This window comes from Mesorhizobium sp. ISC15 (assembly GCF_037162615.1).
Classification (GTDB): domain Bacteria; phylum Pseudomonadota; class Alphaproteobacteria; order Rhizobiales; family Rhizobiaceae; genus Mesorhizobium; species Mesorhizobium mediterraneum.
The window spans coordinates 57,672-172,726 of sequence record NZ_JAVSPX010000002.1 but is presented as its reverse complement, the minus strand read 5'-3'; the positions used below and the strand labels follow the sequence as shown (position 1 = coordinate 172,726).

The 115,055-nt window shown below is 60.7% G+C and carries 99 protein-coding genes, 17 pseudogenes and 2 riboswitches (2 of these 118 cut by a window edge); of the genes and pseudogenes, 64 read left to right on the top strand and 52 right to left on the bottom strand.

Annotated features, from left to right (window positions below; genetic code table 11):
• From RPG13_RS33715 to RPG13_RS33700, 4 genes and pseudogenes are all read right to left on the bottom strand, one after another.
• Positions 1 to 433 carry the 5' portion of a helix-turn-helix domain-containing protein gene (locus RPG13_RS33715; RefSeq protein ID WP_245330060.1) on the bottom strand. It extends 368 nt beyond the left edge of the window, so the window shows 433 of its 801 coding nt (coding positions 1–433); it begins with the start codon at positions 431 to 433; the stop codon falls past the left edge of the window.
• A 195-nt stretch (positions 434 to 628) separates the two neighbouring features.
• Positions 629 to 1,027: pseudogene (locus RPG13_RS33710) on the bottom strand (ATP-binding protein); the annotation flags it as partial.
• A 128-nt stretch (positions 1,028 to 1,155) separates the two neighbouring features.
• Complete coding sequence (gene istB, locus RPG13_RS33705; RefSeq protein ID WP_128178331.1) at positions 1,156 to 1,893, bottom strand: IS21-like element helper ATPase IstB; 738 nt, start codon at positions 1,891 to 1,893, stop codon at positions 1,156 to 1,158.
• 11 nt (positions 1,894 to 1,904) lie between these two features.
• Positions 1,905 to 2,684, bottom strand: a pseudogene (locus tag RPG13_RS33700) (Mu transposase domain-containing protein); the annotation flags it as partial.
• A 95-nt stretch (positions 2,685 to 2,779) separates the two neighbouring features.
• On the opposite strand from RPG13_RS33700, the gene RPG13_RS33695 reads away from it, so the two are divergent.
• From RPG13_RS33695 to RPG13_RS33670, 6 genes and pseudogenes are all read left to right on the top strand, one after another.
• On the top strand, positions 2,780 to 2,992 hold the full coding sequence (locus tag RPG13_RS33695) for a DUF5372 family protein (protein ID WP_337127110.1): 213 nt from the start codon (positions 2,780 to 2,782) through the stop codon (positions 2,990 to 2,992).
• Between the two features lie 190 nt (positions 2,993 to 3,182).
• Positions 3,183 to 3,923 (top strand): helix-turn-helix domain-containing protein, encoded by a 741-nt coding sequence (locus RPG13_RS33690; protein WP_337127109.1) that lies wholly within the window; start codon positions 3,183 to 3,185, stop codon positions 3,921 to 3,923.
• Positions 3,913 to 5,997: a recombinase family protein gene (locus RPG13_RS33685; RefSeq protein WP_337127108.1), complete on the top strand. Its 2,085-nt coding sequence runs from the start codon at positions 3,913 to 3,915 to the stop codon at positions 5,995 to 5,997. Before RPG13_RS33690 ends, RPG13_RS33685 begins: the two co-directional genes overlap by 11 nt.
• 107 nt (positions 5,998 to 6,104) lie before the next feature.
• The gene (locus tag RPG13_RS33680) at positions 6,105 to 6,317 is read left to right on the top strand and encodes a DUF5372 family protein (protein ID WP_245486889.1); all 213 of its coding nucleotides are present in this window, start codon (positions 6,105 to 6,107) and stop codon (positions 6,315 to 6,317) included.
• A 190-nt stretch (positions 6,318 to 6,507) separates the two neighbouring features.
• Positions 6,508 to 7,248, top strand: coding sequence for a helix-turn-helix domain-containing protein (locus RPG13_RS33675; RefSeq protein WP_287261689.1), 741 nt, complete (start codon positions 6,508 to 6,510; stop codon positions 7,246 to 7,248).
• A pseudogene (locus RPG13_RS33670) lies at positions 7,238 to 7,624 on the top strand (recombinase family protein); the annotation flags it as partial. The gene RPG13_RS33675 and the pseudogene RPG13_RS33670, both read left to right, overlap by 11 nt.
• A 17-nt stretch (positions 7,625 to 7,641) precedes the next feature.
• On the opposite strand, the gene RPG13_RS33665 reads toward RPG13_RS33670, so the two are convergent.
• From RPG13_RS33665 to RPG13_RS35075, 5 genes and pseudogenes are all read right to left on the bottom strand, one after another.
• The gene (locus tag RPG13_RS33665) at positions 7,642 to 9,705 is read right to left on the bottom strand and encodes a recombinase family protein (RefSeq protein WP_095488790.1); all 2,064 of its coding nucleotides are present in this window, start codon (positions 9,703 to 9,705) and stop codon (positions 7,642 to 7,644) included.
• Positions 9,702 to 9,992, bottom strand: coding sequence for a hypothetical protein (locus tag RPG13_RS33660; RefSeq protein WP_128178335.1), 291 nt, complete (start codon positions 9,990 to 9,992; stop codon positions 9,702 to 9,704). Before RPG13_RS33660 ends, RPG13_RS33665 begins: the two co-directional genes overlap by 4 nt.
• An 82-nt stretch (positions 9,993 to 10,074) precedes the next feature.
• A pseudogene (locus tag RPG13_RS33655) lies at positions 10,075 to 10,464 on the bottom strand (recombinase family protein); the annotation flags it as partial.
• A gap of 295 nt (positions 10,465 to 10,759) precedes the next feature.
• Entirely contained in the window at positions 10,760 to 11,221 is a 462-nt protein-coding gene (locus RPG13_RS33650; RefSeq protein ID WP_095488792.1) for a helix-turn-helix domain-containing protein, read from the bottom strand.
• Between the two features lie 177 nt (positions 11,222 to 11,398).
• Positions 11,399 to 11,674 carry a DUF5372 family protein gene (locus RPG13_RS35075; protein WP_158302690.1) on the bottom strand — a complete coding sequence of 92 codons (276 nt, stop codon included), beginning with the start codon at positions 11,672 to 11,674 and terminating at the stop codon, positions 11,399 to 11,401.
• A 47-nt stretch (positions 11,675 to 11,721) separates the two neighbouring features.
• Here RPG13_RS35075 and tnpB point away from each other — a divergent pair.
• A pseudogene (tnpB, locus tag RPG13_RS33645) lies at positions 11,722 to 11,865 on the top strand (IS66 family insertion sequence element accessory protein TnpB); the annotation flags it as partial.
• Positions 11,866 to 11,909: 44 nt separating this feature from the next.
• Positions 11,910 to 13,544 (top strand): IS66 family transposase, encoded by a 1,635-nt coding sequence (gene tnpC / locus RPG13_RS33640; RefSeq protein WP_095488794.1) that lies wholly within the window; start codon positions 11,910 to 11,912, stop codon positions 13,542 to 13,544.
• Here tnpC and RPG13_RS33635 read toward each other — a convergent pair.
• Complete coding sequence (locus RPG13_RS33635; RefSeq protein WP_095488795.1) at positions 13,525 to 13,758, bottom strand: DUF6429 family protein; 234 nt, start codon at positions 13,756 to 13,758, stop codon at positions 13,525 to 13,527. The genes tnpC and RPG13_RS33635 overlap by 20 nt on opposite strands.
• 51 nt (positions 13,759 to 13,809) lie before the next feature.
• Here RPG13_RS33635 and RPG13_RS33630 point away from each other — a divergent pair.
• A pseudogene (locus tag RPG13_RS33630) lies at positions 13,810 to 14,019 on the top strand (DDE-type integrase/transposase/recombinase); the annotation flags it as partial.
• Positions 14,020 to 14,804: 785 nt separating this feature from the next.
• On the opposite strand, the gene RPG13_RS33625 reads toward RPG13_RS33630, so the two are convergent.
• A complete protein-coding gene (locus RPG13_RS33625; RefSeq protein ID WP_095488796.1) occupies positions 14,805 to 15,479 on the bottom strand; it encodes a RolB family protein in 675 nt (224 codons plus the stop codon).
• Between the two features lie 761 nt (positions 15,480 to 16,240).
• Between RPG13_RS33625 and RPG13_RS33620 the strand changes: the two are divergent.
• Positions 16,241 to 16,776 (top strand): annotated as a pseudogene (locus RPG13_RS33620) (helix-turn-helix domain-containing protein); the annotation flags it as partial.
• Between the two features lie 75 nt (positions 16,777 to 16,851).
• Positions 16,852 to 17,562: a plasmid pRiA4b ORF-3 family protein gene (locus RPG13_RS33615; protein ID WP_245330065.1), complete on the top strand. Its 711-nt coding sequence runs from the start codon at positions 16,852 to 16,854 to the stop codon at positions 17,560 to 17,562.
• Positions 17,563 to 17,617: 55 nt separating this feature from the next.
• On the opposite strand, the gene RPG13_RS33610 is transcribed toward RPG13_RS33615, so the two are convergent.
• Entirely contained in the window at positions 17,618 to 17,908 is a 291-nt protein-coding gene (locus RPG13_RS33610; RefSeq protein WP_095488797.1) for a tyrosine-type recombinase/integrase, read from the bottom strand.
• Positions 17,909 to 18,336: 428 nt separating this feature from the next.
• Here RPG13_RS33610 and RPG13_RS33605 point away from each other — a divergent pair.
• The 3 genes and pseudogenes from RPG13_RS33605 (at position 18,337) to RPG13_RS33595 (ending at position 20,813) form a co-directional block, all read left to right on the top strand.
• Positions 18,337 to 19,736: pseudogene (locus RPG13_RS33605) on the top strand (ISKra4 family transposase).
• Between the two features lie 40 nt (positions 19,737 to 19,776).
• Complete coding sequence (locus tag RPG13_RS33600; RefSeq protein WP_128177647.1) at positions 19,777 to 20,109, top strand: hypothetical protein; 333 nt, start codon at positions 19,777 to 19,779, stop codon at positions 20,107 to 20,109.
• Positions 20,106 to 20,813, top strand: coding sequence for an IS6 family transposase (locus tag RPG13_RS33595; RefSeq protein ID WP_095488810.1), 708 nt, complete (start codon positions 20,106 to 20,108; stop codon positions 20,811 to 20,813). Before RPG13_RS33600 ends, RPG13_RS33595 begins: the two co-directional genes overlap by 4 nt.
• On the opposite strand, the gene RPG13_RS33590 is transcribed toward RPG13_RS33595, so the two are convergent.
• The 4 genes from RPG13_RS33590 to RPG13_RS33575 form a co-directional block, all read right to left on the bottom strand.
• Positions 20,810 to 22,570: an ATP-binding protein gene (locus tag RPG13_RS33590; protein ID WP_095488811.1), complete on the bottom strand. Its 1,761-nt coding sequence runs from the start codon at positions 22,568 to 22,570 to the stop codon at positions 20,810 to 20,812. The two genes, RPG13_RS33595 and RPG13_RS33590, sit on opposite strands and share 4 nt — an antisense overlap.
• A gap of 719 nt (positions 22,571 to 23,289) precedes the next feature.
• The gene (locus RPG13_RS33585) at positions 23,290 to 23,640 is read right to left on the bottom strand and encodes an integrase domain-containing protein (protein ID WP_245470435.1); all 351 of its coding nucleotides are present in this window, start codon (positions 23,638 to 23,640) and stop codon (positions 23,290 to 23,292) included.
• A 648-nt stretch (positions 23,641 to 24,288) separates the two neighbouring features.
• A complete protein-coding gene (locus RPG13_RS33580; RefSeq protein ID WP_206073020.1) occupies positions 24,289 to 25,212 on the bottom strand; it encodes an HNH endonuclease in 924 nt (307 codons plus the stop codon).
• Between the two features lie 867 nt (positions 25,213 to 26,079).
• Positions 26,080 to 26,448, bottom strand: coding sequence for a hypothetical protein (locus RPG13_RS33575; RefSeq protein ID WP_128177649.1), 369 nt, complete (start codon positions 26,446 to 26,448; stop codon positions 26,080 to 26,082).
• A 477-nt stretch (positions 26,449 to 26,925) separates the two neighbouring features.
• Between RPG13_RS33575 and RPG13_RS33570 the strand changes: the two genes are divergently transcribed.
• From RPG13_RS33570 to RPG13_RS33555, 4 genes are all read left to right on the top strand, one after another.
• Complete coding sequence (locus RPG13_RS33570; protein WP_095488814.1) at positions 26,926 to 28,245, top strand: ParB/RepB/Spo0J family partition protein; 1,320 nt, start codon at positions 26,926 to 26,928, stop codon at positions 28,243 to 28,245.
• The gene (locus RPG13_RS33565) at positions 28,242 to 30,134 is read left to right on the top strand and encodes a DEAD/DEAH box helicase (RefSeq protein WP_095488815.1); all 1,893 of its coding nucleotides are present in this window, start codon (positions 28,242 to 28,244) and stop codon (positions 30,132 to 30,134) included. The genes RPG13_RS33570 and RPG13_RS33565 overlap by 4 nt, the downstream gene beginning before the upstream one ends.
• Positions 30,127 to 31,035, top strand: coding sequence for a protein NO VEIN domain-containing protein (locus RPG13_RS33560; protein WP_128177656.1), 909 nt, complete (start codon positions 30,127 to 30,129; stop codon positions 31,033 to 31,035). The genes RPG13_RS33565 and RPG13_RS33560 overlap by 8 nt, the downstream gene beginning before the upstream one ends.
• Positions 31,036 to 31,151: 116 nt before the next feature.
• Positions 31,152 to 31,406: a helix-turn-helix domain-containing protein gene (locus tag RPG13_RS33555; RefSeq protein WP_095482968.1), complete on the top strand. Its 255-nt coding sequence runs from the start codon at positions 31,152 to 31,154 to the stop codon at positions 31,404 to 31,406.
• 397 nt (positions 31,407 to 31,803) lie between these two features.
• Here RPG13_RS33555 and RPG13_RS33550 read toward each other — a convergent pair whose 3' ends face one another.
• Positions 31,804 to 32,220 carry a very short patch repair endonuclease gene (locus tag RPG13_RS33550; RefSeq protein ID WP_095482963.1) on the bottom strand — a complete coding sequence of 139 codons (417 nt, stop codon included), beginning with the start codon at positions 32,218 to 32,220 and terminating at the stop codon, positions 31,804 to 31,806.
• A gap of 96 nt (positions 32,221 to 32,316) precedes the next feature.
• Here RPG13_RS33550 and RPG13_RS33545 point away from each other — a divergent pair, with 96 nt between their 5' ends.
• Together RPG13_RS33545 and RPG13_RS33540 are read left to right on the top strand one after the other, a co-directional pair.
• Positions 32,317 to 33,519: a DNA cytosine methyltransferase gene (locus RPG13_RS33545; RefSeq protein WP_095482967.1), complete on the top strand. Its 1,203-nt coding sequence runs from the start codon at positions 32,317 to 32,319 to the stop codon at positions 33,517 to 33,519.
• The gene (locus RPG13_RS33540) at positions 33,449 to 34,228 is read left to right on the top strand and encodes a GIY-YIG nuclease family protein (RefSeq protein ID WP_095482962.1); all 780 of its coding nucleotides are present in this window, start codon (positions 33,449 to 33,451) and stop codon (positions 34,226 to 34,228) included. The genes RPG13_RS33545 and RPG13_RS33540 overlap by 71 nt, the downstream gene beginning before the upstream one ends.
• 650 nt (positions 34,229 to 34,878) lie before the next feature.
• Here RPG13_RS33540 and RPG13_RS33535 read toward each other — a convergent pair.
• The 3 genes from RPG13_RS33535 to RPG13_RS33525 are packed head-to-tail and all read right to left on the bottom strand — an operon-like array spanning position 34,879 to position 38,251.
• Positions 34,879 to 36,747, bottom strand: coding sequence for a hypothetical protein (locus tag RPG13_RS33535; protein ID WP_095482961.1), 1,869 nt, complete (start codon positions 36,745 to 36,747; stop codon positions 34,879 to 34,881).
• Positions 36,747 to 37,262, bottom strand: coding sequence for an ABC-three component system middle component 2 (locus RPG13_RS33530; RefSeq protein ID WP_245329742.1), 516 nt, complete (start codon positions 37,260 to 37,262; stop codon positions 36,747 to 36,749). The genes RPG13_RS33535 and RPG13_RS33530 overlap by 1 nt, the downstream gene beginning before the upstream one ends.
• The gene (locus RPG13_RS33525; protein ID WP_095482959.1) at positions 37,253 to 38,251 is read right to left on the bottom strand and encodes an ABC-three component system protein; all 999 of its coding nucleotides are present in this window, start codon (positions 38,249 to 38,251) and stop codon (positions 37,253 to 37,255) included. Before RPG13_RS33525 ends, RPG13_RS33530 begins: the two co-directional genes overlap by 10 nt.
• A gap of 75 nt (positions 38,252 to 38,326) precedes the next feature.
• On the opposite strand from RPG13_RS33525, the gene RPG13_RS33520 reads away from it, so the two are divergent.
• The gene (locus RPG13_RS33520) at positions 38,327 to 38,539 is read left to right on the top strand and encodes a hypothetical protein (RefSeq protein WP_128177658.1); all 213 of its coding nucleotides are present in this window, start codon (positions 38,327 to 38,329) and stop codon (positions 38,537 to 38,539) included.
• Positions 38,540 to 38,880: 341 nt separating this feature from the next.
• On the opposite strand, the gene RPG13_RS33515 is transcribed toward RPG13_RS33520, so the two are convergent.
• From RPG13_RS33515 to RPG13_RS33500, 4 genes are read right to left on the bottom strand one after another with little or no spacing between them, the layout of a single operon-like run.
• Positions 38,881 to 40,269 carry an LLM class flavin-dependent oxidoreductase gene (locus RPG13_RS33515; RefSeq protein ID WP_095482957.1) on the bottom strand — a complete coding sequence of 463 codons (1,389 nt, stop codon included), beginning with the start codon at positions 40,267 to 40,269 and terminating at the stop codon, positions 38,881 to 38,883.
• Positions 40,270 to 40,319: 50 nt separating this feature from the next.
• Complete coding sequence (locus tag RPG13_RS33510; RefSeq protein WP_128178343.1) at positions 40,320 to 41,066, bottom strand: ABC transporter ATP-binding protein; 747 nt, start codon at positions 41,064 to 41,066, stop codon at positions 40,320 to 40,322.
• Entirely contained in the window at positions 41,042 to 41,920 is an 879-nt protein-coding gene (locus RPG13_RS33505; RefSeq protein WP_095482955.1) for an ABC transporter permease, read from the bottom strand. Before RPG13_RS33505 ends, RPG13_RS33510 begins: the two co-directional genes overlap by 25 nt.
• Before the next feature lie 31 nt (positions 41,921 to 41,951).
• The gene (locus RPG13_RS33500) at positions 41,952 to 43,007 is read right to left on the bottom strand and encodes an ABC transporter substrate-binding protein (RefSeq protein WP_095482954.1); all 1,056 of its coding nucleotides are present in this window, start codon (positions 43,005 to 43,007) and stop codon (positions 41,952 to 41,954) included.
• Between the two features lie 834 nt (positions 43,008 to 43,841).
• Here RPG13_RS33500 and RPG13_RS33495 point away from each other — a divergent pair.
• A pseudogene (locus RPG13_RS33495) lies at positions 43,842 to 43,949 on the top strand (ABC transporter ATP-binding protein); the annotation flags it as partial.
• Between the two features lie 158 nt (positions 43,950 to 44,107).
• A complete protein-coding gene (pmtA, locus tag RPG13_RS33490; RefSeq protein WP_095482953.1) occupies positions 44,108 to 44,701 on the top strand; it encodes a phospholipid N-methyltransferase PmtA in 594 nt (197 codons plus the stop codon).
• Positions 44,702 to 44,825: 124 nt separating this feature from the next.
• Here the strand turns inward: pmtA and RPG13_RS33485 are convergent, their stop codons facing one another.
• Positions 44,826 to 45,191: a hypothetical protein gene (locus tag RPG13_RS33485; RefSeq protein ID WP_245329741.1), complete on the bottom strand. Its 366-nt coding sequence runs from the start codon at positions 45,189 to 45,191 to the stop codon at positions 44,826 to 44,828.
• A gap of 129 nt (positions 45,192 to 45,320) precedes the next feature.
• Between RPG13_RS33485 and RPG13_RS33480 the strand changes: the two genes are divergently transcribed.
• A complete protein-coding gene (locus RPG13_RS33480) occupies positions 45,321 to 45,986 on the top strand; it encodes a methyltransferase family protein (protein WP_337127107.1) in 666 nt (221 codons plus the stop codon).
• Positions 45,987 to 46,117: 131 nt separating this feature from the next.
• Here the strand turns inward: RPG13_RS33480 and RPG13_RS33475 are convergent, their stop codons facing one another.
• The 3 genes and pseudogenes from RPG13_RS33475 to groEL form a co-directional block, all read right to left on the bottom strand.
• Positions 46,118 to 46,639: a hypothetical protein gene (locus tag RPG13_RS33475; RefSeq protein ID WP_287181479.1), complete on the bottom strand. Its 522-nt coding sequence runs from the start codon at positions 46,637 to 46,639 to the stop codon at positions 46,118 to 46,120.
• 554 nt (positions 46,640 to 47,193) lie between these two features.
• On the bottom strand, positions 47,194 to 47,544 hold the full coding sequence (locus RPG13_RS33470; protein ID WP_095482951.1) for a hypothetical protein: 351 nt from the start codon (positions 47,542 to 47,544) through the stop codon (positions 47,194 to 47,196).
• 119 nt (positions 47,545 to 47,663) lie between these two features.
• A pseudogene (groEL, locus tag RPG13_RS33465) lies at positions 47,664 to 48,536 on the bottom strand (chaperonin GroEL); the annotation flags it as partial.
• 241 nt (positions 48,537 to 48,777) lie between these two features.
• Between groEL and RPG13_RS33460 the strand changes: the two are divergent.
• Positions 48,778 to 49,863 (top strand): HPP family protein, encoded by a 1,086-nt coding sequence (locus RPG13_RS33460; RefSeq protein ID WP_095482622.1) that lies wholly within the window; start codon positions 48,778 to 48,780, stop codon positions 49,861 to 49,863.
• A gap of 723 nt (positions 49,864 to 50,586) precedes the next feature.
• Here RPG13_RS33460 and RPG13_RS33450 read toward each other — a convergent pair.
• From RPG13_RS33450 to RPG13_RS33415, 8 genes and pseudogenes are all read right to left on the bottom strand, one after another.
• Positions 50,587 to 50,808: a hypothetical protein gene (locus RPG13_RS33450; RefSeq protein ID WP_245329712.1), complete on the bottom strand. Its 222-nt coding sequence runs from the start codon at positions 50,806 to 50,808 to the stop codon at positions 50,587 to 50,589.
• Between the two features lie 107 nt (positions 50,809 to 50,915).
• Positions 50,916 to 51,722, bottom strand: a pseudogene (locus RPG13_RS33445) (ABC transporter transmembrane domain-containing protein); the annotation flags it as partial.
• On the bottom strand, positions 51,722 to 53,575 hold the full coding sequence (locus RPG13_RS33440; protein WP_245329716.1) for an ABC transporter ATP-binding protein: 1,854 nt from the start codon (positions 53,573 to 53,575) through the stop codon (positions 51,722 to 51,724). The pseudogene RPG13_RS33445 and the gene RPG13_RS33440, both read right to left, overlap by 1 nt.
• Positions 53,576 to 53,697: 122 nt before the next feature.
• Positions 53,698 to 53,859, bottom strand: a complete 162-nt coding sequence (locus RPG13_RS33435; protein ID WP_158302490.1) for a hypothetical protein — start codon at positions 53,857 to 53,859, stop codon at positions 53,698 to 53,700.
• Positions 53,860 to 54,138: 279 nt separating this feature from the next.
• A complete protein-coding gene (locus tag RPG13_RS33430) occupies positions 54,139 to 54,291 on the bottom strand; it encodes a hypothetical protein (RefSeq protein WP_158302489.1) in 153 nt (50 codons plus the stop codon).
• A gap of 690 nt (positions 54,292 to 54,981) precedes the next feature.
• Complete coding sequence (locus RPG13_RS33425) at positions 54,982 to 55,446, bottom strand: MucR family transcriptional regulator (protein ID WP_095482620.1); 465 nt, start codon at positions 55,444 to 55,446, stop codon at positions 54,982 to 54,984.
• Between the two features lie 269 nt (positions 55,447 to 55,715).
• On the bottom strand, positions 55,716 to 56,255 hold the full coding sequence (locus tag RPG13_RS33420; protein ID WP_245329711.1) for a DUF309 domain-containing protein: 540 nt from the start codon (positions 56,253 to 56,255) through the stop codon (positions 55,716 to 55,718).
• Positions 56,248 to 56,478 (bottom strand): hypothetical protein, encoded by a 231-nt coding sequence (locus RPG13_RS33415; protein WP_164895832.1) that lies wholly within the window; start codon positions 56,476 to 56,478, stop codon positions 56,248 to 56,250. The genes RPG13_RS33420 and RPG13_RS33415 overlap by 8 nt, the downstream gene beginning before the upstream one ends.
• 330 nt (positions 56,479 to 56,808) lie before the next feature.
• Here RPG13_RS33415 and RPG13_RS33410 point away from each other — a divergent pair, with 330 nt between their 5' ends.
• The 6 genes and pseudogenes from RPG13_RS33410 (at position 56,809) to RPG13_RS33385 (ending at position 62,511) form a co-directional block, all read left to right on the top strand.
• A complete protein-coding gene (locus RPG13_RS33410) occupies positions 56,809 to 57,111 on the top strand; it encodes a DUF982 domain-containing protein (protein ID WP_095482618.1) in 303 nt (100 codons plus the stop codon).
• 207 nt (positions 57,112 to 57,318) lie between these two features.
• On the top strand, positions 57,319 to 57,567 hold the full coding sequence (locus RPG13_RS33405) for a DUF982 domain-containing protein (RefSeq protein WP_095482605.1): 249 nt from the start codon (positions 57,319 to 57,321) through the stop codon (positions 57,565 to 57,567).
• 276 nt (positions 57,568 to 57,843) lie between these two features.
• Positions 57,844 to 58,107 (top strand): DNA -binding domain-containing protein, encoded by a 264-nt coding sequence (locus RPG13_RS33400; protein ID WP_164895833.1) that lies wholly within the window; start codon positions 57,844 to 57,846, stop codon positions 58,105 to 58,107.
• Between the two features lie 344 nt (positions 58,108 to 58,451).
• Positions 58,452 to 59,381: a TauD/TfdA dioxygenase family protein gene (locus RPG13_RS33395; RefSeq protein WP_095482616.1), complete on the top strand. Its 930-nt coding sequence runs from the start codon at positions 58,452 to 58,454 to the stop codon at positions 59,379 to 59,381.
• A gap of 732 nt (positions 59,382 to 60,113) precedes the next feature.
• Positions 60,114 to 60,797: a hypothetical protein gene (locus RPG13_RS33390; RefSeq protein ID WP_095482604.1), complete on the top strand. Its 684-nt coding sequence runs from the start codon at positions 60,114 to 60,116 to the stop codon at positions 60,795 to 60,797.
• 394 nt (positions 60,798 to 61,191) lie between these two features.
• Positions 61,192 to 61,308, top strand: a riboswitch (TPP riboswitch).
• Positions 61,309 to 61,338: 30 nt separating this feature from the next.
• Positions 61,339 to 62,511: pseudogene (locus RPG13_RS33385) on the top strand (MFS transporter).
• A 198-nt stretch (positions 62,512 to 62,709) separates the two neighbouring features.
• On the opposite strand, the gene RPG13_RS33380 reads toward RPG13_RS33385, so the two are convergent.
• Positions 62,710 to 63,591, bottom strand: coding sequence for a LysR substrate-binding domain-containing protein (locus RPG13_RS33380; RefSeq protein ID WP_095482603.1), 882 nt, complete (start codon positions 63,589 to 63,591; stop codon positions 62,710 to 62,712).
• 102 nt (positions 63,592 to 63,693) lie between these two features.
• On the opposite strand from RPG13_RS33380, the gene RPG13_RS33375 reads away from it, so the two are divergent.
• The 9 genes and pseudogenes from RPG13_RS33375 to RPG13_RS33340 all read left to right on the top strand — a co-directional run bounded on the left by RPG13_RS33375 (position 63,694) and on the right by RPG13_RS33340 (position 76,403).
• Positions 63,694 to 64,872: an MFS transporter gene (locus tag RPG13_RS33375; protein WP_158302488.1), complete on the top strand. Its 1,179-nt coding sequence runs from the start codon at positions 63,694 to 63,696 to the stop codon at positions 64,870 to 64,872.
• Positions 64,873 to 65,064: 192 nt separating this feature from the next.
• Positions 65,065 to 65,256, top strand: a complete 192-nt coding sequence (locus RPG13_RS35070) for a hypothetical protein (RefSeq protein WP_432758351.1) — start codon at positions 65,065 to 65,067, stop codon at positions 65,254 to 65,256.
• 460 nt (positions 65,257 to 65,716) lie between these two features.
• Positions 65,717 to 65,866, top strand: a complete 150-nt coding sequence (locus RPG13_RS33370; RefSeq protein WP_158302487.1) for a hypothetical protein — start codon at positions 65,717 to 65,719, stop codon at positions 65,864 to 65,866.
• A gap of 162 nt (positions 65,867 to 66,028) precedes the next feature.
• Entirely contained in the window at positions 66,029 to 67,966 is a 1,938-nt protein-coding gene (locus RPG13_RS33365) for an adenylate/guanylate cyclase domain-containing protein (protein WP_245486866.1), read from the top strand.
• Between the two features lie 671 nt (positions 67,967 to 68,637).
• Positions 68,638 to 68,820 carry a hypothetical protein gene (locus RPG13_RS33360; protein WP_095482601.1) on the top strand — a complete coding sequence of 61 codons (183 nt, stop codon included), beginning with the start codon at positions 68,638 to 68,640 and terminating at the stop codon, positions 68,818 to 68,820.
• A gap of 219 nt (positions 68,821 to 69,039) precedes the next feature.
• The gene (locus tag RPG13_RS33355; protein ID WP_167391018.1) at positions 69,040 to 69,963 is read left to right on the top strand and encodes a DUF3991 and toprim domain-containing protein; all 924 of its coding nucleotides are present in this window, start codon (positions 69,040 to 69,042) and stop codon (positions 69,961 to 69,963) included.
• A gap of 182 nt (positions 69,964 to 70,145) precedes the next feature.
• A complete protein-coding gene (locus RPG13_RS33350) occupies positions 70,146 to 70,748 on the top strand; it encodes a DUF1419 domain-containing protein (protein ID WP_095482600.1) in 603 nt (200 codons plus the stop codon).
• Between the two features lie 15 nt (positions 70,749 to 70,763).
• A complete protein-coding gene (locus tag RPG13_RS33345) occupies positions 70,764 to 71,165 on the top strand; it encodes a DUF3085 domain-containing protein (protein ID WP_095482614.1) in 402 nt (133 codons plus the stop codon).
• A 125-nt stretch (positions 71,166 to 71,290) separates the two neighbouring features.
• A pseudogene (locus RPG13_RS33340) lies at positions 71,291 to 76,403 on the top strand (helicase-related protein).
• A 764-nt stretch (positions 76,404 to 77,167) separates the two neighbouring features.
• A riboswitch (SAM-I-IV-variant riboswitch) is annotated at positions 77,168 to 77,274 on the bottom strand.
• A 281-nt stretch (positions 77,275 to 77,555) separates the two neighbouring features.
• Here the strand turns inward: RPG13_RS33340 and RPG13_RS33335 are convergent.
• The gene (locus RPG13_RS33335; RefSeq protein WP_095482598.1) at positions 77,556 to 77,789 is read right to left on the bottom strand and encodes a hypothetical protein; all 234 of its coding nucleotides are present in this window, start codon (positions 77,787 to 77,789) and stop codon (positions 77,556 to 77,558) included.
• Between the two features lie 2 nt (positions 77,790 to 77,791).
• On the opposite strand from RPG13_RS33335, the gene RPG13_RS33330 reads away from it, so the two are divergent.
• The 5 genes from RPG13_RS33330 (at position 77,792) to RPG13_RS33310 (ending at position 81,899) form a co-directional block, all read left to right on the top strand.
• A complete protein-coding gene (locus RPG13_RS33330) occupies positions 77,792 to 78,130 on the top strand; it encodes a hypothetical protein (RefSeq protein WP_095482597.1) in 339 nt (112 codons plus the stop codon).
• Positions 78,131 to 78,412: 282 nt separating this feature from the next.
• Positions 78,413 to 80,125 (top strand): ParB N-terminal domain-containing protein, encoded by a 1,713-nt coding sequence (locus RPG13_RS33325; RefSeq protein ID WP_095482596.1) that lies wholly within the window; start codon positions 78,413 to 78,415, stop codon positions 80,123 to 80,125.
• 93 nt (positions 80,126 to 80,218) lie between these two features.
• A complete protein-coding gene (locus RPG13_RS33320; RefSeq protein WP_095482595.1) occupies positions 80,219 to 80,695 on the top strand; it encodes a hypothetical protein in 477 nt (158 codons plus the stop codon).
• A complete protein-coding gene (locus RPG13_RS33315; RefSeq protein WP_128177885.1) occupies positions 80,692 to 81,576 on the top strand; it encodes a DUF7007 domain-containing protein in 885 nt (294 codons plus the stop codon). The genes RPG13_RS33320 and RPG13_RS33315 overlap by 4 nt, the downstream gene beginning before the upstream one ends.
• On the top strand, positions 81,576 to 81,899 hold the full coding sequence (locus tag RPG13_RS33310; protein WP_095482593.1) for a hypothetical protein: 324 nt from the start codon (positions 81,576 to 81,578) through the stop codon (positions 81,897 to 81,899). Before RPG13_RS33315 ends, RPG13_RS33310 begins: the two co-directional genes overlap by 1 nt.
• A 13-nt stretch (positions 81,900 to 81,912) precedes the next feature.
• Here the strand turns inward: RPG13_RS33310 and RPG13_RS33305 are convergent.
• Positions 81,913 to 82,212: pseudogene (locus tag RPG13_RS33305) on the bottom strand (PhnA domain-containing protein).
• A gap of 500 nt (positions 82,213 to 82,712) precedes the next feature.
• Between RPG13_RS33305 and RPG13_RS33300 the strand changes: the two are divergent.
• The gene (locus RPG13_RS33300) at positions 82,713 to 83,300 is read left to right on the top strand and encodes a hypothetical protein (protein WP_095482591.1); all 588 of its coding nucleotides are present in this window, start codon (positions 82,713 to 82,715) and stop codon (positions 83,298 to 83,300) included.
• A 63-nt stretch (positions 83,301 to 83,363) separates the two neighbouring features.
• On the opposite strand, the gene RPG13_RS33295 is transcribed toward RPG13_RS33300, so the two are convergent.
• The gene (locus tag RPG13_RS33295) at positions 83,364 to 84,578 is read right to left on the bottom strand and encodes an MFS transporter (RefSeq protein WP_245329709.1); all 1,215 of its coding nucleotides are present in this window, start codon (positions 84,576 to 84,578) and stop codon (positions 83,364 to 83,366) included.
• A gap of 319 nt (positions 84,579 to 84,897) precedes the next feature.
• Between RPG13_RS33295 and RPG13_RS33290 the strand changes: the two are divergent.
• Together RPG13_RS33290 and RPG13_RS33285 are read left to right on the top strand one after the other, a co-directional pair.
• A pseudogene (locus tag RPG13_RS33290) lies at positions 84,898 to 85,521 on the top strand (ArdC family protein); the annotation flags it as partial.
• Positions 85,522 to 85,577: 56 nt separating this feature from the next.
• Complete coding sequence (locus RPG13_RS33285; protein ID WP_292721428.1) at positions 85,578 to 86,477, top strand: ArdC family protein; 900 nt, start codon at positions 85,578 to 85,580, stop codon at positions 86,475 to 86,477.
• Between the two features lie 419 nt (positions 86,478 to 86,896).
• Here RPG13_RS33285 and RPG13_RS33280 read toward each other — a convergent pair whose 3' ends face one another.
• The 3 genes from RPG13_RS33280 to RPG13_RS33270 all read right to left on the bottom strand — a co-directional run bounded on the left by RPG13_RS33280 (position 86,897) and on the right by RPG13_RS33270 (position 91,577).
• A complete protein-coding gene (locus tag RPG13_RS33280) occupies positions 86,897 to 88,495 on the bottom strand; it encodes a hypothetical protein (RefSeq protein WP_337126748.1) in 1,599 nt (532 codons plus the stop codon).
• Between the two features lie 224 nt (positions 88,496 to 88,719).
• On the bottom strand, positions 88,720 to 90,504 hold the full coding sequence (locus tag RPG13_RS33275) for a site-specific integrase (protein ID WP_337126747.1): 1,785 nt from the start codon (positions 90,502 to 90,504) through the stop codon (positions 88,720 to 88,722).
• A complete protein-coding gene (locus RPG13_RS33270; protein WP_337126746.1) occupies positions 90,504 to 91,577 on the bottom strand; it encodes a tyrosine-type recombinase/integrase in 1,074 nt (357 codons plus the stop codon). Before RPG13_RS33270 ends, RPG13_RS33275 begins: the two co-directional genes overlap by 1 nt.
• 219 nt (positions 91,578 to 91,796) lie before the next feature.
• Here RPG13_RS33270 and RPG13_RS33265 point away from each other — a divergent pair.
• The 4 genes and pseudogenes from RPG13_RS33265 to RPG13_RS33250 all read left to right on the top strand — a co-directional run.
• A pseudogene (locus RPG13_RS33265) lies at positions 91,797 to 92,108 on the top strand (zincin-like metallopeptidase domain-containing protein); the annotation flags it as partial.
• On the top strand, positions 92,108 to 92,971 hold the full coding sequence (locus tag RPG13_RS33260) for a hypothetical protein (RefSeq protein WP_128290226.1): 864 nt from the start codon (positions 92,108 to 92,110) through the stop codon (positions 92,969 to 92,971). The pseudogene RPG13_RS33265 and the gene RPG13_RS33260, both read left to right, overlap by 1 nt.
• Before the next feature lie 659 nt (positions 92,972 to 93,630).
• Complete coding sequence (locus tag RPG13_RS33255) at positions 93,631 to 93,942, top strand: DUF736 domain-containing protein (protein ID WP_095482589.1); 312 nt, start codon at positions 93,631 to 93,633, stop codon at positions 93,940 to 93,942.
• A 191-nt stretch (positions 93,943 to 94,133) separates the two neighbouring features.
• Positions 94,134 to 94,586 (top strand): MFS transporter, encoded by a 453-nt coding sequence (locus tag RPG13_RS33250; protein ID WP_158302486.1) that lies wholly within the window; start codon positions 94,134 to 94,136, stop codon positions 94,584 to 94,586.
• 273 nt (positions 94,587 to 94,859) lie between these two features.
• Here the strand turns inward: RPG13_RS33250 and RPG13_RS33245 are convergent, their stop codons facing one another.
• Complete coding sequence (locus RPG13_RS33245; protein ID WP_095482587.1) at positions 94,860 to 95,129, bottom strand: DNA -binding domain-containing protein; 270 nt, start codon at positions 95,127 to 95,129, stop codon at positions 94,860 to 94,862.
• A gap of 301 nt (positions 95,130 to 95,430) precedes the next feature.
• Between RPG13_RS33245 and RPG13_RS33240 the strand changes: the two genes are divergently transcribed.
• On the top strand, positions 95,431 to 96,357 hold the full coding sequence (locus RPG13_RS33240) for a DUF4037 domain-containing protein (RefSeq protein ID WP_095482586.1): 927 nt from the start codon (positions 95,431 to 95,433) through the stop codon (positions 96,355 to 96,357).
• 101 nt (positions 96,358 to 96,458) lie between these two features.
• Here the strand turns inward: RPG13_RS33240 and RPG13_RS33235 are convergent, their stop codons facing one another.
• The 5 genes from RPG13_RS33235 to traC form a co-directional block, all read right to left on the bottom strand.
• Positions 96,459 to 96,719, bottom strand: coding sequence for a WGR domain-containing protein (locus tag RPG13_RS33235; RefSeq protein ID WP_095482585.1), 261 nt, complete (start codon positions 96,717 to 96,719; stop codon positions 96,459 to 96,461).
• A gap of 84 nt (positions 96,720 to 96,803) precedes the next feature.
• Complete coding sequence (locus tag RPG13_RS33230) at positions 96,804 to 97,199, bottom strand: thermonuclease family protein (protein WP_245329715.1); 396 nt, start codon at positions 97,197 to 97,199, stop codon at positions 96,804 to 96,806.
• Between the two features lie 475 nt (positions 97,200 to 97,674).
• Positions 97,675 to 99,606, bottom strand: a complete 1,932-nt coding sequence (gene traG, locus RPG13_RS33225; RefSeq protein WP_095482584.1) for a Ti-type conjugative transfer system protein TraG — start codon at positions 99,604 to 99,606, stop codon at positions 97,675 to 97,677.
• Positions 99,593 to 99,808 (bottom strand): type IV conjugative transfer system coupling protein TraD, encoded by a 216-nt coding sequence (traD, locus tag RPG13_RS33220; RefSeq protein ID WP_164895829.1) that lies wholly within the window; start codon positions 99,806 to 99,808, stop codon positions 99,593 to 99,595. The genes traG and traD overlap by 14 nt, the downstream gene beginning before the upstream one ends.
• A 4-nt stretch (positions 99,809 to 99,812) precedes the next feature.
• Positions 99,813 to 100,109: a conjugal transfer protein TraC gene (gene traC / locus RPG13_RS33215; RefSeq protein ID WP_095482583.1), complete on the bottom strand. Its 297-nt coding sequence runs from the start codon at positions 100,107 to 100,109 to the stop codon at positions 99,813 to 99,815.
• A 247-nt stretch (positions 100,110 to 100,356) separates the two neighbouring features.
• On the opposite strand from traC, the gene traA reads away from it, so the two are divergent.
• The 5 genes from traA to RPG13_RS33190 all read left to right on the top strand — a co-directional run bounded on the left by traA (position 100,357) and on the right by RPG13_RS33190 (position 106,675).
• On the top strand, positions 100,357 to 103,659 hold the full coding sequence (gene traA / locus RPG13_RS33210) for a Ti-type conjugative transfer relaxase TraA (protein ID WP_095482582.1): 3,303 nt from the start codon (positions 100,357 to 100,359) through the stop codon (positions 103,657 to 103,659).
• Complete coding sequence (traF, locus tag RPG13_RS33205; RefSeq protein ID WP_095482581.1) at positions 103,656 to 104,186, top strand: conjugative transfer signal peptidase TraF; 531 nt, start codon at positions 103,656 to 103,658, stop codon at positions 104,184 to 104,186. Before traA ends, traF begins: the two co-directional genes overlap by 4 nt.
• Entirely contained in the window at positions 104,107 to 105,342 is a 1,236-nt protein-coding gene (locus RPG13_RS33200; protein ID WP_095482580.1) for a conjugal transfer protein TraB, read from the top strand. The genes traF and RPG13_RS33200 overlap by 80 nt, the downstream gene beginning before the upstream one ends.
• Before the next feature lie 17 nt (positions 105,343 to 105,359).
• The gene (locus RPG13_RS33195; protein WP_095482579.1) at positions 105,360 to 105,989 is read left to right on the top strand and encodes a TraH family protein; all 630 of its coding nucleotides are present in this window, start codon (positions 105,360 to 105,362) and stop codon (positions 105,987 to 105,989) included.
• 377 nt (positions 105,990 to 106,366) lie between these two features.
• Positions 106,367 to 106,675 carry a transcriptional repressor TraM gene (locus tag RPG13_RS33190; protein ID WP_095482578.1) on the top strand — a complete coding sequence of 103 codons (309 nt, stop codon included), beginning with the start codon at positions 106,367 to 106,369 and terminating at the stop codon, positions 106,673 to 106,675.
• 3 nt (positions 106,676 to 106,678) lie between these two features.
• Here the strand turns inward: RPG13_RS33190 and traR are convergent, their stop codons facing one another.
• Positions 106,679 to 107,383: an autoinducer-binding transcriptional regulator TraR gene (traR, locus tag RPG13_RS33185; protein WP_095482577.1), complete on the bottom strand. Its 705-nt coding sequence runs from the start codon at positions 107,381 to 107,383 to the stop codon at positions 106,679 to 106,681.
• A gap of 461 nt (positions 107,384 to 107,844) precedes the next feature.
• Here traR and RPG13_RS33180 point away from each other — a divergent pair, with 461 nt between their 5' ends.
• From RPG13_RS33180 to RPG13_RS33155, 6 genes and pseudogenes are all read left to right on the top strand, one after another.
• Positions 107,845 to 109,359 carry an RcgA family putative transporter gene (locus RPG13_RS33180; RefSeq protein ID WP_442921405.1) on the top strand — a complete coding sequence of 505 codons (1,515 nt, stop codon included), beginning with the start codon at positions 107,845 to 107,847 and terminating at the stop codon, positions 109,357 to 109,359.
• Positions 109,349 to 110,356 (top strand): alpha/beta fold hydrolase, encoded by a 1,008-nt coding sequence (locus RPG13_RS33175; protein WP_095482575.1) that lies wholly within the window; start codon positions 109,349 to 109,351, stop codon positions 110,354 to 110,356. The genes RPG13_RS33180 and RPG13_RS33175 overlap by 11 nt, the downstream gene beginning before the upstream one ends.
• A gap of 886 nt (positions 110,357 to 111,242) precedes the next feature.
• Positions 111,243 to 111,845 carry a lyase family protein gene (locus RPG13_RS33170; RefSeq protein ID WP_095482573.1) on the top strand — a complete coding sequence of 201 codons (603 nt, stop codon included), beginning with the start codon at positions 111,243 to 111,245 and terminating at the stop codon, positions 111,843 to 111,845.
• Positions 111,846 to 112,112: 267 nt separating this feature from the next.
• Positions 112,113 to 112,322, top strand: a pseudogene (locus RPG13_RS33165) (cold-shock protein).
• A gap of 60 nt (positions 112,323 to 112,382) precedes the next feature.
• A complete protein-coding gene (locus tag RPG13_RS33160; protein WP_095482572.1) occupies positions 112,383 to 113,489 on the top strand; it encodes an IS5 family transposase in 1,107 nt (368 codons plus the stop codon).
• Entirely contained in the window at positions 113,489 to 113,833 is a 345-nt protein-coding gene (locus tag RPG13_RS33155; RefSeq protein WP_095482571.1) for a hypothetical protein, read from the top strand. Before RPG13_RS33160 ends, RPG13_RS33155 begins: the two co-directional genes overlap by 1 nt.
• A 94-nt stretch (positions 113,834 to 113,927) precedes the next feature.
• Here the strand turns inward: RPG13_RS33155 and RPG13_RS33150 are convergent, their stop codons facing one another.
• A complete protein-coding gene (locus RPG13_RS33150; protein ID WP_158302485.1) occupies positions 113,928 to 114,314 on the bottom strand; it encodes a GNAT family N-acetyltransferase in 387 nt (128 codons plus the stop codon).
• Between the two features lie 707 nt (positions 114,315 to 115,021).
• Positions 115,022 to 115,055: the 3' portion of an IncP-type conjugal transfer protein TrbI gene (gene trbI / locus RPG13_RS33145; RefSeq protein WP_095482569.1), read on the bottom strand. Its footprint extends 1,277 nt past the window's final position; 34 of the gene's 1,311 nt are visible here — the last part of the coding sequence; its start codon lies off the right edge, out of view — the gene reads right to left on this strand; the stop codon is at positions 115,022 to 115,024.

Genomic DNA, 115,055 nt, shown 5'->3' with positions numbered 1-115,055 from the left:
GTTCTGCGATCTCGGAATAGATGTGGTCGTCGAGGAGTTTATCGACCAGTTCGACGATGCCGGGCTGCGTCTTGACCTGCTGGGCGGAAGATTTTGGGCTCAGGGTGGTGAGCGTCTGGATCTTGCCGCCTTTGAATCGCACGTGAACCTTGGTGGTTCCTTCCGCCGGTAGCTTGACGAGAGTGACATCCTCGATGATGTGGGCAAGCAGTCGCTTGCGTTCGCGGTTCGGGGTATCGGGATCCGCCCAGAGCTTGTTGAAATCCACCGTCATTGCGACCAGCCGCTCGCGGACAGCTTCATCAAGGATGAATTGATCGTGCTCCCGGGCACGCTCGCGATCTTCGCGGGCCTTGGCCAAAATACGGAGCTTCTCGTTCCATTCGCCTTCGAGCGTGTCGGCGACGAGACGATTATCGGGATCGACCAGCATGAAACGGCGCTGGGCGTGATCGGCCTCGATCTTGGCGCGCTCGACCGCGCGGCAGCGTAGCCGATCTGCTTCTTCATGCCGGGCTTGGATCTCCTTGCGGACGTCGAGTGCGCATTTCGCTGATCGTGGGCAGTGATTTCACGCGATCGTGGGCAGCAGAAGCCTGACCGACGGTTGCTATGAGTTCACTGGTTTTTAGTCGGCGTCAAGCGCTTGCTTGCCAGCTATTTTCCGCAAGCTTTCGCCGGTCATGTTGATGCGGTGAGCATTGTGAACGAGGCGGTCGAGGATGGCGTCGGCAAGGGTGGGATCGTCGCCGATGACTTCGTGCCACTGATCGACGGGCACTTGGCTTGTTACGATGGTGGAGGCCCGCCCGTTGCGGTCTTCAAGCATCTCCAGCAGATCGATGCGCTGGCTTTGAGTGAGCACCGAGATGCCCCAGTCGTCCAATATCAGCAGCTCGACGCGAGCGAGAGACTTGAGCATGCGGGCATGGCGACCGTCGCCACGAGCCAGCGCCATTGCCTCGAACAGGCGCGGGACACGTTGGTAGGAGACGGAGCGCCCGTCCCGGCAGGCTTTGTGGCCCAGGGTGCCGATTCCGACGAAGCCGCCCCTTTGTTCCGATATGATTGCGCCCCCGGATTCCGATATGATCTCGCCCCCTGGGGCTAGGGCTCTGCTGGCGTTGATTGTTGTCATTTCGTATGCGTCAGGTGTCAAGCTTTTTGCGGCTGCTTTCGCCGCAGGCTTTCGCCCGTCAGATCGATGCGATGAGCGTTGTGAACGAGGCGATCCAGGATGGCGTCGGCATAAGTCGGATTTCCGATGACGTCATGCCATGCTGACACGGGCAGTTGGCTGGTGATGATGGTGGAGCGGCGGCCGTAGCGATCCTCGAGGATTTCGAGGAGATCGTGCCGGGCCTGATCGTCGAGTGGTTCAAGGCCCCAATCATCAAGGATCAGCAATTGGACGCGGGCGAGCGTGCGTTGCAGGCGTGCGTAGCGACCATCGCCTCTGGCGAGCGCCAGGTTGGCGAACAGGCGTGGGACACGCTGATAGAGAACGGACCGGTCGTCCCGGCAGGCCTTATGCCCGAGCGCGCAGGCCAACCAACTCTTGCCAACCCCTGATGGGCCGCAGATGGCCAGATTGTCGTGGGCATCGATCCAGTCGCCCGCGATGAGCTTGAGGAACAAGGCTCGATCGAGGCCACGCTCACCGCGATAGTCCACATCCTCAGGGGCGGCCTGATGGCGCAGCTTGGCAAAGCGCAGGCGGGCGCCGAGTTTGCGATCGTAGCGCCAGCTCCATTCCCGGTCGAGCAACAGCGCCAGCCATTCGCCATGCGATAGCTGTTCGGCCTCGGCATTGGCGGCCAGTTCATTGAATGCCTTGGCCATTCCGGTCAGGCCCATGGCGTTGAGCCGGTCGAGGGTGGGATGTGCAAGCATGTCATTCTCCTTCAGTGGTAATAGCGGGAACCGCGGATATTGGGGTGGTCGATGGGCTCGCGAGCCGTCGCCTGGCGCGACGATGCCCGGTCGAGGTGATTGTCGAGGATTGAGCGGACTGAGCCATAAGTCCTGGCGTTGATCTCCAGCGCCCGGCCGCAGGCGGCGTTGACGCGCTCGCGACCGAAGCCCTTGACGAGCCGGATGACGCCAAGACAGGCGCGGAAGCCTTGTTCGGGATGCGGCCGATCCGCCAGTATCTTCTGGCACAGCAAGGCCGCATCCGGGCCGATCGCGGAAGCTTCCCGGTTGATCCTCTCGATCGTCCAGTCGGCAAAGCGGCGGTGCGATGAAGGCATGTGATCCGACACCGTCGTGTGCCGTCCATTGCCGCTGGAGCGCAGATGGGCGGCGATCCTCTCGCCCTTGCGGAACAGCTCGATGGTGGTCGCCGTGATGCGCGCCTCGACCTGCTCCCGCGCAAAGCGGTATGGCACCGAGTAATAGTGCCGGTCGATCTCGACATGGTAGTCGAGGCCGGCGCGCCGAATGCGCCATTCAGCAAAGACGTAACGCTCAGCCGGCAGCGGCTTGAGTGTGGGCCGGTCGATCTCGTCGAACAGTTGTCGCCGCGTGCAGCCGACACGGCGTAGCACGCGGCGATCGTTCAGATCGGCAAGCAACTCGCCGATCGCCGCGTTGACCTCGGCCAGGCTGTAAAAGACACGATGGCGCAGGCGGCCGAGAAGCCAGCGCTCGACAATCCGCACCGCCGCCTCGACCTTGGCTTTCTTTCAAGTCCAGGACTGCAGTTCGTGCTGACACTCGAGCGCGTATAGAGTTCGAGATCACGCACCCGTTCCATCCATGGCGCGGCCAGCGCTTCGTGCTGTCGACCCGCAAGCAGAACTGGGGCGAGGACCGCGTCATGTTCTACGACGCGGCGGGACGACTTCGCTCGCTGCTTGCGTCATGGACGGACGTCGCTGAACCCGATGTTTTCATTCAGGTCGCGGCCGGTCGGTCGTTCGTGCGTCCATGTGATCTGGCAACCCTGGCGGCGTTGATCGGGCAAATCGAGCGCAGCCATGGCGGCTGAACACGTGTCAGGCAATTTATGCCGCATGTGTCAACCTAATTATGCCGCCGCATGCCGGATTCACCGCCGTTCCAGTCGCCGGTTTTACTCGCATTGTCCGGGTTGGACCGGTATGGCAGCTGCCTCCATTAGATTGACACCCTCTCTATCGAGGCGTAATTTTATTTACACATAAGCAAGGGGATATACCATGCCCAACCAGACCAAACGCGATCGACTGCGCCAGCTCGGAGCGCTCAACACGCGCCCCGAAGCCGTCCGCGCCCCCTGGTTTCGTGAATCCAGCTTCTTCGATCCTCTCGATCTCGTGCAGGTGAAGTACGAGGTGCTGCGTCACGTCCATGAGGATGGCGTCAACAAAGCCGATGCCGCCGCGCTTTTCGGTCTGTCGCGGCCCACCTACTATCAGGCCGAGGCCGCGTTTGAACGCGAGGGCATTGCCGGCCTGCTGCCGCGCACGCGTGGACCAAAGTCGGCCCACAAGCTCACCGACGAAGTTATGCAGCTCATCGAGCAGAACCAGCACACGGGTGCTCCGCTGCAGGCGCGATCCCTGGCGCAGCTGCTGCATTCGACACTCGGTATCAGCGTCCATCCCCGCAGCATCGAACGCGCGATGGCCCGTAAAAAAAACGGTGAACCCCATGCGCGCACCCCGATGCTGCCGCACGGCTGCAAGGATTTCTATGAGACGCTGCGCGCCGCCGTCCTATGCGGTCAGGCCTGCGTCAAGGACATGGGCGCCATCGTTTTTCATGGCTTTTGGCAAGGGCTGGCGGTGCTGATCGCGGCCCCTCAGCCTTCCCCGTCGATGCATCGGCGGCCCGAACCGCCGCCCACGGCTTCGGCGGCCGTGCACGATCGCCAGCTCGTGCACATGCTCGCCAACATGGTGCTGGCAGCAGAGACGCGAGGCAATCATGTCTACTGACATCGCCATGAAGGTTGGCGCCGACCATCTGCGGCGTGATGCATTCCTCTACGTGCGTCAGTCCTCTCTCCGTCAGGTGTTCGAGAACACCGAGAGCACCAAGCGGCAATACGCCCTGCGCGATCGCGCAGTGGCGCTGGGCTGGCCGATCGAACGTGTCCACGTCATCGATAGCGACCTCGGCCTCTCCGGCGCGCAGTCGCACGACCGCGACGGCTTCCAGCACCTGGTGAGTGAAGTGGCGATGGGGCATGCAGGGATCGTGCTGGGGCTGGAAGTGTCGCGCCTGGCACGCAACAATGCCGACTGGCACCGTCTCCTTGAGCTGGCCGCCCTGTCGCGCACGCTCATCATGGACGAGGACGGCGTCTACGATCCGGCCTATTTCAACGATCGCATGCTGCTCGGGCTGAAGGGCACGATGAGCGAGGCCGAACTGCACATCCTCAAGTCTCGGCTGCAAGGCGGCATTCTCAACAAGGCGCGCCGCGGCGAGCTCGAGATGCCGTTGCCGATCGGACTGGTCTACACCCCTGACGCGCGGGTCGTGCTCGATCCCGACCGACAGATCCAGAACACGGTGCGGCTCCTGTTCGATACCTTCCGCGAGACCGGCTCGGCCTGCGCCGTCGTGCGCCGCCTGCGCGGCGAGAAGATCCTCTTTCCCCGGCGTATCCGTCGCGGCATCGGCAAGGGCGACGTCCTGTGGAGCGAGATAGACCATTCCCGCGTGCTCCAGATTCTGCACAACCCGCGATATGCCGGCGCATTCGCCTATGGGCGCACGCGCACCGCCTACAATGCCAAGCTCAAGTCCGTGCAGCTGCGCGTGGCGAGATCCGATTGGCAGGTGCTTATACCCGAAGCCCACGAGGGCTACATTTCCTGGGCCGAGTACGAGCGCAATCAGACTACCCTGGAACAGAACGCCACCGGCTTTTCACCCGGCCTGCGTGGACGCATGCCTCGCCAGGGCAGCGGTCTGTTGCAGGGACGGCTGCTGTGCGGTCGCTGCGGTGCACGTATGCGCGTCCATTACGAGCCATTCGAGGGGCGGCTGCGCCCGTATTATGTCTGCAACGAAGCCGTCGTGCGGCACGCCGGCAAACATTGCCAATGGGTGCGCGGCGCTCCAGTCGACGACGCGGTGAGCGCGCTCCTGCTGGAGGCGATGGCGCCGGCAGCGATCGACGTCGCGCTTGCCGTGCAGCAGGAGATCACCCAGCGCGTGGAGCAGGCCGCGGCCCTGCGCGGCACGCAGCTGCAACGCGCCCGCTACGAGGCTGAACTGGCCCGCCGGCGCTACCTGAAGGTCGATCCGGATAACCGCCTGGTCGCCGACGCGCTGGAAGCCGACTGGAACGCACGGCTGTGCGACCTCGACGCACTCCAGCGCGAGCACGAGCGCCAGAACGAAGCCGACCGCTCGCTGCTGGATGAGCCAGCGCAGAAGCGCATCAGGGCGCTGGCCGCCGATTTCCCGCGCATCTGGAACGACGAGCGCACCGGTGCCGTCGAACGCAAGCGCATGCTCGGCCTTCTCATCGAAGATGTGACGCTGCTCGTCGACGAGCAGGTCAACATCCATATCCGCTGGCGCGGCGGGCGCACGCAGAGCCTGTCCGTGACCAGACCGCGGCCCATGTCAGTGATACGCAAGACGCCGGCACAGATCGTTGCGTTGATGAATGAGCTGCTAGAGACCGCCAACGACCAGCAGATCGCCGCCCGCCTCAATGAACTCGGGCATCGCAACTGGTGCGGCGAACCCTTCACCCTGAAGAAGGTCATGCTCGTGCGCCGCACCTATGGATTGAAGAACCGGTACGAACGGCTGCGGGAGAGCGGCATGCTGACCGGCGAGGAAGTAGCCCAGCAGCTCGGCGTGTGCGCCTCGACCGTTCACCAACTCGGGCGAAAGGGCATTCTCAAGCGCCATCGATACGCAACCAACCATCGATACTTATACGAACCGCCGGGCAACGTCAGACTCGAAAAAGGCGCCGGCAGTCGATATGGTGGTCGTCCGCCCAGATTAATTGTCGCTCAACAACTCCAACAAGGTGCATCGTGATGCCTGCTCCTTCTTTCAAGTCCAGGACTGCAGTTCGTGCTGACACTCGAGCGCGTATAGAGTTCGAGATCACGCACCCGTTCCATCCGTGGCGCGGCCAGCGCTTCGTGCTGTCGACCCGCAAGCAGAACTGGGGCGAGGACCCCGTCATGTTCTACGACGCGGCGGGACGACTTCGCTCGCTGCTTGCGTCATGGACGGACGTCGCTGAACCCGATGTTTTCATTCAGGTCGCGGCCGGTCGGTCGTTCGTGCGTCCAGATGATCTGGCAACCCTGGCGGCGTTGATCGAGCAAATCGAGCGCAGCCATGGCGGCTGAACCCGTGTCAGGCAATTTATGCCGCATGTGTCAACCTAATTATGCCGCGGCATGCCGGATACACCGTCGTTCCAGTCGCCGATTTTACTCGCATTGTCCGGGTCTGATCGGTATGGCAGTTGCCTCCATTAGATTGACACGTTCTCTATCGAGGCGTAATTTGATTTACACACAAGCAAGGGGATATACCATGCCCAACCAGACCAAACGCGATCGACTGCGCCAGCTCGGAGCGCTCAACACGCGCCCCGAAGCCGTCCGCGCACCCTGGTTCCGTGAATCCAGCTTCTTCGATCCTCTCGACCTCGTGCAGGTGAAGTACGAGATGCTGCGTCACGTCCACGAGGATGGCGTCAACAAAGCCGATGCCGCCGCGCTTTTCGGTCTGTCGCGGCCCACCTACTATCAGGCCGAGGCCGCGTTTGAACGCGAGGGCATTGCCGGCCTGCTGCCGCGCACGCGTGGGCCAAAGTCGGCCCACAAGCTCACCGACGAAGTTATGCAGCTCATCGAGCAGAACCAGCACACGGGTGCTCCGCTGCAGGCGCGATCCCTGGCGCAACTGCTGCATTCGACACTCGGTCTCAGCGTCCATCCCCGCAGCATCGAACGCGCGATGGCCCGTAAAAAAAACGGTGAGCCCCATGCGCGCACCCCGCTGCTGCCGCATGGCTGCAAGGATTTCTACGAGACGCTGCGCGCCGCCGTCCTATGCGGCCAGGCCTGCATCAAGGACATGGGCGCCATCGTTTTTCATGGCTTTTGGCAAGGGCTGGCGGTGCTGATCGCGGCCCCTCAGCCTTCCCCGTCGGTGCATCGGCTGCCCGAACCGCCGCCCACGGCTTCGGCGGCCGTGCACGATCGCCAGCTCGTGCACATTCTCGCCAACATGGTGCTGGCAGCAGAGACGCGAGGCAATCATGTCTACTGACATCGCCATGAAGGTTGGCGCCGACCATCTGCGGCGTGATGCATTCCTCTACGTGCGTCAGTCCTCTCTCCGTCAGGTGTTCGAGAACACCGAGAGCACCAAGCGGCAATACGCTTTGCGCGATCGCGCAGTGGCGCTGGGCTGGCCGATCGAACGTGTCCACGTCATCGATAGCGACCTCGGCCTCTCCGGCGCGCAGTCGCAGCACCGCGACGGCTTCCAGCACCTGGTGAGTGAAGTGGCGATGGGGCACGCAGGGATCGTGCTGGGGCTGGAAGTGTCGCGCCTGGCACGCAACAATGCCGACTGGCACCGTCTCCTTGAGCTGGCCGCCCTGTCGCGCACGCTCATCATGGATGAGGACGGCGTCTACGAACTATCATGTTGATACCCTCATTCGGTAGCGGATTGAGTAAAGTCGAGGTGTTGCCGCACGCCGGATTTGAGCTCTTTTATTGCGGCGATTGTTGCAGCGGCATCTGGAAACAGAACGCGTTTGTGAGTGGCGCTTTGGTGGATACTGATCACGCCATTGCGGATTCGATGCCGTATCCAGGAGCGAGAAACGTCCGCCGCCATCGCTAATTCAGACACCGATAGCCACCCGGGAATGTGGTGAGAGCGGGCTGGTGTAGACTGCCTCAATACGCGATGGCCTTGTCGGACGACCTGGACGGTGCGCACAGGAACGTAGCTGCGGCGCGGTGAGCGGAAACCTTCCTTAGTCAGTCTGGCAGCTATTGCCGTGTCGTCGAGCCCTTGATGAGCCAGTTCGAGCAGCCGGACCTCCATCTCGGCGCCGCGAGACAGGGCGCTCAAGGCATGAACTCTCGGCTCGACCTCGCGTTCGGTAACTTCACCGCCTCGCCAAACGATGCGGATCGTAATCCGATCTCGGACCACCCGTTGCAGGATCACTTTGTCGATCAAGCTGCGTATTAAGGCTTTCTTGCGTCCCCACTCTATGTCAGGTCTCTGCCAAAATTCAGGAAGTTGCGAACTGGCAGCGATAAAATCATTCTGTTCTGTCGGCGTCAGATCGTCAGATTGACTTTGCATCGCGCGATGGCGCTCAAGTGCATCCTCCGCTTGACGAAGCTCACGCAGAGCCCTCTCCCAACGGCGCTCCAACTCTGCCGCGATCAGCCGATTGTCTGGGTCAACCCGATCGTATTGCCGTTCTGCGAGCAGCGCTTGATAACGCAGCCGTTTGATCTGCTGCTCTTCAGCGCGCTCAAAAGCCTCGTCTGCCTGCTGACGAGCATCTTTGGCGTGCATCAACTCGGCCAACTCAGCCGGACTGGCCGCCGCGAAGAAGGCCTCAACGACGCGGGCGTCGATGGGATCGGCTGGCAAATGCTGGCATAGGGCTCCGCCCTGGCTGCGTGCCAGGAAGTTGCAGACGTAACGGTTGCCGTTCTTGTATTCAACGCCCATTTTATGGCCGCATCGCCCGCACCAGACAATGCCTTGCAACACCGCCGCGCCATCACGCGGCGCACCGCGTGTCTGGTTTCGTCGGTATTCAGCATGATTGTCAGTCAGCATGGTCTGGATCCGCTCGTAACGCTCCCAATCGAGATAAGCAGGATAACGGTCTTTCACTACGATTTTCCACTCTGCCATTGGCCGGCGTCGCGAGATGATCTTACCACTTGCATATCTGGTGTGACAGGACTGGGTGCGGCCATAGACAAAGGCGCCGGCATAGGCCGGGTTCTTCAACATCCCGGCAAGCATGCTGGCAGTTGGGACGCGCCAGATAACGTCGCCAAATCGATTTCGCCGCGGTATGGTGAGCGCACGATCCCGCAAGGAACGGATCACTTTTCCGACGGTGCCCAACTCCCAAAATGCAGAGAATATCAGGGCAATCCGGTCCTGCACTTCCTGGTTTGAATCCTTCATCACGACACCATTGGCGTCCCGCTCCAACCCGGCTGGTAATAGCAATGCCAGCTCGCCCCGCTTAGCCTTGCTGAGCAAACCGGCTGTCAGGCGGCCACGAAGCGTGTGCAATTCTACTTCCGAGATCGTACCCTTCAGGCCAAGCAACAAGCGCCCGTTGGCCGAGCCCGGATCGTAAATTCCGTCGCGGTCGCCGATGAGGCATTGCCGATAGCCGCATAAATCGAGGAGCGGGTACCAATCGGAACAATTGCGGGCAAGCCGTGTCACTTCATACGAGAGAACGATGCCAACTTCACCCAATGTGACGCGTCCAAGGAGATCTTTGAAGCCGGCCCGGTGAGCCGCCGCAGCTCCACTCTGGCCAAGGTCCGCGTCGATCACTTCGATATTGTTTTCGTCCCAGCCGAGATCTCCCGCACGCTGATGCAATGCATATTGCAGCCGCAGGCTTTCCTGGTTGTTGACCATCTGATGTGGTGTCGATTGCCGGATGTAAATCACGGCTTTTCGGCACAAATGCTGGGTCGTTATCAGATCCGACATCATGGCTCGCCCTCCAGAGAACCATGCGGGTCCGATAGGGGTGATTCGGTTTCTGACGTCAGGCTATCATGCTCAGGTATATCGAAGGAACTTTGCGGCGCCTGCGCCTTTGCAGAGCAGACAAGGCGAATAAAATCGCGAACGCTCGTAGTTGAAAGCTTGGCTAACGGCAGATCTGGTGCCGATGGATACAGATTGGTGGCCGAGATCGGAATCTTCAGGAAAACATCATCGCGGTAAACGACAAGAAGCTGACGATAGGGGTCGGCGCCGCTCGGTCTGCCCGCCAAAATGAAATCGCGCCCATAAAGTGGGTGCGTCGGATCGGCAACTGTTATCCGTTGATCATCCCCAAATCTAATTGGGGCATTAAGATGTGTGTTCGTAGACGCCATCCTCATCGAGGATGAGGGTGTCGGCAAGAGCGCAAATCTCCAGCAGACGCTGCCAGTCTGCATTGTTGCGCGCCAGCCGGGAGACTTCGAGCCCCATCACGATCCCGGCGCGCCCCATGCCGACGTCGCTGACCAGGCGCTGAAACCCCTCGCGCCAGGCCGCCGAAGCACCGGATTCGCCCTGATCATTGTCGACGACGATAATCTGCTCATCCCGCCAGCCGAGGGCGACCGCACGTCCACGAAGCGCATATTGCCGCCTGGCGCTCTCGGTGTTCTCGATGACTTGCCGCATCGAGGATTGGCGGATGTACAGGTAGGCGCTGCGTTCGACGTGATGAGACTGGACTTTAAGGTGCGCATTCATGGTGATCTCCGGTCGTGGATGCTCATGGCTATTATCGCAAGGACGTGAACGACGGCTGCGTGCCCGCCGTGCGTCGGCCAGGCGGTCGACGGTGGATGACTTTGTTCTTGCGGGGGATTTGCTGCTGCGGCCAGCGTCTGTGCCCACCCCCACATGCCCCGGCGCAGAAAGAGCATGAGGCCGCTACGGGCCTTGAGCGGCAGAGCTTCGCCGAGGGCTGCCCCGCGCAGCACCTCATACTGGGCCGCAATGGCCGACGACAGGATCGACGAACGCGCCGATGTCGCGGCAATGTTCACCTGCCGGTTTTTTTTAATACCCGCTCGATCGTCCTGGGATGAAGCTCGACATCGAGTTCGCAGCGGACCAGCTTCGCCAGTTCCCGAGCACGAACGGGTTCGCCCGGGGCCAACTGCGCCTGAAGAAACGCCAGGACTTCGTCGTCGATCTTGTGGGGACCGCGGGGGCCCGGCTTCTTTGGTACTAGTCCCGCAATCCCGGCTGCGTCGAAGCTCGCCCTTGCCTGATAGTAGGTCGGCCTGGAAACGCCATACTCGTCGGACGCCACCGTCACCGACACGTTGTCGATGGAGACGCGCCGCAGCATCTCGTATCTGACCTGCACGGCGTCGTGCGGATCGAAGAACTCGCTGCCCCGGAACTTCGGATCGCCCACCTTCTCGGGGCTTGGATTGAAGGTGCCTTCTTCGATGAGGGCATCCGTCTTCGAGCGCTTGCTGTCGGACATCGCAGACATCGCCGGCTCCGAGTGCGGAAAGAAGCATAATCGTAAATATATTTATGCCGCCATTAACATCGTTGTCAAGGCGGCTTGCGTGATCAACACTGAGAGTGTAGCCGGAATGTCGGGATATGCCCATCATGTAAATCCTCCAGCGGCATAATCTGCCTTACAGAAGCGGCATAATTATCCTTACAGCTTGTCGAGTGATCGCGAAGCCGACTTACCAGAAAGGCGCCCGACCAGACTGGCCAGTTCCAGCAAGTCGACAGTACGCAAGAGCGCCCTCCCATTCCCCATGACAACTTCTGGATCCGGGCTCGCAAGATCAGTCCATTGCGGAGGAACCGACCATACGGCGCTATCGTCGGCCTGCAGCAAAAGGCGTTCGCCATGCCGATTGTATCGTCTGCCGACACATGGCAGCAGCCGCGAGAACAGAGGATGAAACGGATGCGTGATCCGCACTAATTGCGTATCTGCGTTCGTAGAGTCTGCATTCCCAAGTGAGGTACAAGAAGCTGGAGCGCGGGCGTTTTATTTGGCCATCGGCGGCCGACGGCACGGTGGTGATCACGCCGGCGCAGCTTGGCTATCTGCTCGAAGGCATCGACTGGCGCATGCCGCAAAAAACCTGGCGTCCGAGCTCGGCGGGATGAGCAAAATCGTTGGCATGGAGGAGCGAATATGATTCCATCGCGCCATGACCGACGCGGCCGATCAGCTTCCCGGTGACCTTGCCAGTGCGCACGCGATGATCCTCGCGGAGCGCGCCGCCCGCCGTGAGGCGCAAGCACTCGCTGCCCGCGCGCAGGCCGTGAACTCGCATTCGGATGCGCTGATCGCGCGGCTCAGGCTGGAGATCGAGAAGCTGAAGCGCGAGATCCATGGCAGCCGCTCGGAGCGCAAGGCGCGGCTTCTCGAACAGATGGAATTGCAGCTTGAGGAGTTGGAAGTCGACGCTAGCCAGGACGAATTGGAGGCGGAACTGACGGCACGCTCCTCGACGGTCAGGGCGTTCGAGCGCAAGCGACCGTCGCGCAAGCCTTTCCCCGAACATCTGCCGCGTGAGCGCGTGGTGATAGCCGCGCCGGCGAACTGCCCGTGTTGCGGTTCGGGCAGGCTGGCCAAGCTTGGCGAGGACGTTACCGAGACGCTGGAGGTGATCCCGCGCCAGTGGAAGGTGATCCAGACCGTGCGCGAGAAGTTCTCTTGCCGCGAATGCGAGAAGATCTCGCAGCCGCCGGCGCCCTTCCATGTGACGCCGCGCGGCTTTGCCGGGCCGAACCTTTTGGCGATGATCCTGTTCGAGAAGTTCGCCCAGCACCAGCCGCTGAACCGGCAGAGCGAGCGCTATGCCCGCGAAGGCATCGACCTCAGCCTTTCCACACTGGCCGACCAGGTTGGCGCTTGTGCCGCGGCGCTCAAGCCGGTGCACGCGCTGATCGAGGCGCATGTGCTTGCCGCCGAGCGTCTGCATGGCGATGACACGACCGTGCCGATTCTGGCGAAGGGCAAGACCGATACTGGGCGCATCTGGACCTATGTCAGGGATGACCGGTCGTTCGGCGGAACATCGCCGCCGGGAGCACTCTACTATGCCTCGCGCGATCGGCGGCAGGAACATCCCGAGCGTCATTTGCGGAGCTTCACCGGCATTCTGCAGGCCGATGCCTATGGCGGTTACAATCCGCTGTTCAAGATGGACCGTGACCCCGGCCCGCTGACCCAGGCGCTGTGCTGGGCGCATGCGCGCCGCAAGTTCTTCGTGCTTGCCGACATCGCCACGAATGCCAAGCGTGGAAAGAACGCCGCGCCGATCTCGCCGATCGCGCTTGAGGCGGTCAAACGCATCGACGCCTTGTTCGATATCGAGCGCGAGATCAACGGGCTTTCCGCAGGCGAACGTCTGGAACGCCGGCAGGAAAGCCGTCTTCTCGCCACCGAACTTGAGGCCTGGATGCGGGCAGAGCGGGCAAGACTGTCGCGCAGCTCTCCGGTCGCCGAGCCAATCGACTATATACTGAAGCGCTGGGAAGGGTTCACGACCTTCCTCGGCGATGGCCGGATTTGCCTGACCAACAACGCGGCCGAACGCGCGCTGCGTGGTTTTGCTCTCGGCAGAAAAGCTTGGTTGTTCGCGGGCTCCGATCGCGGTGCCGATCGGGCTGCCTTCATGGCGACGCTGATCAACACCGCCAAGCTCAACGACGTCGATCCGCAGGCTTGGCTTGCCGACGTCCTCTCCCGCATCGCCGACACGCCGATCACACGGCTCGAGGGCCTGCTGCCATGGAACTGGCGGCCCGCTCGGGCGCTCATGGCGTCGGCCGCGTAAACAGCGCGCGAAACAGTTCCTTCGAGCGCCGAAGACCCTCGTCCGTCAATACCAAGGATTTTGCCTTGTTAACCGGGTCGGCAATCAATCCCTTCCGGTGAAGTCGATCCGTCACGTCCCAGTCAAAGCACTTCCAGGCGCACCGTTCATTGTGCAGGGTCAGCCAAAGCAGTGCCAGGACCGCATCATCGATCTTGTCGGTATCGATCTCCATCGCTGCAGCTTAACACAGACAGCACCGCCGCACCCAGACCGGATGGATACCAAAAGCCGGTATCTCAATAATCGGATCGAACAGGATCACAGGCGTATCAAGCGCCGCATTCGATCCATGCTCGGCTTCAAGTCGCAGGCGAGCACCGTGGTTATCCTCTCCGGCATCGAGATGATCCATATGATGCGCAAGCGACAGGCGCGGTATGCCTACAATCCCAGTCCATCGATCGCCGAGCAGTTCGACATCCTCGCCGCCTGACGGACAGGCCGAAATGGCCGTTCACTATCCCATTTCCAAGTTTGCGACAGAGCCTGTATCGACGTGTCATATGAAGCGGTCCGGCGGGCAAAGCAGAAGTTCTGACCGAGAGCCAGAAACCAAATTAGTCAATCACGAAAGCCCTGGGGCTATTCGTTGCGCTCACGTTCAAGAAGAGCCGGTTGCTGCTGCTCCACCCGACAACCCGACACCCCGTGGACCGTTAACCGCAGAAATTTCTGACAGGCTCCACCCGAATCGCGGACCTCATCGAGGCGGCGGCGGCAGGATATATCCTGATGTAAATGTTCCAAAATTAAAATTTTGGGACATTTACATCTAGGATTAAATGATAGTTTTTAATGATCTCGGTGCTAAGAATAAGAAACGACTTTCCGAAAATTTGTTAGAGTGTAGAGTCAGATTATCCAATTGCCAATATCCTGGCGCATTTGATTGCTCTAGATATGGCATATCAATGGCGATCATTGCGATCAACGAGTTATAGTCATAGGCTTTATAGCGCATAACGCTGCGATCCATTTATACATCAAATTGGTTAATTGAGCGTAAAGAACATCATAATTAGTAATAATCCTGGCCTTTTATTTGAATAAAGTGCAGCACAACAACATGCATTTCCTCGATTGCAAAGCAGAACGAAGAAATGGAAACGAAAATAACAATACAACAAATACAACGAAATCAAAGACAATTAAGGAGGAAATGGTATTTCTACGATGATCCAGGAATAACATTAGCGTATAGTGGCGAGGGTTGCGCCACTAATCCCAACCAGATGCGCTCGGCCAGTCAGTGGCGGGCGTAGAGGAGGGCCAAATCATCTGTCCGTGGGCGACGATGTCGAAGTGCCCCCTTGTTATACAGCGGGTCCATACACCGTTTCCTTCGGAAGTGAACTGGCTAGTGGGAAAGATGGCGAGGAAAGACTTGATATGTTCACGCTCGACTGTACTGCACCATCGGTCGTGGTACTTACTAGCTATAGATTTAGAAGTGATGACCTCATTGTATGGCCAGAGGTCCATCGCCAGCACCACCCCAGGAAAATATTTAGTTGGGACTGCTTCTAAGTTCCTGTGTTCAACACAGGATTCTACCACATCTGTGGGCAAAAAGACATACAAGAGGGGGGGGTTTGGAGCACAAACAGGGACGCGTTCAAGTTCGATAGGTTCACAATAGCCAAAGAGTGGAGTTTCTGTCATGCAGGGCCCCGTTTCCAATGCAGTAAAATTTTTTGGAGGAAGTCCCTTAGCTTGTTCATAAGCCCGCGCCTCAGCCACCCAATTGACCTGAGCCTTCATGACCCGCTTGAGGTAAGCACGATATTTTTTGACTGCCTCATTAAGGCCGTCGCAGAGGTCGTGTTTGGGCATCCCCGTTAGGCAGATGCTGTCAAATCTGGGGCGCTCGTAGGTTGGATAGTTGTCTGCCATGGTAAAGTTGTGTGTCTAATTCACTGTATGGCAATTATAGGTGTCACTGGTTTATATAGAGGGCACTGGTTCTGTGCATCCGTTAACCCTCACGAGAGTTCACGGGGCGTGACTTTAGCGTTCTGTATAGGGGCAAGTCAACAACACGTCACATTCGTTGCAACAGCCAGAAAAGTCCTCTACGTATTCTGGAAGAGCCAGAGTAGATGACTCCATCGCCCGTGGAATCTGTGATATTGAGTGATTGGCTATAATTGATTTATATGCAACACGTTGACTACGCGAAAAGGCGCCATTTAAAGAGAGTGGAAAGTTATTCGGTGGGGAGATGCTGTTGGCCCCCGCATTGGGCTGTGGGCCCCGCATTGGGCAGGATATGCAGAACAGGGGCGGCTCTTCCTTATTGGACCGCAATTGTAGACAGCGACAGCACCCAATGGCGAGCAGAACAGGGGCGGCTCGGCTCGGCTCGGTGGGGGGCAGGATCTATAGCGATGTCGCCTTTCTTTCTTTCTTTCTTTCTTTCTTTGTGCATTCGTGCACTCGCGGCGTAAACGGCGAAGCCGATACTCCTGACTTCGAACAGGTCGGTCCCGGCACACGCACGTGAAATGGACCCCGATTTTGGGACCATGAGCTTAGTTGGAAGGGCTGCTGCGTTGTAGGCGGCAAAGAGAGAGCTGGTTCGGGAAATTTGAACAGGGGGTTAAGTGGAATTTCTGCCTGAGCTGAGCCAGAGTGGCTCACGAACAGGAGCTGAAATGCCGAAACGAATTCGCCGTAACCATGCTGCTGGTTTTAAAGCCAAAGTGGCGCTTGCGGCCCTGAAAGGGGAAAAGACGCTATCGGAATTGGCGCAGCAATACGATGTGCATCCCAACCAGATCGCGGATTGGAAGAAACAGCTTCTTGAGGGAGCCGCGAGCGTGTTTAACGGTGGGGAGAAAGCGTCACCAGCGGTCGATGTGAAGGTTCTTCATGCCAAGATCGGCGAATTGACGCTGGCCAATGATTTTTTAGGCTCGGCGCTCGACAAGGCCGGGCTGTTGGCGAGCGTAAAACGATGATTGATCGCGACCATGACTTGCCGATTACAAAGCAGGCTGCCGAATTGGGGATCAGCCGGGGCAGCGTCTACGCCTTGCCTCGGCCCGTGTCAGCCGCCGATCTGAAGCTGATGCGCCGGATCGACGAATTGCACATGGATTATCCGTTCGCCGGCAGCCGGCTGATGCAAAAACTCCTGAAGCGGGAGGGCTATGAAACGGGCCGCTTACACGTGCGAACCTTGATGAAGGGGAGCATGAGGATTTGTGGGGCGGGCTGGACCGGAGTATGTCGTCACCATTGAATTTCGACGGGGCCGGCGGATTTGAAAAGGGCAAAACGGGCAGCGACGAAAACTGCCGGAGAGGCGGCAGCCTCGGAGGATGAGATTTCCATCCTGCAATTCCGCATCTGGCTGCACGACGTGAGCCCGATGGTGTGGCGTAGGGTTCAGGTTCCCTCGACGATGACGCTACGCGAGTTTCATGGCGTCCTTCAGGTCGCGATGGGATGGGAAGGCATACACCTTTACCAGTTCGTCATTCACACGGTGCGGTACGGCTCGTGGGAGGCGGGTGCCCGCTCTCCGGTTGTCACACTTGGCAATCTGCAACTGCGTAAGGGCAGCCGGTTCCTGTATGAGTACGACCTCAACACCCCCTGGGAGCACGAGGTCCGGCTAGAGGAGCGCCGGCCTGTCAAACACGGCGCTCACTATCCGGCGTGTACGGGCGGCGAAAGCAACTGTCCGCCTGAGGATTGTGGTGGACCGGGAGCCTGGATGTGGCAGAGGGACGAGGCGCTCGGGCCTGACCTCCATGAGGATCTCGCCACAGCATTGGAATTCATCACGGAAATCGGCGACACCCGGTCCCTTGCGGTCCTCGATGATCCGGACCGCGCTGGGGAATTGCAGGAATTGCTCTTTCGGATCAAAGGCCGAGCTACTCTGCTGGGCCAGTCGTTCGAGGAGCGGAAAGTGAATGATCGCCTGCGGCAGAGCGAACATCTGATCCTCATGCACCAGCAGATGTGACGGACCTGGCGACCTGATCTATCGAAAGCAGGTTGGCCCCCAGAAGGTGGCATCATCACCGCGAGTGTGCCGGACGCCCGAACAAGGCCTGCGCAGCCTTGGTCCGTGATCTGATCGAATTTCCGGCGCAGGTCGCGGCCGTAGTTCCGGCGCAATGTCGCGTCGTCTCGATATTCTCGTGGCCAAGGAAACGCTGCACATCGGTGATGTCCATGACGAGCCACCTCAGTTTCGTCGCCATGGTGTAGTGCAGAAGGTGCGGATAGACCCGCTTGGTGATCCGGGCCTTCCCTGAAATCTGGGGAACGATCTGGCCGATGCGCTGGCGGCTGTAGGTGTAGGGCATGGCGGACGCCGATATGAAGCCGGAGCGTCTGCGCCAGTTCCCGGCGGATCGGTATGCACCCCGGTTTCGAGCAGGGTCTGGAGCAACAGACCTGTCGTTCCGCCGGCGTCATAAGCATGGTTGATGACGGTCAAGTTCCTCCTCGACCCTCCGCCGTTCCGGCGGCGATCACCGGCCAGGCCTGTGCAGGCGCGTTTGATGACCGCCGTGCTTTGCAGGTAGTCGATCCCTTCCTGGATCAGGATTGTTGCGATGGCGTTTGCGGCCCGCTTTATCGAGGTCATGTCGGGTTACCGGACGATTTTCGGATTGCTAACTGATGGTCTTTATCAGCGTTTCCGGCAGGCCGCAGAGGAGAAACGGGCGTCACGGGCGCAATCAGTTTTTCCACTCCGGTCATTCTGGAAAACTCGATGCGGGAAGACGACATGCGGGCGCGGCTAGTATTGCAGATGATAGATGACGATGGCGAAAGAATCGCGACCGAGACGGTCGCCGATCTGGTGAAGGTGACGAAAGGGGCCGAGGATCTCGGTCTGTCGTTGTCGGAGGCGAAAAGCCTTCTTGCGAAATTGCAGCAGGCGATGGTGGAGACGCAGGTGGAACTTTGGCTGAGCGAAAACCGCGAGCTTGATGGGCGTCGCCTGCGCAGCAAGGGAAGCTATCCCGTCACCTTTCATACGCTATTCGGCGACGTGCGCCTGAAAAGCCCGCGCTATTTCCTGCCGCGAACGGACGGCGCGAGCAGCCCTGCAACGGTCTCGCCGTTGCGGACACTGATCCCAGACCACATCGCGCCCGAACGCCTCTATCTGGAAACCCGGTGGGCCTCGCTCGTGCCCTATGCCGCCGCGGCCGAGTTGCTGGCCGACGTGCTGCCGATCGATTGCGGCGCCAACGCCACAACAGTCCGGCAGCATGCGCTGCGCACCGCTCGCCGCATCGAGCGGGAGTTGACGGAAGAGCGGGTATCCTTCATGCAGGATGCCTGCCCGCGCGACTGGATGAACCTGCCTGTTCCCGATGGCCGCATCGTCATCGGCCTGGATGGCGGCTACATCCGCGACCGTGACGACCGGAAGAAGAATTTCGAGCTGATCGTCGGCCGCTCGCTGCCTGAAGTCGGCGCTCCGCGCTACATAGGTTTCGTCCACGGCTATGATCGCAGGCCGCAACGGCGCATTCTCGACCATCTTAAGAAGCAGGGCGTCCAAGCCAATCAGGATATCACCTTCATCACCGACGGTGGGGAAGAAGTCCGCTCGCTCGCCGAGATGATCGCCCCGGCGAGCGAGCATGTCCTCGACTGGTTCATATCACCATGCGCATCACGGTCCTTCGCCAGTTCGCTCAAGGGCTCGAAAACCACGACGAACAGGCCGGACAGGACCTGCTTGAAACCCTGCGCAGGATCAAATGGCATCTCTGGCATGGTAACGTCTATCGTGCCCGTGACGAAATCGCCGGCCTGCGATTCCACGCGGAAGGTTTCGAAACAGGCTATCCGAACATGCGCAAGTTCCTGACCGCTATCGGGGAGTTCCAGACCTACATCGCCTCCAACAGTGCCAGCCTGATCAATTACGGCGAACGCTACCGGTCCGGAGAACGCATCTCCTCGGCCTTCGTCGAGGCCACCGTTAACGCCGTCATCTCCAAGCGGTTCGCCAAGAAACAGCAGATGCAGTGGAGCAGGATCGGCGCACATCTTTTGCTGCAAACCCGCACGCAGACCCTCGACGGCTCCCTGCGCTCGACCTTCCGGCAATGGTATCGCGGCATGGCGAACGACAATCACGAGAACGGCGAAATGGTCCGCGCCGCTTGACCGCCCCACAAATCCTTATGCTCCCCTTATCGCAGAGCTGGTGGTCGATCGCGAAGACGAGGTCGATCTTCCCGAAGCCGAGGAAATCGCCTCGACCGCCTGGAGAACCCTACATCTCCCGGAGATCGCCGCCCTGCGACCGGGCCTCGTTCCAGAGTGGCCGATCTACGCGTTGCTCGCCGATGCGAGCGAGCCCACAGCGCTTGCCGGCCGGATTGACGCCGTCGCATTGGACGAGGGTCGCGCCTCGGTCGTTCTCGATTGGAAAAGTGACATCGCGCCGACGGAAGAAGACATGCGAATTCACGCGGGGGTCATGTCAGAGGAAACTAGGTTGAAGCGTGCAGGGTGGGCTTCTAGCGTCGAAGGATGACCAAACCCAGCCCGTTCCGTTACTTCAAGACGTCACCCGAGATCATCCGATTGGCGGTGATGCTGTACGTCCGCTTTCCTCTCTCGCTGCGCAATGTCGAGGATCTGCTGCACGAGCGCGGCATCGATGTCAGCCATGAGACAATCCGGTTCTGGTGGAACCGGTTTGGCCCGATGTTCGCGGCTGAAATCCGCCGGAAGCGAGCGCAACGGATGCGGGCCTGGCCGCAATGGCAGTGGCATCTGGACGAGGTGTTCGTGAAGATCAACGGCGAGACCCATTACCTTTGGCGGGCCGTGGATCACGAAGGGGAGATACTCGAAGCCTTTGTTTCAAAGAGGCGGGATCGCAGGGCAGCACTGAAATTCCTCAAGAAATCAATGAAACGAAATGGTTCTCCGAAGACCATCGTGACGGACAAGCTAAGGTCCTACGGCGCGGCCCTGAAGGAAATTGGAACTGCCGATCGCCAGCAAACCGGGCGCTGGATGAACAATCGAGCGGAGAATTCACACCTGCCATTCCGACGACGAGAACGAGCCATGCAGCGCTTCCGGCAGATGCGATGTTTGCAGAAATTCGCCGCAGTCCATTCGTCCGTCCAAAACCACTTTAACCAGGAACGCCATCTCTACACTCGCGACAATTTCAAGCTTAAACGGGCCGCCGCTCTCGCCGAGTGGCGCAGCCTCGGCTCGGCCTAGACTTCACAAATTCTTGGCGAACTGCGACTGGTTCGAATTGGTCTGACAGCACCCCGGATAGGATTGGTGAACTTTCGGAGCGCCGTCTGGATTTGCAGGCTCTCGCCTATCGCACGGAGCTCGTCCTCGGATAAAGTGCGGTCGCCTATCCATTCCGCAATACGGCCAGATCGCGTGGTTCGGCCCAATGTACGTCGACCAAAGCGCGCCCGGGCCTGGCTGCGCAGATTTCGCATATAGGCTGCCGCAGTTGCCGCCATGCGCGGACGAGGTGCCTGGGTCTGGACATCTTCGTCCTCGTCGCCGTCTTGCTCGTCATTGTCGTCGTCGGGCGTATTGAGCCCGTCGATAAATGCCGCCAGGCCTTCGAGAAATTTTCGGTCCTGATTGACCTGAGTATTGAGGCGCCGCCGCAACGCGGTGTCGGTTTCTTCCCTCATGCTGGAGAGGAGACCTTCAACGTCAGAGGAAACGCTCACCAGTTCCAGTAAGGCGCGAGGAAGCGAAATGGTAGGCGTTTCCGCGACGACGGCCTCTCTAAGCCTCCGCCCGAGGCGCGCGGTTTCCGAGTTTCCATTCTTTTCAAGGAGGTCGGCTGCACCGCCTAAATCCTCCCAGTAGTCGCCGGCCTGCCAGCTTACAAAATCCTCATACCAAGCTGTTTGCTTGTTGAGCACGTCAGGAAGGACATAGGATTCACCTTCCTTCATGATGAAAGGTCCGCCGCCGTCAGAAGCTTTGAGGATGCGAAACCTGTTTCGCGCCAGGCCTTGCCGAAAGCTTGACCATGTCGCGATCTTCTGGTCGGGCGCAGCAATGTTTTCGCGCGCGAAGGCCTCCTTGAGATACTGCTTGAGCAGGTCCGTGGGAGTGAACATCAGCCAACTGTGAGAGTGATCCACGGCATTGTCGGCACTGCTGTTGTCGGTCAAGCGCCGTTCATCGTCATCAAGATAGACACGATCGACCTTCTGTCCCAAACGCCGGATCAAGGTCGTGGTTTTGCCCGTGCCGGGCGGTCCTATAATCAGCAACTGACTGTTGAGGGGCAACCGGAAAATCTCGTCCTGATAGCGATCCAGGATCGGTTGGTCACGCAGGCCCATCTTCGTGATGACACTGCGCCGGATGCCTTCAATGATGTTGGTTGCTTGCTCATCGATAGCCAAAATACTGTCGAGGATGGAGCTATCTTCCCCGACGGCAATATGCACGGCGAGTGCATCGAGCATGGAGATGACGGTAATGGGCCCGTAGAATTCGCCCTCCAGAATGGAGTTACGCGAGTCCCACTGGCCCTGGCGCTCATGAGGATGAAGGATCGCCTTCTCGATGATCTCGACAGACTGAACGCCACCAGGGGTTCGGATATCGAAATCGTCGCCCACATCCAAGGACGCCAGCCGGCCCATCAACGAATTGCGTCCAGCGAAGCGTTTGTCTCCGCCGGGGCTTCCTGAAGCCGTTCCACGGCAAATGTAATAGATGACGATCTTTCCATCGTCCTGACGTGCTACCACCCTGGCGATGGCCGGTTCTTTGGCGAGCAGTTCGAGAGCACGGCGGTTTGCGCTGTCGACGTTGCCCAGGGCCCTGACGGCTTCGCCTGACGTAAAGGTGTTCACGCTGGCGAGCGCCGTCGGGCCGGTGGAGTATGGCTCGCCAAGCGCCGAACGTGCGTCCTTGGAAATTCTCTCGAAAACGTCGAGGCTTTCGCTCGAAACCCGTTCGATCTGATCCTGGTAGTTCGTGACCATTCCCATCTCCCTGCCGATTGTTCTTATTCTTGGATTGGGCTGCTATGTGCAACCAAATACGGAAGCGAGAACCATAAAATATAATATGGAAAGCTGCGCCCAGTGCCGCCTAACCTTTGCAGGCGTCATTGCTGGCTAAATGTAGTGCCGAAACGATAGCGGTTTCGACCCCACGCCCGGTATCGCGGTCAAGATTTCCCCGATGTCGTCGGCAAATCGCAGAGTGTCCGGCTAACCGTCGCTGAAAAGGCGCGCATTGAAGTTCAGCTTCGTCAGAGCGAGAACATCAGCCAGCCACCTGATGGAGCCGCGTGTCACCAAAAACAATGAGCACCTTCAAGGGCGTTGGAACCTCTCAAAATGCGTTGCGATGGTCGATCTCAAGCGCTAGGCCCCGCAAAACTGCACGCCCGCCTTCGCGAAAAAGCTTGAGGTCATTCGGCTTGGTAATCTGGATGCCGGAAATAGTTGTTCCCGCCGGAACCGCGCTGCGGAAGCCCTCACTCTCCGCACCATTGAACCGCGGCCGTGGATAAAAATCTCCTGCGGCGGCTTGCCGTGCCCACTGATGTAGCTGTCAGCGCAGCGGCTGACGATCTCCGCAGCTTTTCCTTAGAGAGGTGAAACTCCCCGAGGCGATCAGACCCGAATGCGCCACAGCACCCTTGAACACAATACCTTCGCCGGTATGCAGGAAAATCTGCGCCCCGCAGCAAGCCTCATTGTTGTCGGCGGGGTTGTTCTTTCTCTTGAATACGAGGCCGATGTAGCAGACGCCGTCGCGGATAGGCGTGGCGGAATCCGTTGTTTGCGGAGACCGCCTTGAGTGTCTGGTACTCGAACCGCTTGAGGTGTTCGACATAACTCATTTGCGCGGGAATCAGGGACCCGCCACCGGGGACAAGGCGCATGATGGGTTCAAGGACATGCCACTGTTCCAGCGTGGTGACGGGCACGGTCCGTGCCCGGCCCCCTTTCGTCCAGCTTACCTGCAAGGCGATATGATCGGCACGAATGGCCGCCTGCGGCTGCAACATCATGGCCTCTTTGCGCCGCAGGCCAAACGCCACTTGGAGGAGAACCGACGCCTTGATATGAGGGGCACTCGATCGTGCCAAGCTTGGCCTGGTTGAGGGTCTGGGGCACGGTTGCGCGTGACTTCGCCACGTTCGGCGACGCCGTACGCGGCATTGTCGCGGTTGACGACATTGACCTTGTTGACCTTCTCCGCCCACCATCGCAGCCAGGTGAGGCGGTTGCGGATACTGGCATCCGAGGTATCGGAATCGAGCCACTTTCTACAAGCGCCTCGACATGCTTGGGTTTGAGGGAACCGGCGGACGGCAGCTTGTAGCCGAGGTCCGCGAGGTCGTTGGCCATTTGCGGCCAAGCCGCGCCGACGGTGTTTGAGTGCCGTAAGAGCCGTCCCGGTTGCGTTGGCACATCGGCCTCGCCCAACTTGGCCGTTCTGGTGATGGCGGTGTCGATAGCGCGGTCAACGAACACCTCTCGGCCCGGATCGCGTTGACGTGCGGACCGAGCGGCCAAGCGACATGCTGAAAAGTAACACTCTGGGCGCCCCCTTCTCTGCCTCGGATTCGCGCCGACTTCACCCGGTTATCGAGCGGCAGCCGATGCCGGTGCTCGCCTTAGCCATAGTCCTGCACAACTGCCACGTGATAGTCTTTGAGCCGTCGGGCAAAGGATGAACGTTCAGCTTATTTCCCTTCCACTACATCCCTGAGTTCTTCGACCGTGAGCATGGGTTTGCGGTGTAGCATCTGGTGACAGTTTGAGCAGACCGCACGAAGGTCGCTCAATCGCGTCTTTTCGCCGGGCCGTATTTCTGCCACGGGCTTCGTATGGTGGCATTCGATGAAGCCAATGCCGCGCTCCTTATAAGTTCTCTCGAAATCAAAGCCGCAAACCGTGCATGCGAATGAAGTCAGGCTCGCCTTGAAAGCGGCGACCAGTTGCGGCTTCCGTTCAATGGCCCAATGAAGCCTGAGCCTGCGCGCGCCTTCTTCTTCGGAACGCTCACCCTCTCTTCCACTAGCATCTGCTCCTAGCTTCGTGATCGCCCTGAACTGCTCTTCGGACAAGTTGTACGAAGTTACCATCCTTTGCCGGCCGGGCTCGAAAATGTTTGGCGGTATTGGTAGCGACTCCCGGAATACGACAATCCGATCTTTTGGGACCGCCCAACGAAAGTACACAAAATCGCTTCGGATGGAGTTCTCTATCTGGGTAAGTGTTTGGTTCATGTATCGATGGGCAACCTGATTGATTTTGGCGAGTTCGAAAACATCAACCGCCATCTGCTCCACCGCTGAGGCTGACGGAGCGGCGGGTTTATCAAGTAATATGGCTCCGTCGTAATAGCCTGCCGCTCGCCAGCCGCCAGCATCGAAGGTCGCTAGGACAAGGCCAAATCTCTGGCCCTCATATTTCTTGGCAGGAAGCGCTACCGTGTAGCCGAGGACCTGTCCATCGATCGCGAAATCAATATTGAAATTCCAGTCCTCGTGCCCGAACCCGTGTTCATGAACGAAGCTGCCGACCCCCTTCTGGCTCAATCTGCCGCGTGACGGGCGAACCCAGCCTTCTGAATTGGGTGCGATCCTGTGTAGCTTGTATTCCAAATTATCCCTCCAAAATGGTAGTTGCTGCGATTAGCCTAAGATGAACCATCTCAGTGCCCTCAGCCTCCGCATTGGCGCAGGGTCGTCGCGGAGTCGGTGCATATGGGCAGCTTAGAACCGCCTCGCATTCTGCAATCTCCGCTTAACCGAGAAACCACCCGTTGTAAGCCTGCCATCTCAAAAATGGTGAGCTTCTGAACGCGTAAACGTTGAGTCCAGAACCACATCGCATTCTGTTATAGACTTGAAATAATTACATTATTTGAAGAGTAAGATTGACTTGGCAAGCAGGGTATAGTATCTGACGTTCCATGAGGTCAGTTGCCGCCTTCAGATCAAATCTGTCGCTTGGCAGTTAACTGTAAGAAGGCAGTCGTTTCGACCAGGATTGGCATCTAATTTGAGAATATTGAAGTTCGGATTCTCGAATTAGATGCAATCGTATTTGCTGAAAGGCCGTGAATCCATTGAATCCCATGATCCGTCTTCGAGAAGTACTAGGCCGATAAGGTGTTGACGTTGATTCTCAAATTAAATGCCAATGGCCGGGCTCGATCATTAAATTAAGTGCACATTCTCAAATTAGGTGTATAGCTAACATACTGAAATCGTTGACAAGCCACTCTCATCATTAACTGCAAAGCGACAGTGCTGCGGCCCGCGCTTAGTGCTCTCTCCCGCATCGGTTCAGAGTGTACCCGTTTTCAATGAGAGAGGCGGGCGCGAAAGCCAGAACTCCTGACAAATAATAGCCGCGAACATCGTTTTGTTGAGGCCGACTCTTTGCAGTCCGTCCCTCACATCATTATAACGCTTGAACACATCGCGTCGGCCGGCGCGTTAAATACCGGCGATATGGGGGGGTGATTAATGGCTGGTGAAGAAGCTGCACCATGTCGTCATCGGGGGGCGCCACCGGAGGAGGTGGTTAATCGCGTTGCCGAAATCGTCAGCGGCATCGCCGATGACCCGCAATACCTTTATCAGCGAGGACTTTCGGCGGACGAGTTTAGATTGGCCCTTCCTGCCGCGATCGAGAAGCTTCGCGGCAGCACGGCCGCCAGCAATGCCGATCGGCGTGACTTTCTGGGTATGATTTTCGATCATATGTTGGCTGTGGGCGCGATAGCCAGTGTGGTTCGCCCAGTCTACGGGAAGGATACGATTTACCAACTGGCCGTGCCTGAAATTGGTAACGTAGCCATCATACAGAAGGGGTGTCCCGATGGCGCTCACAGCAGCGTTGCATGGTCTGTTCCCTCATGGGCTGTCGAGACCTACCTTTGGTGGTTGTGCCCGAGTCTGGCCTCGGAACCCGGAGAACATGTTTTCAAAGGGGTCAACCGACTCCGCCGTCGCTTTTTCTCGGATGCACCAGATACGCTTGATGGCATCATCTTCCACAATGACCTCTGCGGGTCAGACCTTCGACCGTGCCCCAAAGATGGGCCGGGCGGTGGAGATTGGCGGAAACCGCATTCCTCCTCCGTGTATCTGGATCATGCCGGAGCGGGGCCAAGGACCTGCCTTCAACTGGGACGGTCGCCGCCAGCGGCGATTCCCGGCAGTTCTGCTCTCGGCGTTCAATGTCGATGCAGGCAATGCAAGTGTTTTGACCGGGTACATCGGGTTTCACCAAGGCGTCCGCGGCATCAGGACCACAGTCGCCTCCCGGTTTGGTCCGGGACGGTTGACGACCTTCAGGAGCTCAAAATGATGAACCCTGTGTTAGACCAGGAACGAGTCCAACACCTTGTCGCGCGCCAGAGCTCGTCGAAACGACGCGCGCTGCTGGCCGCGTGGTCGCGGCCAGATCGCGAACTGCCGCTGGTGGACCTAGAGGTGACGTGGGTGCGGCTCTCCACTCTGAACCACCGGACTAAGGCTGAGCAGATGCGAGAGATTGAGACGAAGGGGCGCCCAGACCTGTTTTCGGCGGACCCGATGGGGTCGGAAGCACAAGCGGCGCAGCTTCGTATCCTGAAATCTCAGCCGGGCTTCGATGATCTCAAGGCTGATCTGAGAGAACGTGGTCAGCAGGAGCCGGCCGTAGCTACTGCGGAGGGCGTTCTTGTAAACGGCAACCGTAGGTCCGCTGCGCTTCGTAGCCTCTATTTAGACGATCAGCATGCGCCTTCTCGATATGTCCGCTGCCTCGTCCTTCCGGCCGATGCGACCATGGATGAACTCGTCGATCTCGAGACTGAGCTGCAGATCGCACGTGACTTCCGCGAAGACTATTCGTGGGTCAATGAAGCGCTCTTGATCGAGGAACTGTTCAACCGCGAAGCCCAGAACTGGGATCGAGTCGCGGCGAGGATGCACAAGGATGTACCCAAGGTTCGGGCGCAGTATGAAAAGCTGCAGCAGCTGCATCAGCTGGTGGCACTGTCAGACGGCACTCGCCACCACGCCGACTTTGATGAGAACGAGTCGGCTTTTGAGGAACTCACTAGGCACATCCGAACTAAGCCTAAGGCTGAGGCCAATTCCGTTCGGGGCGCCTACTTCCTTGGCACGCTGACCGGGGTCAACTACCGCGATCTTCGCCACCTTCAGCGGCCGGATGCCGCCGCACTAGTCAGGCAGGAATTGGAATCGGATCCGACAATCGCACCGCTGCTTTGTGCCATCAGGCATAATGTGCCCAACAATGGCGGCGATGTTCTCGATGACGCCCTCGGTGATGCAGCACAGGAAGAGGACCTTTCCGATATCCTCGCCTTCTTCGCGCGCAAGCGCAGCGAAGAGATAGTGACTCTCGCAGATGGCAAGAACGCTGTCGTATCCGATCTAATTGCTTCCGTAGGGGCTGCCGTCGCCGTCGCGGCACAGGAAGCCGATGAGGATTCTAAGGACGCAAAGGCGCTCGTGGCTCCATTGAGCCGTCTTGCCGCCGCCAAGGAGCAGGTTGGCCGCGCAGCTGCTGCGCTTGAACGGGCGCGTAGCTTTGACGGATGGAATGAAGCCGACTTCCAAACCAAGGTGGCCGCGCTCAAGGCCGAAGTGAGCAAGCTCGAGGCACGCGGATGATCCGTGCCGAGCTCTATCGGCAGGACCGTCCGACGGTCGTCGTCGATCGCTTGGACGATACGAATCCTGGTGCCTGGGCCCGGCTGCAGGAAGCCTTTGCACGCGGCATCCTCACTGGATCGGCACGGCAGTCAGTGGTGCACCCGGATGTGTTCATGGCGGAACTCGATGTCCTGCGCGACATTCGGGCAGTGTTTGCAGAGCGGGTTGAGCTAGGACCGACCCTCACATCACAGTTGCGATTAATGGCTGATGATCGCCGTGCCCGTTCCGTGGCGATCGAAGCCGGTGAGGCAAGCGAAACCGAGCTTGAGGCCCTCGCGGCCGAGCTTGAGGCCGCCGGGTTCAAAAGGAATTTGAAGCCCTTTCAACTGAGAAATCTCGCCCGCCTCATGCGTCTGCCGCATGCTGCGGACTTTTCGGTTCCTGGAGCGGGTAAGACGACGGTGGCGCTGGCGGCATTTGCTTTGGGTCGCGCTCGAGGAAGTATCGACCGTCTTATGGTCGTTGCGCCAATCGCCGCCTTCGGAGCCTGGGATGAGGATGCAGTCGCTTGCTTCAAAAAGCCACCGCGCGTTGTAATCTTTGGGGGTCCCGAAACAATTATCCCGCAAGACACGGAGATCCTGCTCTCAAATTACAATCGCGTCGCAAGCGATTATGACATTATCAGAGCCTTCGTAGCGAATGGGGCTGCCAAGGTTGTGCTCGACGAAGCCCATCGCGTGAAGCGCGGCGCTTCGGGGGTGCATGGTCGTGCTGTGTTGGATTTAGCCTATGCGGCTCATCGCCGAGACGTGCTAACTGGTACGCCGGCCCCCCAAGGCGCGCACGATCTAGTGGCTCTGGTGAAGTTCCTATACCCGGGCCAGGATCGCCAGATTCTTCCGAGGTCTGCTTACATCGAAAGGCTGGGGCGCGATCCGAATGTTCTCGGCGAGACTCACGCAGCGATTACGCGGTACTTCGTTCGAACTCCCAAGAGCGAGCTGGAGCTGCCTCCCACAACGTTCGAGGTTATCCGCAGACAAATGGGACCCATTCAAAACGCGATCTATGATGCGCTCGTGGGTCGCTACCGCGCCACTTTTTCGCTTCCCGACCGCGGTCGGCACGAGATGCAGCGCCTTGGCCGCATAGTAATGTACCTGCTCGAGGCCGCGACAAACCCCATGCTGTTAACGGCCGGTTCGGATGAGAGTGATGATCCAGGATTCCTTCACCCGCCGCTCGAGTTGTCGAGCAGCGAGCCGCTCGTCAACCTGCTACAAAGCTACAAAAACTTTGAGACGCCGTGGAAATACCAACAAGTGCTTTCCATTGTAGCGGCAGCAGCCGAACGCGGCGAGAAGGTCCTGATCTGGTCCAACTTCGTGCGCAACCTCAAGGTGTTGGCTCGCATGCTTGCGCAATATCAGCCGGCAATAGTGCATGGAGGGGTTCCCTCCGACGACGGTGCTCCCCCTGGCGACCTAACGCGCGAGAATGAATTTCGGCGGTTCCGACATGATGCCCACTGCGTTGCGCTCCTGGCAAATCCTGCAGCCTGCGGCGAGGGCATCAGCCTCCATCACTGGTGTCACAACGCTGTGTTCCTGGATAGGACGTTCAATGCGGGCCACTTCCTGCAGAGCCAGGATCGCATTCACAGGCTTGGGCTGTCGGCGGATGTAAAAACGCGCTTCACGCTACTCATCAGCTCGAACACCATCGACAATACGGTTGACGGAAGGCTTCACGACAAGGTCAGGGCGCTTTCCCGTTTGATGGATGATCCCGGCCTAGTCCAGATCTCACTACCTTCTCCAGATGAGGGCGAAGGCGGTGCACCTGCGTTCGAGGATGATTGGCAGGCCGTAGCCGCACACGTCGGAACCATAGATGTATGAGTTGCCAAGTCGCGGACGCTGTCATGCTGCCTTCCTGCTGGCCTACAGTGCGCGGCTGAGGCCTTCAGGTGACTTCAACTCTTGGGTGATATCCGCGAGCGGGAAGTCAACCATCATGGCCGCCTCAACTGACGTCCTAGGTACCGCGAGGCTGCTCGTAGATATCAACCTCGCTAGCATAACCGATGTCGTCGCGATCAATCCCGTACTTGCCGCTTTCGACAGCAAGGCTGATCGACATAGTCTGTTGGGCATTGCCCGTCTCTTGCTGCAGAGATGCCCTCCGGCGTGGATTGGAGCTGCAATTGTCGACGGGCGTCTGGCCCCAGAATTCATTCCCGACAGTGACCTAGAAGCCCTTTCCTGGGTTGGGCCGGACCTGGAACCGCTGCTCGTCGAAATACATCATCGGCTAACACGTGCGGCCTTTGACGAGCGCAGAAAGATGCTCGGCAATGCTGGCGAACTCGCAATCATGTCGGCCCTTCGTTATGAGAGATACTCACCGGTGCATGTGGCGCTCCTCTCTGATTGGTACGGCTACGACATTGAGAACCGTCGGGCCTCTGCTACCGAGCGCTTGGAGGTGAAGGCGTGCGTAAGAGCCACCGCAGACCGTGTATTCGTGTCGCGCAACGAATTCGACAAAGCAGCAAAGTTCGGGTCCGAATGGCGACTCATTCAGGTGATATTTTCGTCAAGTGTAATGGTGGAACGAACCATCATAGCCCCTCATGTAGAGGAGGTCCGTGAACTTAGCAGCGGCGCGCTCCAAGCGTTGGCTCCTGATCCATCGCCGACGTTCCAATGGACCGATTCCGCTGAATTTCGCCCGACCCCCGATATGTGGATTCCAAGCGCACTGCGCGTGGATAACACCTTCTCACTGGAGTGTAGGTAAGATGTGCGCGCCTCGTTGTCGCTTGCGCGTCCGGAGAACTGTAAGACCATCCATCTGGAAAGACCGCACATTCATAAAAGGCCCCGGTGCCTAGCAGTGTGATAGCCCGGGAGCAGATGGAGCGACGCATCGAGCTCAAACTGCCGCGGCTGATCGAGTTGCTGTTGTCGCGGCCGCTGGTCTCCACCACCATGATCCAGAAGGAGCTCAAGGTGACGCGACAGGGTGCCAATTTCGTTGCCGAGTTCACCCTGTCAATCTGCGCGAAATCACGGGAGGGCGCGATATCGGGCGTAGGGGTCGTTTGGCTATTCAGGTCGGATTTCATTGGTCTCCGTGGGCGAAAGATCGAGTGTCACGTGGCAACGTAGTAATCCTTGCTTTGCCTTGCCGGCGGCACGGCATGGGCCGTGATCAGACCGTCTCAGATGAATGAAGACCTTTTTTCGCTTTTGGCCAAGGTTTGCCGAAGGCTGTCAGGAAAAGGGCATCTGTCGCATTCATATCGCCATGAGGCAGTTTTCGGCATCCGTCACCGTGAGCTCTACGCCAACTTTCGGATGCATTATCTGATTCCGCGCTGTGATCGCTGCGGAAAGTAAGGGCCACCATGCCCGATTTGCGTCGAATTGTTTGTGCGAAAAACGCCACAATAGAAAATGCAGCCTTTCATCAATTGAACGGTATTTATGACGCAGTAAGATTATTGACGAACATGTTAGATCTTGAAACCGAGGTAAAGAAAGGGAGTCAGCCACTCCGGGATTTTTAAGAAGCATGCTTGCCCAGGAAGTCGGCGAGTCGGCGAGCAAGGCGGTCCGCGTCTTTCATCTCGCATTCCCAGATCACTAGGACCCGCCATCCGTCGGCCTCGATCGCTGCGACGCTCTCGGCATCGCGCTCGACGTTCCTCGCGATCTTCGCCGACCAGTATTCCCGGTTTTTTTTCGGCATACGCGCGCCGCGCTTGCACCCATGTCCGTGCCAGAAGCACCCGTGTACGAAGATGACGGCCTGTCGCCGGGAGAACACCAAGTCGGGCTTCCCGGGCAAGTCCTTGCGGTGCAGCCTGAAGCGATAGCCGAGTGCGTGCGCGAGGCGGCGGACGGCCATCTCCGGTTTTGTGCCGGTTGACCGGACCAAGGACATTTGTCGGCTTCTGGCAGGATCAACGTTCGCAGTCATGGAAAATTCATGGTGAGCATGTTACGGATGAGAACAAACCGTAAACCATTTTCGGCGTGGGGTATGCTAGCATTACGCGCGAATCACGGGGAGATCATGCGGACATTTTATGAGTTTTTCGCCGGCGGAGGGATGGCGCGTGCCGGACTTGGTCCAGAGTGGCAGTGTGCCTTCGCTAACGATTTCGATGTAAAAAAAGGCCTGACGTATCAGGTCAACTGGGGGACCGGCGGCGAGCTGACTATCGGTGATATTCGGCAAGTCAAGATCGACAAGCTCCCCGGCACTGCCGACTTAGCTTGGGGGTCATTCCCCTGTCAGGATCTGTCGCTTGCCGGAGGCGGCGCTGGATTGAAAGGCGAGCGTTCGGGAACCTTCTATCCGTTCTGGACGATTATGAACGGCCTGATCGCAGAGGGCCGCGGTCCGAAGATCATCGCGCTGGAAAACGTTAACGGGACTCTGACCAGCCACGGAGGCGCTGACTTCGTGGCGATCGCCGAGACTTTCGCGAAAGCGGGCTACCGCTATGGCGCTATGGTCATCGACGCAAAACTTTTTGTCCCGCAGAGTCGCCCAAGGCTCTTCGTCATCGGCGTCCGGGGGGATTTCGAGGTCCACGAGGCCATGCTATCGCCGGAGCCGGTGGCGCCCTTCCATTCCCGCGGCCTTCAAAACGCGGTCGCAAGGATTCCTGCAAAGGCGCGGAAGCGGTGGCTGTGGTGGAATCTTCCTTCTCCGCCTGTCCGCAACACATGCTTCGCCGACCTCGTCGAAGAAAATCCCTCGAGCGTCGAATGGCACACCACGGAACAGACCGCGCGGCTGATCGCCCAGATGTCTCCGGTGAATATCGCGAAGCTTGAGGCCGCGAAGCGGGCCAGGCGCCGCATGGTGGGGACCGTCTACAAGCGGACGAGACCGCAGAATCCTAACGGGAAAGCTGTAAGAGCGGAAGTGCGCTTCGACGAGATCGCGGGTTGCCTGCGCACACCGACGGGAGGGTCGTCCCGGCAGACGATCATGGTCGTGGACGGCGCCCGTGTCCGGTCGCGCTTGATCAGCGCGAGGGAGACCGCACGGCTCATGGGACTTCCGGACGGCTACAAGTTGCCTCGCGCATACAATGAAGGCTACCACCTTACAGGGGACGGGGTGGCAGTTCCGGTCGTTCGCTTTCTGGCGCAGCACCTGTTCGAGCCGGTCCTCCGAGCGACCGAGGGACAACATGGCGAAACTCCCGAACAGCACAACAGACAGCACGAAAACACCGCCGCTCGAAACGGACGAGCTGCGTAAGGCCATTCGGAAGTTCTTCCGCGAAACTCTCTACGACGACCCCTCGGGTGAGAAGCGTCCCGTCGGCAGCTATCGCTGGGGAGTATACGCGTTCTACGACTACGACGGGGAGCCGATCTACGTCGGCCAGACCAAGGAGAAGGTTTCCGGCCGCGTCGGGCGCCACCTCACGAACCAGCGCACCGACGCTGTGGCGATGTCGGTGTTGGACCCTTTTGAGGTGGCGGAGATACAGGTCTGGCCACTGCCGCAGTTCGAGGCCGTGGGGTCGAAGCACTCTGACTTTAAAACGGCGAATGCGCACCTAAACGCGCTCGAGCACCTTGTCTTCACTCGGCTACGCAACGAGAGCAAGTTCAAGGCGATCCTGAATGAGAAGGACCCGCCGGCGCCGACTGTAGAAATCACCGAGCCGCCTTCCATGCGTGGTTCGATTGTCTCCGACCGGATCCAGGAGTTGCGCGGCCATCCGGACACCCGTTTGGCACGTCGGGCGCTCATCGTGTCCAAGCTGTCGCAGGTCATCTCCGAACGCGAGGTGAAGATGGGCCTTCGACGTGTGCTCGTGACCCAGACTAGGCGCATGAACTGGCTGGCGGAAAGACGCTTCGAGAAACTCGGCGGCGAGAGCCTAGTAGAGGAAGGAGCCGAGGACGAAGAGGACACAAAGGGAGACTTGGACGGGGACGGAACTGCGATTCCACACTGACGAACTGAGTGCATCGCGTCGAAAGTAGGTTAAACAACAATTATGCGCGATGCCCTTGGTCACCGTCGGCGTCGGGTCTATCTGCGTCAGGGGAATTGGGCGACACCGACCTTAGCGACGTCGCCGATCGTCAATCTCGCCGCCCAAGTTAGCGGCGTAGCCCGCCGCTTTTCTCGGCTCAAGGCGAATAGGCAAGACCACACCCAATCCGGCCCGCGCCATCCCGCCCCGCAAAAAATTCATAAAATGCGCCAACATGCATTGCGTCTCTCTCGCCGGCATTGTCGTCAAACAACACTGAAGTGTTTACTAAAAACTGTTGGGGCAGCTTGCTTAGATAGTATCCTGAAGGTTCTGCAAAAAGCTCTGGAGAGAGAAAGGCCCTTACTCTGAGGCGAGGGGCGGCCATGGCACGCTGGTGACGTTGCGATCACCGATTCCCGTGGAAGGGCAAGTGCCATGACCAAGCGAGACGTTAGACTGAGCAGAGGCGAGTTGAAAGCGTTGCATGTAGCGGTGGCAGTCACAGTTCGAATCATCCCAAGCTATCACTTTGGACGATCCCAGATTCTTGTTTTGTTCGCAATGCCCGGTGCCGCCGCGAGGTATCCTCGTGGGTCAACTGTACGTGCACGGGTTTGAGTTTGGGGCTAACCCAGCTTAGGGAAAAGACCGTATCTGCCTTCACCGTCCACGCCGGTAAAGGTCTCAATTTTGGCTAGAGGCCGAATTCCGTTCGGGGGGTCGGAATTCTCAATTATGATGATCTGCGCCAGGTTTTTCAGGCCAGCGAGATGTTCATAGAAGTGCGTCGCAAGGCTTGTTTTCTTAAGTTCTTCCTCGTCGGCTGAAAGCTCGCCGTGCTTGCTCTTCATCGGCTCGCGATATGTGAGAAGCGGTGTGTCTAGAACCAAAAAGCCGGGATGTGGCAAATCTCGGCGCCGGCAGAAGAGAAGCACCGCAACATTGAATGCGGCATGCAAGATGGCCCGGACGCCTTTTCCGTTCGCCGACCTGGGCTTACCTCCGATGGTAACATCGTTCGTTTCAATATCGAACTGCGCGCGGTCGGCTTGCGGAAATTTCCAAGCCGTCAATACTTCTCGCACGACCTCTCCGAATGTGTAGGCAATTGTGCTATCCACACCCACGTCGAGTTTGTCTGCCTTGCCCTCAGAAGCCTTCTCTTCGATCTGGGATCGACGAACTACGAGACGGTCCCTTCTCTCGTAAAGGTCTTCCGCTCGATCAATCCGTGCCTTGGTGGCAGAGAGTTCTTCGTAGAGGTGACGTGCAGCGATTTCTTTGGGCCGAGCGTCCTCTATTCTTTTCCCAGCACGATCAATCTCGTCCGACAACTTTGCAGACCTGCTTCGCAAGCCCGTTGCCTCGGCCTCAAGCGATGTTATCGTCTGACCTAGTTCACGCTGCTCAATCTGAATCTTCCTCACCTCGGCGGCAGCAGCCCTGTGAGCAAGGGCGATCTCATCTGCGGCATGATTGCGCCGCTGGACACCAGGCGGCGCCCCGCAGACCGGACAATCGCGTTCCGCCATAGTGACCAGTATGAATCCGCCCTCCTCCAAAGCCTGTAGCCGGGCAATGTCGGACTTGTAGACCTCACTAAGACGGCCGAAGCGCTGCAGCGTCACTTCGAGTTCCGTAAATCGAGAAACCAGGTCGCGTTGGGTTTCCACAAGCTGCCGACGCTCGGTCACAAGGCTGTCAAGATTGTTTTGAGCCTGACGCAAGTTGTCATGCAGGGAGCCTAGGGATCCTTCGATCTTTCTGAGCTGTTCGGTGAGCTCCTCACGCGTCGGCCCACCCTCGCCAATCTCCTCATCAAGTTGAGCGATCATCTCATCGACCAACTCAACCTTTGCAGTTCGGGCGACACTTTTCTCCTTTTTACCTGCAACGGTAACAGCCGCGCCATCGTCGTTGCCGGTTAGAAGCAGGCGGAACAAGTTCCGTTCAAACGTCCGCTGACTGGGAATTCCAGAATAGAGGACGGGACTTCTCTCGGAAATGATGTCTTCCTCCGACACAACGACGTACGGAGATAGCAAGCGGATCGAGAGAGTATCTTTTTCCGCGTTCGCGCTTTTGACGATTACCTTGTTCGCAAGGCCAAGCGTCTCCAGGAGGAAATATGAAACGTTGTCGCTTCGCTTGGCGTCGAATTTACCTTGAAGGATGGCCCCCGCCGCAGAGGGTGTATTCTTGATCAACCCATCGTGCACACGGAACGCGCCGCCCTTTGTAGCCCGATAAAGTGTGACGTCTCGGTCGCTAGAGAGCGTCAGTCCTAGCCAAACAGCATCGTAGTGCGTGATTTCCTCAGTTTTGGGCAATTCCTTGGTCGCTGCCAGCATGAAGTTTAGCGCCTTGGTCGTAAACGACTTGCCGGTGTTGGAGGCTCCGTAAACTATGTTGAGGCCATCGTTGAACGACAGTTCAGCCGGCGCGACTGATGGTCCTGTGAAAACCAGGTGACGAATCGTGATGCCGCTCGCCATTATGCGCTACTGCCGGTGGGGGCGTGATCTGCGCGGAATTCGGCGGTCCAGCGGCCGATCTTGGCCTCAATCACAGCTTTGATTTCGACCGTCGCCATTCCAGCAAAGCGCTGGGCAATCCAGCGGGCACGCTCTTTGAGTGCCATCGAATAGTCGGACTGAAGCAGGTCTAGGTAGGTTGGCGCATCCTCGCTGGCGACAAACGTGACGCCAAGGTCTGTTTCCACGACGTCAACGAGATGCACCTGCTGCATGATGCGCAAGCTCTTCTCCATCAGCTGACGACGAACGAAGAGTTCACCGGTGCGATTCGGCAAGTCCGGATGGAGACTGGGGGGCACGTCCTCTCCATCGAGGTCAGCCGTATGAACGACCAAGTGGTCCAGCCAAGTCATTTCGATCAGATCACACTGACGCGGATAAAATGCTTCCAACAGCATCACCGCTCGGATGCCGGTCTCGAGGGTGCTGTTGAAAGGATGACTAGGTTGCCGTCCCTCGCTGATCACTTCCACGGAAGCCGCCCCTCATTCGCGAAATGATGACAGGTACCTTGTTTGACCTGCACCCGCGCGTGGCGTCCTAACACCCCGGAAGCTTGGATGGTAGCCGCCTGCGACAGCACCCTTGTCACACGTTCCAGGCCGCCACCGTTGGACTCCGTGTAGACATCCGAAACCCCGTGATAAACCTCATCCTTGAACGTCGAAAGATAGTCCGGAGGGGTCGAGTCACGATAATAACGATCGAACTCGGCCGCGTCGAAGTACCGAGTTCGCTGATCACGCAAATGGGTGCCCCACCGAGCGTCCTGTAGAACCGCAGCCGGGTTCTCGAACTTTGATCCGGCGCACTCGCCATAAATATCGACCAGCTGACTGATGTAAGCAGATTCGTGATCTTGCAACTGGTCAGGTGCCACGCCAAGCGGCGAAGGTCCCGGATCATCGTTGAACCATTTCACGAGCACAGTCTTCGCGTGGCTGTCATCGACGAGACGGACGGCGTCCAGAGAATACACTTGGGTAAAGTCGAAAGCATTTATTGCCGAGCGGATCTCCTCGCTCAAAGGGACGCTTGCATTCTCGACCAACTCCCCGGCTATGCCGGTGGCCCACCGATCGAGGAAGGCCTGCCTGAAGCGTTCCGGATGTGCAATGAAGGCCTGAACGTTGCGCACAACCCCTCGAGGGGCGACGAACGTATAGGAGCGCGGCAGCGTGTACTCACCCTTCGCTGCGTGCATGAAGATTTTGCCCAGCTCAACAAACGCCGCCTTTTCCGATAGACGGGCACCGAGTTGCTTGCACTGGAAGTTGTCCCAAGGGCCTTCATGCCGCTGATCTGTGACGTAAGCCACGACATCGCGTCCCATATCGCCGGTGCCGGACCAACGCTCGTGTGAGTTGTAGTCCTTCGTACGGTTCGCAAGCCAGTCGTTGACAAAGGCTTCGAGACGTTCGTCGGGCAATGCGGTGAGCTGGACGGCGTAGTTTGGGCGCAAGATATCGCTCTAGGTTCGAAACGGCGAAGCAAGGTTCGCCGTTCCTTGTTCAATTGACAAGCCAGCGCACAATACATGCCCGATAAAATCCAATGGGCATCATTTGCCAGTCCGGTCAAAGCTTATTCGCAAGAGGTCAAGGTTACATCAACCAGCAAACAAATCAGGTTGGCATTCATCGGGTTTGTCACGTACCCACCCGGCCCGCAGACGGGAATATTCCTCATCGAAACGCTCGCGCTCGAAGAACCAGATGCGCATCAGCGGATAGATGCGCTCATCGTATAAGGGGCCAACACGTACAACAAGTCGCTGTGCCTTCCATCCCGGTTGATCAGTGCGCCATCGGTGGCGATGTCGAGGTGAAGCCTATCCGTCCGCGCCAGACCTGTGGCGAGCAGGGACCGGATCAGGGGGGGTGGGTGCTCTTGCCCGGATCCGCGATCAGGCCGGCAGTCGTAGACCCGTCCGGCCCGAATCTCCTCAAGCGCGGCCATCAGGACGCAGCTGGCACCGCCGCCGATAATTCGCAAGGGACCTGATCGGAGCCGTGCCGGCAGTCGGGTCGCGATACGCGGAAATGGCGGCTGTCATGATCGCGCGGGTCTCCCTGGCGGCCCCACAAACTATTATGTGTTGGCGTAACGCTTTGAGGTTGAATGCCCGATGCGAAGGTGGCTCAGGCGGTGCGGCCGGCTGAACGTATTTTCCGGGCGCGGCAAACCGAAATGGTCCCTCAGCGTAGCCCCGTCATAGTCGTGCCGGAAAAGTCCGCGCTTGCGCAAGAGCGGCACCACTTCCTCGGCGAATATGTCGAACCCGCCCTGCAGATACGGCGGCATGATATTGAAGCCGTCCGCGGCGCCATTGTCGAACCATTCCTGGATCTTGTCGGTGATCTGTTCGGGCGTCCCGGCCTGGACCCAATGGCCGCGCGCCCCGGCGAGGCGGTGGAGCAACTGGCGGATGGTTGGATTCTCGCGCTCGATGATGTCGAGTACGACGTGGAAGCGGCTGCTCGCACCACGCTCGCCCTCGATGCGGATAAGCTCGCGCGGAAATGGCCCGTCCAGATCGTAGCTGGAAAGGTCGGCGTCTACGATGCGGCGTAGCTGGTGAAGAGAATATTCCGGCTGCGTCAGCTCGTTGAACTCGTCATGCAGCGCGCGGGCTTCCGCCTCGGTGGAACCGATGAAGGGGCTGATGCCGGGCAAGACCTTGACGTGGTCAGGGTTGCGGCCAACCGACTTCACGCGCGCTTTGATGTCGGCATAAAATTCCTGCGCGTTGCCGAGTGTCTGATGTGCTGTAAATATCGCCTCGGCATAGCGGCTTGCGAATGACCGTCCGTCTTGCGACGAACCTGCCTGGACGTAGACCGGACGGCCCTGCGGAGAACGCGGAAGCGTGAGCGGTCCCTTCACACGATGATATTTTCCGATGTGGTTGATTGGATGGATCTTGTCGGTGTCGGCAAATATACCGGACTGCCGGTCCGCGATTAGCGCGGCGTCCTCCCAGCTGTCCCAGAGCTTAGTCACCACATCAACAAATTCGCTTGCGCGCTCGTAACGGTCGGCGTGGGTTGGATGTCGGTCAAAGCCGAAATTCAACGCTGCGGACGCATCGCCCGTCGTGACAATATTCCAACCGGCACGCCCGCCGCTTAGATGATCAACAGAAGCAAACAGCCGGGCCAGGTTGTAGGGTTCGTTGTAGGTGGTCGAGGCGGTGGCGATGAAGCCGATGCGTTCCGTCACAGCAGCGAGAGCCGAAATCCATGTCAGCGGCTCCAGTCTGAAGCGGCTTGCGTAGCGAATGTTGTCGGCAAGCGCGGGCCCATCGGCAAAGAACAGCGCGTCGAATTTGCTCGCCTCGGCCTTTTTCGCCAGTTCCTGATAATAGGCGATATCCAGCACTCTCTCAGGGGCGGAATCCTTGTAGCGCCAGCCGGCTTCATGATGGCCGCCAGGATAGATGAAAAGGTTGAGGTTCAACTGTCGTTTTTCGGCGGGCATAGTTCGTCCTCCTGGGTGGTGATGCTGAGCGACAGGTCTTGGGGGGCCGTTCAGACGGGCAACACAGGCTTTGTCTCGACGCCGAGATGACGCAGAAGTTGGGAGCGGATCTCGCCGAACCGGCGATCGCCGTGATCGCGTGGCGTGGGGATATCGATCGCGATGTCGGCGGCGATCCCGCCATTGTCGAGCACCAAAACCCGGTCCGCCAGCGTTACGGCTTCGTCCACATCATGGGTAACCAGCAGCACGGCCGGCTGGTGACGGGCGCAGAGCTGGCGCAGCAGATCGTGCATGCGCAGGCGGGTCAGCGCGTCGAGCGCGCCGAACGGCTCGTCCGCTAGCAGCAGCTCAGGATCACGAACCAGCGAGCGCGCCAATGCCACCCGCTGCTGCTCGCCACCAGAGAGTTCGACCGGCCACGCGTTCTCGCGGCCGCTCAGGCCAACCTCTTCGAGAGCTACCCGTCCGCGTTCGGCGGCTTCCGGCAGGTCGAGGCCAAGAACCACATTCTCCAGCACTCGTTTCCATGGCAACAGCCGGGCATCCTGGAACACCACCGATTTCTTGTCGGGTGTTTCGAGTCGGCCGGAGCCGGAGACTTTGTCGTCGAGATCGGCGCGCGCGCGCAGCAATGTACTCTTGCCCGACCCGCTACGGCCGAGAAGGGCGACGAACTCCCCCCTCTCGATGTCGAGGCTGAGGCCGTCGAGGATGGTTCGCGGGCCGAAACGTCTCACAAGGCTCTCGACCCGCACCACCGGCGCGCCGCTCAATCCGCCAAGGTGCGACGCCATGACAGGGACCTTTCCTGGAAGAAGCGGACGATGCCGTCGGAGGCTAGACCGAGCAATGCGTAGACGACAAGGCCGACGATGATGATGTCGGTCTGGCCGTAGTTGCGTGCGAGATCGATCATGTAGCCGATGCCGCTGGTGGCATTGACCTGTTCCACCACCACCAGAGACAGCCAGGCATAGGTCACCGCAAAACGCAGGCCAAGGAAGAACCCTGGAAGGGCGCCGGGCAGGATGACCTGGCGGATGAATTCGCCGTAGCCCATTCGCAAGGTCTGGGCCAGTTCGACATAACGGCTGTCTATGCTGCGCAAGCTGCTGTGGGTCTGGATATAGATCGGGATCAGGACAGCCAGCGCGATGGTCGTTACTTTCATGCCCTCGCCGATGCCGAACCACAGCATCAGCAGCGGAATCAGAGCGAGCGTCGGTATCGCCCGCTTGATCTGAACAGGGCCGTCGATGATGGCCTCACCAAGCCGCGACAAACCTGAAATGAGAGCAAGGATGGTCCCGATCAGGACACCGAACACCAGCCCCTGTGCTGCCCGCCAGGCAGACGTCATCAAATGATGCTGAAGCTTCCCTTCTGCGATGAGATCGATGGCGGTGCCGACAACCGACCAAGGCGCCGGCAGCGTTCTAGGATCGATCAGACCGGCGATACTGCCGATGGACCAGATCACAAGAAGAAGTGCAGGCCCGATCAGCGCGCCAAACGGGATCGTTCGCCCAAGTGCGAGTCGCCTCGTCCCGGTCTCGCGGGGCTCGGCCGCAGGCGAAATCAGCGCCCTTTCATCCGTTGCGTAGGGAATGTTGGGTGCAACCGCAGCGGTGTTCGAGAATGCGTTCATCGGTGTCGTCTCCGGTCTCGGGAAGCAGGCGTCAGGAGGCGTTCAGCGCGTTTGTGGCGATCGCCTCGAAGCGCCTGTCGAACAGGTCCTCGGCCTTGATCGCGGGCTTGTTCAACTCCTTGGCCAGGAGATCGATCGTCGCCTGCTGGCGCACGATCACGTCGTTCCAGTCGGAGGGGATGTCGAACTGACCATCAGCGTCGATCAGATACTGGCCATCTTCTGTGTTGAGGCCCTGGGTGGCGACGTAGTACCCCTCGATCCACTCCTTGGGATGCTCTTCCACCCAACGGGCGGCTAGCGCCCAGTAGCGCACATATTCGCCGAGAGCGGCGGCTTTGGCCGGGTCGTCAAGCACGGCTTGTGGGGCATAGAGATGGGCTGGATCATCGCGCAAGCCGTGCGGGATAGTGGCAGCGCCGTCGGCGCCATACTGGCGCAGATAGCGCTTGATGAGGACGCCCGAGATCGGCGCGACGTCGACTTGCTTGCCGGCAAGTGCCACTGGATAGGCGTCGCCTTTGCTGGGCAGTTCGATGAGATCTACATCCTCCTTTTCCAGGCTGGCGGCCTGCAGGACCCTCAACACCAGCGCGCCTTGTGCCTGACCGGGGCTGAAAGCAATCCGCTTACCGCGCAAATCCGCGAGCGTCCTGACCTCGACTCCCGGTGCAATGCCGAGTTGATAGATCGGGTGCGCAACCGGTTCCTTGCGGAACTTCGCGGCAATGATCTTGACCTTGAGCCCCGTCCAGGTCGCGTGGATGGGCGGAATGTCGGCGACGGATCCGACGTCCAATGCGTTGGCGCGAAAGGCTTCGATTGTCTGTGGACCACCGCTGATATTGGCCCATTCGACCTCGAACGGCAGTTGATCGATCAGCCCCGATAATTCCAGCGCCCTTTGCGTCTCGGGATCGCCGATACGAAGCACAGTGCCCGCCGGGATTTTGGTCGGCAGCTTGCCCGCGTCCGGACTACCCGCCTGGGCAATGAGGGGGGAGAAAGAAGCGACCAAGCCTACCGCGAACGCGGTCACGAACCCACCAAACCTCCTTCTTGAAAATCTCTCCACAGCTAACACCATCGTCTTGCTCCAGTTTTGGGAAGGCTCCGAATTGCGCTGCTAGTATGTCCAGTGATTTGGTAGACTATAAAAGTATCAGGTGCTGTTCTTTGCCACCCGAAGGAAACGCTGTTCGCCTCCAATGCTCATTCGGAGCACGCGCCGCTCAACAAGAGGCGGGTTGGGGCGCCGCAGAGCAGGTCGCGTTTCTAACCGGCGCCAACTCACGTCCTCGCCGAAAGCGGTTCCTGATGCCCTATGCGCCTTGCCAGCGAGCTTCGGCTTGGAACAGGACCCAGCGTGAAGCTGCTAGCAGAAAAATCGCTTCGCCTCCGGTAGTGGAAGGACAGGCACTATAGCCTGCGATGATTACCGGCCGATAGGAACGGCCGGGCTCGTAAGAACCGGAAGAGCTGCTGTTTCCTTTTTGAAGGGTTCCCTGAAAAGTCTTCTGCCTAAACCTCATCATTATGGTCCAGCTGTCGTATTTTCCAAGGCCATTGCAAAGTAGAGTGATAGCACCTTGCCGCCTGCGCGGCAGGGAAGGCCATGGCAGAGCCGGAACCACGGTAAGACGGCGCAGACCGTCAGGCTCTTCAAAAAACCATTCAGAGGGGATCGTCATCATTGATCCGGCGGTCGGGAGGCTCGGCCGGTTGAAAAGAGGACGTTGGTAATGGGGCGGCCACGAGATAGCTGGGGTGATCCACGCCACGCATTTGCACGGATCACCTGCCAAAAATGGCGGACCGGTCCCGGAATCGAGCCGCCGTCGCGGGTTTTTTGCGGCCGTAGCGGCCTCGCTGTCTGCTGTGCGCCTGGCGAAGCGCGCAGCAGATGAGAAACCCTGCGTGCGTCGCGCTGGCGCTGATGGTGCAGCCGGAGATACGGCTTCTCGACGAGCCGTGAGGAGCTCTCGAGGCCATGACCAAGATTTCCATACAGGAAGAACTGGCGCGCATCTGAGCGATTAAACGTCATCATGGCGGACACGCGCGTGTTAGCCGGCGCGGGCGTTTCGCGCCTCCAGCGCGGCATTCATCCCTGTGAATCAGGCTTGTTTATGTGGCGAAACTTCGACAAAAAGTCGCTCCGACTCGGATCGGGAGAAGGGATCGGATATGGTCTTTCGATTGAAAGAGCGCCTTGGCAAGAAACTTGAGGAAGAAGTGCAATTCTTCAAATGTTGGCAGAAGGATAAGAAAGGTGTGGGCGCACTCATGCCCACGTCGATCCATGCGGCGCGCCGCATGGCTAGTGTGGTCAACCCGCATTCTGGATTGCCGGTTTTGGAGCTTGGTGCCGGGACTGGTGTCATCACCAGGGCCATCCTGGAAAGAGGCATCAAACCGCATCGGTTGACTTCGGTCGAATATTCCAAGGATTTCTATGAGGGCCTGGTGCGACGCTTTCCGGGAGTGGATTTCCGCTTGGGCAATGCGTTTGCCCTGGAAGAAACCCTGGGGGAGCGCCGGGAAAAGTTCGATTGTGTCATAAGCGCAGTGCCGATGTTGAGCTTTCCGATGCAACAGCGCCTCACACTGCTGGAGGATTTGCTTGCACGAATCCCCGCCGGGCGACCTGTGATCCAAATCACCTACGGTCTTCTGTCACCGGTGCTCAAAATGCCCGACCGTTACATCGTTTCTCACTATGATTTCGTCGTTCGCAATGTTCCCCCCGCACAACTCTGGACCTATCGACGAGCAGTGTGACCACAGGGGGACGCGGGCAACAGGTCGCTTTCGGAATCCTTGTACAGGACTGCAAAGCCGACTGAACCTGGTGCTGGGGCCAGCCATTCGCGCTCTGGCTGGACCGCCTTCCATTCCGCATTTTCTAAGGATCGATTTGACCGCAGCAGAGAGATGATGTTCGGCTACAAGCATTGAGAGCGGCGAAGCTTCCCGCTAACGCCGATGTTTCTCCGGTATTTCCGGAGATGCATTCCTCGAGACGCGCCAGGCGGGACTTCGCATTGCGAAGTTCATGTCCGGCTTCGAGACGTCGATGGCGTCCTTGAGGTGTGGGCGCTATGAGGTCGCGCTCCAGTTCCGCAATGCGCGCACGCACCTGCCGAGCCTCGTCCTGACGCAACGCCTTGATCCATCCACGCCCGCGCATCGGTCTTCCTGCCAGCAAAAGCCATGCGGGTTTATCCACCGAGACCTTAATTTCCGGCAAGTTCCGAAGGGCTGCCGACATAGGGATCTGCCAAGGGTCAGGCCTACCGCAATCGGCTATCCAGCTTGCCATTGAAACCGAGCAGTCGCCGCCAGGAAAACGGACAGCGCGTCACATTTCTGACAGATCGGTCGACATTGGATGCACTGCTTGGCGCGAGCCCCCGAAAAAGCCTTTGTCGAAGGAACCATGATGTCCGCTTCCATTGCCCCGCAACCATTTAATCAGCGGAAGAGACTTTTGGTCGTCCGGGCCTTGAGCATAGCGGCGATTGGCTCGCTGCTATTCTCTCGCCCCGGTTGGGATGAAGCATCTAGCCTTCACGAGGTCGTCGAGATGATCGGTTTTGTTCTGATCCTCGTCTGCATACTCGGGAGGTTGTGGAGCATCCTCTATGTCGGGGGGCGGAAGAACAGCGAATTGGCAGTTAGCGGGCCGTACTCGATCACACGCAATCCCCTATATCTGTTTTCGACGATCGGAGCATTCGGCATCGGCCTCATGTTCGGATCGCTCATCGTTGCATCCGCTCTGGGGGTGTGCACCTATGCGGTTTTCGGGATGACTGCCCGAAAGGAAGAGACGTTTCTTCGTGACAAATTTGGTCCGGAGTTCGAAGCATATGTGGCAAGGACGCCGCGGTTCTGGCCCAAGCCGTGGCTGCATCAGGACAAGCATCAGCACACGTTCTCCACGAGCGCATTAAGAAGCACATTCTTCGATGCCCTCTATTTTCTGGCGATCTTTCCAGCCATCGAAGGCATCGAATACCTCCAGGTAGCTGGCTATCTGCCCACCTTTTTTTGGCTGTTCTGATCCTAAAGACGGAGCAATAAGCCGCCGCGAATAGCCCTCCTGTTAGCCTTTGTAGCGTACCAGAACGGCGCCTGTTGCGATCAAGGCAACCCCTGCCCAGTTCGACAACGATGTTCCTTGAGGAATGTCACTCAGAACACCGCCACCAGCCCGCCGACCGCCAACAGGCCGATGCCGGCAAGCAGCGGCACGACCGGATAGCTCTCCATAATGTTCTGGATCACTTCCTGCGTGTACACGAGGTAGTCGACCGCGATGAAATTGAAGCGCGTCGTGAATTCGTCCCAGAAGAAATACTCGCTGACCCCCTGCACGACCATCAGAAACAGGAAGATTGCGAAGCCCGAGAGCCCAACTGCGCGGTCAAACCGCTTTCCGGCCCACGAAACTGGCAGGAGCAGCGGGAAGAGGAGAAAGACCACGAGGATTGGAAGCAGCGTGACGATATCGAACCAGATGCCAGTGAAGAAAGGAGCCAGCCAGTCGGCCGGATGGAAAGACAGGTCTTTGGCCGAAACCAGCGACAGCGCCAGCCTGACCAGGAACTGAGTCAACAGGAAAAGCAGGATGAATGGCTTCAGCCGACGAAAGAACGCACGACCGATTGAGCAAAAGTCATAGCAAGCCTCCGAAGCAGCTGGATGTCTGGGCAATTATGCCTCGTTTTCAATTTTGGCAACCGTCGGGACGAGATCGATCGCATGGTCTGCGATGCCGATCCCCGATTCGGCCCGCGCGAGTCCGAAACTTCATCGACGGTGGTGGTGGCGAGACAATGTGAAAGGTTCGCGGCGAAGGTGATTTGTTCCTCACTTTGAAGGCGCTGCATCCCAGCCTCCCCTGTGGGAGAAGGTGGATGGGCACGAAACGCCGAGCCGAATGAGCGATCGTCCTCATGTTGCCGGGCCTCACTCGAGCATCACCCGAGGATGCAGCCGGGAGACCCGCGGCGGCGGCAGCTTTCGGCGAGATCATGGACCGATTTCTCAATAGTCCGTGACGTGTCTGCGTCCTCATTCACCGGGGGGCAATTTGATGCCGCGTGGCAGACGGTCCACTGGTGGTTCTGCGCTTTGTACGGCTGATGCTGTTTCGCACGATCCACAACATCGCCCTGATGGACGACCGCGAGCGGGCCGGGCACAACCTGATCCGGAAAGGCGCCGGGAGGCTCCTGAGGGGCAGACCGCTGGCCAAACCAATTGCCCTATTCGCAAACCACACGGTATCGCTTGCCGGGCTCGCTGACGTTCTTGCAGACAAGCGGCTTGTGCGGCTCATAAGAGGAAAGCGGAGGACTTGCGATCCGCGATGCGCGTCTGTTTGATGTCTTGTGACTTGCCGTACGGCGCGGTTCGAGCCTTTCCGGCTCCTGTGGCGCAACCGGAAACACGCTGTTTTCGATGTGTGGCTGCTGCAGGTGGGGCGGCTCTTTGTCAAAGAATCGCCTAGCATCAAGCGGTCTCGGAATAATCACCGTACCATCATCGCTGCGCGCGCAGCCGCTACCCAACAGTAAAGCCAGCCCCACGAAAAAAGGCAGAATCCGTTCAAGCATAAGCACCAACCTTGGCGGGCATATACCCGGCTTGCGAGTCACTGACAACTGGCGGAATGGGCACGAAGAAGGGGCGGCATTGCTTGCCGCCCTTTCCAAATTGTCGAAATGCGTGGACCTTAGAAATCCATGCCGCCCATGCCGCCCATACCGCCGCCGCCCATGCCGCCTGGCATGCCGCCGCCAGCCGAGTCCTTCTTCGGAGCCTCCGCGATCATGGCTTCGGTGGTGACCAGCAGGCCGGCGACTGAGGCCGCGTCCTGGAGAGCCGTGCGCACGACCTTGACCGGATCGACGATACCCATGGCGATCATGTCGCCATATTCGCCGGTCTGGGCGTTGAAGCCGAAGGTCGGACCCGTGTTCTCGAGGATCTTGCCGGCAACGATCGATGCTTCCGCACCGGCGTTGGCCGCGATCTGGCGGGCCGGAGCCTGCAGCGCGCGACGCACGATGGCGATGCCAGCGGTCTGGTCGGAGTTGGCGCCGACAGCCTTGATGCTCAGCGAAGCGCGCAGCAGTGCGACGCCGCCGCCGGGAACGATGCCTTCTTCGACGGCCGCGCGGGTCGCGTTGAGGGCGTCGTCGACGCGGTCCTTCTTTTCCTTGACTTCGATCTCGGTCGCACCGCCGACGCGGATGACGGCAACGCCGCCCGCCAGCTTGGCGAGACGTTCCTGCAGCTTCTCCTTGTCGTAGTCCGAGGTGGTCTCCTCGATCTGCTGCTTGATCTGGGCGACGCGGCCCTGGATCTCGGCCTTCTTGCCGGCGCCGTCGACGATGGTGGTGTTCTCCTTGGAGATCGACACCTTCTTGGCGCGGCCGAGCATGTTGAGGCCGACATTCTCGAGCTTGATGCCAAGGTCTTCGGAAATGACCTGGCCACCGGTGAGGATGGCGATGTCTTCCAGCATGGCCTTGCGGCGATCACCGAAGCCCCGCGCCTTGACGGCGGCGATCTTCAGGCCGCCGCGCAGCTTGTTGACGACGAGCTGCCAGTCGCTCGTCCTCCGGAAGATCGAGAAGTCGATACTATCCATTCCAGTAGAAGATCTCCGAGCGCAGGCTCTGACGCGATTTGAAAAGCACCAGCCGTTGGCGGCGACCGCACAAATCGGTGCGCGCAATAATATTCCCACTGGCCGCGAATATTCGGATTGGTTTGACTTTCAAATCCATGGCTTCGGCGGCATTTCGAACAGCGCAGAATTCCACCTCGCCCCAGGGCTTACAATGGCCTTTCGCCTCTTTGTTCCGATCCTTGCCGGTGCGACGTTACGCGAGCGGCTGCTCGCCTGCATTGGCGCCACGATTGGCATCGCGCTGACCGGCGTGATCAGCGGGCTCGCGATGGGCGGCGGCCAGCATGTGGCGCTGCTGGTGGCCCCTATGGGCGCCTCCGCCGTGCTGCTCTTTGCCGTGCCGTCGAGCCCGCTTGCGCAACCCTGGTCGATTATCGGCGGCAATTCGATCTCTGCACTGGTCGGCGTGACAGTGGCGCATTTCGTGCACGATCCGGTGATCGCGTCGGGCCTCGCTGTGGCGCTGGCGATCGCCACGATGTCGTTCACTCGCTGTTTGCATCCGCCAGGCGGTGCCGCGGCGCTGACGGCCGTGCTTGGCGGACCGGCCGTGCTCAGCTTCGGCTTCCTGTTCCCGTTGGTGCCGGTGGCGCTGAACTCGACAATTTTGGTGGCGCTAGGCTTTATTTTCCACCTTCTGTCACGGCGCAACTATCCGCATGTCCACGTGGCCGCCGCAAACAATCACGGCAGCGCGGACAGCCCGCCGATAGAGCGTGTCGGCTTTCGGCCCGAGGACGTCGATGCGGCGCTCGCCGCTTTGGACGAAACCTTCGACATTGGCCGCGACGACCTCGAAAGGCTGCTGCACCAGGTCGAGTTGCAGGCGATGGCGCGCTCGCACCGAACGCTGCTTTGCCGGGACATCATGTCCTGCGACGTGATCTCGGTGCCGGAAACTGCCACCGCCGCCGTGGCGCGAAAGCAGCTTCTCGACCACAACATCCGCGCCTTGCCGGTGGTCGATGCGGACGGCCGGCTGGCCGGCGCCGTGGGGTTGCGCGAGCTGACGCAGACGACCGAAACGGTGAAGGGCGTGATCTCGAAGGCAGGCACCGCCTCGCCCGAGACGCCGGCGATGAGCCTGCTTCCCGTGCTCACAGACGGCCGCAGCCATGCCGTCGTCATCGTCGATGCCGAGCGGCGCATCCTCGGCCTGATCACCCAGACCGACCTGCTGGCGGCGGCGGCGCGCGTGCAGGTGTCAGACAAGTCGCCGCTCCAAGCAGTGGCATAGCGGCCAACCTAACATCGCAGGTTCGGGAACTTTTTGCCGACAGGCGCATCCAATCCACGGGCGAACCCTGTTTGAGTAGAGATGGGTCGCAATGAGTAACCCCGCAATTCCCACCGTCGCGCTTACTACGGCCGATGATGCCATGGCCGCCGTAATGGCGCTGGTGCGCGGCGCTTTTGAGGGTTTGCGCAAGATCGTCGTCCTTCTCCTTCCGGGGGCACGACGTCGTGTTCGCCAGCGCCTATTACCCGTACATTGGAGGGCTACAAGGTCGTGCTGTTGAATACGGCTGAGCGAATCCCGCACCTTGGCCGTGCGTGTCTTCCGGCCTCGATCATCGGTTTCTTCGACCGGGCATTCCCGCCACATCTTGAGCAGATGCAGCACGCGCCGATCAACGATCCGGCGCGCCGCCGATCTTAATAGCTCGGCATGGGGAATACTTCCGAAGTAAGATCGACGCGGGGCATGCGAAGATGCTCGACGTCGGGCTCTTGCCGGAGGCCGAACATAGTCTTGGGCCCTGGCTCGCGGACGCGGTGCTGGCTCAAAAATCGCGCTGGCCAGTCCCGTAGCGTTCCTCGGCGCACGTCTTTTCGCCACCAGGGCCAGCGGCCGCAAGAGAACGTAGCTGTTTGGTGCGCTCGGATTTGCCGACAATCAGTCGGCGCCTTCTTCCTGGTGCGACCTCTCTCTGACCGGGACGGACCCCTAAGTTTCAGACTACGACGCCAACAACAGGCTGATCCTGGTCAATCTCACACGCGCCAATCGCCGCGCCGGATTGTGGAACCTCTCGCGGGTGGTTTCTACGACGAACACCAGGGTCATCAGATCAAGCAGGAAGTCATCGATAGCTTGGGCGAGTGTTTCTGACCTACCTTTGAACTGATCCAGCAAAACGCGCGCCTTATCGATCGCATCCACGCTGGCCTCATCGATCAACGTCTCTATCCTCTGGAGACAATCCAATTTCGAAACTCCCTCAAAGCCCTTGCCAGGGTAGTTTTGCAACGAAGGTGGGCGATTTGGATTTAGCCCAACAATGGCGGATGGGCGTTGAGATTGGCCAGCACCTTCTCGTCATAAAGATCGAAATTGACATGCTGGCGTTCCAGGCTCTGTACCGTGCGCACGCCATGGATGCCTTCGGCCAGCGCACCGTTGGCGATCGAGTTGGTTTCATGCGCCGCCATGAAGGCGACCTTGGCGCGCGGCAGCCAGAACAGGCGCACGATGAACAGAACCGGCATGGTCGACAGCGTCAGCAGCCCGAGCCGGAAATCGAGCCAGAGCAGGACGCTGACGATGCCGAACAACAGCACGATATCGCCCACCGACATCACCGACGTTTCAAGGAATTCCTGCATCGAATTCACGTCGCCTTGCAGGCGCGACATCAGCCGGCCGACCTCGGTCTTGTCCATGAAGCTCAGCGAGACCCGCTGCAGGTGGCTGAACATGGCGCGGCGCAGGTCGGAGAGCACGTTTTCGGCCACCTTGCCGACCACGCTCTCCTGCATATAGCTGGCGCCGTAGTTGATGAGGATGATCATCGCGAAGGCGCCCGTCGCCCAGATCATCACCGACCGGTCGAGCGTGCCCGCCGCCATGCCTTGGTCGATGGCGTAGCGGATGACCAGCGGGATCGCCAGCTGCGTCAGCGTGAACACCAGGACCGCGGCGACCGAGATGAAAATCCGGCCCCGATACGGTTTCACGAAGCTCCAGATGCGCCGCACGATGCGCGGATCATAGGCCTTGCCGAAGACTTCTTCCTCGTCCCGGTGCGAGCCGACGACCGCCTTTGTCGGCCGCCCGCTGGTGTCTTCCTTCTCGTCGCCGCTATGTGTCGACATCACGCGGCTCCCGTTACAACGGGTCGGTCATAGTCCGGCCGCAGCTGCAGGTCGTAAAGGGCGCGGTAGCGTCCGCCGAGCGCCAGCAGTTCCTCATGCGTGCCGCGCTCGACGATCCGGCCGCCCTCCACGAACAGGATCTGGTCGGCATGCATCAGTGAACTCAGCCGGTGCGAGATGATGAGCGTCACGCGGTCCTTGGCGAAGCGTTTCATCGCTGCCCGGATCCGCTGCTCGGTGCCGGCGTCGATGGCAGCAGTTGAATCGTCGAAGACCAGCACCGATGGCCGCAGCATCAGGCTGCGGGCGATGGTCAGGCGCTGGCGCTGGCCGCCAGAAAGCGACGCGCCGCGTTCGCCAACGACTGTGGTGTAGCCGGCGGGAAGCCCGATGATGTAGTTGTGCAATTGGGCATACTCGGCGGCTTGCCCGATGCGGGTCTCGCGCGCCCATGGATTGCCGTAGGCGATGTTGTTCTCGATCGAGGTGGTGAACAGGAATGCGTCCTGCTGCACCACGCCGACCGCCTTGCGCAGCGATTGCAGCGTGACTTTGCTTATGTCCTGGCCATCGATGGTGATGGCACCTGACGTCACATCGTAGAAGCGCGGGATCAGGTGCGCGATGGTCGATTTGCCGCTGCCGGGCGGACCGACAATGCCGATGGTTTGGCCCGACCTTGCCTCGAAGGAGATCCCGGATAGCGTCGGGCGACCAGCGCCCGCGTAGCGGAAGCCGACATTGTCGAAGCGCAGCACACCGTCAGTGACGACAAGGTCCCTGGCGTCGGGTGCGTCCTCGATATCAAGTTCGGTGTCCAGCAGTTCGAACAGTCGCGTGCCGCAGGTCGAAGCGCGGGCGAATGAATTGACCATCAGGCCGAGCTGGCGCACTGGCATCTGCAAGATGGTCATGAAGGTGAGGAACTGGGCCAGCGTGCCGACGCTGATCTGGCCCGCAATCACCTTCTGGCCGCCGAACCAGAGCACCAAGCCCATGGCGGCGAGGAACGAGAAGTTCATGGCGCTGGTGTTGCTGACGCGGATGCCGACGCGCTGGTTGGCGAGGTCCAGCGCATCCTGCTTGGCGCGGTCGAACTTTTCCAGCTCATGCCGCTGCGCCGCAAAAGCACGCACGACACGGATGCCACCGAGGTTCTCATCCATCACCCGGCTCAGCACCGACAGCCGCTCTTGCAACGTCAGCCAGGTGCTGCGCAGCGCCAGCTGCGTGACCGAGGACCGCCAGGCGACGAACGGCACAAAACTCAGGCTGAGCAGCCCGAGCACGAGATCGGTGCTGATCAGCAGATAAGCGCCGACGCCGATCAGCACGCCGAGCAGCACGACGCGCAGGATGCCGGTGGAGAAGAACATGCGCACGCCGTCGAGATCGAGCAGGCCGAGCGTGATGAGATCGCCGGTATGGACCCGGTCGTGGAAGGAGAAGCTCAGGCGCTGGATCTTCTCATAAAAAGCCAGCCGCAGTTCATAGCCGGTCCGATGGCCGACGGCCTCGCCATAGTAGTTCTGCGCCATAGTGAAGAGGCCGCGCAGGATGCTGACGACGAGCAGCGTGAGCGCCGTCTTCCACAGCGCGTGCTCTGCCGCAGGACCAGCACCAGCAGTCATGACGCCCTGCGCCTGATCGATGGCGCGTCCCAGCAAGCGTGGAATGAAAAGCTGCAGCGTCGCGGCAATGAAGGTCGAAACGATGGTGATGGCGACTTGCCAGGGATGGCGCAGCGTCATTCGCACGATACGCAGCAGGGTGCTGAGGCCTTTGCCCCAGGAGGCTTCCGCCACATGGACAAACGATTTGCCGCGCTTCGCCGCGCCGCTGGTTGCATCCATACCCAAGGGAAATATCCAGACCACTCCGGACATTAGCCCGGACCAATGAAGCAGACTCAATTCAGATGGCGATGTTACGCGTGTCCGACTTGACCGTTCAAGGGGCCAATGGCGGCATCGCACTATGCCTGAAAGGCGTGCAGCCGTTGGTCGTCGCGATCGTATTTGATGAGTGATGAGGCGAAGGCATACATGGCCATAGGCAGAGTTTTGCCAAGCATGAGGCCGTGAAGCATTCCAGGCTTCTTGCACCCGATAACGGTGAGAAGGATGTCTTCGTTCATGCCACCGAGCTGACCCGCTCAGGGCTCAGCGCGCTGTGGAGGGACAGAAAGTGTTCGTCGAATATGGGCAGGCAAGAAAGGCCTGGAAGTCCGGAGCGTTCGCCTCGCCTAGAAGCCAATACACTGGCCATGGCCCAAAATTGCCGCTCATACAAAGAAAAAGCCCGCTGCCGGGAAGAGGTGGCAGCGGGCTCGATTTGAAATGCAGCGCGGGAGGAGGTGCACCGCATTCAGCGCCGGGCATCGCATCTGGGAGGAGTAGATGGCCCGACAACAGGATCATATCGATCGCCGCAGATATTGCAATGCACAAATTGCATATCGCATGTGCGAAGGCGTTACCTGGGTGTATGCATCGACATTGTCTCGAAGACCCACCCACCAAAATTGTTGCCCTAGCTGGCCGCTGTAGAGGTTAATGGTGCTGGTCATTTTGCTCTCCTTTGCGTTGTCGCAAGGAGGGCAGATCTGCGCCTGGATCGAAACGTCGAGCGCCGGCGCTCGTCAGCGACAAGCAGATCCGGCTGCAGCATGAGCGGCGCGCGTGCCAGGCCGCCTTTGGCCTCCCGAAAAAGCGTGCGGGCATCGATCGGCCGCACTGCAGCTAAGCCCGACGCGAACAAGAAGCTCCTCGGGCCTTTCGCGCGAGAGGCCGCTGACGATTGCGGCTTCGGCCGAGATGCAGCGGACGCCATGGCGCGGAGACGAAGTGATAGCGAACTCGGCCGCGTAGGCGCTCGCCGCGTCAATCGTGCTGATGTCACCAGGCCTATGCGCGTTCGAGGCAGCCCTTGGCCTGCTGGCTGTTGGCGCACATGATGTCGATGTTCAGCTGGAGTATGCGGGGACGGAACCGATTAGCCTTGCTTGCAGCTTCATGCAGGGCTGCGGCCGATCCCCCACTGATATGGTGGTGGCGTGCCATTGACTGCGTAGTCGCCAACGATGCGATCCTTGTAGATGCGTGGGTTGTGCGAAGACTGGCTGAAATTTTCTCCTGCGTCCCGGCAAGAGCGAATGAGCGCGAGGTAAGGCGTGGTTTGGTCCCCCGCCTTTTCCTATTCTGCGCAGATCATCCCGATAGCGGCTACGCGCTCCAGAACGACCCTCGAGAGATAAAAGTCAAGCTGCGACCTTCTTGCCGGTCCGCTTCGCCGGCGCCGGTGTTTCCGACTCTTTCGGTTTGCGGCCGAGACCCATGGTCTTGGCCAAGGCCGAGCGCGCAGCGGCGTAATTCGGTGCGACCATGGGATAGTCCGCCGGCAGGCCCCATTTGGCGCGATATTCGTCCGGCGTGAGGCCATAGTGGGTCGACAGATGGCGCTTTAGCGATTTGAACTTCTTTCCATCGTCAAGGCAGATGATGTAGTCCGCCATCACCGACTTCTTGATCGGAACAGCAGGCTTGAGAGCCTGCGGCTGTTCTGCGGAAACGCTGCCGGCCGTTCCTTTCAGTGCTGCATGTACTTGGCCGATCAGGGCGGGGAGATCGCCCACTGGGACCGGATTGTTCGAGACATAGGCTGAGACGACATCGGCGGTAAGCTCGATGAGGGCGTCGAGGTTGTGATCGGCTTCTTCTGTCATGAAATTCTCCGGGTGGCCTGAAGACAGCAGGCGAAGTCTTGCTACATAGTGATGGTTGTGGCTGAAGGCAATAAATGTCTCGGCAGCATAAGTATCGCCATAAGCCATTGCTAATAGGCGTTCCCACCGGAAACCGTTTCGCTGCCAGGCGCCGGAACCGATATGCAGCCATGCCGTCTTGAGCTTTTGTAATTCCGAAAACAACGTGACGAAAATCCGCGCTACACGAAAATACGGCCAGGTGAACGAAACCTGGCAATCGTCGTTCGTCAGTGACGTTGGCCCAACGGGTCCGGTCTATTCCCGGCGACTTCTACGGATGACTGTTTGTTTTTTGCGAGCTGATCGGCCTTTCCGCCGGAGCTTGGTCCGAGAATGAAGTCAAACACGGGTTGGGGCTGACCGAGCGCTGTCGCCTGCAAGGCTGCCGGGATCCGTGCCGCGGCTTCTGCGTATTCGGCGAGCGCTGCGGGTGACATGCCGAGCGCACGCTCGAAGGTATGATCCGCCGTGTTCAGCCGACGAAGGAGCGCCGCGGCGCGTCCGGCATGACGCATCGCCGCCGCCTGCTTGCCCTCGCGGATCTTCACACCGGCCGCCGATAACAGGATCAATCCCTTGAAGAGCGTCCGAAGCGGAGCGTCTCGGTCTGCAACTTGCCACAGACCCTCCCACGCCTCATGGGCTTCCCAGTAATAACCATGGTTGAAGAGGTCGAGACCCCAAAGGAATATGTCTGAGTCCAGCGACGCCTCTGCCGCCGACGGCATGGCTTCGCTATTGTAGCTATGTCCCGCGGGATCACGCACGGGATGCGGTTGCCTGCCCGGCAGATACGCATAGGATGGAAAGCTCTTTCCCGGCAGCCAGCGCCGGCGCAACATCGAACCAATAGCCATCAAAGCCGTATAGCACACCCGTGGCCCTGAACAGATGCTCAGTTCCGTGCATAGCCGCCGCATCAGGAATGTCTTGGCAAATGGTGTCAGCCAGCCAGATCTCACGAAGCTGCGAGGTTGCGTCGGCGGTCATCGGGCAGTTCATGCGGGCCCTCACTTCGCGGCGGTCATACTGTGGCTCGGCAGTTAAACGGGGCCTTTCAATTTGTGTGGTTCATCCGCCGTTAGAGAATGACGGCACCCGGGGGTATGTTCTCCTCAGATCAGGCCAGGAAGGAAGATAGATGCCTCTTCGCCGGACTTCGCGGTGATGCGCAGCCGAACTGCTTACCGAGGATGCAGATCACGCATGTTCTTCCTCTTGAATCGTCATCGCCCTGACAGCACATTTCTGCAATGGTCGGCGGGCGTCGATGCGGCCCGGGTCGTGCAAATTGGCTATGGAGCAGGTGGAGGGGAACGAATGAACGCTGAGGCTTTTAGCAGCCCCATTTTCGTGAAACGAGCCAGCTATATCGTGCAAGAGATTGCCAGTCTTGCGGACGCTATCGATTTTCTCAATGAGTGGCCCGAGGATCGCAGAGACCTGACCTACGAGACCGCTCTGAGGGCATGTTGTGATGCATATGCTGGGCACATACCGGTGGACGCTGCCAGCAATGCCTTTGTCGGCTTTGCAAAGCGAGTTGCCATATTGGAGGACCCAACCTCCGCCATGCAGTGGATCGCTGCGTGCAAGGCGGGCATCGGAAAGGTGCAGGCGTAGGCTCCACAAACTGTGCGACACTGGCGCAAGGCGACATTGTCGAGATTGAGCTAGCCAATCCCCCGCCACCCGACATGAACCAGACAGCGCTCATGACGATCTCTTGGACGCCAGCGACCAAGTTTAGCTGCGAGGGTGCAGCCGGATCTTTCGGCTAAGGAAATAAATGCGAGCGAGGCTGTCGCCGCTGGGTGTAGAGGGGGAGTGATGACCGGCTCGAGCAGATTTGAAAAGCCAGTCGTTGTTCAAGTCAGCCGTCACAGTTCGGAGCGTGTCGTGTTCGATGTCAATGACGCGTCCAACATCCTGCTGCGGCATCTCCATCGTCAGACCGCGAAGCGCAAGGCAGCAATGGACGCCTGTCTGCAGGTGTTGCGAGGTGAGGCTCATCCACCAGTCGCTCGGCGTGCTTTTGTGGCAGCCGCGCTCGAAGCAAAGATACTGCGCAGCGATTGAGAGCTTGGACGCGCGCTAATGAATTTCGTTCATCTCGGCATCGCTGCAAGTTTGCCGCGCCTCGCGCCCACGCCGTCCACACGGAGGGAACTCGAGGATCTGCCGCCGTTGCGCCTGGGCTGGGCGGCAGAATACTGAAGCTGTCCCGAAGCACGGCCGCGCCGGGACATTTGCGGAGAGATCAGGGATTGTCATTTAGGACTATGATTGCTGTCTGCTTTGGCTAACCTGTCGAAGGAATATCCCACTGAAATAATGATGGAGTACCGAACTGCCATGAAAGTCGGAACGAAACCGGCAATCCAGGAAGAAGTGCCATGGTCCGACAGCCTGACCACGTACGATAAGCAGCACCACACGCTGTACCTGAGGTTCCTGGATGCGGCCGCTGATGATGCCAGCTATGAGGAGATGGCGCAGGAGATCCTCGGCATCGATCCGGTACAGGAACCGGAGCGCGCCCGCAAAGCCGCGCGAAGCCATCTCGATCGGGCGAACTGGATGGTGACGACAGGGTACAAAGAATTGTTCGCGGGATAACGGAGAATGGGCGGCAGCTCCTCAGCAGCAGATTGGTCCAGGCGTCCACTAGCAAGGCGATCCGTTGCTTCCGCGATGGCCTTCCTGATCCGGCGCTGGATCTTGCACCATCAAACCCCCATCTAGCGCCGTTTCCTTGCCCAGAGAGAACTCAACACCGAGACCGGAGCAACGGAGACGGCTCTTTCGTCGAGCCAGTTTAATTTGGAACATTATTTCTATGTTTAAGTCGATTATCTTGTTCAATAGCTCTGTTGACTCGCGATGAGACTTTCAACGCCGCGCGACATCCGCTGGCCGGATGTGACTTGCTGTCCCCTTCCAAGATCAATCAGGAGATCCCCATGAGCAATCCAGTCCTTGTCAACCAGACCATTCCTGACTCCGACGTTGTACAGCTGATCAGCCGTGTTGGAGCTGAAATCAGAGGCGTCCGCCTTGGCGGAGACCTTTCGGACGCAGCGATAGCAGCCATCAACCAGCTTCTTCTAAAACACAAGGTGATCTTCTTCCGCGGCCAGGAGCATCTCGACGATGCGGAGCAGGAATTGTTCGCGCGGCGTCTGGGTGACCTTGTACCTCATCCCACGCAGGGGCCGGCAGCCGGCACGGCCTCAATTCTCAATCTCGATTCCGGCCGTGGCGGTGGCAGGGCAGACCAGTGGCATACCGACGTGACTTTCGTCGATGCCTATCCGAAATTCTCGGTCCTACGTGGCGTCGTCATTCCGGCGACGGGGGGCGACACGATCTGGTCCAACACGCACGCCGCGTACGAGAATCTGCCGGCGCCGCTCAAAATATTGGCGGACAATCTGTGGGCTATTCATAGCAATGCCTACGACTACACAGCCGTGCGCCCGCGCGCCACAGCCGAAGAGAAGAAGCACTTCGAGGAAATCTTCACATCGACGATCTACGAGACCGAGCATCCGGTCGTGCGCGTCCATCCGGAAACCGGGGAGAAGTCGCTGCTGCTCGGCAATTTCGTGCAGCGCCTCGTCGGCCTTTCCAAGAGCGATTCCGCCAAGCTCCATGAGGTGTTCCAGTCCTACGTCACTGCCCCGGAAAATACCGTGCGGTGGCGCTGGCAAGTAGGCGACGTCGCTATCTGGGACAACCGTGCTACCCAGCATTATGCGGTCAACGACTATGGCGACCAGCACCGGGTTGTGCGTCGCGCTACGGTTGACGGTGACGTTCCGGTCGGCGTCGACGGTCGCCGCAGTATAACCCATGTCAAGGCAGCTAAGCCGGCGGCGAAGGCAGCCTGACCGTCTGAACAGGGTAAACTTCGTATCGCCGCGGCCATATCGCGCGGCTTAACCGCCCCACAAAGCCTTATGATTTCCGAGAAGCAAGGCGAGTTGCTGGCTCGAGGCTTGGCCCGAAATCGAGGTCCTGCAGCGTGGCGCATGGCTCGGGTCGCTGCTGCGGTACAGGTCCCTCACCGCCCCACCATCTCGCCCGCCTGCACCTCCGGATAGCGATCATTCACCGGTTTGTTCATTTATAATAGCGCACGATCATAACTGGACATTGTGGTAGCTCGTACATGCCTGAAGGCCCCGGCGCGCCGACCCAGCGCCGGGGCCTTTTTACTTCCGCAAATTCCATTCCAGCAACGCGGGCACTTCGCAGGATGTCGCAATCCCGCGCTTGCGATGATACGCCGGACAGCGAATTGCGCGAGTCAAACGAATTTGGGTTCCTCAAATATAGAATCGTCGACACCGATCCTGATGGATCCAGCCTCGACGACGAAAACAACCATCTACAAACGGAATATTCAACGTTGCCGAGAGCTCCCGGTGTGCCGTCGAACCCGACATTCGCGAGGTCAGCGGTCACCAACGATCATGGTGATCGCCAGCATCTTTCGTATTCACATGGCCGTCGGCCGGGTACTTTCCCGAGGCCATGACGTGAGTCTGGTGGGTCTTCCAAGCGCCGATTTGGCCGGGTAGGGTTTGCAAGGGGGGCGAACAACCGGATGAACGAACGGAATGATACTGGAAAAACTGCGCGCCTGTTGGGCGTTTAGCCCGACCGTCCATAGGAATGTCGCCCTGGTCGAAGGCTTTCTGAAGGGCAAGAGTTTCGCCGACCTGGCGCAGGAACATGGCCTGTCGAAATCGAGGGTGCGCCAAATCATCGACAAGGCTGATCGGCTTGTGGGCGGCGGCATCCTGACCAAGGCTGAATCGTCCAAGGCCTCGCCTCGATCCGATTTCATGGTCGACTATCCGTATGTGTGGAACCTGGCCGAGATGCACCGGCTCGGTAGCGTCACGCCGCACCATTTCTTTGCGGAGCTGGAGCGCGCCGGATCGCTGGAGCGGCTGGTTGACAAGATGAAGCGGTTGCCGTGGCGCGCACCAACGACACGTGAGCTGGCGCGCCTCGTGTGGCAAAAGGAGAGGGGCGAGAGCCCATGGCCTGCAATGAAGCGATCACGCGTTGCGATCGTGGAACCAAGCTGCCCGGTCGACCATCCAGATCGCGGTCTTCAATGCCAGCTCGCCTTGGAACCGGCCTTTCAGCAATTGGCTGAGCGGGCAGCGGAATCCGGCTGGACCGAGGACGAGATAGCCTACGCGCTCCTCGAGCTCGCCGGCTCGCGCCTCAAGAGCAACTCCGCCAATCGCGAGACTGAGAGGGCGATCGACCGGGCCAGGGCAACGAGATGAGCGGCACCTTCGAGAAGCTTCGCCTGACCCGATAGGAACGTCGCCGCGCCAATCAGTTTGGCGGTGAAGGCTGACCCCGGCCGAGTCGGGCAGGCGAGCGGCAGTGCTGAAATAAGGGCGTGAGAATCCATGGCGATCTTGCGCATGGCGAACTCCTTCAAGTGACTTGTTTTCATCAGCCTGCCAGAGGTGCCACCCGGCCTGGGTTCTTGATACGGCGGCTGTGTCAAGACGCCAGGCGCCACCTCGCGGCTAAGCCCGCAAAGCGGACCTTTTGTCGCAGTCGCAAAACCGTGTCGAAGGTTTCGGGATATTTGCGACGAAAAAGCGGTCGTTGGCCATCAGCGCCCCGGCCAAATAAGGCGTGCTTGTTATTCAAGGTTGAGATAACTTCGCAGATACCGAGGGGTGCCCCGTCAAGGGGCTGAGATACTGTTGGCCGAAGGCAGCACAGTGACCCTTTGAACCTGATCCGGATCATGCCGGCGAAGGGACGGGTCTGACGCCTCTCTCCTTTGCCGGCCTCAAACAAGTGGCCGCAATGACACCCGAAAAATCAACGACCACGGCCCGGCATTCAGCGCTCACGCCTAAACTTTCGACGTTGACCCACCTATGCGCCCTTTCGGTGCTGCCGTTGAACGTCTTTCTGCCATCACTGGCGAATATCGCGCAGGATTTCCGCGCCGATTATGCTCTCGTGAGCCTGTCGTTAGCCGGTTACGCGATAGTGGCCGTCGCATTGGAACTGATCATGGGTCCGCTATCCGATCGGTTCGGGCGTCGGCCGATCGTCATGGTCAGTCTTGCCACGTTCACGATCGGGTCGATCGGCTGCGCCTTTGCATCCGATATTTGGACCTTTCTTGCGTTCCGTTTGCTCCAGGCGGCAATCACGTCCTGCCATCCAATTTCGATGGCGATTATCAGGGATACGGCCGGCAAAGAGCAGACGGCGAGCCGGATCAGTTATGCGGCGATGATCTGGGCGCTGGCCCCGATGATCGGCCCGGCGCTTGGCGGTGTGGTGGATGAAACCTTGGGCTGGCGGGCGATTTTCTGGGGTCTTGCCCTAGCCGGCATCGTGATGTTTGCCTCGTCCAGCAATTCCACGCCTATCCGGCGCTGTTCCGCGCACCCGGTTTTTGGGCCTACGCGCTGTGCATGGGGTTCTTGGTCGGTGCGGGCTACGCGTTTCTCGCTGGCGCCCCACTTGTTGCTGCAATATTCGACGTGTCATCGGCCTCGCTTGGCTTTTACATCGGCAGCATAACAGCGGGCTTCGTGTTGGGTAGCTCCTGTCCGGACGTTACGCCGGCCGTTTCCCTCTGACCACCATGATGATAGTGGGGCGCATCGTCGCTGTGCCGGCCCTGCGATTTGTCTGGTCCTGTTTTTCGCAGATGACAGGCATGTGATTGCGCTATTCGGCCCTTGCATTCTGGTCGGCATCGGCAATGGCTTGACCATGCCGAACGCCGATGCCGGCGCGCTTTCGGTGCGGCCGAACCTGGCTGGAAGCGCGGCCGGCTTGGCAGGCGCTATGACCCTTGCGGGTGGCGCAGCCCTTTCCTCGATCACAGGGGCCGTCCTGACGGAGAGCAACGCAACCTATGCGCTGTTCTCCATCATGCTTTTTTTCGCCGGGTGCGGGCTGTTGGCGGCTGTGCTCGCGGCGCTCGTCCCAGGCGATTCTCAGTCCTATCGGACGTGATGCCGTCCTGATAAACGCGCGCTGTTTGCGCTTGAAAAAAGCAGTGCGGTGAGGAGCCCCCGTGGCGCTCGATAACGACCTTCCAGCAGCAGCAACTAAGGCAGCACAGGGTCGCGAGCGGCCACCGAAAGCTCCCATGCTAAACGACTAATTTGCAGACAGACCAGAGTTGGCTGGGGTTCTTTCAGCGAGTCCCTTTCAATTCTTCGCTGCCTTCCTCAACCAGTCGCGCATTTGTCGCGCGGGCCGTGACAGGTGCGCCGTGTCAGGGGTCAGCAGATGATACTGTTCCCGTCCTGGCAGCACCGGGCCGGGAAGCTGAACAAGACGCCCCGAGCGCAGATGCTGGCCGCAGGAGAGATGGTCGCCGATGGCAATGCCAAGGCCGCGCAGCGCCGCGTCGATGCACAGATGGGTGCGGTTGAAGAACAGGTGGTTGTCGACATCGTCCAGCATGACGCCTGCCGCTTCGCAATAGCGCCGCCACCAGTAGAGCCCGCGCTCGTGGATCAGCCTGTGCGCAGCGTAGAAGCCTGGTGAGACCGGATCTGGGCCCTTGGCGATCAATGCGGGCGAGGCGACCGGGAACGCGTTGAGATCAAGGAAGGGCTCGGAGCGAAAGCCGATCAGCGCCGCCGGTCCCCAGGTCAGCACCAGATCGACATCGCCTGGCAGGCTGCGCGGCGGGTCCGGGCGGCAGCGGAGATCAACGTTGAGCCGCAGCGCGTCCAGCGCCTGCGCCGTCAGGCGCGGCATGAGCCACACGACCGCCAGATCGGTTTCCACATCCAGAACCACTGTTCCCTTGGCGGTGCCGCGTTTCAGACGCCCGACGCCGAGCGCCAGATCGGCGAAGGACCGGGCGACGGTGCGGGCGAAGAGGCTGCCTTCGCCGGTCAGCACGACATGGCGGGCATGACGCTCGAAAAGTTCCACGCCCAGTTCCATCTCCAGATTGCGCACGTGGCGGCTGACGGCGGCATGGCTGACGCCCAGTTCGTCCGCCGCCGCAGCGAAGCTGCCATGCCGGGCAGCGGCCTCGAAGGCGCGGGTGGCGTTGAGGTTCGGCAGTTTGCGCATGAGATCAGCATAACAAAAGCGTTCGCTTGCGGCAAAAAATATCGTTTGAGTGAAAGCTCACTTCGCGGCATCTCCCGGACACCCCATCGCCAGGAGGATGCCATGACCCGACCGCAGAACTCCCAAACCCGGATGATCGTCGCGCTGATCCTCGGCGTGACGATCTACGGCCTCGCGATGGGCACCACCTACCCGCTTCTGGGTCTCTTGCTATCGGATCGCGTGTCAGGCGCGCTCAATGGCCTGAATACGGCAGCGACCGGCCTCGGTCTCATGACCGGCGTGGTGCTGGTGCCCGGCCTCGCCCGCCGGTTAGGCGCGGGTCGAACTGCGCTGGCAGGCGTGGGGCTGCTGGCGGCGGCGCTCGTGGCGCTGGCCTTCCTGCGGGACTTCTGGCCGGTCTTCGCGGCCCGCGTGATTCTGGGCTGCGGTGCAGGCCTCATGTTCATCGTCGCCGAAACGGCGCTGAACGCGGCCGCGGCGCCAGAGCGGCGCGGGCGGATCATGGGCGTCTATACCGCTGCCAATGCCCTCGGTTTCGTACTCGGTCCCGCGATGATTGCGCTGATGCCCGACCGCCCGGCCGCGCTTCTCCTCGGTTGCGCCGCGATAGCGCTGATGGCGCTGATCCCGTTCGCCGCGGTGGAACGGCCCGTGAGCCGCTTGGTCGTGCCGGGATCGGGGCGCCACATTGTGTCGGCGATCGCAGCCTTTCCCTTAGCCTTCGGCTTTCTCTTTATCGCCTCGATGATTGATGCCGTCGCCATCAGCCTCATGCCGGTCATCATGCTCGATCGCGATTTCGACGTCTCGCAGGCGGTGCTGCTCGCCACGGTGTTCCATGTCGGCCTGGTGATCGGCCAGCCGCTGATCGGGCTGGCGCTGGACAGAGCTGGCCGCCGCCGCACGGTGCTTGGTTGCTGCGGCCTATCGCTCGCCTGCACCCTGCCGCTGGTCTCCGGGTCAGGTCTGGGGTTCTGGCCCGTAGCCGGGCTGATGCTGGTCTGGGGCGGCGCGAATTACGGGCTCTACACCGCTGGGCTCGCACTGATCGGCGACCGTTTCCAGGCTGAAAAGCTGACGGCGGCGATAGCCGCCCTTGCCTCCGTCTATGCTCTGGCCGCCGTTATCGGCCCCGTCGTCGCCGGCGGCATGATGAATGCGCTCGGCGCGCAGGGTCTATTCGGGGCAGCAGCGGTTGTCTATCTGACGGCGCTCTGCGGTGGCCTCTGGCTGTTTCGGCCTGTCGAGCCGGAATGGCAGAAGCATCAAATCCGCTGATGTCCGCAATAGGCTCGATCGTGCCATTCGCAATGCATGTCGAAGACAACTACAACCTTTCAGCTTCGACTGCAGGCGACTGCTGCGCGTAGCCCGCCTCGGACCAGGGCTGAAACGGGCAAGGGCAGAAGGAAAAGCCCTTGGCCGTCCACCGCGCCTCGATGAACACGCAGGCAGCAGGTACTCGAAGAATTGAAGAAGGGAGCTAGCATTTCTGTTTTGGCCCGAAAATTTGCCACGACCCGGCAGACGATCATGAGAGGACGAAGTTTGCTGAGCGCGTCTGATCGCGGAGGCCGGCTGGGAAGGTCGCGGAAGGGCGGACTGTCGCCCTTCTTGTCGCCCGCCGAACGAGCAGGGAGCGCCAATTCCAGTCAATCGTAGCCCTCCTCCAAACCTGACGTTCGCGCTAAGGCTGCCGGCGATCCTGAGCCGACTGTCGGACGGTATGGCCGCCCGGATCCGCCTGGTCAGAGCATATGCACGAGGTAGGTTTTGCCATCTCTTCCTGCACATAGGTTATCCCTGTTCGGCCAGCGCCGCGTGCAACGTTTGCGCCGTGGTTTTGAAGATGAGTTGGCCTTCGACGCAAACCTTGTGTTCGCGCGCCCTTCTCCGGAACCACAGTGCCTGCATATATGGCACGCTGCGCCTTAGGCCGACTTGCCGAGAGCTTTCAGGATAAACCGAATCTGCTCACGCAGGGCCGCTTCGGTGTCTTCGCCGTGTTGAACGCAGTGCTCGATCAGAATCGGGTGGAAGAACGGCGTGAACGCGGTGTTGACCGCACGGGCCGCTTCTGCCGGTGCTCGACCTTGAGTTCGCCCGCCTCGGTCCCTCGCGAATGATCGCCTCAAAGATCGTCACCATTCGCTCACCGGTTCTCCTGCATGGCGGCGACGATCATGTCGTGCGTGCGCCTTTCCGGGAGTTGACACTCTCGACACTGCGCGAGATAGGGGCGCATCTTCGAGGCGCCCGCGTCCGCGACTGAGGCGGGCGCTCTTCCATATTTACGAAAGGAACACCCCTATGAGGATCGGAATCATCGGCGCCGGAAACGTCGGCGCCATATTGGTGCGAATGCTTCGGCGCGTCCTCTCCTTAAAGCCGTCACCGGGCTTGCAATGCGGTGGCGCACTATGACATTGGCTGCATGAGCACGTCCGCACAACCAGTGCGTCTGGTCCGCCCCGAAAAGAAGCGGCGTCGCATCCCCATTGCAGTCATCATGGCGATGAGTTTCGGCAGCCTCGTGTTCCTGTCGGTCGGCGGCGTGCTCGCATTGTCGGTCGGCGCCAACCTTCGCAACACTTTCGACCTGCTCGGCGCCCAGTCGACGCTCCTGATCGATGCGATGGAGGATTTGCTGCGCGCCGAGATGGGGCGCGCCGAGAGCGCCGTGGACGGCGTCGCGCAGCTCTACAAGCAGGGCGAGTTCCAGATCGACGACGAGGCGATGTCGGCGGCACTTGCCAGTGCGCTGGCGGCAGTGCCGGGGGTGAACGCAATGTTGATCTGCACACCCGACCTGATTTGCAGGGGGGCGGCGGTGACCGGGGACAACGACGCCAAATATCCTGCCGGAACGATCCGGAAACTCCCCGCCGAGACCGAGAAATCGCCGCAAGTGCGCGCCGTTCTTGAAGAGCGCCAGCAGGTCGACGGACGCCGGTGGGGCGCCTTCGTGGCCAACGAATATGGCTTGTTCGCCAACGTCTCGGCGCCGCTGTCACGCGATGGCGCCACGAAGGCCTGGGTGATCGCCGCGGTGGAACTGCAGAACTTGTCCAAAATCACGCAGGAACTGTCGTCGCGCTTCGGCACGCATGCCTTCATTCTGGATGGCGACGGATCCATCCTGGCGGACCAGCGGCTGGCTTCCCCGGATGCGCTGAAGAACGGCATCCTGCCGCTGACGCCGCTCGCCAATTTCGGCGATCCGGTTCTCGCCGGATATGAGGCGCGCAAACCGGAAGCGGAGTTCAGCACGCAGCGTACCCGCGATATCGAGGTTGCCGAAATCCAGCTTGACGACAAGGACGGTTCGACGTCATGGGACGGAGAGAACACTTACGTCGCTATTACCCGTGAGATCACCGGCTATGGCGACCGGCCCTGGACGCTCGGCGCATATTTCAAGACCAGTCAGATCGGTGACGAAATCGAGCGCGTCATGGGATCGGCCATGCTTGGACTTTTCGCGATGGCGGTGGCGGTCATCGTCGCGATTCTTCTCGGCAAGCGCCTGTCGCGCCGGATCCAGGCGATTGCCGGCCAGGCCACGCGCGTCGCCGATTTCGATCTCGACGGCGTGACCCCCCTGCCGCGCAGCAGGGTGCTGGAGTTGGACAACCAGGCTTCGGCCTTCAATGCCATGCTGATCGGTCTGCGTGCATTCTCGACCTATATTCCGCGCTCGCTGGTGGCCAAGCTGGTGCGCACCGGAGAGATCGGCATCGCCGAACCGCGCGAAGCGGTCGTCACCGTCATGTTCACCGACATCGCCGGCTTCACCACGCTGTCGGAGCAGATGGACGCCGCCGCCGCGGCCAGGCTGCTGAACCACCACTTCGCGATCCTGTGCGGCGCGGTCGATGCACATGGCGGTACTGTCGACAAGTTCCTGGGCGACGGCATGCTGGCGTTCTTCGGCGCGCCGGATCGTCTGAAGGGCCATGCCGCCGCGGCCGTCCGCGCAGCCGCGGCCATCCGCGAGGAGCTGGACAAGGACAATCTGGAAGCGGCTGGCGAAGGCCGGCCTCCGCTTCATGTCCGCATCGGCATCCACACGGGCTCCGTCATCGTCGGCAATATCGGCGCATCCGACCGCGTCAACTATACGATCGTCGGCGACACAGTGAACGTCAGCCAGCGGCTGCAGGACCTCGGCAAGCAGCTCGAACCGGGCGCCACCGCCGCAATCGCCATTTCCGGCGAGACCGCGTCGCGGCTCGACGAAAGGTTCGAAAGGATCCCGGCGGGCAAGCACCGGCTGCGCGGCCGCGGCGAGGCGACGGAGGTCTTCCAGCTTGGCAAAGTCGCGACGTCAGCATCGCCCCCTATGGACGTTCAGCGCGCCCAAGCGGGCTGAGTAACATGCCACTTCCATGCCGCTGATCGGCGGCTTGAAGAAGCCGACGGCTTTGGGAATGACTGGAGCCGGGTCACCTAGCGCCGTAGCTGATTTCAATTGGAACGGCAGGAACGGTGCAAAGTCGCTGGTTCCGGGCAACGTCCGCTTACGAGCCGCCAAATCGGCCCAGCAAGGACCGGTTTGGGGGTCAAGACTGGTGGTTCTGGTGAACGTCGGCTTCCGGGAAGGAAATTCGGTCCAGGAAGGGCCGCTTCGGGTCAGGCTTCCCGTTCAACACCTCCGGTGGAAGGTCCGAGAAGTGTTGATATTTTCACCTTCCCAGAGGTCGCAGAGCAGCACAGCTGCCAAGCAGTCCGTTCGGGAAAGCCAATGCCGATCGCGGTGTTCGCTTTCCGTTCGTCTTAGCGCGTTCGAGGGAACAGTTCTTGTCCTGACCCCTTCAATGTGTGAGCCGATCGGGCGGCACGCGGGCTCGGCCCGCAGCCCAATCCCGCTCTCTTGAGATGGCTTCCTGGTCCAGCTCCGGATCTTCCACGATCAACCCCTGAAGGGGTCCGCTAGCAAGCTGCGGCCGCGCCGGCTTGGCCTTTGCGGTGATCGCGCCCGGAGCCCGACCTTTGAGGAGCCATCGAGCGGGAATTGGCCCGCTCCAAGGATGGAGCCCTCAGATGTCGCAAGATCTTTCCCTCGTCCAAAACCACGCCTTCCAGCTCGCCCGCACCCTCATGGTCCCTGTCACGCTCTTCCGCTCCGGCGACGAATTCGGCGTCCTGCCAAGCGCCGAACTCGACGACGATGAGGTCGAGACCCTTGCCGAATACGATCCCTTTGAACAGGGGCCGGCTCATTGAGCCGGCTTCCTCCTCCCGGAGGTGCCACTTGCGAGTTAACGGCGGCAAGGGAAGCTGCGCCGCGGCTGGCCCGCGGGCGACGGCGCGAGGTGCAAAAACACACATTGCCAGCCGCGCCCTTGCCGCCTTTGCTCTTCGCGGCATCCGGAAGTCGTCCCGCAAGGTGCGGGAAAGAAAACCTGACGGAAGGCGGGCGCCTGCGGCGCACGAAAGAGGGACATGGAACAGGACGAACTCGATGAACTTCGACATAGGGTGGCCTGCGCGGCCGCGCTGGATCAGGCCGGTTACGCGATCGACCTGAAGGAGAGTACCCGACGTGCGGTCAAATACCGGCGGGGCGACCAGATCGTCATCGTGATCCATGACGGAAAAGGCTGGTTCGATCCGCTCTCTGACGCGAAGGGGGATGTGTTCTCGCTGATGACCCATTTGCATGGGGTGGGTTTCGGGGAGGCGAAGTTGCTGGTCGCCCGGCTGGTCGGCCACGAGCCGCGCGAGCCTGTGTGGAAGAGGCAGGCGCGGAAGCGCGGGCCGGATCTCGGCGTCGCCGAACGCTGGAGCGGCCGCCGCAAGCCCTGGCCGGGATCGATGACATGGCGCTACCTGCGCGACGAGCGTCATCTTCCGGAAGCCGTGATCAGCGCCGCCATCCGGCATGACCTCCTGCGCGAAGGTCCTCGCGGCAGCATGTGGGCCGCTCACAGGGACGGGGAGGGGGGCGTGACCGGCTGGGAGGAACGCGGTCCGGAATGGCGCGGCTTTTCGACCGGCGGCGCGAAGGTGCTGTTCCGGTTTGGCTTCTGCGATGCGCTCCGTCTCTGCGTCACCGAGGCCGCCATCGACGCCATGAGTCTCGCCGCGCTCGAGAGCACTCGGCGCGATAGCCTCTATGTCAGTACCGGGGGCGGCTGGGCTCCTGTCACCGATGCGGCTATCCGGCTGCTGGCGGCGCGGGAGGGCCTATTGCTGGTCGCCGCCACGGACAACAACGCGCAGGGCAACACCTACGCGGTTCGCCTCGAAGCGGTCGCCCGCGAGGCTAGCTGCGGCTTCGAACGTCTCCGCCCGCACGAGGAGGACTGGAACTCCGAGCTCAAGGCAAGGGTGAAGAACCGGGGAAAGCGAGAAAAGAGGAAATAAGAAGCCTGGCTGCCGCATGCCCGCCGGCCGCGTCAAGGGTAAAGCTGCGCCCGCTTCGCGGCCCTTGACCCGGCCGGACGGAGAGGCGGCCGCGGAGGAGGGGTCAGGAAGGGCGGAAGAGGATGGCGACATCGAGTGGATGAGCCGCGCTCCAGCCCGACGAGGCTGAAAGGAGCCCACCCATGACCCTCTTGTCCGTCCGCAAGGTTTATCATGGCATCGCCGATCGCCGGCAGATGTTCCGCATGTTCGACCGCCACGCTCAGCGTCCTGATCGGTTCCAGGACGATGCCAGTGCTTTGTACCGCGGCGAATGGTTCGAGATCTCACGGGCTGAGCACGACTACATGTTCGAGGTCCTGCCGCCGCTCTGGATGCGAGGCGAGATGTTCGCGTTGCGTGAGTTTCTCACCGACCGCATCACCAGCATCTTCTACGTCCTGAACATCGATGGCCGCATGCGGTATTTCCACGGCTATTGCGACCTGCTCGACAAGGGCTCGCCCGAGCAGATGCGCGATGCGATCGTCGAACGCGAAACCCGTCCCGTTCGGGCGATGACCCGCGAGGAGCGCCTGGAGCACATCTGGTCGAGCACCCACGACGACTATCGCGGCTACGCCGGGGAGCGCTGGCCGGAACGCGACCGCGGCAAGCGCACGGTGATTTTCTATGGCGGCCGCCAGGGCACCACGCTGAAGCTGCTGGAAGAGCTCACCGATGATGAGATCGCGGCGAAGCTGCCCGTGCATCTGCGCTATCTCCCAGACGCGATCGCGGCGTGACGGAGGCGTGAGATGATGTTGACGTTTCCCATCGCCGCCGTCCGCGAGGTCATCGCTCGCGGGATTGCCGACGCAAAAGCCAATGGCGGGTTTCGCGATCCCCACCTCGGACTACCCGCCGCCGACAACCGGAAGCCCGGTCTCTGGCTCGTCGGAGACCACGGCGTCTACCTATGCTCCAACGGCGAGCTCCCCAAGGGGGCGAAGCCGCTCGTCGCTTACGCCGAGGAATGCGATCCGCGCAAGAACGACGACTGGTTCGAGGTCAAACGCCGGACGTTCGGCGGCGACGACGGCGTGGATTTCCTCGACGCCGAAGGCCTTGAGGCCCTGATCGCAGCCAGTCCCGGCTGCACGCATCTGCGCATCGCGTTCCTGCAGGACTCGATGCAGCTCTTCGTGATCGAGCGAGATTAGCGATCCGTCGGTGGGCGCCGTCCGGCGGCCGTCCAACATCCCAAACCCCACATCCCGCGCACGTCCGGCCGGCTGGAGCCTTCCAGCGGAACGGCGACGTGCGCCCTCATTCAGGAGATCCAGACATGTCGCATGACGATCCTTTCACCATCGATCTTTTCGGCAACACCGCGCTTTCCTCCGGCCTCGGCCTCGGCGTGACGGCCTTTGGCGACGCTGTCGAGCCCGACGGTGACGACGATCCCGATCCGTCGTCGCCGGCGCCCGCGCTGCCGAGCGCGGCAATCGTGCGGCGACCATCGACCGCCTGCCGGGCGCGCGGGTCGAACTTCCATCTCGCTGGTAGCCGTGGCCTGGCGCGGGGCTGGAAGGAGCGGGCGCGCGGCAACATCGCGGCGATCCGGCTCGCCGCCGAGATCGAAGCGGACGAGCGCCCGGCCACGCTCGGGGAGCAGGAGAGGCTGATCCGCTTCACCGGCTTCGGCGCGTCCGACCTTGCCAATGGCGTCTTCCGCCGCCCCGGCGAGGTCGACTTCCGCAAAGGCTGGGACGAGATCGGCTCTTCTCTGGAGGATACCGTCGGCGAGATCGACTACGCCTCGCTCACCCGCTGCACCCAGTATGCCCACTTCACGCCGGAGTTCATCGTCCGCGCGATGTGGTCAGGCCTGCAGCGGCTCGGCTGGCGCGGCGGCCGTGTGCTCGAGCCCGGCATCGGCACGGGCCTGTTTCCGGCGCTGATGCCCGAAGCGCTACGCGTTGTGTCACACGTCACCGGGATCGAACTCGATCCGGTCACGGCACGCATCGCAAGGCTGTTGCAGCCGCGCGCGCGTATCGTCACTGGCGATTTCGCCCGCACGGAGCTGCCGGCGAGCTTCGATCTTGCCATCGGTAATCCGCCATTTTCCGATCGCACCATTCGCTCCGACTGGGCCTATCGCTCGCTCGGCCTGCGCCTGCGCGATTATTTCATCGCCCGGTCCGTCGACCTGTTGAAGCCGGGCGCTTTCGCCGCCTTCGTCACCAGCTCCGGCACTTTGGACAAGGCGGATTCCTCTGCGCGTGAGCATATCGCCAAAACGGCGGACCTGATCGCCGCCATCCGCCTGCCCGAAGGCAGCTTCCGGGCCGACGCCGGCACGGACGTCGTGGTCGACGTGCTGTTTTTCCGCAAGCGCAAGGTCACCGAGTCCGAAAGTGATTTGTCCTGGCTCGACATCGAGGAACTCCGCCAGGCGACGGAGGGTGAAGGCGCGATCCGCGTCAACCGCTGGTTCGCGCGCCACCCGGATTTCGTGCTCGGCACGCATGCCACTATCTCGGGGCCTTACGGCGAGGCCTATTCCTGCCTGCCTCATCCCGGTGTCCATCTGGAGCGGGCGCTCACGGCTGCGATCTCCCTCCTTCCGCAAGCCATTTATGACGGCGAGCCGGACGAGATTGATCATGACGCCGATGACAGTGCCGATGTCGTGGATGCCCTGCCGGAAGGCGCCGGAGTGCGCGAGGGCAGTTTCTTCGTCGCGAAAAATACCGCCCTTGCGCAGATGATCGATGGCGCTGCAGTGAGCATCACCATCCGCAAGGGCCGCACCGCCGAAGGCATCCCCGAAAAGCACGCGCGTATCATCCGCAAATTCATCCCCATCCGTGATGCCGTGCGTGAAGTCCTGAAGGCACAGGAGCTCAACCGGCCGTGGAAGCCGGCCCAAGTCAAGCTGCGCATCGCCTGGTCGAATTTTGTGCGCGACTTCGGGCCCATCAACTTCACTACCATGTCGGTGAGTGGGGATGCCGAAATCGGCGAAGTGCGCGAAACACATCGCCGCCCCAACCTGCAACCCTGCCTCGATGATCCCGATTGCTGGCTGGTCGCTTCTATCGAAGACTACGATATCGAAACCAATACCGCCCGGCCGGGTCCGATTTTCACCGAGCGCGTCATCGCGCCGCCCGCAGCACCCATCATCACATCGGCCTCCGATGCGCTTGCCGTCGTGCTCAACGAACGCGGCCATATTGACATCGATCACATCGCCGAATTGCTGCATGAGGATGTCGATGACGTCATTGGCGAGCTGGGTGACGCCATCTACCGCGATCCGGACCGGTTCGTGGCAAACGGCCGACGCCTATCTCTCCGGTCAGGTCCGCGACAAGTTGAAGGTCGCGGAAGCCGCAGCCGCCCTCGATTTCGCCTATGAGCGCAACGTCACGGCGCTGCAGGGCGTGCAGCCGGCCGATCTTCGTCCCTCGGATATCACCGCGCGTCTCGGCGCGCCATGGATACCCGCCGCCGATGTTGCCGCCTTCGTCAAGCAGACGATGGGTGCCGAGATCAGGATCCACCACATGCCGGAGCTGGCGTCGTGGACCGTCGAGGCACGCCAGTTGGCATGGATGGCGGCCGGCACGTCCGAATGGGGCACCGATCGCCGTCATGCCGGCGAGCTCATAGCCGACGCGCTGAACAGCAGGGTGCCGCAGATCTTCGACACGGTGAAGGAGGGCCATGCTGAAAAGCGCGTGCTCAATGTTGTAGATACGGAAGCCGCCAAGGAAAAGCTGCAGAAGATCAAGACCGCTTTCCAGACCTGGATCTGGTCCGATCCCGACCAGACCGACCGGCTGGCGCGGGTCTATAATGACCGCTTCAACAACATCGCCCCCCGAAGATTCAACGGGGATCACCTGCAACTTCCAGGCGCCTCCGGCGCCTTTTCTCTTTATGGGCACCAAAAGCGCGGCATCTGGCGCATCGTCTCGGCCGGCTCGACTTACCTTGCCCATGCCGTCGGCGCCGGCAAGACCATGACGATTGCCGCGGCCGTCATGGAGCAGCGCCGGCTTGGCCTGATCGCCAAGGCCATGCTGGTCGTTCCCGGCCATTGCCTTGCACAGGCGGCTCGCGAATTTCTGGCGCTTTATCCGACCGCACGAATCCTCGTGGCCGATGAGACGAATTTTTCCAAGGACAAGCGGCATCGCTTCCTGTCACGGGCGGCGACCGCCGCCTGGGACGCGATCATCATCACGCACAGCGCCTTCCGCTTCATCGGCGTGCCGTCGGCCTTCGAGCAACAGATGATCCAGGACGAGCTCGAGCTCTACGAGATGCTGCTGACCAAGGTCGAGAGCGACGACCGCGTCTCGCGCAAGCGCCTCGAGCGGCTGAAGGAGGGGCTCAGGGAACGGCTGGAAGCCCTGGCGACCCGTAAGGACGACCTGCTGACCATCTCCGAGATCGGCGTCGACCAGATCATCGTCGATGAAGCCCAGGAGTTCAGGAAACTCAGCTTCGCCACCAACATGTCCACGCTCAAGGGCGTCGATCCGAACGGCTCCCAGCGGGCCTGGGACCTTTATGTGAAGTCCCGGTTCGTGGACCGGAAGAATCCGGGCCGGGCGCTCGTGCTGGCTTCCGGCACGCCCATCACCAATACGCTTGGCGAGATGTTCTCGGTGCAGCGCTATCTCGGTTACGAGGCGCTGCTTCAGCGCGGCCTGCACGAGTTCGACGCCTGGGCTTCGACCTTCGGCGACGTCACGACCGAACTCGAATTGCAGCCATCCGGAAAATACAAGCCGGTGACGCGCTTCGCCACCTTCGTCAACGTGCCGGAGCTGATCGCAATGTTCCGCTCCTTCGCGGATGTGGTGCTGCCGGAAGATCTTCGCGAATATGTGAAAGTGCCGGCGCTTTCGACCGGCGCACGTCAGATCATCACCGCTAAGCCGTCTGCGGCCTTCAAGCGCTACCAGATGGTGCTCGACGCCCGCATCAAGGCCATCGAGGAACGCGAACGTCCGGCAGAGGCTGGTGACGACATCCTGCTCTCGGTCATCACCGATGGCCGGCACGCCGCGATCGACCTGCGCCTGGTCGATCCCGACAATGACAATGAGCCGGATAACAAGCTCAACGACCTGATCGGCAATGCCTACCGTATCTGGCAGGAAACAGCGCAAAGCAGCTATGTCCGCGCCGACGGCAAGCCGTTCGAGCTTCCGGGCGCAGCGCAGATGATCTTCTCCGATCTCGGCACGATCAGTGTCGAGAAAAGCCGCGGCTTCTCAGCCTATCGTTGGATCAGGGATGAACTGGTCCGCAGGGGCGTTCCGGCATCGGAAATTGCCGTCATGCAGGAGTTCAAGAAGGCGGAAGCCAAGCAGCGCCTGTTCGGTGATGTGCGGGCCGGCAAGGTCCGGTTCCTGATCGGCTCCTCCGACACGATGGGCACCGGCGTCAACGCGCAGCTCCGCCTCAAGGCGCTGCATCATCTCGACGTGCCGTGGCTTCCTTCCCAGATCGAGCAGCGCGAAGGCCGTATACTGCGGCAGGGCAACCAGCACGATGTCATCGATATCTTCGCCTACGCCACCGAAGGATCGATGGACGCCCAGATGTGGCAGAACAACGAGCGCAAGGCCCGGTTCATCGCGGCCGCACTTTCCGGAGACACGTCCATCCGGCGGTTGGAGGATATGGGTGAGGGGCAGGCCAACCAGTTCGCGATGGCCAAGGCGATCGCCTCGGGCGATCCGCGTCTGATGCAGAAGGCGGGTCTGGAGGCAGACATTGCCCGTCTGGAGCGCCTTCGCGCGGCCCACATTGATGATGAGCACGCCGTTCGACGGCAGATCCGCGATGCCGAGCGCGATATCGAATACTCGACCCGGCGCCTCGGCGAGGTCGGGAAGGATATCGAGCGCCTCGTGCCGACGACCGGCGATCGGTTCAGCATGGTGGTCGGGGGCGACGCGTTCACCGAGCGCAAACTCGCCGGTCGTGCGCTGATGAAGGAAATCCTGACTCTCGTGCAGCTTCAGCAGCAAGGCGAAACCACTGTCGCCTCCATCGGCGGGTTCGATTTCGAATATTCCGGCGAGCGGTTCGGCAAGGACGGCTACCGCTATGCCATCATGCTGATGCGCACCGGCGCCGATTATGAAATCGAGCTCCCCGTCACCACCTCGCCGCTTGGCGCCATCGCCCGGCTCGAGCATGCCTTGGCCGGCTTCGAGGACGAGCAGGAACGATATCGCCAGCGTCTTGAGGATGCCGAGCGCCGGCTCACCTCCTATCGCTCGCGTGAGGGCGGCGAGTTCGGATTCTCCGGTGAACTGGCTGAGAAGCGCCGGCAGCTCGCGGAGGTGGAGAAGTCGCTCGCGCTGGATGTCGAGGGACAGGCCCAGCGCAAGGCAGTATACCCGGTGTCGCTTCGCCCCACCTGAAGACTTAAGGCTGCAGAGAGCTTTCGTCGTCCGTGAAGAATTCGGATCTTTTTGAGCCAACCTCGGCCGATCTCGGGTTATGCTAAGGCGCTTTGGCCAGGATGTAGGCCACGCCGTCGTGGGGCAGAGGCTGAGCGTAACGGTTGACGAAAACATGCTGCTGATCCTGAGCCGTCAAGCTGTGCCGGCGGCGCAGCACATAGGTCGCTTGCGCCACCTTGCGGGTTTCAGACGATCGTGAGCACAGATTTCACCGCATCGGGAGCAAGGATTTTGCGGATCGTGAGCAGCGATTTCGGACCTGCAACCGCAATCAGGCTGACACAAGTTATGGATCTTGTGCCGTGACAAATTGTTGAGCCACTTACGCAGTCCGCTCAATTCTGGTCGATCGTCGCAGGTCTTCGTCTAGCCGAGCTGCATTGCTGAAAATTTCGATGAGTTGTTTGGCCGCAGCTAAGCCCCGGATCATGCAGTCGCCCTGCAACACAGCCTCAAGATAAACGAGCGATCGCCCCATCCGGATGTCTTCAACAATCCTGTAAACATGCGTCCAACTGGCCTTTTGCTTATCGTGCTCAGGCTGCGGCTGGCGATGAGCGACAACATATATGTTAGACCACTCTGATCGGCCAAACCGCTTTTTCCAGTAACAGGAGCCCACATAGTGAATCTCGTCACAGGATTGGGTCACCAGTGGCGGATCGGACTTACTATCCCCTTGCATCACTCTACTCCAAGCATGTGAGCAGACTGACGCGTGGCGGGATCCGTTTGGTTGCCGGTTCGGCCACATCCTTCCTGGCGGAAGCGCCACCTTGCTCGGTCAGCAGGTTGGCGTTGGACGTCAGTCCAACTCTTGATGTCGGCGATTGTTTAGCGTGGCCTTTAGTTGTTTGCAAGCTTTAGGTAATTTGCAGAGAACCTTCACCCTCTGGCTCATTTGCGGCCTTGTCGCAAACTCGTTCTACTTCTCAAAACGGTCGGCCGTTGCACCAGTTCAGGCGTCACTGAATCAACGGCTTAGCGCGCCTAGGCCGGTGTGGACGGATTTAACAGGACGCGAAATTTCGCTCGTCTTCTCGCATCATTTCAGACCACAGTGAGCAACCTTTCGGAGGTCCTGGACGCTTCGGCCGACAACTCGGCTGTCTACAGGATGCCTTGTTCAAGTCGAGGGAGCCAGACGCCAACCAAGAGATTGTCAATGTGCCGGATCTCGCCGATGCCGAATGTCGTCTTGCGTCCTACCGCTCCCGCGACGGCGGTGAGTTCGCCTTCGTCGGCGAGCTTGCCGAGAAGAGACGACAGCTCGCGGAGGTGGAGAAGTCGCTCGCGCTGGATGTCGAGGGACAGGCCCAGCGCGACGCAACGCCGGTTCCCCACGAGTGCTTCCGCGAGACTGGCTCGATAGCGCTGTCCCGGTGTTCTTCGATTTTGCCGACACGGACCCGATCCGGCCCCGCACTGGCGTCGAGCGGCGCCTGTTGTGGGGATTAATGCCGGGACGCGCCGACGGGCATGCCGTCATTGTCGCTCTGGACCGGCAGCGTCTCGTCCTTGCGGCACGCACCAGACCGCAGATCGTTGCAGCCCAAAAGATCGTCCGCACGCTCGATGCCCGTTTTCGAGCAGCGCGTGTGCAGGCGATGATCGAGGCGCGTCGGTATTCCTCTGTGCCGGCTTGGCGCCGGCGGCGGCCGCGTCGCCGCACCGCTCGGTTCTAGCTCCCATCCTCTGGGGAGGAAAGAAGCAAAGAGGAAAGGGGTAAGAATGGCCCGCTCGCAGATCGGGCGGGCCGCTGACGCTGGCGCTCAACCGCGCCGCTCGCGATCCCGGCCGATCGCTCTGCGCAGGGCTCAAGAGCCCCGCTTGATCTGCCCGGCAGGGATGCTCGGCCGCAGTTGCACCGGCCCGTCCGCTCCGCGGCCCGGGGGACGTCTTCGGGAAGAAGACGAGGAAGGACCCGCGAACGGCGGTGTCCGCAAACCCGTTGAAGGAGCATCTCCATGGAACTGAAGTTTGTCGATCCGCGTGCGCTGAAGGATAACCCGGACAAGGCGCGACGCTCGAAATCCAGCCCGCAGGCCGACGCGCTGCTGCTGGCTACCATTCGCGCCGTCGGCATCGTGCAGTCACCTGTCGTGGCGCCGGAAGCGGATGGCGGCAACGGCTATGTCATTGATGCCGGACATCGTCGTGTGAGGCAGGCGATTGCCGCGGGTTTGGAAGAAATCGCCGTGCTGGTGATCGAGCGCGCCGCGGATGGTGGTGCAATGCGGTCGCTGGCCGAGACGCTGGCGCATGAGCAGCTCAATCCTGTCGACCAATGGCGCGCGATTGAGCGGCTGGTCGCGCTCGGCTGGACCGAGGAAGCGATCGCCCTCGCTTTAGCGCTTCCCGTCCGCCAGATCAGGAAGCTCCGCCTGCTCGCCAACGTTCTGCCGGCCATGTTGGACCAGATGGCCAAGGGCGACATGCCCAACGAGCAACAGTTGCGCACCATCGCGTCGGCTTCGCTTGATGAGCAGAAGGAGGTCTGGAAGAAGCACAAGCCGTCCAAGACCGATCCCCAGGTGTCGTGGTGGAGCGTGGCGCAGGGCCTGACGAAGCGCCGCATGTACGCGCGGGACGCCAGCTTCGGTGACGATCTCGCTCAGGCCTACGGCATTGCCTGGGGCGAGGACCTGTTCGCTCCGGCCGACGAGGACAGCCGCTATACGACGGATGTCGAGGCCTTCCTTGGCGCTCAGCAGGAGTGGATGGCAAACACTCTGCCCAAGCGCGGCGTGATCGTGGAAGCAGGTCAGTGGGGCGAGCCGAAGCTGCCGCCCAAGGCGGAGCGTGTGTACGGTAAGCCGTCGAAGTCCGATCACACCGCCATGTATCTCGACCGCGACGGCAAGGTGCAGTCGGTCGCGTACCGCATGCCGGCGGCCAAAAACCCCAAGGGCAGGAATGGCGCGGATGTTGAGGCCGATGGCGATGATATCGTCGTTGCGGCAAAGCCGCGTCCGGACGTGACGCGCAAAGACATAGAGATGATCGGCGACCTGCGTACCGACGCGCTGCACGAGGCGCTGTCGCGCGCACCGATCGAGGACGACACGCTGATGGCGCTGCTCGTTCTCGCCTTCGCCGGCCAGAATGTGACAGTTGCATCTGGTGCCCGCGACATCTCCTGTTACGGGGCCGCAGGCCTCGGCGAACATGCCGCGCGCCTGTTCGACCAGGAGGGCAGGCTCGCGTTCGAGATGGACACGCTGCGCATTGCCGTGCGGTCCTTGCTGATCGATGTTCTGTCCTGCAGGGAGAATCGCTCGGACAGCGGCGTTGTCGCTCGTGTCGCCGGCGACATCATCGTCGCCGACAACTTCTTAGCCAACATGGGGACGGAGGACTTCCTGTCATGCCTGTCGCGGCAGGCATTGGAAGCCGCCTGCGCGGATACATCCGTCCTGCCCCGTCAAAAGGTCAAGGACACCCGTGCGGCCCTGGTCGAGCATTTCAAGGAAGGCCGCTTCGTCCACCCGTCGGCGCTGTTTGCGCCCACCCCGGAAAAGCTGACCTCCTGGCTGAAGATGAACGAGGCCAGGCAACAGCCTGAGGACGACGGCACGCCGGCGGACCAGGACGAGCTCGACGGCGATGCGATCGTCGAGCCGCCGCACGACTATGCCGGCGACGATGACGCTGAAGGCTTCCGCGAGGCCGCCGAGTAGCAGCGCGCGCCTTCTTCCTTCCGATCGCATTACCGCCGCCGGTGACCTCACCGGCGGCGGTTTCGTATTCACCCCAAACACCGGAGACCCATCATGTCGGCTCAATTGATCTATGACCTCGTTCCACTCGGTTCGATCGTAACTTATCGCGATGGAACACCACGCCCGCCCGAGCGGCATCGCAAGAAGCTCGCCGCCTGGGAGAACCGCAACAGCGGCGGCCGGCTTATCCGCAAGCAGGCTGAAACCCGCGTCGGCAACACCACGCTGCCGGCGTCCATTACCCTGCACAAGGGTGACTACGGCAGTCAGGGCACCATCGTCCTGCGCGTTCACCAAAGCTTTTCGGTGAACAGCGATCTCAACTTCGCGGTCAAGGAGCCGCCCGCTATCGGCTCGGTCCTGGTGCTCGACCGCGACGGCGAAGACGCCGAACTGGTCTATCTCGCCAGCCATCGTGCTGATGCCGAGGAATGGCTGACGCAGCACGGCTATCCGCGAGCTGTTCTGCAAGAGGTGACGGCCGACGCCGTGGCCGCGGATACCGTCGAGGGGAGGGCGGCGGCATGAGCGCGGCCACTCCCCGAATACGAGACGACGAGGCCCCCGGTAATCCGGGGGTTTGTTTTGGCCGCAGCGCCAACGGTTATCCCGTTGCGCTTGTCGGTGAAACGGCGTTCGCCATGGTTCCGGCCCGGAACGGGCGGTACTATTTTGTCACGGGGTGGCGTATCCGCCGGCCCATGGCCGAATGGACGCGCAGCGATTTCTACGGCCATGCCGGCGAGCTTGCCGACGAGGCGGCGTTTCGCGCGCATGTCGAAGAGAACGCTCTCCACCAGCAGCAGCGCGTCGCGCTCGGCCGTCGCGAAATCCATTCCCGCGCCCACACGCCATGGGGAACGTCGCAGGGAGCGACCGTCTATGCCGAGGGCGTCGTGGCTCACTCAACTGCAGGCCATGGCGGGTTCCATCTTTCGGCGGAACGAAATCGCAAAGTCCATGACATGCTCCGTGCCGATGGCGGCTGGTATGAAGAGGACTGCCATTGGGCGGCCGTCGCCCAAGCCTTTCCGCAGCTCTTCACGGACTTCGAGAAGGCGTGTGCGGAAAAGACGATCCGCGACTGGTATCCGGAGGCCTGGGAGGCGATCCACGGGAGGGTGCTCGAACCCGGCCAATCCGCGAAAAACGACGAGCGGGCATTTTTCGAGAAGCATACCGATGACTGGGTCGTGGTGTCGGCGATCCGTTGCGAGCACCAGGCCGGTTCCACCGAGGTTATCGCGACCCCCGGCGGCAAGCGTGGACCGGGCACGGAGGAACGTCGCTTTCTCGTTCCGACTGACCAATACCATGTCGGCCGCTTTGGATTCGTCATCGATGTTGCGCGCCATCGTGTCTGTGGCGGGCCATCGAGCTTCATGGATTGGCAGGGGAGGGACACATAATGTCTGTCCCCGATCGCCGCGCGCAGCTCTTTCGCATGGAGGAGGCACGGCGCCAGACACAGCGCCAGCTTGATATGATCGACCGGCAGATCATAAGGCGGATGACGGCGATTATTCCGCAGCTCAAGCCCCAGCGTACCGGCCACCGACGCCTAAAGCCTGCCGATGCCAGGACATTTCTGGAACGGTATCGATCGAACCTTGCCGCGATCACACAGGAAAGGCAGCACGAGATCGATGCGCTATCGCGCAAACTGGCAAGGCAGGACGCTGCAATCGAGGTGCTGCGTGCAAGACTGCCACCGGACCTGAGGCGCGCCTGATACTGCGGCCTGCTCAGCGCCTGCGTACGAATTCGGTTCGCAACACCAGCCCCTTGATCGCGTCATGCCGGCAGTCGATTTCGTCGGGATTGTCGGTGAGGCGGATCGACTTGATCACCGTGCCCTGCTTCAGGCTCTGCCCAGCGCCTTTGACCTTGAGGTCCTTGATGAGGGCGACGGAGGCGCCGTCGTCCAGCACCTTGCCGGCGCACTTCGATGCTTCCGGCAGAAGCTGCAATGGCAGCCATCTCCGACGCTGGTCGCCATTCCCCTGTCGCTCATCATAGACGTAGTCGTCGTTCTGATCTGTCATTGCCGCGGCATTAAATACAGTGCGTTGTCAGTTCGACGTGGGAGCAGGCCGAAGATCTGATCCGCAGCAGCGGACCGGCGCACTCCGATACCGGCAGGAGCCGAAGTTCAACGCCGTCCCTCGCGCAGCCTGGCGGGAGGCGGATCGTGTGGCGGCGGGAATCAAACAGTTGATTTCCTCCCGCATGCCAATGTCCGAATTCATCCCTGGCCGGTCTTTCCGGCGGGTTTGCCGCGGTCTGAACCGGCGGCTGGCCCCTTCAAGGCCGCTATCGCGCCGCGGAGCGGCCGGAACCCGCCGATCTCGGCAAGGCAGGCCCGCGGCCTGCGCAGGGACCAGTGAAGGACTGGCCCCCCGCTTTTCCGCAAGCCGACCTCGCTCGCCTGGCAGGTCCCGGACCCTGAAGCGTCCAGCTTCCGCCGGTTCCTTTCGACCGCACCCGCAGGGAAGACCGGCAAGGGCCGGATCACCTGAAGGGCATCGCTAGAAAGGAAAGCTCAATGTCCAGTTCGACCCGCTCCACCAGGACCAAGGCCCGCGTCGTCCAGCTCCGCAAGGGCACGACACTCGAAATGGTCCGGCTCTGCTGCCCGGACGGCCATCAGGCCACGCTCATCTCCGAAAGCTTCGGCCTCCCCGTCCTCGACAGCGACGGCATCCGCGAATTCCACGAGCGCAGCCTGATCGATGGCGCCGACACACTTTCCGAGGGACTTTCCGACAAGGCGATGCAGATCCACCTGCAGAGGATCGTCGGCTCCTACGTCGGCTCCGCCTATGGAGCAGGCCAGTTCTACTCGAAGGCCGTCACCGAGGCCAAGGACGCCACAGCCAGGCTTGCCAACGACACCCGCGACGAGGACCTCGACGGTCCTGTCGGTTTCGACAGCAAGGCACAGCGCAAACGCGAGTTCGCCGCCGACATGGGCCTTCAAGCCCACGCGTTGCGCATGGCGGCCGAGGGCGCCGTCGCCGCCTACGAGCACATCGTCGGCGAGAGCTGGAGGCCCTACGAGCGACAGGTCGAGAACCCCGGCCAGGGCGTCAGCCGGCAGGCGGCCGATCTGCAGATGGCGGCTCTGGGCTAACTGCCACCGGGCGGAGCTTCGGCTCCGCCCGGCCTTCTTCGTACGGCGGGTTTTGCGATAAACTCATAACGTAGCAAGTCCCAGGATTAGCGCGGCTCTTGAGCTTTGCTCCACAGGGACAAGCCGCCAACGCAGACCGCAATGGCGGAGCCGCACGCCATGTAGAGGGTTGCCTCGGAGGCTCCGGGCACCATTGTCGGCAGCAGATATATGGCAAGGCCAAACCCACTCGTAAGCAGGGTCGTGAAGGCTTGCGGCTTGCACGCGGCCGATCATCGTGGTGTCCACGACTGTCAGAAGATGGCCATTGGCTGCCGCTCGGGCCACGTTCCAGAGCATGCCGGCCACGCAATAAAGAACCACGGCGACTGCCGGACTTGTAGCCAGGGAGAACAGAATCAGGGAGGCGCCCGCCGCAATCAGGATTGTGGGCGTAAGGTTTCGGAGGCGTTCGGCAATTGATGGAATGCCGACAACCGCCAATGCGACCATCCCAGCGACAGCGGCTGTCATCTCGAGCAGTCCGAACAGTTCGCTGTCTCCGCTGAGTGATCGGGTCACAAAACCTGGAAGGAGCAGATTGGTGATCTGGATCACGGCAAAGGCCAGGCCGACAGTTACCGCCGCCGAGAGGCTGTATGGATTGTTGAGCAAATAGCTCAGGGCCTGCCTCGAAGCGGGAATGAGGCTGAGCCGCTGCGACGATTGAACATTGCCGGCATGCGACGTGATCATCTTCAGCATGGGAAGACAGGCCAGCGCCACCAGTGCGAACAACAGGGCAGACATGGGACTGCCGAGCCTGTCGATGGCAAGTCCGGCAGCACCTGTTCCGATCGCTATGCCAGCCTGGTTAAAGAGGGAGAGCCGAAGGGCGAATCCCATGCGCTGGGCTTCTGGGACAATCGCCTGCAAAATGCCACTCAGCGATCCCGCCAAAAGCGCGAACCCGAAGGCTCCCAATACGCCGGAAACGATGAGAAGCACTGGCGACAGAGATTCTGCGACAATTCCGGTGGCAGCGAGAAGGAACAGCCCCAAGGCCCTGATCATCTGCCCTGCCACCGTGACGGTCCGCCGATCGTGCCGATCGACCAGATGACCCGCGACCGGCGCAAGCAACAGACCCGCCACACTGGATGAAAGCAGCACCAGTCCCACCAGCCGAGAGCCGCCACCATGGAAAGCTATCCAGGCAGGCAGAACGATTCCGACACCCACGATAAAGAAAGAAGCGGACGAAAATGCAATGAATAGCGGTCGTTCAAAAGCTCTCACGCGGTATCCAGCCTGATCAACATTGCTGCGCCCGGCACCCGATTCGGTAGCAGGCCCCCTGGGCCTAAAAGCAATAAATGAGAAAAAGCAGGCAGACCACCTGATGCGGCCGTGCCAACCGCGGTCAGTCACGAATGTTGGTCCTGCTCCGGTCCTCGTTCCGCGAAACGGCTTCGCCGTCCTCCACTAACGTTGCGGCCCTCAAGCGACGTGTCCCTTCCTTCCGATTGCTCTTCTGCGGGTTCGCGGGCCTGCGGTCCTGCGCTGTCGGACCTCGTGACGGCCGCGATTGGCGCGGCCTCGAATGGAGGTCCGGAAAATGGACAGGAAGAGCAACAAATCCCGCGTCGATATCTACGCGAAGATCACCGACCGCATCGTCGCGGAGCTGGAAAAGGGCGTGCGTCCGTGGGTGAAGCCGTGGAGCGCGGCGAACACCACGGGGCGTATCACGCGCCCGCTGCGCCACAATGGACTGCCGTATCAGGGGATCAATACCCTGCTTCTCTGGTCGGAGGCGGTTTCGAGGGGTTTTGTTTCCCCGACCTGGATGACGTTCAAGCAGAGCGTCGAGCTGGGCGGTCATGTCCGCAAAGGCGAGACCGGATCGATGGTTGTCTATGCCAGCCGCATCGTGCGCACCGAAACCGATGCCTATGGCGAAGAGGTCGAGCGCGGGGTCCCGTTCCTCAAGGCCTATACGGTGTTTTGTGCCGACCAGATCGACGGCTTGCCCGCGCAGTACTACGGCAATCCCGCGCCGGTGTCCGATCCGGTGGAGCGGATCGAACATGCGGATGCCTTCTTCGCAAATACCGGGGCCGTCATCCGCCACGGTGGCGACAAGGCGTATTTCAATCCGGCTCTCGATATTGTGCAAATGCCGCCGTTCGAGAGTTTCCGCGACAGGCCCGGCTACTATGCGACCCTCGGACACGAGTTAGGTTTCATCTCAAGTGTCCTTGTAGATGCAATACCTTTCGCAGGGAGGGCCTGACCATGGCTACTCTCAATCGCGCAGACGTTTACGCCCGCATCACTGAGGAGATTGTCGCAGCTATCGAAGCTGGCGCCGGCGAGTATGTCATGCCTTGGCACCATAATGGCTCCTCGACAGCGCGGCCCGTCAACGTCGCCTCCGGTAAGGCCTATCGGGGCGTGAACACACTCGCCCTGTGGGTCGCTGCGCAAAGCGCCGCGTATCCGACAGGCCTCTGGGGAACCTATCGCCAGTGGCAGGCGCTTGGCGCTCAGGTGCGCAAAGGCGAGCGCTCCACGACGGTCGTTTTCTGGAAGCAGGCCGGCGGTGACAGCGACGAGGATGATAGCGGCTTGGATGATGGGGCTGAGCGCCGCCGCTTCTTTGCTCGCGGCTATTCCGTGTTCAACTGCGCGCAGGTCGATGGCTACGAGCCGGAACCTATTGCTGCGTACTCAGAAGAAGAACGCGTCGCCCATGCCGATGCTTTCTACGCCAACCTTGGCATCAACACCGTCTATGGCGGCAATGAAGCCTATTATTTGCCATCGGCTGATCGGGTCCATGTCCCAAGTTTCAGTTTATTCAGGGATGCTGCGTCTCATTATAGTGTGCTTTTTCATGAAGGGCTCCATGCCACGGCAGCCAAACATCGACTTGATCGCGATCTATCCGGACGGTTCGGCTCCGAGGCCTATGCCATGGAGGAGATCATTGCCCAAGTAGGATCATCGATGATCCTCGCAGACCTTAGTATTGCGGCGGGTCCACGACCTGATGATGCCTCGTACATCTCAAGTTGGCTAAAGGTCCTGCGCAATGACTCTTCCGCTATCTTCACCGCCGCCAGCAAGGCTCAACAGGCGGCCGACTGGATGCATGCTCGGCAGCCATCCAGCCAGGTCAGCGCAGCGGCCTGACAGACAGTTCAGCGGCGGGCGCCGTTGCCGCGCGCCGCTGCAATGAAGCCAGTTGCCCTTCGGCAACCCTTGCTCTGTGCAAAAGGGCAAGGCTCTCGGTTGCCAACTGTCGCTTTTCTTCGGCGTGCCGACGGGCGTCCGATCGCAGGAGCGCAATTTCTGCTTCCATCTCTTGCACTCTTGCAGCCAGATCCTTGGCCGGCCCCGGTGCCTGCGAAGCTGCCTCGATTTCATCGAGGATGTCGCGGTGTGTCGTGTAAAGCGGATTGCGGCTCTTGCCTGCCTCCCGTGCAACGGAAGCCGGACTGATCCGCACTACGCGACCCTGATGATCTGGGTGGCGTCCTTCGCCGCGGGCCAGACGAGCAAGAGCAGCACGATAGGAACGGGCAGCAGACATTGCTGACGGCGACCGCGGATCAGATGTGCTCATCATCTCCTCCGATCCTGTTCAACACGTATTCGCACTGGTCGATCGCTTCTGTGAGAACGGCGGCCGTCATCGGATTGGCACCCGGCATCAAGGCTTCATTGCGGGCGCGCCGGTCCCGCCAATACGGTGCATGACGCGCCTCGATCACCATGTTGGCGCACCCCAGGCAGACCGATGGGCTCCGGCCTGCCTCGCTCGGCGCAACTTCGCCGCCGCATCGGCTGGTTTCCGACTGGAAGACACACCAGCCGTAGTCACAGGCATGGATCCGCAGGTCCGTTTCCTTCAGCACGAACTCTATGTAATCGCGCCTCACTTGCTCGCCGGCGCGCCCCCGGAAGCGCTCGTTACCCGCGACAATCCGTTCGCCCATCCGTCCCGCGAGCCGGTCGCTCACCAAGAGCCTTCCCATTGCTGTTGCTGTCTCTTCGCGGCTTTCATGGTCGATGAGCTGATGAAGATCGAAGTCGCTGCCGACATATCCGCGCGCGGTCATCGCGACCGATGCGTGCTTGTAATGCTCGGCCAGACCGAGGAGCTGCGATCGGTCTTTACGCGCGATGAAGCGCGCGAAGGTTTTGCGGAACTGGTGAGTGCTGAAGGGCCAAGGCTTTCCTTCATGCAATGGCACTCCAACATGACGAGCAAAATCATTGATCCGCCAGCCGATGTGCATCTGTGTCACCGGTACGATCTCGCCGTACTGCGTATTTTTCACAAGGAAGAGCTCGCGTCTGCCCGACGCCTCCCGGAACGGCTCGCTCAATTGCTCGAGCAGCGCGACCGCTGTCACGACAGGTTCTGGAGCGATCCAGCGCTCCAACCGCCCGCCATGCTGGTCGACGGTCTTGAAGAGCCTGGCCACGACATAGGCCTGCTCGACGCCGGTTTCGCCGATGGCGCGGAACTCGATTGCGCCAACCTCCATCGAGAGGATTTCGCTCACGCGCATCCCGACGAAGCCGGCGATGACGATGTAACAGGCCTCGGCGAGATGGGTGGCGGCGTGGCGTACGGCATAGGCGCCGAGCAGTGCTTCACCGGCGGGGCCTGTCAGGTTTTCGGCGTGCAATGCTTTTCGAACCTGATCTGAAGCCTGCCTCTTCGTCCCTCGTGTCAGCCCATCTTCTTGGGCTTCGCGACGGATGTTTTCCGCTTTCACGATAGTTGGGCCATGCTCTTCGACCCATTGCAAGGCGATGTTAAGCAAAGAGATTGCGATGGCGTCGGGGATGAAGGGAATCGCGCCTTTCGTTGCCGGCGTCAGTCCCGCCGCTTCGTAGGTTGTTTCCAGCGGTAGGGGATCGATCAACGGTGCATCTTCGAGCTTTGCGCGTTGCCGATAAAGGTCCTTCAGCACCACCATGTAGTTGACGATGGTGTTGGCGGTAATGGGCTTTCCGCCGTATCCCGGCCGCGTCAAAAGCCAGCCACGCAACCGCTCCACCGCCGCGGCATCGATGCTGCTGAACGTCTCCAGTCCATCGATCGCCATCCACCTGATCATGGCTTTCAGAGGGATACTCTTGCGCTGCACCGTGCTTGCCGAAAGTCGTTTTCGACCTGTCGGCGGATTGACGATCATGGACCAGAGGAACTGCTTTGCTGCAACGTGGAGGGCAATCCAGGCCTTTGTGCTGATCAGCGCTTCCTTCGGTACCGGCAGCATCCAGCCTATTCTGTTCTGATCGGCGCGCCGGCCAGCCGTTCGGATATCAAGCCGCCATTCGTTGTCGCCAAAGCGGCTCCACGGCGACACCGCTGCATCCATCCACGTTGCTATTGAGGTAGCCTTATCAAGCCGCGCTTTCATTCAATCACCGGCAAAGCTGGCGCCGTCATGCCAGACGCCGCAAGGTGCAGTTCGGGAGAGAAGCGCGACAGGATGTCGTTCTCGAGGATTTCCAGTTTCGGTGCATAAAGAAGCCTCCACCGGTCTGGCGCCAATGCCTTGCGCGCCGCAACGAGGGCATCCCGGGTGGACAGCAAGCGTGCCAAAACGTCCGGATCGAGCGGGATCACAGCATTCGGGCAGGTGAAGCAGCCAAGCCAGGCCGTGCAGAGACGCCCTGCCTTCTGACCTTCTGCGACACCTGCCAGAGGATCGCTGCAGGTGAACCCTGCGGCAGTGGCGTGTCGGGCGTTGATCGGCTTCGTGTCGAGTTCGATGTGCTTGTGGCCATCATCCGCGCCTCGAACAACGTCGACGAAGCGGGTTTGAAGATTACCGATGATCCGTTCTTGCATCCTGCGTACAATCGGCCGATCGACATATCGCTGCGTCGTGTCCGGCGTGGCGTGATTGGCGAGTAGCTGAGTTTTCAGGATATCGTGGCCAAGCGCCTCATGCGCCAGTGTAAGTCCCGTTGGGCGCAATGCCGCCAAGGTCAACGCAAGAGGCGCGCCGCTCTCATCAGCAAGCCCATGGCGCTGGGCGAACAGCCGAACATGTTTGCTCATCAGATAGCCGGGTATCAGCTTGACCGCCCGCGTGCCGTTTATGCTTGCCGCCAGGAACAGCCGATCGTGATCTTTCGCAGTGACATGCGCCAGCAGTGGTGCTGTCATCGCCAGAACGCGGTCGATCAGGTTCGGCACCGAGAGGCTCTTGTCGCGTAGGAAGCTGCGCCGTTGCATCCGACTGGAACGGCCCTTCGCCCAGGTCATGACCTCGCGTCCATCGAGCAGCAGATGCTCGCTCATACAGTCCCGCCGCAGCTCGCGAAGCGCTTCAGGGTTGGCATAGCACTGAGCGCCGATGGCGATCATGTAGGGAATGAGCGTTTCGGGCAGGGTATGAAGATAGCTGGCGAGCTTCTGGTTGCCACCGTGTCTGAGCGATGCGAAGTGAAGCCGCCAGCGGCCCGTGCCCCTCTCCAATGTGACGTTCTGCGGAGGAACGAGACCGCCATAGTGCTCAACGATGACAGCAAGCATCACGCCGAGATCATCGAGATCGAGGCGGCTAAGATCGTACTCCCGCGCGATGATCTTACGATCGACTTGCGAGAGCAGAGCTTGTCCTGTTTGGAAAGTCGACCAGCTCTCCTCGATATCTCTCCTGGCCGCGACTAGCACCGCTTCCATTTCCGATCGGTTCAAGGCGTCACGTGGTCGCGTCTCTGCGTTTTTCCGAGGAAAGGCGTTGAACGGAATCTCCAGATTGGGAGCCACGAACTCTGGCCGGTACCGCTTCAACCAGCGGACCATTTGCTTGAGCACCGACCAGATGCCGTGGCGCGTGCCTTTTGTCCACGATTTGGCATCGAGCCATGCGATGAACGATCTTAACACGTCCGAAGTGACCTCACACATTGAGACGAGAGAGGGCATTTGCTCATCCAGGAATCCGAACCAGCGACGAAGTAGGTGGAAGGCGCTCTCCCGCGTTGCAGCGCTGTGGCCCGCATGATGTTGTCGGAAGGCGAGTGCAATTTCGGCGGCGACCCCAGGCCTGTTGCTATAGACCGAGAAGTCGAAGCTGCGCTCCAGCTTGCCGTCGGGATCAAGGAAGTTGACGATCAGAGAACCAGGAACGCCCGCCAGCGGTAGCGGTGATGGCGCGAGCCGATAATCCTTGCGCCGCCGGACCATTATAGAAGGGCCTCGTAAAGCTCATCGACCGATGCCTCGACAAGGGTCAGATCGGTTGCCAGAACGCGCAGGTAAATGGCGGTTGTGGCGAGGTCGGCATGCCCCAGGAGCACCTGCAGGGTCAGGAGCGGATTAAGCTCCTGCTCGTGCTGTGCCCGCCGCTGGAGGAACCGAAGCATCGATGTTGCAAAGGTGTGGCGCAGGGCATGGAAGCTCGCGGTGACGCCTGCGGCCGTGGCAGCTGTGGTGAACATTGCGCCGATACGCCGCGAACTGATCGCGCTCCCGTATTCCGTAAGGAATACCGCGTCCGGTTCCACATAGTCGGCATGTCGCGATCGCGCACGCCGGACAATGATGGTGCGCTCTTCACGCATATAGGCGCGGGTCCTATCGACCAGAGGCGATGGTGGATAAACGGTCCGAGGTTTCCCACCCTTGGTCTCCTCAATCTTGATGGCTGTTAGGGCATCCGAGTTGGATCGCGGCATCGCCCGTTGTCCCAATCCGGCGACTTCCATCCGGCGCATGCCTGTGGAGACGGCCCATTCAACGATCAGTCGGTCCCGTGATCCCAAATTGGCCATGACACGCCGCAGCGTGGCCGGCGAAAGCGGTCTAGGAAGCGTCGGCGTGTGTCGGACAGTCAATTCGTTGACGACCTGCGGTCCACCCGTCGCGTCAACGTGCGCAAGAAAGCCTTGCGGCCGGCTCCGCGACAAGGCCAGTTCGCTCGCAGTGAACGGAGCATTTTCGGTCAGGCCAGCATTGACACACCATCGGTAGAACAGAGCGAGCGTTCTGATCCGGCCATTGATAGTGCTCCTTGCAAATGCTCGCCTCGTATGATCGCTGCGACCGGAAAGCATCCGGTCGCGGTAAGCGGCGATTTCCGCCACCCCGATCACATTCCAGGCCCACTCATTGGCTTCGAGTGTCTGCCACCAGTCGTAGAGAACCTCGCCGTAAGTCCGCCACGTCTGGACGCTGCGCGTCCGTCCTCTCACAAGGGCAACATGCAATAACCAGGCACAGGCTGGTTCAACCAGCCGCATCTCGCGATCGAGCAGCATCGGAACGTGCGGCCGAGGAATACCGTTCGGCGCAAAGTCATCGGTGGTGAACATCAGCTCTGCCAAACAGGTCTCCAATTCGGGCGACCCGCCGCTTTGCGGGGACAGGCCCTCGGGCCCGTCCCCGCAAAGCGGCGGAACAGCGTCCTACACGTGAAAGACTGTCCTGATTCCAGTGCAGGAAGATGACAGAAAGGACGCGATGAAGACGTGACCTAACACGAAATGACCCATTGGGTCGGGTCGGAAAAGCGGCTTGATCGCAACCTCTCCCGTTACCACAAGGATCGCGAGTTCCGGGCCCACGAAGAGCTCGTGGCCGACCTCGGCGGCTGCTTTTTAGCAGCTGACCTCGGCATCGTGCCAGAGCTCGAGCCGCGGCCTGACCATGCCAGCTACCTGGCAAGCTGGCTCGAAATCCTCAGGAACGAGAAGCGATTCATCTTTGCCGCGGCGGCCCATGCCCAGCGTGCGGTCAACTATCTGCATGATCTCCAACCGAATGCGACACAGATCACGGAGGCTGCGTGATGTTGCATTCTCCAATCGTTGCCGGGGGTGGCGTGGAGCCATCCCCCATCCGCCTTCGTGTGCTCAGCCTCGGGGCAGGGGTCCAGTCCACCACGCTCGCGCTGATGGCCGCCCATGGGCATTTCGGCCCGTTGGATTGTGCGATCTTCGCCGATACCGGCTGGGAGCCTGCCGCAGTCTACGAGCATCTTCGCTGGCTGATGTCGCCGGACGTCCTGCCGTTCCCGGTGCATATCGTGTCGGCCCGCAATCTTCGGGAGAGCCTGATTGCTGCTGGCAACGGCAAGAGATGGGCGTCGATCCCGGCTTTCACCCGCACCGTCGACCGCCGCGGCAATGTCTCGATCGGCATGATACGGCGACAATGCACCACCACCAGCAAGATCGAACCGATCCGCCGCAAGGTGCGGGAACTGGCTGGTCTCACGCGCAAACGCTCCCCGACATATCCCGTCGTTCACCAGTGGCTGGGCATCTCGATGGACGAGGTGGTGCGCATGAAGCCGAGCCGGGCAGCGTGGCAACTCAACCGCTTTCCCCTCATCGAGAGCCGCATGACCCGAAAGGACTGTCTCGCTTGGCTGAAAAGCCATGGCTATCCGAAACCGCCGAAGAGCGCGTGCATCGGCTGCCCCTTCCACAGTGACGCCATGTGGCGATCCATGCGGAACAACGACCGGGCGGCATGGGACGATGCGGTGGAGGTGGATCGGGCGATCCGCACCGGCCTGCGTGGCATACGCGGCGAGGTCTTCCTGCATCGCTCCGGCGTTCCCCTCGATGAAGCCGATTTGTCTACAGCGGCCGACCACGGCCAGCTCGACCTCTGGCCGAATGAATGCGAGGGCATGTGCGGTCTGTAATGGTCCCGCCTGGCACGCGTCGGTGGCTTCAGCACACCGGCGCCCCGTAGCCGGCCGAAGCGGCCGCCGTGGCACCGGTCAGTTCCGGTAGTAGCCCGGCGGGCCGGGTCAGATCAGCCGGCCCGTGCCGACGTCCAGCCTAGATGGGTATTTCCATGACCGTGTAGCGGCCATCCATCTTGAAGGGGCGGACGCCGGACCCGGACTTTCGCCATTCGGCCGGTCGTCCTTTGACCGGATAGGAGGCGGCGGTGGCGTCCCTTTCCGGTTGGACGGTCTGTCGTTATGCGATCGCGCCTGACGGGGAGGGGTTTTTGATGGCGCCTCACCGTGGCTACGGTTGTGGTGATCATGCCGGGTTCGCCTGTCGTCTGGCCGCGGTTTCATGGAAGGGCGCACCACCTGCGTCCTCGATGTGGCTGGTCTGACCGAAGGCCGTCTTCGCTTCGCTACGCCTCGTTCTCAAACCCGCAACAGCCGGTCGCGACTTTCTTCCCCTGACGGCTACGCCGCCATTCCGCGCGGAACAAGAAAGCCTCGCCCTGGCTGCCCTCCACTGCGTTGCGTCCCCTGCGGGGTGCGGGCCGATCGCCTCCGGTCTGTCGACCGCCATCGAGGTCGCGATGGTCGCGGCCCGAGAAACTCACGGAGACGACATCATGGCTACCATCGGCACCTTCACTTCCTCGGGCAACGGTTTTGCGGGCACGATCAAGACGCTCAACCTCAACGTCAAGGCCAAGCTGGTTCGCATCGAGAGCCCCTCCGACAAGGGCCCGCACTTCCGCATCTTCTCGGGCAATGTCGAGCTGGGTGCGGCCTGGCAGAAGGTCTCCAGGGAAACCGAGCGCGACTACCTCTCGGTCAAGCTGGACGACCCGAGCTTCCCCGCTCCGATCTACGCCACCCTGATCGAGGTGGAGGGCGAGGAAGGCCTGCAGCTGATCTGGTCTCGCCCCAACCGGGACTGATCGCCTCGACGAGGGCTCCGCCGCAAGGCGGGGCCTTCGGCCTTTCCGAGCGGGCGCCGGCAGGCAGAAGGAGCAAGAAATCTCGCCGCCTGCATCCGAGATGACCATCTGGCCCCGACGGGAGGCCTCATGACCGGCGTGGTCCTGCTGCCACGCCTCGGCCGCCGGTTGGGCTGCTAGGCGTGGGGCTGTTGGCGGCGGCGCTCATTGCGCTGGCCTTCCTGCGCGACTTCTGGCCGCTCTTTGCGGCGCGCCTGGTTCTGGGCTGCGGTGCGGGTCTCATGTTCATCGTCGCCGAAACGGCGCTGAACACTGCCGCAGCGCCAGAGCGGCGCGGCCGGATCACGGGGGTCTACACCGCTGCCAGCGCCCTTGGTTTCGTGTTCGGTCCGGCTCTGATCGCGCTGATGCCCGACCGTCCCGCCGCGCTTCTCCTCGGCTGCGCCGCGATAGCGCTGATGGCGCTGATCCCTTTCGCCGCGGAGAAACGGCGGGTGAGCCGCGCGGTCGCGCCGGGATCGGCGCGCCACATCCTGCCCGCGATCGCAGCCTTTCCCTTGGCCTTCGGCTTTCTCTTCATCGCGTCGATGGTTGATGCTGTCGCCATCAGCCTCATGCCGGTCATCATGCTCGATCGCGGTTGACGTCTCGCAGGCGGCGCTGCTCGCCATCATGGGACGCTGATCGCTGATCGGGCAAGCCTGCGAAACGCGTTGCGGCCAGACAAGGGCGGCAGCGGGCCACCGCTTTTCATCACCCTCTGGACGAGGCGTCCACTCATCGGCCTTCATCAAATTTGCAACGATTGACTTCAATTCGACCGTTGAAGCGGCGGCCGGTCTGATCCCGTCGGAGGAACAAGGGCTGCGGCCCCCTCCCATGCCCGTGTGAAAATCGCTGCCTCCCCGCAATTATCGTCACTGCACAAATCGGCCTTGGACCAGATACCGATAACCAACTTCGCTCATCCAGCGCGCGCGGGCCAAATGGCTATCATAGATGCGTTTGGCGCGTTCCGGGTGGGCATCGACATCGAACCCAAAAATGATCTCGACAGCCTCCCGCCAGGCGGCCCCGTCCCGCGCTGCGTCGAAGAGGCGCAGATAAGTGATCCTGTGGCGCCAGTCGTAATCGGTTATCGCGTCGACATTCGGGGGGCTGTCTTCGTAAGGGGGTATCTCGGGCATGGTCTTATCGTGAAGCGGTGCATTGCCGGGTGAGCAAAGGTGCCACAGGGCTGAATGAGAATGAACCCCCTGTGCTCTTCCTTGTTCGCCGAGGCTCGCTCTGGGCTGGACCGATATCTGCGAGTTCATCGATGATTCATGGCGTTGGCATTGGCTTGTCGCAACGGTTCTACGAAAGCCTCGTTGCACCTATTCTCCAACAGCATTTTCCCAAACTGCCCCATGCGGCGGCCAGGATTGGCCTCGGGTCAGAAGTGCTTGGCTACCGCACTGATATGTCCGCAGACCACGACTACGGTCCATGCGTGCAGATCTTTCACCCGAAGCGGAATTTTCCGAGACAGCCCGGGAGATAATGCGGATCCTGGACCTCAGCTTGCCCGATAGATTCGACGGCTGGTCAGTTCGCTACCCCACCAATGTCCGTCCGTCCGCTGCAGATGCCCGAGAAGGTCTGCTGGGATCAGAACACGGCGTTGAACTATATACATTGTCGGCTTGGTGCGATCGCTTTCTCGGGAGGCAGTTTACAGCTGACATCACCACGCACGATTGGCTTTCCTATCCCGAGCAATTGTTTTTGACCGTGACGGCTGGTGCGGTGTTTCGAGACGAGATCGGCGAACTAAGTGCTCTTAGGGATCGCCTTTGCTACTTCCCACCTGTGTGGCTTTACAAGCTCGCGGCCCAGTGGGGACGCGTCGCCGAGGAACGCGCCTATATCGGTCGAACCGGGAATGCCGGTGACGAGATTGGCTCCCGCGTAATCGCCGCGCGCATGGTCGGAAATATCATGCGGCTCGCCATGCTGGTCGAGCGCCGCTATGCGCCCTATCCCAAATGGTTTGGCGCCGCCTTTGCCCGATTGCCCTGCGCACCCGAACTCAGGGAGACTCTCGAGCAAATCCTGTCAGCTCCGGACTGGCCGAAGCGTGAAGCCGGACTCTTCGACGCTTGCTGGTTCATCGCCGAGCTGCAAATGGCAAGAGGCGTGCCCTGCGCGATTGCTCCATCTGTCGGGTCGCTTCACAACCGACCGTTCCGGTTTGTCGATTCCCTGCAGATCGGCAATGCGCTTCGATCTGCCATAGCGGATGATGAATTGCGAGAACTGCCGGAATTTGGGGCGGCCGACCAGTTCATCAGCAGCAATTTCGTTCTCGCCGTCCCGAAATTCTCGAGAGCAGCGGTAACTGCCTTGCTGGATTTAAAGGCGGAACTCAAGTAACCAACGCAAGCATTGATCTAATCTTGCCCGAACGGCTTGGTCCGCTTCGGGCTCGATCGCGTGGTTCACGGCATGTGCTGCCAAATGGGCGCAAATAGTCCTCAGGCTTCCGGCGGCTGGGCATCGCGGTAGCCCCTTCGCCTCTTGCTCCGCTCGAGGCGGACCAGTGCGCTGTCCGCCTCTTCCGACTGATCGAATGTCTGCACCATCGACTGGCCGTTCGTTCCGATGCGGCCCCAGTTGCGGATGACCGAAGCGCCTCCGAACAGCGTTGGCTGGATCGCCAGCACATAGAAGCGCCGCATGTTTTGTGTCGGGTCGATGCGGCGCAGATGCACGGGTCCCGTTTCCTTGCTCGACATGGCGCGACTCTCGCTCCCTTCGGAAGCGCCGTCCAACGACTTTCCTGAATCGATCCCTGCCGACCGATTCACGCTGCTGATGCGTCAGTCGCACCAGTTCCGCCGGCCGCCGTCCCACCGGCGTGCAAGGCCCTCTGCGATCAATGTCTCGCCGATCGATCGCCCGTTCCTGGTCACGGTTCGCAGCTTTCGCCCATGTCGATCCTCGTCACGCCAGCCGGCCACCAATGAGAACTTTCCTGCATTCAGCAATTCCCGCAACCTGCGCTTGGCCGTCTCGCCCTGTACCCGCTCTGCCTCGCAACGGGGCGGGCTCAGCTCCGGCGTGTCGATATCGGCAATCCTGATCTTCACACCCTGATGCCAGAACGTGTCGCCATCCACCACGCAGGTCACGCGGGGACCATCGCCGCAAATCGGAAACGAAGCCGAAAGCAAGTCCTGTCGCGGCGCCGAGACTAGGGCCGCCACACCCTCGATCCCGCCCGCTTGGCTGAGCTGGTAAGCGCCAAATGCCGCCGCCGCGACGAGTGCGCCGACGACCAACTTCGCAATCGCCGATCCGATTTTCCGACGCGACGATTTCCTCCGATAGACGGACTGTTTCCCGCGCGGCGTCTTCGGCTGCCCGAATCGCAGTCTTTTCTTCTGCCGGAGTCTGACGACGGTTTTCAGAGGGCATGCCTCCCTGCTTGGCTTCCGAGGTTTTCGCAGGATACGGTTTCGATGGTCTTTACGGGCATCGTTCAACTTCCCCGCATCTCAGGGGCCAGAAATGGCCACCTGGGCTGAATCGGATTTGGGCGAGCCGCCTACGGCGGACGGCTCTACTCGCGCCGAAAAAAAGGCGGCGCTCACCGAACCCGCTAAAACGGTTTCGGCGCGTTCGCGTGACGATCCTCTCGCAGCAGGCGTGACGTTCGGGACGAGGGAAGCCTGATCGGCGTTGGGCAAATCAGCCACTGTCACCGCCTTCGCTCCGATGGAACCGGTTGGTTCCGACGCAGGCCTTCATGTCGTCGCGGCGAAACCAGATCGCGCGCCCGCAGCGCAGCGGCGGGTTGCCCGCGGTGAACACGATCTGCTCGTCGGCCCGCATGCGCATGACCTCATGCGGCAGGATCAGCGGCCGGCGGTTGAGTTGCTTGGATCGCGATCGCGACGATCCCTTCATTCCGGAGGAGCGGTTTGTCTGGTCGACCTCGACCGTCGTGTCGCCGCAACGCTTCGAAAGATACTCCGCCGTCTCCGGATCGTTGATCGCCGCGAACGAGATCCAGGATGCGGACTCGAACCATTTCGAGCTGGCGTCGCGGCCGCCATAGGCCTCTCGCATCTGGCCGATCGACTGAAAGATCAGCGTCAGGCTGATGCCGTATTTACGCCCCGCGTCGCGCGCGGTTTCGAGGATGCGCAGATAGCTAAGTCGCGCGACCTCGTCGAGCAGGAACAGGGTTTTGCCGGCGACCTCGCCATTGCGGTTATAGATCGCATTGAGGAACGAACCGATTACCACCCGCGCCAGCCCCGGATGGGCTTCCAGCACCTTCAGATCGAGCGCGATGAAGATATCCGTACGGCCGCCCGCGAGCTCGTCGGTTGAGAAGCCGTCGCCCGAGACGAGGGCGGCATAGTTCGGATAGGAGAGCCAGTGCGTCTCCTTCACCGCATTCGCATAGACGCCGCTGAAGGTCTCCGGCGTCATGTTGACGAAGACCGCGACGTTCTCGCGCACGAAGGCGGATTCCGATTGCTCGTAAATCCGCGTCAGCCGCTCGCGCAGCTTCGGCTCAGGCTCGGAGAGATTGGCGCGGACACGGCGCAGCGTCTGGTCCTTCTTTTCCGTATGCCCTGACAGGCAGACGTCGGCGATCAGAGCAGTCAGGAGCTGCATGGCCGAGGCGCGGAAAAAGTCGTCGCGCGCCGAGGCGGCGCGGGCATTGTCGGTCATGATCCATGTCGCGACCGCGACGATGTCTTCTTCCCGCGTTGCCCCGAATCGGCCGATCCAGTCGAGAGCGTTGAAGCCGGTCGCGGGGCTGGAAGGATCGAGCACGATCACCTTCCGACCGGCCCTGCGCCGGTGATCGACGACCATCGGCGCGACCTCGCTCGACGGATCGAGCACGATAAGACCGCCGCCCCATTTGAGCGCGGTCGGAATTGTCACCGACGTCGTCTTGAAACCGCCGGAGCCGGCGAAGACGATGCCATGCGATGAGCCGAACGACCCGTCGAAGCAAAGTAGCGGAGCTTTGCCGCCCACACCCCATGTCTCCCGTGCGTCGGCCCGGAACGACATGCCGGCCACGCTGTCGCGGTCGACACGATAGCGCTCGCCGATCACGATGCCGCCCGCATCCGCAAACATCCTGGCGGCCTCGGTCATGCCCATCCAGTTTGCCTCCCCATGGACCGCGCGCTTGCCATGGATGCGACGCGGAGCAGGCCTCGCGAAGGCGGCATTGCCCTTCACGGCAACGCGCAGCGCGAACACGCCGGCGACAAATGCGGCGAAGGCGCCGATCGTCGTCGCCGGGTCCGCATATGCGAAGACGGACCGGCCCGCTGGGACATTGCCGGCAATACCTGCAAGGCGGACCGCCTCACGCATCAATGCGATCAGGATCGTCGCCACGCTGCCCGCAACCACGCCCCATCCCGCCGCCTTGATGTTCGCCGCGCCGCTGGCCGCGAACAGGAAGATCACGCCGATCGCGGCCGCCGTCACATAGGGCAAAGTGAGACCGATGCGTCCGAGCATCAGCTTTGCCTGAGCGGTCTTGCCGAAGGCTGCGAGCCAGTGCTCGATGCCCGGCATGAGGATGGTCACCCCGACCATCATCATCGCCGGGATCAGGGCGAGGGCGATCCTATTCGCCGTCACGGCCGAAGGCCTCCGCGCCGATTGCGGTCAGGCGCGAGCGCTCCGCATCGTCGCCGTTGATGCGTGCCGCCGCGTCGATCAGCAGGCCGAGCAGCAGCGCCCGCTTCTCGTAACGGAGACCAGCTTTCGCAATCAGGCCGCCCAGCTCGATCTTCTCGCGCGTATCCTTTTTTCGTGCGTCGGCCGCTTGGCTCCGGCGCATTCGCTCAAGCCTCGCTAGCGCTGCCCGCAGCCGCGCCAGTTGCGACCGTCGCGGGCGGAGCGCCTGCACTCCTGCCCTCACCGGTGTTTCTCTTTCCGGTCGCAGCTCCCTTGCCTCCGCGAAAGCGCCCGGCGATTTCCTCGAACGCCGCCTGAAGCGTGGCCTCCTCGATCTCGATCTCGCCGAGTCCGGCTTTCAACGCGATCCGGCCGATGCGCTCGGCCTCGCGCGTCTCGGCCTGCTTGAGCTGGTCCTGCAGGCGGGCGATTTCTTCACGTATCTTTGATGACGGCTTCTTCATTCCGGTCGCGTCTCCCAAAAGTCTTGTGGCGTTTGTTTCGCCGCAAGACTTTCTCAAAAGCACGTCCGGAGGAACGTGCAGATTTGCACGTCGGCAAGGCCGACACTTTGGAGGATCATCCGGCCGTTCCGAAGGAGCGGCATCCAAGGGCGCAATTATACGTCGCTGGCGCGACGTGTTGCGTTGAGGCCTGACACGGCCCGCCGCTCCCGACGAACGAGGTTCGCATTCGGGAGTTTTCGTCGCCGTGGCCATCGCCCACTTCTCCGTCAGCATCGTCAGCCGCGGCGACGGCCGCAGCGCGGTGCTGTCAGCGGCCTACCGGCACTGCGCGAAGATGGACTACGAACGCGAGGCCCGGACGATCGACTATTCGCGCAAGCACGGCCTGGTGCATGAGGAGTTCTTGCTACCGGCCGATGCGCCGCAATGGGCGCGCAAGCTGATCGCGGACCGGTCCACCGCCGGAGCCGCGGAGGCCTTCTGGAACAAGGTCGAGGCCTTCGAGAAGCGTGTCGACGCGCAGCTTGCCAAGGACCTCACCATCGCCCTGCCGCTGGAGCTCTCAGTCGAACAGAATATCGCGCTCGTCCGAGACTTCGTGGAAAAGCACATCCTGTCGAAGGGTATGGTTGCCGACTGGGTCTACCACGACAATCCGGGCAATCCGCACATCCATCTGATGACGACGCTGCGGCCGCTCACCGAGGACGGTTTTGGCGCCAAGAAGGTCGCGGTCACCGGCGACGATGGGCAGCCGCTGCGAATCAACAGTGGCAAGATCGTTTACGAGCTATGGGCCGGCGGCACGCAAGAGTTTAACGCCTTTCGCGATGGCTGGTTCGAACGGCAGAACCATCATCTCGCGCTCAACGGGGTCGCGCTACAGGTTGATGGCCGCGCCTACGAAAAGCAGGGCATCGAGCTCGTGCCGACGATCCATGTCGGCGTTGGCGCCAAGGCGATCCAGCGCAAGGCAACAGCGGAAGGATGGAAGCCGTCGCTGGAGAGGCTTGACCTGCAGGAGGCGCGGAAGGCTGAGAACCTGCGCCGCATTCAGGCCCGTCCGGAGATCGTGCTCGATCTCGTTACCCGCGAGAAGAGCGTCTTCGATGAACGCGATATCGCGAAGGTGCTGCATCGCTATGTCGACGATCCGGCAGTGTTTCAGCAGCTCCTTGCGCGCATCATCCAGCGCCCGGAGGTGTTGCGCCTGCAGCGCGACACGGTGGCCTTTGCAACCGGAGAAAGGATGCCCGCACGCTACACTTTGCGGGATCTGATCCGGCTCGAAGCCGGGATGGCGCGGCGGGCGATCTGGCTTTCCGGTCATGAGACCCACGGCGTTCCGCAGAGGCTACTGGAAGCGACCTTTGCCCGGCATGCCCGCCTGTCGGACGAGCAGCGAACCGCCATCGACCATGTCGCCGGTTCCGCCCGCATCGCGGCTGTCGTCGGCCGCGCCGGCGCCGGCAAGACCACCATGATGAAGGCCGCCCGCGAGGCATGGGAAATTGCCGGGTACCGGGTGGTGGGTGCTGCGCTTGCCGGCAAGGCGGCAGAGGGTCTGGAGAAGGAAGCAGGGATCGCCAGCCGCACTCTGGCGTCGTGGGAGCTACGCTGGGAAAAGGGCCGGGACACGCTCGATGCCAAGACGGTGTTCGTCATGGACGAGGCCGGCATGGTCGCCTCGAAGCAGATGGCCGGCTTCGTCGAGGCCGTCGTCAGGGCAGGCGCCAAGCTCGTTCTGGTCGGCGATCCGGAGCAACTGCAGCCGATCGAGGCGGGCGCGGCTTTCCGCGCCATCGTCGACCGCATCGGCTATGCTGAGCTCGAAACGATCTATCGCCAGCGCGAGGACTGGATGCGTAAGGCCTCCCTCGATCTGGCGCGCGGCCGTGTCGACCAGGCGCTTGCCGCTTATCGCTCGCAGGGCAGGGTGCTCGGTTCGGAGCTGAAGGCTGAGGCTGTCGAGAACCTGGTCGCCGATTGGAACCGCGACTACGATCCGGCGAAGTCCACGCTGATTCTCGCGCATCTGCGCCGCGACGTGCGCATGCTCAACGAGCTCGCGCGCAAGAAGCTGGTTGAGCGCAGCATCCTCAGTGCGGGCCACGGTTTCAGGACCGCCGACGGCATCCGCCATTTCGGAGCCGGCGACCAGATCGTCTTCCTGAAAAACGAGGGCTCGCTCGGCGTGAAGAACGGCATGATCGGCCGCGTCGTCGAAGCCGCGCCGAACCGTATCGTGGTCATGGTCGGGGAGGGCGATCAGCGCCGCCAGGTGACGGTCGAGCAGCGTTTCTACAACAACCTTGACCATGGCTATGCCACCACCATTCACAAGTCCCAGGGTGCCACCGTCGATCGGGTGAAGGTGCTCGCCTCCCTGTCGCTCGATCGCCATTTGACCTATGTCGCGATGTCCCGTCACCGCGAGGATCTGCACCTCTATTATGGCCGCCGCTCCTTCGCCTTCAATGGCGGTCTGTCGAAAATCCTGTCGCGTCGGAACGCTAAGGAAACCACTCTCGATTACGATCGCGGCACGCTCTACCGCCAGGCGCTTCGCTTCGCCGAGAACCGCGGCCTCCACATTGTCCAGGTCGCCCGAACGATGCTGCGTGACCGGCTTGACTGGACGCTGCGCCAGGGATCGAGGCTCGCCGATCTGGCGATCCGCCTTCGTGCGGCCGGCGAGCGCCTCGGCCTGCTGCAAACTCCGACAATGCGAACGAAAAAGGAGTCCCGCCCGATGGTTGCCGGCGTGAAGCTGTTCCCGATACCCTTAAGCGACGCCGTCGAGCAGAAGCTCGCGGACGATCCCGCCCTCAAGAAACAGTGGGAGGAGGTCTCGACGCGATTCCGTTACGTCTTCGCCGATCCCGAGACCGCCTTCCGGACGATGAACTTCGACGCGGTCCTTGCCGACAGACAAGCGGCATCGCAGACGCTTCAGAAACTCACTATAAATCCGGTATCGATCGGCTCGCTCAACGGCAAGACCGGTCTTCTCGCCAGCAAAGCCGACCGCGAAGCCCGCCGCGTCGCCGACGTCAACGTGCCGGCGCTGAAGCACGACATCGAGCGCTATCTTCAGATGCGTGAGAGCGCCCTGCAGCGGATCGAGGGCGAGGAGAAGACGCTGCGGCAGCGTGTGTCGATCGACATTCCGGCGCTGTCGCCTGCCGCGCGGAGCGTGCTGGAACGGGTGCGCGACGCGATCGACCGCAACGATCTTCCCGCAGCCCTGGGATACGTGCTCAGCAATCGCGAGGCCAAACTCGAGGTGGACGGATTCAACAAGGCGGTGGCGGAACGGTTCGGCGAACGCACGCTGCTGACCAACGCCGCGCGCAATCCGGCAGGTCAGCTCTTCGACAAGCTCGCCGAAGGGCTCCAGCCCCAGGAAAAGGAACGGCTGAAGGAGGCATGGCCGGTGATGCGAACCGCGCAGCAGCTCGCGGCACGCGAGCGCACTGCCGCAACGCTGAAGCAGGCCGACGACTTGGCGCTCTCGCAGCGCCAGACCCCGGTGATGAAGCAATGACGGGGCGCGGTGTCACGGTGTTCCTTGCCGCGACCGGCAGCGTCGTCGGTGCTCTTGCAGTGATCGGTTTTATCGGCGGCTTTCGACTGAATCTCACGCCGAGCGAGCCGCTCGGTATCTGGCGCATCGAGACGCTTCATCGACCCGCCATTGTCGGGGATCTCGTGTTCATCTGCCCTCCGGCCGAGGCGCAGTTCGAGAAAGCACGGCAGCGCGGTTATCTCCGGCGCGGCGTCTGCGCCGGCGGCTTTGCCCCGCTCATCAAGAGTGTCGCAGCACTCCCCGGCCAGCGCGTCGACATCGACAAGGATGTCGAGATCGACGGCGAGGTGCTTGGCTCGTCCCGGGTCCGCAAGACGGACGGGGAGGGCCGGGCGGTCGATCCCTATCCCGGAGGCACCGTGCCGCCGGGCCATCTCTATCTCCACTCATCCTTTGCGAGCTCCTATGACTCCCGATATTTTGGACCGGTACCGGATAGCGGCCTTCTCGGCCTCGCCCGGCCGGTCGTCTCCTTCGATCCGTAACCGCTGGCGTGGGCCGGTCCTGATCGTCTTGTCGATTGTGGTGGGCAAAGTCGGCTGGAGCGGAACTGTGCTGACCCTCCCGGTCGCGATGATCTTCCCGCTGCTCTGGGCGAAGTCGCCATCGCGCGTGGTCGCGGCTGCCGTTTCGGGAGGCTATTTCCTCGCCGCCTCACGCGGCCTGCCGCAGGGTGTCGCGACCTTCTATGCCGCCGATCTCTGGCCTGGCCTCCTGCTGTGGGTGATGGCTTCGGCCTGCTTCGTCACCGTGCATGCGGCGCTCTGGACAAAGCATCCGGGGAAGGGAAGGGCGGTGCGGTATCTGGCGGCGGCGGTGCTGATGGGGCTGCCGCCCTTCGGCATCACCGGCTGGGCGCACCCTATGACGGCGGCGGGCGTGCTCTTTTCGGGATGGGGATGGTGGGGCCTTGCCGCAACTGCGGCCAGTATCGCTATGATGACATCGCGATACTGGCCGGCAGCTGTCATTGCCGTGGGAGGTTTTTGGCTCTGGTCCGCCGCAACGTGGACAGAACCTTCCCTACCGGACGGATGGAAGGGCGTCGATCTCAAACTGGGCCAGAGCCTCGGGCGTGACGGTTCGCTCGAGCATCACCGTGGCCTGATCGCAACGGTGCGCGCACGGCCAGCCGAGGGAAGCCGCGTCATCGTCCTTCCCGAGAGCGCGCTGGGCTTCTGGACGCCAACCGTCGCGCGTCTCTGGCAGGATGGACTGCGCGGATCGGACATCACCGTGATCGCCGGCGCGGCCGCGATCGACGCGGCCGGCTACGACAACGTCATGGTGGCGATCTCCGCCGACGTGGCGGGCATCCTCTATCGCGAACGCATGCCGGTCCCGGTCTCCATGTGGCAACCATGGCGGGCCTGGACGGGACAGGGCGAAGGCGCGCGAGCCCACTTGCTTGCCAATCCGGTCGTCGAACTCGCGGGCAGGAGGATCGCGCCGCTGATCTGCTACGAGCAGCTCATTCTCTGGCCGGCGCTCCAGTCGATGCTGCACGCCCCGGACATCATCGTGGCGACCGGCAACGGCTGGTGGACCGCCGGCACCTCGATCGTCGCCATCCAGCGGGGCAGTGCGGTCGCCTGGGCGAAGCTCTTCAACCGTCCATTGGTGCAGGCCTTCAACACATGAGCACAGGAGAAACCGGGATGGTCGACGCCGCCTTCATTCAGCAATGCGCCGATCGGGCTCTGAAGCCAGCGATCGTCGAGACGTTCATCGAGCGGGCAGGGTCGCAGGACCCGCTGGCCGTCACGGTCCGCTCAGGCAACCGTGTCGTGCTGGTTCCGAAGCCAGCCACGCCGGACGAGGCCTTGGCTTTGATCCGACAGCATGTCGGCCGCAACGTCGTGCGGGTCGGGATCACGCAATATCCGGCCGGCCTCGGCGTCGTGGACGCAGGGGAGCTCAAGCCCGACCTCGTCGATGCCTGCGCTAACATCCGAATGGGCACGGCGCTGTTCGCCAAGGTCTATCGGATCGTCACCAAATGGTACGGCAACCCCACCGACAAAGAGGTTCTCCCACAGGTTTTCGACGACGCCGTCATTGCCTGGCAGACGGGCTACTTCGAGGGCACGGCGGTGTTTCGGGCGCCGGACCCCGCAGAGGTGACGCTGGCCCAGCCGACGCCGCCGAGTGAAGGTGAATCCGCCGAGCAGCGTGGCGACAAAACGGCGGCTGGCGGAACCGATCCTGCGCGTGAAGCCGCGACCACCGACCCGAATAAAGCAGGCATTCGGATTGACCTGTCGGGTATCGGCGCTCGTGAAAAATAGGAGCCATCGCAAATAAACGATCAATAGATTGTCCTTGCTCAGTTGGCTGTCAGCTTTGTGACGGCCTCCGGCGTGTTGGCAATCTGCCCGAGAAACGCGCCTCCACCCAGCCCGCGTTCAGCTCCCGGAAATTGTGTCTTTGGGGCCATCCAGTCCGATATAGTAGGTAGTTGTCATCATTTCCCTCCTGTTGTCGTGGCAGTGAATATCGTACCTGCCGTCGCATTCTGGCGGCCGCAGGTGACGCGCACCTGGGCGGAAGGAGCACGGGGTCAAAAGGTCTCAGGGCCGAGTCATCTCGGATCCGAACCCCGGCTAGGGTTCAAAGGGTTCGTCGTCAGCGGGGGCGTACCGCAGCCAAACCTAAGGGGACTGGAATGGAATCGGACGACGCGACGTTGAAGGAAAAATTCGAGCTTCGGCCGATAGTGGGGCTCACGAGCGGACTTCCCCCGACCGACCTGGAGACCCTCACGATCGACGCCATCCGAACCCACCGGCGTCTGGTGGACAAGGCCGATCAACTTTTCCAGGCATTACCTGAGGAGTATAAGTCACGAAATGTGATCGGCGGCGCTCGGCATCTCTGTTACATCGAGGCCAGTATGGAGATGCACGCGCAGATGAGCGTTGTGAACACGCTGATCAGCATTCTCGGCTATATCCCGAAGGCATCGGTGAACTGAGCTTCAGATCAACTTTCTGCGGATGGCGAGGGCAGTCAGGTGCGTCGTTGTATGGACGTCGAAGCGCTTCTTGGTCTCGGCAAGTTTGACGCGTACGCTGTTGTACTTTACTCCCTCCAGTTCCGCCACTTCCTCCATCGTTTTGCCGACGGCGATCCAGCGAAGATAGGTGGCCTCCTTGGGGTCAAGATAGGCAGCCCTTTCGACGCTGGGCGTTGCCTGCAGGAAGGTGATGCGGGCATGGAGCTGGGCGACCGCCGTTGCCGCGGCAACGGCGTCGATCTCCCGGTCGAGTTCGATTGTCAGCTTCTCCGAGGCCAGGGTGAACATCGACATCGAACCGTTCGCCGTTCTGACGGGGATGGTTATGCCGGAGCGGATGCCGAAATCAGCCGCGTGCGCGTAAAACGCGCGTTGGGCTTTTGAAAGCCGCGGCCTCTCCTGATCGCCGCTCCACGTGAAGGTCCGCTTCATGGTTTTCGCGCGTCCTACGACCGGATCGAGCGCAGAATAATTTCGTCCGAAGTACACTGACTGCCACTCTGGATGATAGTTCGAAATCGCGAGCGTATGGCCGGGCTGGATGTTGAGATAGGCATACCCGCCAAATCCGATCTGTTCAGCCAGGCCAGCCAGAGCATCCTTAAGGTTGCGTTGATCGCCTTCGACAGCGGTAAGGTCAGTCAGCTTATCCAGCCAGTGCTGCATTCGTTTTCCTCCCTGAACGCATCGGCGATTTCGTGTGATCCCCCGATGGCCAGTCAAGGCGGCGAGAACGGGCCTTCAACTCCTCATGAGGTGCGCCCGCTACGATCGGTTCGGCAAAGCGGACCAGCCTTCACACCGGATCACTTCGTTCCGACGTAGGGTCGTTCCGGCGTAGGGGACATTTGCCATGCTCAGTTCGCATGACCGACGCAACAACCGTGTTCAGCCTCTCCAGCGGGTCGCCGGTATTCGATCCTCTCCCGTGCCGGCCAAAATCGAGTTGATAAAAACGTTGATCAAGGACGAGAGCACGATAGGATACGAAGGCTAGCGAAACGAAACGAAAGCAGCGCCTGTAAGCCATTGATTAAGAATGGAAAAATATTTCTCCCTCCGCCGGGAGACGAAAGTGATTTCAAAGAAATATTCAAGCGGTTGGCCGCGGCGGGTGCTGGTAGGCCATTGGGCAAGACGGGTTTCCTGCAGGCCCATGGACGCCCGAGCTTCTCGCAGAGGCGATTTCACAGATCGATTCCAACCGGACTGGGGTCGATCTGCGAACGGTGCAGCTTTGGTTTCAAGAGAACGAGAAGGGAATTAGCACTGCCAATATTCGTTGGCTGGCGAGGGTTTTTGGGTGCGATGATCCGGTGGCAACAAGCGAATGGCAGATGGAGCTTAGTGGGGCGCAATCGCGGTTATCGGCCAAGAGACGAGAAGGGAAGAGAGCCGGAAGCAGCGTTGCACAGGAGATTCCAGATACAGCACTGGCTGCGACCTTCGATGACGACTCAGCGTCTCCGGCAGAGCTAAAACGGGATACTGACGCCAAGGGGCCGAGGCGGCGTTTTAGTTTGGCGAGGAAATCGGAGGCGTTTTTTAGTCACGGATCTCCCCTGAATTTACCGGCGTCGGTGTTTGCGGGTGTCACCGCTCTTGGGTTTTTGTCGTATATTACGGGGATTCACAGCGTGACATATGGCCGGGCGGATGGCGTCGTCAAGCAGGTTGGGTTTCTTTGGACAGCGAATTGGACATTCGTCTTCATGGTATTTTTGCCACTGTTTTTTGCCTTCGTGACCGAGCTAGTGACCTTTTGGAAAGATGAAGGCCGCCCAAAGCTTGTAGCGCAGGGCGACAAGATGAAAAGCGACGATGCCTGGGCGCGCAGCGTAGAAGCTTCTTCGTATTCATATTGGGCGGTTTTTTTGATTTGTGTGCTGTTCGCCGGTCTTTTTCAGTGGATCGGCGTGTGTTTGATCCCGTTGATGCAAGGCGCTGGCAACTATGCGACGGATTGGGGCTCGTTAGCGATTGTGCGCCCTGAGGTCATATCGGTGCCGGAAGCGGTCGTATTCACGGGGCTCGCTTACCTATACATGTGCCTGTGCTTTTATCTGTTCTTCGTAGGGCTCATTTTGCTCTATACGGTGATCCATGATCTTTGGAGAATTGGAGAAGAAGCGAGTAATCGGCCGGAGGTGGATTATCAACACGAGCTCAATGAACCCAGCCTCAGGGTTATGCGTGGGATTTTTCGGTGTACTGTTTTGGGGGTTCTGATTGCCATAGTCATGAAGGTCCAGAGTGCTTACCTGACATCGGGTGGAGAGAATATTGTGGCTTGGTTGGTCGGCGATATGTCTTCCGCCTTCTATGGGCGCAATGATGTGAGCGCCGGGATCAGCTATCGTAGGCCGACCCATTACAGCAGCCTTCTTATCGCTATTTCGACCTGTGTTGTATTTCTGTACGGCTCCATCCGTTTAGGGGTCGAACGTCGGTTTTGCATGCCTTTGTGGAGGATGTCAGCGATCGTAGCGTTACTCGTGGCTGGCTACTTGCTGATCGATGCATTTGCTGGCTTTTCGATCCTTCTAGGCATTGGAGTGCTGCTCGCGATATACAGCCTGGTTGATCCAGGGTTTGGTCGATGGCGAGCAAGTGAGTTAGGAAACAATCAGAGTGTATCATAGCTGGCTTGATCGTTGGGATGAGCGGCGGGCGCGACGCGGTGAGGAAGGGAAAAAAACAACGGATTTCGTCCTTGACGCGGAACGCGCCTTTCCAGGTGCGAAGAAGATAACAAGTATCGAGGGGTTCTGTGCCCTTGCGGACCAAGCCGTGGCTGATCCAGCCTTTTTCGATGAGCCGAGTGTGAGTGATCAGGGTTTTGAAAGACTAGATGGGTGGCTCAAATTTCCATCGGACATTTTTACTGATATCGAACAGAACAATGTCGTCCCGGCGAAAATCACAGAAAGCGGGTCGTTCAATCAGGCGATGGTGATTTTTCACCATTGGAATGCAAGCGCCCGGAATCGTCAGATTGCCAACTTTTTCTCGCAGAGTGGCATCACGGTTGTCGAGATTGCTATGCCTTATCACTTCGAACGCAGCCGTCCCGGCTCCGTGCACGCCGACTATATGCTTAGCCCTAATCTCGGTCGAACGATCCAATCTGTTAGGCAGGCAGTGTTGGATGGGCGAAAACTCATACGTTGGCTGAAAAGCGAAGGCTATCGTGAGATTTCGGTTCTCGGAATGAGCTTAGGTTCCTGGGTTGCGGCCGTAGTCGCGGCACACGACTTGTCTGTGTCAAAAGCCTCGTTGTTTCTGACGGCGGGGAGTCTAGCGGATATGGTTTGGACGGGTCGCGCGACACGATCGATACGCGATAGCCTTGAGCCTGAGATTGAGCTGACCGATCTCAGAAGGGCCTGGGGTCCACTTGACTTGGAGAATTACGCGCATAGTTTGGCACGGCCTGGTCTCGATCTTCAGGTTGTGTTGGCCAAGAGAGACAAAGTGGTGTTGCCAGAGCTATCGGAGAGGTTCATGCAGATGCTGAAGGACGCCGGGGCTAGGCCAAATATTTTGGAATTAAACTGTGGTCACTATTCGCTCGCCATGCCGCCTTACATTTTGTTGGCCGGTTTGAGCTTGAAGCGGTTACTAACGCGCGGCCGTTGAGCGGTTTCTGTCGTCTGCTGACAAGTCGGCCCGGCGAGCATGAGTTTGGCGTTGGCCGGTCAGTTCACCAGCAAATTCTCTGGTAGGCGTCACGACACGATCAGGCCGCCCTGGACTACATGACCAGGCTCGAACAGGACATGTTCGAAGTGTCGAGCGCCACTGTCAATCATAGCGCCACCCTGGGCTCAGATCGATATCGCGGCATCCCGCACTAGTTCATCTTCGCGATCGCTCTAGGACTGCTCGCGACCTTCTATCTCGTGATCCATCAGCGATACGCCTTCGTGAGCCGTCGCGATCAGCGTATGCCTTCGTTCGCATCGCTGTTCGCCCACACACATGACGCGATCGCGGGTCACGGCACTCAGGCTCATTCTCGACAATGCAGGGCTTACGAAGCCCCCTAGTGCAGGCCTGGCCCTGCCCTGCCAGTCCGGCGAGGACCGGGAGAGCGGGGGACAAGCAGAAAAGCGGAAGGGGGATCACCAACCCGAAGGGCCGGTGCTGCAGGCCGAAGGCCGAAGCACCGAATCGCCATTCCACGCGTACCATGGGTGCGGTGCACGACTCGCGTATGACAGAGACAGTCCGAAAGCATCGCCGATAAAGGGGGTGGGTCGGTTCGACGACCTCGACCCCCGCCGGTAAGGGGATAGTGTCCTGAAGGTTCTGCAAAAAGCTCTGGAGAGAGAACAGCCCTTACTCTGAGGCGAGGGGCGGCCATGGCACGCTGGTGACGTTACGACCACCGATTCCCGTGGAAGGGGAGTGCCATGACCAATCGAGACGTTAGACTGAGCAGAGGCGAGTTGAAAGCGTTGCTGTTGTCGGATGAGGACGGCTTCCGCAGAGTTTTCTCGAAGTCAATCTCGGCGGAACCGCGATCGGGACGGGAGTAACCGCGACGCCCTTCTACAGGGCGCGGGCGCTCGAGTACCTGTCCCACAGCACCGGGCTCCAGCTGGTCGGGTCCAAGGATTTGTTTGAGGCAAGCTGGGACATGGGGGCCTTCATGCTTCACATGGGCCTCCTGAAGAGGATAGCAGCAAAGCTGTCGAAAATCGCCAATGACTTTCGGCTACTATCGAGCGGCCCGCGCGGGGGTATCGGCGAAATTCTGCTTCCGGCCCTTCAGCCCGGCTCTTCTCTGATGCCTGGGAAAGTGAATCCGGTTGCGGCCGAAGCGTTGAACCAGGTCTGCTTTTACGTATACGGCATGGACACGACGGTTGGCATGGCTGCGGAAGCGGGACAGCTTCAGCTTAATGCCATGGAGCCGATCATCCTCTTTAGCATCCACAACGCCATGGATCTTATGCGCAAAGCGGTTCTGACATTTACGAAGACCTGCGTCGAGGGCGTGCAGGCTAACGCGGCTAGATGCGAAGCCAACCTGACCGGCAGTACCGCGTTCGCAACGGAACTTGTGACGACCATGGGCTATGAGGCGGCCGCTAAAGTCGTAAAAGAAAGGCTAGCGAGTTGACAGTCTCGCGCCTTGGCGTGATGGAGCGCAGCAATGCCAAGCAAAGTCGTTTCCGGCGGATTGCTCGGCCATCAATTTCACGTTCCCAAAAGAGAGGATGGCGAAACAGAAAAGCTCACTGATAAATTCTGCCCTCAGCTTACGGCCGAGTTTTGGAAGGCAGAGGCAAGAGGAAGACAACCATCATATCGACGTAGTCAGGGCGATGGCTAGATTGCCTTCGCGCGGGTGAAGACTGCTCGCCTTGCCAAGATAAGGAATAGGCGCGTGGCTACAGGTACGGTGAAGTGGTTTAATGCGACAAAAGGCTTGGGTTCATCCAACCCGACTCCGGCGGTGCGGACGTCTTCGTTCATATATCTGCCGTTGAATGATCCGGGTTGAGGGCCCTCGCCGATGGCCAAAAGGTCAGCTATGAGGTCGAGCAGGACCGGCGCACTGGAAAAATCCTCTGCTGGCAATCTCAAGGCGATCTAGCAGGCTGTTGAAAAAGGGCTCGCGGCGATGCTGTGAGCGTGATTCAGTTTCTCCGGAGAGATTCGGAGAACAAGGCATGCGCGGGGGGACGGACGGTCTGGCGAGTTGTTCAGTTATGTTGATCTCGAGGCGCGGGTGCGGCGCGATCATCCGTTGCGCCGCATTCGGGGGATTGTGAACGAGGCGCTGGCGACGTTGGAGCAAGACTTGGCGGCGCTGTATTCGCCGATGGGGCGGCCTTCGATCCCGCCGGAAAAGTTGCTGCGAGCGATGCTGCTGCAGGCGTTCTACTCGATCCGATCGGAGCGGCTTTTGATGGAGCGGCTGGAATACGACCTTCTGTTCCGCTGGTTCGTCGGTATCGGCGTCGACGACGCGGCCTGGGACCATTCGGTGTTCTCCAAGAACCGCGACCGGCTGCTGGAGGGCGACATCGCCGCAAAGTTCCTGAGCGCGGTGCTGGCGCAGCCCAAGGTCAAGAGGCTCCTGTCGATGGATCACTTCTCGGTCGACGGGACGCTGATTGAGGCCTGGGCGTCGATGAAGAGCGTCAAGCCGAAGGACGGCTCGGGCGAGCCGCCGGCTGAAGGCGGCGGGCGAAACGCGAAAGCGAACTTCCATGGCCACAAGCGCTCGAACGACACACATGCCTCGACCACCGATCCGGATGCCCGGCTCTATCGCAAGGGCAAAGGCAAGGAGGCCAAGTTGTGCTTTATGGGACATGGCTTGATGGAGAACCGCCACGGCCTGCTGGTCGACGCCTGCCTGACACTGGCCGACGGACATGCTGAGCGGGTGGCCGCACTGCACATGATCGAACCTCGAGCGGAGCGGCCACAGGCGATCACGCTCGGCGCCGACAAGGCCTACGACGCGGAAGACGTCGTCAATGAGCTGCGCTCGATGAGGGTGACGCCGCATGTAGCGCAGAACACGAGCGGCCGCAGTTCGGCGATCGACGGGCGCACGACGCGGCTGGCGGCTATGCCGTCAGCCAGCGCATCCAGGAAACGCATCGAAGAGGCATTCGGTTGGATCAAGGTCGTGGCCGGCCAGCACAAGACCAGGTTCCGCGGCCGCGACCGTGTCGGATGGGCCTTCACCTTCGCAGCCGCCGCCTACAATCTGGTGCGACTGCCCAAGCTCATGGCGGAGACCGGCTGATGGCTAAGGTTCCCGGCTTCGCCAAGGCCTTTGCCGGCCGCTGGCGCATCGTCGAGATGGATGTTTGGGATAATGACTTCCTCGATCTCGTCGAGGAAGCGCATCTGACATTCAAAGGCTCGGCGGATGGCGAGATCGCCTTCGGCGCACTCAACGGCTTCCTCGATGTCCGATATGGCACCCGCGATGGCTCAGCCTGCGCGGAGTTCTCATGGGAGGGGCATGATGAGAATGACCCAGCCTGTGGCCGCGGCTGGGTTGTCTTTGGCACTGCAGGCCGCCTCGTCGGCCACTTCTACATCCACAACGCCGACGATTCAGGCTTCGTTTGCGAAAGAGCCTGATTCTTCAACAGCCTGCTAGGTTGCTCAAAAGGCCGGACACATATTGTAAACGGCGCAGACGGGGTGGTGAGCGGCCATTTGCCCTTGGCGATCTTCATTCAGCGAGGGGCAGAAACTTCACCATCCGACGTCGTTCTGCAGTCTCCGTTTCGACCACGAACCCCTCTCGTTCATAGAACTTTGAGGCGGGGTTCGTTGTCAAGACGCTGAGCCTGGTGGGATGGCCACGCTGAGCCCCTCTTCTCCCTTGCTGCTGTAATACCTGCGCGCCCATGCCGCGATTTCTGGAACGCTGTTTTTCGAGGAAGAGGTGGTCAGGCTGCCATGTGACGGCAATACATCCCACCCCCTTGCCATCCAGTTCGATGATGTCGTGCCCATCAAGAACAAGGGATTCGATCGTGTCGGACGGACGCCAATGGCCCAGCAAATCTCTTCGAGCCTGCATCGTTGCGGAAACGGCCCGAAGCCGATATTTCATGCTATATTCCTGACAAGAATGTAAACGTCTTGTGCCCGAATAATTCGGGCAGTGACAATTCCGCATTGTAAATCGGCGTGGCGCTTCGGCGCTGATCGGCGCTATTAGGCATTGAATTGGTGAGGGGCGGGTCACGTAGGGACGCCGATTCACGCCACTTCGGACTTTGACATCTCACGCAGCTCGGCGTTCCGGGATGAGGGGCGCGGCCAACTCGTGTATGCGAGCATTTGGACAAACCCGCCTGGCGATATCGCATAGATGCTGGTGATGTGTCAGATAGATTACCTGACCCACTTTCGCCATTGTGAACCGGCGCCACAGCGTGACCCCACCCGCCACTGAGATTTCAATGCCTTATCGTGCCGATCGGCGCGGAAACCCCACGCCGATTGACACCGGCGCCACCGCAAACAGCGTCTTCATCGGCACGGCGGTCGGCTTTATCGCCCCCCATCTTTGCCATCGCCACCCATGCAAAGGCGGCCGGCTTCAACGTCGCAACGCTTGGCCAAGCGCTGGTCGATCCGGCCGATATGCTTCGGCTTGGTGGTTGCGGGGGCTCATGACTGGCCATCGTTATGGAAAGGTGGACTTCGCTGCTCGAAGTCTCCAGCCTCTCCAAACCCTATGGCACTCAGGTCGGGTCAGGGGTCGAATTGGCAGGCAAGTCTCGACCGAGGCCGCTCCGCCATCACATCCCGTCGTCAACCTTTGTAGATGCCCGGGAAAACAATGTCC

Coding starts and splice junctions, on each gene's coding strand:
- istB (WP_128178331.1), bottom strand. CDS start 1,893: ATGCTTGCACATCCCACCCTCGACCGGCTCAACGCCATGGGCCTGACC.
- RPG13_RS33690 (WP_337127109.1), top strand. CDS start 3,183: ATGCCCAACCAGACCAAACGCGATCGACTGCGCCAGCTCGGAGCGCTC.
- RPG13_RS33685 (WP_337127108.1), top strand. CDS start 3,913: ATGTCTACTGACATCGCCATGAAGGTTGGCGCCGACCATCTGCGGCGT.
- RPG13_RS33675 (WP_287261689.1), top strand. CDS start 6,508: ATGCCCAACCAGACCAAACGCGATCGACTGCGCCAGCTCGGAGCGCTC.
- RPG13_RS33665 (WP_095488790.1), bottom strand. CDS start 9,705: ATGATGTCGGATCTGATAACGACCCAGCATTTGTGCCGAAAAGCCGTG.
- RPG13_RS33650 (WP_095488792.1), bottom strand. CDS start 11,221: ATGTCTGCGATGTCCGACAGCAAGCGCTCGAAGACGGATGCCCTCATC.
- tnpC (WP_095488794.1), top strand. CDS start 11,910: ATGACCGACGCGGCCGATCAGCTTCCCGGTGACCTTGCCAGTGCGCAC.
- RPG13_RS33635 (WP_095488795.1), bottom strand. CDS start 13,758: ATGGAGATCGATACCGACAAGATCGATGATGCGGTCCTGGCACTGCTT.
- RPG13_RS33625 (WP_095488796.1), bottom strand. CDS start 15,479: ATGGCAGACAACTATCCAACCTACGAGCGCCCCAGATTTGACAGCATC.
- RPG13_RS33610 (WP_095488797.1), bottom strand. CDS start 17,908: ATGCCCTACACCTACAGCCGCCAGCGCATCGGCCAGATCGTTCCCCAG.
- RPG13_RS33595 (WP_095488810.1), top strand. CDS start 20,106: ATGACCAAACCCAGCCCGTTCCGTTACTTCAAGACGTCACCCGAGATC.
- RPG13_RS33590 (WP_095488811.1), bottom strand. CDS start 22,570: ATGGTCACGAACTACCAGGATCAGATCGAACGGGTTTCGAGCGAAAGC.
- RPG13_RS33570 (WP_095488814.1), top strand. CDS start 26,926: ATGATGAACCCTGTGTTAGACCAGGAACGAGTCCAACACCTTGTCGCG.
- RPG13_RS33565 (WP_095488815.1), top strand. CDS start 28,242: ATGATCCGTGCCGAGCTCTATCGGCAGGACCGTCCGACGGTCGTCGTC.
- RPG13_RS33560 (WP_128177656.1), top strand. CDS start 30,127: ATGTATGAGTTGCCAAGTCGCGGACGCTGTCATGCTGCCTTCCTGCTG.
- RPG13_RS33555 (WP_095482968.1), top strand. CDS start 31,152: ATGGAGCGACGCATCGAGCTCAAACTGCCGCGGCTGATCGAGTTGCTG.
- RPG13_RS33550 (WP_095482963.1), bottom strand. CDS start 32,220: ATGACTGCGAACGTTGATCCTGCCAGAAGCCGACAAATGTCCTTGGTC.
- RPG13_RS33545 (WP_095482967.1), top strand. CDS start 32,317: ATGCGGACATTTTATGAGTTTTTCGCCGGCGGAGGGATGGCGCGTGCC.
- RPG13_RS33540 (WP_095482962.1), top strand. CDS start 33,449: ATGGCGAAACTCCCGAACAGCACAACAGACAGCACGAAAACACCGCCG.
- RPG13_RS33535 (WP_095482961.1), bottom strand. CDS start 36,747: ATGGCGAGCGGCATCACGATTCGTCACCTGGTTTTCACAGGACCATCA.
- RPG13_RS33520 (WP_128177658.1), top strand. CDS start 38,327: ATGCCCGATAAAATCCAATGGGCATCATTTGCCAGTCCGGTCAAAGCT.
- RPG13_RS33515 (WP_095482957.1), bottom strand. CDS start 40,269: ATGCCCGCCGAAAAACGACAGTTGAACCTCAACCTTTTCATCTATCCT.
- RPG13_RS33510 (WP_128178343.1), bottom strand. CDS start 41,066: ATGGCGTCGCACCTTGGCGGATTGAGCGGCGCGCCGGTGGTGCGGGTC.
- RPG13_RS33505 (WP_095482955.1), bottom strand. CDS start 41,920: ATGAACGCATTCTCGAACACCGCTGCGGTTGCACCCAACATTCCCTAC.
- RPG13_RS33500 (WP_095482954.1), bottom strand. CDS start 43,007: ATGGTGTTAGCTGTGGAGAGATTTTCAAGAAGGAGGTTTGGTGGGTTC.
- pmtA (WP_095482953.1), top strand. CDS start 44,108: ATGGTCTTTCGATTGAAAGAGCGCCTTGGCAAGAAACTTGAGGAAGAA.
- RPG13_RS33485 (WP_245329741.1), bottom strand. CDS start 45,191: ATGTCGGCAGCCCTTCGGAACTTGCCGGAAATTAAGGTCTCGGTGGAT.
- RPG13_RS33470 (WP_095482951.1), bottom strand. CDS start 47,544: ATGCTTGAACGGATTCTGCCTTTTTTCGTGGGGCTGGCTTTACTGTTG.
- RPG13_RS33460 (WP_095482622.1), top strand. CDS start 48,778: ATGGCCTTTCGCCTCTTTGTTCCGATCCTTGCCGGTGCGACGTTACGC.
- RPG13_RS33440 (WP_245329716.1), bottom strand. CDS start 53,575: ATGGATGCAACCAGCGGCGCGGCGAAGCGCGGCAAATCGTTTGTCCAT.
- RPG13_RS33435 (WP_158302490.1), bottom strand. CDS start 53,859: ATGAACGAAGACATCCTTCTCACCGTTATCGGGTGCAAGAAGCCTGGA.
- RPG13_RS33430 (WP_158302489.1), bottom strand. CDS start 54,291: ATGACCAGCACCATTAACCTCTACAGCGGCCAGCTAGGGCAACAATTT.
- RPG13_RS33425 (WP_095482620.1), bottom strand. CDS start 55,446: ATGACAGAAGAAGCCGATCACAACCTCGACGCCCTCATCGAGCTTACC.
- RPG13_RS33415 (WP_164895832.1), bottom strand. CDS start 56,478: ATGACCGCCGACGCAACCTCGCAGCTTCGTGAGATCTGGCTGGCTGAC.
- RPG13_RS33410 (WP_095482618.1), top strand. CDS start 56,809: ATGAACGCTGAGGCTTTTAGCAGCCCCATTTTCGTGAAACGAGCCAGC.
- RPG13_RS33405 (WP_095482605.1), top strand. CDS start 57,319: ATGACCGGCTCGAGCAGATTTGAAAAGCCAGTCGTTGTTCAAGTCAGC.
- RPG13_RS33400 (WP_164895833.1), top strand. CDS start 57,844: ATGAAAGTCGGAACGAAACCGGCAATCCAGGAAGAAGTGCCATGGTCC.
- RPG13_RS33395 (WP_095482616.1), top strand. CDS start 58,452: ATGAGCAATCCAGTCCTTGTCAACCAGACCATTCCTGACTCCGACGTT.
- RPG13_RS33390 (WP_095482604.1), top strand. CDS start 60,114: ATGATACTGGAAAAACTGCGCGCCTGTTGGGCGTTTAGCCCGACCGTC.
- RPG13_RS33380 (WP_095482603.1), bottom strand. CDS start 63,591: ATGCGCAAACTGCCGAACCTCAACGCCACCCGCGCCTTCGAGGCCGCT.
- RPG13_RS33375 (WP_158302488.1), top strand. CDS start 63,694: ATGACCCGACCGCAGAACTCCCAAACCCGGATGATCGTCGCGCTGATC.
- RPG13_RS33370 (WP_158302487.1), top strand. CDS start 65,717: ATGATCGCCTCAAAGATCGTCACCATTCGCTCACCGGTTCTCCTGCAT.
- RPG13_RS33365 (WP_245486866.1), top strand. CDS start 66,029: ATGAGCACGTCCGCACAACCAGTGCGTCTGGTCCGCCCCGAAAAGAAG.
- RPG13_RS33360 (WP_095482601.1), top strand. CDS start 68,638: ATGTCGCAAGATCTTTCCCTCGTCCAAAACCACGCCTTCCAGCTCGCC.
- RPG13_RS33355 (WP_167391018.1), top strand. CDS start 69,040: ATGGAACAGGACGAACTCGATGAACTTCGACATAGGGTGGCCTGCGCG.
- RPG13_RS33350 (WP_095482600.1), top strand. CDS start 70,146: ATGACCCTCTTGTCCGTCCGCAAGGTTTATCATGGCATCGCCGATCGC.
- RPG13_RS33345 (WP_095482614.1), top strand. CDS start 70,764: ATGTTGACGTTTCCCATCGCCGCCGTCCGCGAGGTCATCGCTCGCGGG.
- RPG13_RS33325 (WP_095482596.1), top strand. CDS start 78,413: ATGGAACTGAAGTTTGTCGATCCGCGTGCGCTGAAGGATAACCCGGAC.
- RPG13_RS33320 (WP_095482595.1), top strand. CDS start 80,219: ATGTCGGCTCAATTGATCTATGACCTCGTTCCACTCGGTTCGATCGTA.
- RPG13_RS33315 (WP_128177885.1), top strand. CDS start 80,692: ATGAGCGCGGCCACTCCCCGAATACGAGACGACGAGGCCCCCGGTAAT.
- RPG13_RS33310 (WP_095482593.1), top strand. CDS start 81,576: ATGTCTGTCCCCGATCGCCGCGCGCAGCTCTTTCGCATGGAGGAGGCA.
- RPG13_RS33300 (WP_095482591.1), top strand. CDS start 82,713: ATGTCCAGTTCGACCCGCTCCACCAGGACCAAGGCCCGCGTCGTCCAG.
- RPG13_RS33285 (WP_292721428.1), top strand. CDS start 85,578: ATGGCTACTCTCAATCGCGCAGACGTTTACGCCCGCATCACTGAGGAG.
- RPG13_RS33280 (WP_337126748.1), bottom strand. CDS start 88,495: ATGATCGTCAATCCGCCGACAGGTCGAAAACGACTTTCGGCAAGCACG.
- RPG13_RS33275 (WP_337126747.1), bottom strand. CDS start 90,504: ATGGTCCGGCGGCGCAAGGATTATCGGCTCGCGCCATCACCGCTACCG.
- RPG13_RS33270 (WP_337126746.1), bottom strand. CDS start 91,577: ATGCTGCTCGATCGCGAGATGCGGCTGGTTGAACCAGCCTGTGCCTGG.
- RPG13_RS33260 (WP_128290226.1), top strand. CDS start 92,108: ATGTTGCATTCTCCAATCGTTGCCGGGGGTGGCGTGGAGCCATCCCCC.
- RPG13_RS33255 (WP_095482589.1), top strand. CDS start 93,631: ATGGCTACCATCGGCACCTTCACTTCCTCGGGCAACGGTTTTGCGGGC.
- RPG13_RS33245 (WP_095482587.1), bottom strand. CDS start 95,129: ATGCCCGAGATACCCCCTTACGAAGACAGCCCCCCGAATGTCGACGCG.
- RPG13_RS33240 (WP_095482586.1), top strand. CDS start 95,431: ATGCGTGCAGATCTTTCACCCGAAGCGGAATTTTCCGAGACAGCCCGG.
- RPG13_RS33235 (WP_095482585.1), bottom strand. CDS start 96,719: ATGTCGAGCAAGGAAACGGGACCCGTGCATCTGCGCCGCATCGACCCG.
- traD (WP_164895829.1), bottom strand. CDS start 99,808: ATGCGCCGGAGCCAAGCGGCCGACGCACGAAAAAAGGATACGCGCGAG.
- traC (WP_095482583.1), bottom strand. CDS start 100,109: ATGAAGAAGCCGTCATCAAAGATACGTGAAGAAATCGCCCGCCTGCAG.
- traF (WP_095482581.1), top strand. CDS start 103,656: ATGACGGGGCGCGGTGTCACGGTGTTCCTTGCCGCGACCGGCAGCGTC.
- RPG13_RS33200 (WP_095482580.1), top strand. CDS start 104,107: ATGACTCCCGATATTTTGGACCGGTACCGGATAGCGGCCTTCTCGGCC.
- RPG13_RS33195 (WP_095482579.1), top strand. CDS start 105,360: ATGGTCGACGCCGCCTTCATTCAGCAATGCGCCGATCGGGCTCTGAAG.
- RPG13_RS33190 (WP_095482578.1), top strand. CDS start 106,367: ATGGAATCGGACGACGCGACGTTGAAGGAAAAATTCGAGCTTCGGCCG.
- traR (WP_095482577.1), bottom strand. CDS start 107,383: ATGCAGCACTGGCTGGATAAGCTGACTGACCTTACCGCTGTCGAAGGC.
- RPG13_RS33155 (WP_095482571.1), top strand. CDS start 113,489: ATGGCTAAGGTTCCCGGCTTCGCCAAGGCCTTTGCCGGCCGCTGGCGC.
- RPG13_RS33150 (WP_158302485.1), bottom strand. CDS start 114,314: ATGAAATATCGGCTTCGGGCCGTTTCCGCAACGATGCAGGCTCGAAGA.